The sequence below is a fragment of the Proteiniphilum sp. LBM24028 genome, from assembly GCF_056629195.1.
In genome coordinates, this window is sequence record NZ_CM152817.1 from 1,672,474 (window position 1) to 1,787,816 (window position 115,343).

Below are 115,343 nucleotides of genomic sequence, written 5' to 3' on the forward strand. Positions count from 1 at the left end.
ATTCTTGATGAGATATCAGAAAAAACAACCATTCAGAAAAATCATTTTTATCTGGTTATCAAGCAGGAAGATGTGGTAAAGATTGTAAAACAAGGAAATACAGACGGGTTAAAACCTGGAAAAAACTATGGATTACTGGCTTATAATGAAAATCCATTCTTCGAGGTGATTCAAAACGGCATTTCCAGTATAGGGATCGATTGGCATGAAATGGGAAGGATCGCGGCTAAATTTGTACTGGATAACCAATCGGTACAAACCTATCTGCCCACAGTGATCAGGAAAAGAGATTCCTTTTAATCAAATTTACTCAATTCATCCACTATGAAGAAAACAATATTATCCATACCCATACAGGAATATCAGCACAGTTCAGAATTCAAAAAAATCAGTATCATTTTCACACCAGTTATACCAGAAAATAAGTTTCCGAAAATATAGTTTTATAAAAAAAATAATTTATCAACAAAATCATGTATCAATATCCAAAAATAGGTATTCGCCCTACCATTGACGGCCGTCAGGGAGGTGTGAGAGAGAGTCTTGAAGAGAAGACAATGAATCTGGCAAAATCGGTGGCCCTTTTAATTGAATCTAATCTGAAAAACGGGGACGGCAGTCCGGTTGAATGTGTGATCGCCGACAATACCATCGGCCGTGTGGGTGAAAGCGCCGCCTGTGCTGCAAAATTTGAACGCGAGGGGGTTGGTTCAACCATTACGGTCACATCGAGTTGGTGTTACGGGTCAGAAACAATGGATATGAATCCGCATTATCCGAAAGCTGTCTGGGGATTTAACGGAACGGAGCGCCCCGGCGCCGTTTATCTGGCAGCCGTTCTGGCTGCACATTCTCAGAAGGGCCTGCCGGCTTTCGGCATTTATGGCCGAGAAATACAGGATATATCCGACAATAGCATTCCCGAAGACGTGGCGGAGAAGTTGCTTCGTTTTGCCCGTTCCGCACAGGCTGTAGCCACCATGAGGGGACAGTCCTATTTGTCTATCGGAAGTACCGCCATGGGTATTGCCGGTTCTATCGTGAATCCCGATTTTTTCCAGAAATATCTGGGCATGCGAAACGAATCGGTCGACTCCACTGAGATTCTCCGCCGGATTCAGGAAGGCATATACGATCAGGAAGAATTCGAAAAAGCAATGGAGTGGACATCTACATATTGCAAAGTAAATGAAGGGACGGACGACAATCGTCCCGAGAAACAGAAAGACCGGGCAGGCAAGGACAAAGATTGGGAGTTTGTGGTCAAGATGACCATCATCATCCGTGACCTGATGAAAGGAAATCCCAAGCTGAAAGAGATGGGATTCAAGGAGGAGGCGATTGGGCACAATGCACTCCTGGGAGGTTTCCAGGGACAGCGGCAGTGGACCGACTTTCTGCCGAACGGCGACTTTAGCGAGACAATATTGAACAGTTCGTTCGACTGGAACGGAATCCGCGAAGCATATGTCGTGGCCACAGAAAATGATGCACTCAACGGTGTCTCCATGCTATTCGGGCATCTGCTCTCCAACAGGGCACAGCTCTTCTCCGACGTACGCACGTACTGGAGCCCTGAATCGGTAAAGCGTGTCACGGGAAAGGAACTTACCGGGAAAGCAGCCAACGGCATCATTCACCTGCTTAATTCGGGAGCCACGACTCTGGATGCCACCGGCAAACAAAAATTAAATGGGATGCCGGCCATGAAGGAACCCTGGAATATCAACGAAGAGGAGGTAAAAGCTTGCCTCAGGGCAACCACATGGTCTCCGGCCAACAGGGACTATTTCCGCGGAGGCGGATACTCCTCCACTTTCCTTTCGGAAGGAGGCATGCCCGTAACCATGTGCAGGGTAAATATGGTGGACGGCTTGGGGCCCGTACTCCAAATTGCGGAAGGATGGACCGTGGAAATCGATCCGGACATACACGACATTATCAATCAACGAACCGACAAGACATGGCCTACCACCTGGTTTGCACCACGTTTAACCGGCAAGGGCGCCTTCAGGGATGTTTACTCGGTGATGAACAACTGGGGTGCCAATCATGGTGCCATCAGTTACGGACACATCGGACAGGATCTGATCACACTGGCGTCAATTCTGCGAATCCCCGTTTGTATGCACAATGTGGAGGAAGAGGAGATCTTCCGTCCATCGGCATGGAATGCCTTTGGCATGGACAGGGAGGGAGCCGACTTCAGAGCCTGCGGGAATTTTGGACCCATTTATAAGTAAATTTGAGTTCAGGCATGAGACCTGGTTATGTCAGGGACTCATGTCAGAGAACACAAAACCGCTACATTATGCTTAAAAAGATACCGAAAACAATATCGCCCCAATTACTAAAAACACTCATGGAAATGGGACACGGAAATGAAATTGTGATTGCCGACGGCAACTTTCCGTGTCACACCGTTTCGCAGAATGTAATACGAGCCGACGGGTTGACCGGAACTGAAATACTGAAAGCTATCATGGAACTCATGCCGCTTGACTCGTACAGCGAGCAGCAGGTTTTTCTGATGGAAGTAGCTCCGGGAGACAATTACAAGCCGGAAATATGGAACGATTACAAAGAGATATTACAATCTTCGGGCGAACCATTCTCGATTGGTTATATTGAACGTTTCGCTTTCTACGAAAGGGCAAAAAAATCATATGCCGTGATTGCTACCGGAGAAGAAGCATTGTACGCGAATATCATCCTGAAAAAAGGAGTCATAAAATGAGAAACGGGAACCTATGAATACACATAAATCGTTATTACTCAAATACAACGGCGTATATTATTTACTGCCGTTTGTCCTCATCACTGCCTGTTTTTCGTTGTGGGGTTTTGCCAATGACATCACCAACCCCATGGTCAAAGCTTTTTCCAAGATTTTCCGGATGAGTGTCACAGAAGGTGCATTGGTTCAGCTTGCATTCTACGGCGGATACTTTGCCATGGCGTTTCCGGCTGCAATTTTTATCCGGAAATTCTCCTACAAGAAAGGAATCATGCTCGGATTGCTGCTTTATGCTGTAGGAGCATTTCTCTTTTTTCCGGCAAAAGAATCCGGAAGCTTCTATCCCTTTCTGGCCGCCTATTTTATTCTTACCTGCGGATTGTCTTTTCTGGAGACAAGCGCCAATCCCTACATTCTTACAATGGGACCGGAGGAGTCGGCTACCCGCAGGCTCAATCTGGCACAATCATTTAACCCGATGGGATCGCTGGTGGGAATGTATGTGGCGATGAACTTTATTCAGGCGCGATTGAATCCAATGAGCACGGCAGAACGCGCAGTACTTTCCGACACGGAATTTACAACGCTGCGACAGTCCGACCTGTCCATCCTCATCGCTCCTTACCTCGCTATCGGAATTGTAGTGATGGTCATGTTTCTGATCATCTGGATTGCACGCATGCCGACAAACGGAGACAGGAACAAGCAAATCAACTTCTTCCCTACACTGAAACGAATCTTCTCCATACCAAACTACCGACAGGGAGTGATTGCGCAGTTTTTTTATGTGGGTGCACAAATCATGTGCTGGACATTCATCATTCAATACGGTACACGCGTGTTTATGGCACAGGGAATGGAAGAACAGGCTGCGGAAGTGCTTTCTCAGAAGTACAATATTGTAGCCATGATCATCTTTTGCGCGAGCCGCTTTGTATGTACGTACCTGCTGAAATTTCTCAACCCGGGAAAACTGTTGCGCATTCTTGCCATAGCAGCCGCCATATTCACACTGGGTGTGATGTTTTTACAAAATATCTGGGGATTGTATTCCCTTGTGGCAGTATCGGCTTGCATGTCGTTGATGTTCCCGACGATATACGGAATTGCACTGAAAGGTATGGGAGACGATGCCAAGTTCGGCGCAGCGGGGCTGATCATGGCTATCCTGGGAGGATCGATACTACCGCCGCTACAGGCATCGATCATAGATCTGAAGACGATCGGTAATTCTTTTCCCGCGGTAAACGCTTCCTTTATCCTGCCTTTTATCTGCTTTGTGGTGGTGGCGTGGTATGGGGCGCAAACCTATAGGAGAAGTTTGGCAGAGTACTGATAAATATCAATAAATAAAAACACTTTTCAGGACTTACACAACCAGTCATAACCCGAAATACTGAATAAAAAGTCACGGAAAATTCAAGTTGGCATAAAAGGCACAACGTGCTCGAGCACAACATCAAAACAATGTTAATAAAAGTCAATAATTAAAAAGCATTCCGGATTCGTAAATAGAATGACACTAAATGTATAAACCAAAAATGAGCATAAAAAATATTACAATCATCCTGATCTGCCTGTTTGCCATGCCGATGATTTATTCGCAGATCCAGACATCGCCAAATTGGCAATCAAGTCATGTTTATGTCAATGAAAGCGGTACGCTTACCTATATTCCTGATAAACAAGGCAACACTATCCCTGATTTCAGCCATGTCGGATATCATCATGGAACAAAAAGTATTCCATGTTACCCCGTGGCAAGGGTAGTTATTCCCGTAGAGGGAGATAACTGGAAAAATATTCAGATGGCTATCGACGAAATTTCAAAAAACAAACCCGGTATAAACGGACACAGAGGAACAATCCTGTTGAGCAGAGGGGAATACAGGGTTTCCAAAAGCATTGTTATTTCAACCAGTGGAATTGTCCTGAAAGGGGAAGGGGACAACATAAATGAAACGCGGATTATTGCAACAGGAAGGCAGAGATATCCTCTCATTCAAATAAAAGGAAACGGAACATCCCAGGAAATAATCGATACACGCGTAAAGATCACGGATCAATTTGTTCCTGTCGGATCATATTCCTTTCGCGTGACATCGGCCGATCAGTTTAAGGTTGGCGATCGCATCATCCTGTTTCGTCCCGGAACGACTCAATGGATTGAGGCCATCCGGATGAACCGGATCGTCGAAAGACCGGGTACGCGTCAATGGGAGGCAGAGGAATATAATCTGGCTTTCGAGAGAGAAATCACCGGAATTGAAGGCAATTGCATCTCTATTGATAATCCGGTAGTGATGCAAATGGAAAAACAATATGGCGGAGGTGAAATTTATAAATACAGATTCGACGGGCGCATTCATGAAGTGGGAGTTTCCGATATGTATCTCGAATCGGAGTACCAAAGCGACGACGATACCGAGCACGGATGGATTGCAGTTCAATTGGACAATGCCGAGAACTGCTGGGTCAAAAACATTACGACGGTAAATTTCGGCTATTCGGCCGTAAGTTGTGAGCGCTTTGCGAAAAACATCACTGTTTCCGATGCACGCTGTTTTGATCCAAAGTCTCCGATCACGGGAGGGATGCGTTACTCATTCAATAACAACGGCCAGCAAAATCTATTTATGAATTGCCTGAGTAGAAACGGGAGACACGATTACGTGACAGGTGCCCGTGTTTGTGGGCCAAATGTGTTTTATAACTGTGTTTCGGTCAATGCCTTTTCGGACATAGGACCACATCACAGGTGGGCTACAGGCACGCTGTATGACAACGTGGTTACAGACAATGACATCAATGTTCAGGACAGGGGAAATATGGGAAGTGGACACGGGTGGGCCGGCGTCACCCAGGTGTTGTGGAACTGCCGTGCCGGGCGTGCCTCCGTACAAAAGCCATGGGTATCAGGCAATAATTATAATATAGGAATGAAAGGCAACCATTACCCGGGACACTTCAAAGACCGGGAAGATGGTGTATGGGAAGGATTAAATAAAGAAAATCTAGTACCTCATTCATTGTATCAGGCCCAATTACAGGCGAGAATGAAAGTGAAATAAATTAAGTATGAATGTATATTGAGAGAATTTTATGAATGTTTATTTAAAAATTAGAATTGAATGAAAAAGGAGAAGTCAAGCCCAAAGCCGTTCTTATTGCGGCTTGCAGTTGTGCTGTTTATGGCATTTTCGGGGTTCAGTGTTTTTGGACAAAACCTGATTACCGGTAAAGTCCTGGATGACGCAACCAACGAACCAATGATTGGTGTAACCATACTAGTGAAGGGTACATCAACGGGTACCGTGACCGATTTGGATGGAACTTTTCAGATTTCGGCATCCAGAGGTGACAACTTGGTCATATCCTACATGGGATATATTGAGCAGGAAGTCAAGGTAACTTCCGAGAAGCTGACGATCAATATGAAAGAAGATTCCCAACAGCTTGAGGAAGTAGTTGTAATTGGTTACGGAACAATGCAGAAACGTGATATCACAGGTGCCATTACTTCCGTGGATTCGAAGATTATTGAAGAGCGAAATGCAGTCAATGTATACGACGCACTGCAGGGAGCAGCACCGGGCGTGTCCATCGTGTCCAGTTCCGGCGCACCTGGAGCATCCACCTCCATACAGGTACGTGGAGCATCCACTTTCGAAGACGGTGGTGTCACACCGCTTTTCGTGGTAGACGGTACGATCGTGGATGATATCGACAACATCAATCCGACCGATATAAAAAATGTTGAGATATTAAAAGACGCTGCTTCTTCGTCAATTTACGGAGCACGTTCGGCAAATGGTGTGGTCATTATCACCACGAAGTCGGGAGAAGCTGGCAAACCACGCGTTGATTTCCGGTATGTACAGAGCTACAGCAAAATATCGAATAAACTGCCACAGGTGAATGCTTTCGAAAGCCGCCTGAGTATGGCTGCTTCCGATCTGGCCAATCCGGCGAAAACAATGGAAAAATTTACGGACAGAACGGACTCTGTGGGTTTGGTAAACAGTACGAACTACTATTATCAGGATCTGCTTTTGCAGACCGGTGTTCGGAATGATGCCAATCTGAATATCAGCGGTGGCACCGATAAGGCTAAATATAGAGCTTCATTGGGATACATCGGCGTGGAAGGAGTCATCCTGACTTCCTACCAAAAGAAGTATACCGGCCAGTTCAATATGGATTATCAGCCCTGGAAAGGAATCACTTTTACAACCCAGGTTCGTTTGAGCAGCGATGCAACCAACAGCATCAATGAGGGGGATGTAATTCAGGGTTCTCTCCGGCGTGATCCGGACATGATTGTCTGGTATCCCGACGGGACATTGATACCCTACTATTCTTCCGGTGGCCGGCGTAATCCAATTCAGGAACTGGTTGACCGGGAAAGGCTGGATAAAAGATATCAGATGGCTCTCACACAGGGGTTACGGTGGGAGTTCAATGACTGGCTGAGCATGACGACCAACATTACCGGTGATTTCAGGGTAGATCGGAATACCCGGTTCGATTCGAAAGAGCGGGATGGCAGTGCCGATGAAAACACCCGCAAGAACAGTGGAGAAGACCGAACGGGATGGACCCAGAAATATTCGGCCGATTCTTATCTGAACTTTAACAAAACATTTTTAAACAGGCATGCCGTGGGGGCCACTTTGGGAGCATCCATGGAAACGCAAAAAAGGGAAAATGCTGATTTTTACGGCAGCTATTTTGTCACGGAAAATATTCACACCATGAACATGGCCACGATCTATGATCTGGGAAAAACAAATACAACGGCCAGTGAATATGCTCTCATCGGTTTTTTTGGACGGTTGAATTACAGTTATAAGGGGCGTTACATCCTTCAGGGTACGATGCGTAGAGACGGATCATCCCGCTTTGGTCCGGAAAGTCGCTGGGGTTGGTTTCCATCAGCATCAGCAGGATGGCGATTCTCGGATGAACCATTTATGCACTGGTCAAATGATGTCCTGACCGACGGAAAACTCCGGGCAAGTTATGGTATCACAGGAAACGACAAAGTGGGTTACTATGAGTCGATAACCCGTTATACATCGGGAAGCTATTCCTATAATGGCGTTGGAGGTGTTGTTCCCGTATCATCCTATGGAAATCCGGCTCTTCGCTGGGAAGAAACCAGGCAATCCAATATCGGGGTCGATTTAAATTTGTTCAGAGGTAAGATTTCGATTGTTGCAGACTATTATGTAAAAAACACAAAAGACCTGCTGTCTGATTTAAACTTGCCTTATACAACCGGATATAATAAAATGCGTGTTAACCTGGCAAGTCTTCAAAACAGGGGATGGGAATTGTCCGTAAGTGCATATCCCGTACGAACAAGGGATTTCTCCTGGAACACGATTGCCAACTGGTGGAAAAATGAAAACAAGATCACTGACCTGGCAAAAGATGACTATGTACAGAGCGGCTATTGGATGGTTGCAAAAGGAAAAGCCGCAGGACAATGGTATGGTTATAAAAATCTGGGAGTATTCCAATACGATGTAAGCAATGCTTACTCGGAGGACTATAAAACACTTTTAACTCCCGTATTAAGCAGAGACACAGAAGGTAACGTGATCATAGGCCTGAATGGACAACCCATTTTGGAAAAGTATCTGAATCCTGACGGTTCTGATTACACCGGTGAAGTGAAACAGATTAAACATGCCGGAGCAGTGGCATCCGGGGGAGACGTTATCTGGCAGAATCTGCCCAATGCAAACGGCGAATACGACGATAAAATAGACGACAGCGATCGTCAGATATTGGGAAAAGCCACACCCGACTGGTATGCTTCCTGGAACAACATTCTGACATACAAGGATTTTTCGCTCTCATTTAGTTTTTACTACAGCCATGGAGGTCTTATATACAACAAATTGAAACAGTACGTCACTACCTGGGGAGGAAATACCCACAAACAACATCCCGAATATGTGCGGACCGGATGGAAATATCAAGGTCAGATAACCAACTGGTATGCTCTGGATACGAGAGGACGTAAAACGATGAACAGACAAGAGCTGAACAGTCAGTACCTGGAAGATGGATCATTCTTACGTCTAAAGAACGTACGCTTGGCATACAATCTGAGTAACGAAATTTTAGAGAAACTCCCCTTTAACAGGGTACAGGCCTACATTTACGGTAACGATCTTTTAACCTGGACCAATTATACCGGATTTGACCCGGAAATTGGCGGCAGCGTGTTAACACCGGGAAGAGACAGTTCTGCCTATCCGCGTAAAAGGGAATTTGGTTTAGGAATTAATGTTGGTTTTTAATATTAATAAGAAATAAAATGAAGAAAAATATAATCGCAATAATTTGCAGCATATTCATCCTGGGTGGCTGCGACGATTTTCTGGATAGACAACCGTTGTCAGACATGTCACCCGGTACTTTCTTTCAATCGAAAGGAGATATGCGTACCTGGAATGCGGGTATTTACGATGCACTTCAATCGACACTTCACCAAAAACATCTCGATTGGGGAGATCTTCGCTCAGACAATTATCACACAACAGGATATGAGAGTGCGAAAGTCTATATGAATGCCATGGAATCGACCATGGGCGAAACAAGCTGGCAAGATCTTTATACAACGATCAATCTCTGCAATATAGCCATAAAACGCTATCCCACAATTCCGCAGATTCTGGAGTCAGAAACCAATCCCTACATGGGACAGGCCTATGGTATCAGGGCACTGATGTATTTTTACGGCATCCGTGTATGGGGCAGAGTTCCTTTGATTACGGAGCCCTGGGAAGGTGATCTAACCCAAATTGCGGTACCCCGTAGTTCTATCGAGGAGGTAAAAGCACAGATCCTGAAAGATATCAATCTAGCATTGGCTGCCCTTGGCAATGATGTATCCGACAAGTTCTATTTCAACAGGGCTGCCGCGTATGCACTGAAAACAGACCTGCACATGTGGTTTAAGGAGTACGAAGCCGCACTGGCAGCTTCCGCTTACTTTATCGGGAACTCCAATTTCGCGTTGGTCAAAAATGAAACCGAATGGAAAGAGATCTTCACGAAACCTGCTTCGTCGAAAGAGTCGATCTTCAACCTGGCATGGAGTTACGAAGCCGACGGAGCACATGGATGGGCACAACGTGTAGGTGCAAACAATACCAACAACGGTTACAAAATGTCGCAATCAATTTTTGAGGAGTTTGTGGACAGATTAAGATCGGGGAATGGCACTGATGCACGGTTCTGGAACAATGTTGATACAGTGAAATTGTTTTATAACGGTCAGCGTTTACCGCTAACCTATGCTAACTGGACAACATCGGGAATTGAGAAATGCACCAAGTATAGTAATATTGACCCTGACAGGGAATTTGACTCTAAAAATGGTGTATACAAATCATTTTGGGCCATTTTGTCGTCGTCAAATGCCGAACTTCAAATTCCAATCTACCGTCTGGCAGATGTTTTATTGTTACGCGCAGAAGCGTTGAACAAGACTGGAAAACCTACCGACGCTTTAAACATCGTGAATCAAATGCGAAACAGGGTCGGCTATACAGCTGACGCAAAACTGGAAGTTAATATCGCCGACCAAACTGCAGTGGAAATGTTGATCCTTCAGGAACGGCAGCTGGAGTTTATTGCCGAAGGGAAGCGTTGGTTCGATCTGATGCGGACAGATCACCTGCTTGAGGTGATGGACCCCGTGATCAAAGCAAGACAAGAAGCAGCAGGAGTTCAGGTAACCGGCTTTACACAGGCCGAAGAAGGCAAAAAATATATGCCCATCTACTATCGCGAATTTGAATCGAATACTGCATTAAAAGGTGATCAAAATCCCCCCTATTCCGAAGGATAATTGATTTTTTAAAACTTACAAATATGTTGAAAAAAATAAATTTCAAAATACTATTGATGGTATTGCTTGTACCATTCATCATGGAAAGTTGTGAGATCTTTGGACTGGAACTCCAGCAACCATACGAATATGATTACAAAATCGGGGTACCCGATAATCATGTAAACTTAAAGACATTAGACTTCATCAAGTCCAGACCCGACCTGTTTAGTCTTTTACTGGAGGCTATTGAGTATGCCGATGCGACCAGTCTGTACTCAGAAGCAAATGCGACCTATATTCTTCCTACGAACAAGGCTTTCAATTCTGAAACAGAATCGGATCTCAGCTACTTTCAGACACATAAACTGCTCTTTATAGATGAGGGAGATTCCCTGTTTGTGGCCCCAAGTTCCATGAACTCTTACCCCAAAGAGCAGGTAAAGGAGTTTTTGCTTTACCATATAGTCAAGGGAAAGCATACCTGGAGCAACTTACCTGCATCTCCGACCTGGTTCGACACGTTTGCATCCGCAGACACAGCGAAAGTAAATCTATATTTAATAAAAGATCGAAATCCAAATATTGCTTTTAACGACTTCAGCGGACATTACAAATCCAATATCAGGCCCCGCACCTCCAACCTTTTATCGGATGAGGGAGCGTACATTCATGTGGTGGAATCCTGGTTAGACAGGCCTACCTCGGATTTATTCAGATAAATAAAAAACAAATATCATTATGAAACGAATAGATAAATTTATAATTGGTTTACTTTTCATTTTCTGGCTGACGGGCTGTTCCGACGACAGTTTCATAGAAATCGACTCGTTGAGTTCCGACGGGAATGAATTCTTCTGTAACCAGAAAGTGAAAATCTGGATGAATGTCCATTCCAGCGACTTATGGCACACAAATTACGAGTGGAGCGCCGACGGAGGTACGCTCACCCAACCACAGGGATTGGATGAGATGACCTGGAAGGCACCGAATGTTCCGGGAACCTATACCATACGTTGCAAAGTAACCGTGGGAAACAAAACAGATATCCGGGAAAAAAAGATGTTTGTGTCCAGTTATTTTTTCGAAAAGTTCGAAAAATCACCCTATGCCTTCTCGGGTCAATCGAGCACAACACTGTCGTTAAGGACAGAAACCGTGAACGGACAAACAAACGGCTGGCTACGGGCCAATGTGAACTCTTCAAGTGAAGTAAACCGGTATTTGAATCGTTCTTTTGGAGATCCCGAGCTTACCACCCCTTTTTCCATTCGGGCAAAACTTGGATTTGAGTCGAATGCGCCTACACTTGAAACAATCAAGGTGGGCAATAAGACCGGAAATACGATGTTGGAATATCAACTGAATTGTCTGAAAGACCCTGCTTCGGAAACCGGGTTTGTTAACAGGATCTCATTCTTCTGGTATCCTACCAATGTGACCCCCGGATTTCCGGTTGTCCCCGAAGGTGCCACTTCGCCGGATGGATCAACCACCTACAATTCAAGAGTTTCAATTCAGACAAGAAACGTCATGGGTCTGACCACCACGTACGACTATTATTACACGATCAGTAAAATGTCGACCTTTACCAATAAAAATTACAAAAAGGTGGGAATGGCTATTGATGAGAATTACCACCTCCATATCTTTATGGAAGGAGAAGAGGTTCTGACAACACCTGTCATCAGTGAACTTCGTACATTAAATCAGATACAAGGAGGTATTTTCATTGACAACTGGCGGATTGTTTTCCCGAACGGAAATGGAGGGGCCAACAGGCCAATGCTTTATTTTGATGATGCATATGCATCGACCACAGAATTACTTAAATAAGATTTTATACGAAAGAGTAACGGCCGGCCTTTGAGCTGTGAAAATGCAGCATTCCCTTGATCCGGATGCAAACAACAAAATATGCGCCGGATCATGGGGAGCTTTCTCAATTCTTAATGTAACGTTCATAATTTCAAGCAAATGAAAACAGAAATATTGATATTTGGATTGCTGCTATCTTGTATAACCCTTGCGGCACAAGATACCATAAGAGGCGTTATTTTGTCGGAGAAAGGAAAGCCTGTACGCAGAATGAATGTATGGGTAAAAAATTCGTTGGACGGAGTTAAAACGGACAAACAAGGTCTGTTTATTCTACAGGATCTGAACGAAAAAGACACACTGATTATCTCTGTCACAAAAAAGCAGGATGCTGTAATACCAATCAAAGGTAGAGGGAATGAATTAATAATTACATTGAAAAAGAACGAATTCCTTTTAAAAGACAATTCGCAGGAATTCACAGTTCCCTATTCAAACAAAACACTGCTGCCCTTCAACCCGAATATTCTTACCCGAAGACAAATTGAACAGAGTGGTGCAAATTCGTTGTATGATCTGTTGAGAGGAAATCTTCCTGGAGTGACAGTTTCCGAAGCCAATGGCAATACCTACGTAACCATCCGTGGAGGGAGTTCTTTTGATCTAAACAACGAACCGCTTTTTATTATTGACGGGGTTGAATACAGGGGAAGCTACGATGCCGACCGTTCTGTGAATGTCAACGATATTGAACAACTGGAAGTACAGAGCGACGGTGCAATGTATGGGATAAAAGGATCAAACGGGGCAATTGTGATTACAACCAGAAAAAAATAATTTTTCATATGCGCATCAATTATAAGATTGTGCTTTTATTGATTTTGATTCCAACCTATCTATTTCCGCAAAGCGAATGGATAAGGATAGGAGCAAACAATAAATTGGTTTATAAAACCTCGGAGGAAGGCGACAGAATTATGGACTTTTCTCATGCCGGATATATGGGTGGAGGCGTCAATCTACCCGATGTTCCGATAAAGAAAGTGGTAAACCTGGTTCCAGGAGTTATTGACTATTCAGATCTAATACAGGAAGCTATCAACGAGGTTTCGTCCATGCCGTTGATAAATGGGTTTAGAGGTGCGGTTTTACTTGCTCCCGGAAAATTTCCGTGCGGGAAAACCCTGACAATTGCCCAAGATGGAGTTGTGCTACGTGGATCCGGTACACGCTTAAAGGAAAGCGTGATTGTTATGCAGGGCAGTAAACATACAGCCATCGCGCTAAATAGCGAAAGCAGTGAAAACAGCCGAAAGATCGGGAATCGTTTGGGTATGACTGATCTTAGCGGGATTAGTTGTAAAATTATTGATGAGTATGTCCCGGCGGGAGCTTCATCTTTTACAGTTGAGAATGCATCGAAACTCTCTGTCGGGGATAATATTGAGATTCACAAGCCGATCACCGAAAAGTGGATAGAGTTCATGCAAATGGACAATCTGGTACGGGACGGGAAGCCACAGACATGGATCAAGGCGGGTTCCAGTATCATCACAGAACGCATCATTGCATCCATCAATGAAAACCGGATTACGTTGACAGTCCCTCTTGCAGACTCCTATAATTCCCGTTTCACTGATGATAACACGACGGTAGTAGTTGTCAACCATATAAAACGCTTAAAGAATGCGGGAGTGGAAAACTTGCAAATTATTTCTCCCGACCAAGCCGTAAATCATAGCGAGGCTCTATACTATGCATTAAATATTAACGGGGAAGATTGTTGGGCAAGAGATATTGATTGCATCGAAACCATGGAAAGTGTTCGAATTGGTGGACGGAGAATTACACTGGAACGGGTAAATGTAATCCGGAATGCGTTGCATGTAGGTGCCTCAAAACCGGCAGAATTTGCCCCAAACGGAGGGCAGATACTGGTAAAAGATTGTTCGGTTGAAGGTGATAATATTTGGTTTGTCGCGGTTGGAGCAGGACAAACCGGACCTATCGTTTTTTTAAATTGCACCTTTAAAGGAAACGGACGTATTGAAGGTCACCAGCGATGGAGTACGGGCATGCTGTTCGATAATTGTATTTTACCTGACGGAGGAATTGATTTTAAAAACCGTGGCAGCATGGGATCAGGCCATGGTTGGGGGACAGCATGGTCTGTAGCCTGGAATTGTGAGGCAAGGAATTATGTCAACCAACTGCCTCCGGGCACGTACAACTGGATGATTGGGTGTATTGGAGAGAGATTGGTTTTACCACGTCCGTTTGACAAGGAAGGAGCACTACCCGAAGCTATTTTCGATGCACACGGACATCATGTCGTCCCTAAAAGTTTATATCTGGCACAGTTAGAAGAGCGAATGTCTGGTAATATTACGGAGGAGAAAAGTCATTTTCCTTAATGACTTATTTTGAAATGGAATGAAAAACTAAAAAATCAAGAAACTGTGAAATTCAATTTTTTTAAAAGTGTATGGACCATTTTCATTATGTTATCGCCGCTAATCTCCTGTAATTCACAGGAAGAGGCGAAAACAACGCCAACGTTATCAATCAGCGGTAATGAAAACATCGAAAGTGAAGGAGGGGTATGCACCATAAAGATAACGGCAACGGCCGATTGGACAGCGCACGTTGAAAGTGGAGCATCGTCATGGTTAAAATTACAAACAACCGGTAATGATTTTGTGACTCTATTTGTTGCCCCCAATCCTACGGAAGCATCCCGTACGGCTCAGATTACGGTTAAGCTGGATAAATTTGATGTATCCAAAACTTTTCGCATTTCACAGAAAGGAAAAGTTGCTGATTCCGTGTCTGATAGTCCGATAGCTCATGGATATACATTACAAAGTTCCATGCAGGGTACTCCATCTCTGGCAGACAAAGATTATGCCGAGATTCACCGTCACATGAGGCAATTTGGATGGGATTATTCGGAACATCCGAATTCGTCTGATCTGGATCATAATGACGGGATACATTGCTTGAATGTCTATGACGAAACGTTGAAGCAACATGTATTCAAGTTTATGATTCATGTAAACCCTTTTTTAGACGGCGACAGGGGCAAACTGGAGGACAGGCAGCGTAACGAGATGAAGTCGCAGACGTCGGGCAACTGGTATAAGATGAACGGTAACTGGGATGAACGGCAATGGTTGGAGTGGAAATTCAAAATACCCAAAGGGTTTCGTCCATCGACCAGTTTTTGCCATATCCATCAGTTAAAAGCACAGGAAGGAAATAACGGCGCACCCATTATTACCATTACGCTACGTGGAAATAACGACGGTACAAACAGAAGGGTACAGATAATCCATACCGGGGATATTTCTTCCACAAACAAAGGTACCATTGTGGACAATATTCCCATGGAGGAGTTCGAAGACGAATGGGTGCAGGTACAGGAGGAGGTTCACTATACCCACAACGGTTTTTTCCGGATCAAGATAATCCGGATAAGAGACATGAAAGTATTAATAGATTATTCAATTCAAAATATTGATATGTGGCGAAAAGGCGCCACGAATATTCGTAATAAATTTGGCATTTACCGTAGTTACGGAAAAACATTGAGCGATCCCAACGACAGACCAAGTAACGGCATAAAGGACGAATCGCTGCTCCTGGGGGATTTTTATATATACGAAAAAAATACAAACTCCAATCCGCAGCCCCATGACTGAGAGAGACAGAAAACAATAAACGTGATACACTGATCTGTTTTTGAAGGATGATCGCTCACGTAGGTAAATGATATTTGGGTGATCGATTTTTTCAAGCAATAGCTTTACAACAAAATCAGCACAGTTCAGAACAGTACAGTCGCAACAATGAGCAAAGCGAATGATTGTTGCACCCAAACATCAAAACAAACGTAAATGAAATAAAAAAAACAATAAATCAATAATTACTGAAAACACTAAAAACAATAGCATGGAACGAAAACAAGTATTTAAAGCAATGAAAGGAGTTTTGTCCATACTCTTATGGATGACATGCACTGTTATGTTTTCTCAGAACATAACAGTTAGAGGCAACGTTGTTGATGAACAAGGTGAACCGTTACCCGGAGTAACCATTACCGTGGAGGGTTCAACAAGGGGAGTGATTACGGACATCGACGGCGATTATTCGATTGAGGTAAACTCGACGGATGCACTGACATATACTTTCGTCGGGATGGAATCACAAACGATAAAGGTAGGTGATCAAAGGACGATTAACGTTGTGATGGCCGAAAAAATAGACATGCTCGATGAGGTAACGGTCGTCGCCTTTGGGACACAAAAAAAGGAGAGTGTCTTATCATCAATTGCAACCATCAAACCGTCTGAATTACAGGCACCGACCAGCAATCTGACTACGGCGCTCGCCGGGCGAATTGCGGGAATGATATCTTATCAGCGAAGTGGGGAGCCGGGACAAGATAACGCAGACTTCTTTATTCGCGGCGTGACAACCTTCGGCTACAAGAAAGATCCGCTCATTCTAATTGATGGTATAGAGTTAACTTCAAGAGATCTATCGAGGCTGCAGGTTGATGACATAGCCAGTTTTTCAATCATGAAAGATGCCACCGCAACTGCCTTGTATGGAGCACGCGGCGCAAACGGCGTTATTTTGGTGACGACAAAAGAGGGAACGGAGGGTAAAGCAAAAATATCGGCACGTTATGAATTGTCCGTCTCCTCTCCTACCCAAAAGACAGAATGGTCCGATCCCATCACATACATGCATCTGCAAAACGAAGCAGTCATGACACGAGATCCGTTGGGTATCGTCATGCACAGTCCCCAGAAAATTGAAAACACCAGACTGGGACTAAACCCCAATGTCTTTCCCGCGGTCGATTGGTACAATGAGCTTTTCAAACCAACGACACTGAATCAGCGAGCCAATCTTAATATCAGTGGAGGAGGAAACGTGGCGAGATATTATATTGCCGCTTCGGTCTCGAAAGACGAAGGATCATTAAAAACATCCAAGTTGAATAACTTCAACAATAACATCAATCTTATAAAATATTTATTGCGATCAAATGTGAACGTAAATGTAACCAAAACGACAAAAGCGAATGTGCGTTTACATGCAACGATGGACGACTATTCGGGCCCGATCGATTCCGGCAATACCCTATACAGAAAAATCACCCAAACAAACCCGGTTTTATATCCCCCTTATTATCAACCGGATGCCGCAAATGAAACAACGCCGTACGTATTGTTTGGAAACTATGAAAATGGAGACTATCTGAACCCCTACGCCGACATGGTGAAAGGATACAGAGATACCAAGACATCGTTAATGCTTGCACAATTCGAATTATCGCAGGATCTGGGTATGATCACCGACGGATTAAAACTCCGGGCGATGTTCAATACGAACCGGAGATCGGAATACGGAATCAGACGTTCCTATAACCCTTATTATTTTACGGCGACCAATTATGATCCCTTGAAAGACACATATATCTTAAACGCACTAAATCCCAATAGCGGTACCGATTATTTAACGACAAGCGAAGACAGAAAAAATGTAATTACAAACACCTATTTTGAAACTGCCCTCAATTATGATCAAACTTTTAATGAAAAGCATGGAGTGAGCGGCATGTTGGTATACACGATGAGGGATGAGCTGACCTCCGTCGATGCCAATAATTTGCAAAGATCGTTGCCCGCCAGAAATATCGGATTGGCAGGTAGGTTCACCTATGCGTATGATGACCGCTACTTTTTGGAAGCCAATTTCGGATATAATGGCTCCGAGCGATTTGCCAAAAAAGAGCGTTTTGGATTTTTCCCTTCCGTGGGGCTTGGATACATCATCTCCAATGAAGCTTTTTGGACACCGGAATTGGAAAAAACAATTTCCAAATTAAAATTAAAAGCCACCTACGGTTTGGTGGGTAATGACGCAATTGGAAGTTCGGACGAAAGATTCTTCTATTTATCGGAAGTCAACATGAACAACTCCGATTATTCTTACACATGGGGTTCCATGTATAATTACTCGAGAAACGGGGTATCGATAGTACGATATCCCAATGAAAACATCACCTGGGAGACTTCCAAAAAAACAAATCTGGGTCTTGAGTTGGGGTTGTTCAACAAATGGGAACTGCAGGTGGATGTTTATAGAGATGACCGATATAACATCTTAATGGATCGTTCTTCCATTCCAACAACAATGGGATTATCCACTGGTATTAAAGCAAATGTGGGGAAGGCGGTAAGCAAGGGAGTTGATCTTTCACTCGATTACAATCAGTATTTTTCCAACAATTTTTGGATGTCCGGCCGAGCAAACTTCACCTATGCTCACAGTGCATATAAAGTATATGAAGAGCCCGACTACTCCCTTACACCTTGGCGATCGAGGGTTGGATATTCCCTGAGCCAACAGTGGGGCTATGTTGCAGAAAGGCTTTTCGTTGACGAGAAAGAGATACAAAACTCGCCCGTACAAACTTTTGGCGATTATTTGGGAGGCGACATAAAGTATAAAGATATTAATGGCGACGGACAGATTACCTCCATTGATATGGTTCCGATAGGTTACCCAACAAGCCCCGAAATTGTTTACGGTTTTGGTGCCTCTTGCGGATGGAAAGGCATTGATGCCTCTTTTTTCTTCCAGGGTTTGGCGAGGGAGTCATTTTGGATTGACTATGAGAAGGTTACACCCTTTGTCGACACCGGTGACTTCAGTCAAAACTCGCAAAATCAACTATTGAAAATCATTGAAGAAAATCACTGGTCGGAAGAAAATCGAAATTTATATGCATTTTGGCCAAGATTATCCACCACGGTTATCAACAATAACAGACAGCGAAATACATGGTTCATGAGGGACGGTACATTTTTGCGGTTAAAATCGGTCGAACTCGGCTACTCATTACCAAAATCACTTATCAATAACTACCATATTAACAGCCTTAGAATATACTACAGCGGACTCAATTTGTTATGTTTCAGCAAATTTAAGCTATGGGATCCCGAAATGGCAGGAAATGGATTTAACTATCCTGTTCAACGCGTGCATAATATTGGTATAAACTTGTCATTTTAAAAAAATTGGATGATTATGAAAAATAATTATTTATTACTGTTTATTTTATTGTTTCTTGCTTCGTCATGTGAAAATTTTCTTGACGTTGTTCCGGAAAAAGTAGGTACAATCGATTATGTTTTCAGGGATCGAATAAGTGCGGAAACCTATTTGGCAACCTGTTACTCCTACATGCCACGACACGAGTACCAAGGGCAGTCACCCGGAAGATTTATGGGCGATGAAATTACCACCTACTACAGAAATCGCAGTAACGGTGTCAGAATAACCCTCGAAGGGAATAATGTGACCAATCCCTACATCAATTACTGGGATGGTGGAGGCGGAATATCTTCCAACAAAGGTTTGTTCAGAGGGTTACGAAGTTGCAACGAATTTTTGGACAACATCGATATGGTAAGGGATCTTGATTCCTACGAAAAAAGCAGGTGGATCGCCGAGGTAAAGTTTTTGAAAGCATATTATCATTGGGTCTTGGTGCAGCATTACGGTGCCATACCGTTAATAAAAACGAATCTCCCCATCTTTGCTTCTCCCGAAGAGGTGAAGGTCTTTAGAGACCCGTTGAACGAATGCATCGATTACATTGTTTCCCTATTGGACGAAGCCATTCCCGAACTACCCGAGAAAGTTGATGCCGAGGTGACGGAATATGGAAGAATCACCAAGCCGATCGCCGCTTCTCTGAAGGCCAAAATATTGGTTCATGCGGCAAGTCCTTTTTATAATGGAAACGAAAGCTATAAGAACTTTGTGGACAGTCGCGGTATTCAATTACTCTATTCACCCTACGACGCCAGTAAATGGGAAAGAGCATTAACAGCCTGTGAGGAAGCCATCGAGATGTGTGAAGCCGCCGGTTTCATGTTGTATCACTATGCGATCCCTTATGGTCTTAATATTTCCGATTCTACCCGACTGATCTTGCAGCCCAGCAGGATTGTTACCGAAAAGATGAATCCCGAAATTATCTGGTCACAGGTTACCGTTGACTCAAAACATGTTCAATTCGATTGTATTCCGGCCATTTCAGGCGATTACAGAACCGCACGGGTGAATGTTGAGGCGACACCAACCCTGTTCACGGCCGAAAACTTCTATTCATCCAACGGTGTTCCAATAGAAGAAGATGTGGAATGGGAGGCGAAAGACTGGTATGCCAACCGATATCAAGTAACGACATCCGATAAACAGCACCGGCTGATGATTGAAGAAAATTTTCAAACTGCCCGTTTGCACTTAAACAGAGAGTTAAGGTTTTACGGTAGTGTTTCCTTCGACGGCGCACGTTGGTTTGGAGGGGGAATAACCAATCCCTCGGAAGAGAATCAGTATGTTGTAAGAGCAAAAGCGGGTGACCCGACCGGTAACCCGGCGGGACGAAATGGTCAACAATACTATTCGCCAACCGGATATTTTATTAGAAAATTGGTGTCACACAATACCGTTGCGCCCAAAGGCTCTTTTACGGAAGAGAAGTATTTCTGGCCTCTGATGCGATTGGCCGATCTCTATCTGTTATACGCCGAAGCCTTAAATGAAACCAAGACAGCGCCCGATGCCGAAGTGTACAAATATTTGAATATGATCAGGGAAAGGGCCGGTTTGGAAAGCATAGAAGAGAGCTGGACGAAATATTCGAAAAATCCGGACAAATTCAAGACAAAAGATGGAATGCGTGATATCATTCATCAGGAGCGATTGATTGAGTTGGCATTCGAAGGAAATTATTATTACGATATTCGCAGATGGAGCGGAGGCATCAAAAGAGGTCGTTACGACATTATGAACCAGTTAAATATGCCCATTAAAGGCTGGAACATCGACGGTTTGGAAACGGAAGATTATTACCAGATCAAAACCGTTTACACCCTTAAGTTTGGATTACGCGATTATTTGTGGCCCATTAAGGAGAGCAATCTAACCCAAAACACAAATTTAATCCAGAATCCCGGTTGGTAGTTTTTAACTTAAAAAAATTAATCGTATGAAATACTATAGTTATCTCTTGTTGATATTATTCTTATTTCCTTCTTGTAAGGAGGAATACGTAGGTCAATACCCGGTTGATTCAACCATTCCAGGGAAAGTAACAAATGTTGAAATTATAGAGCAATTTGGAGGGGGTGTTACCATCCGTTACGACATCCCCAATGATAACGATCTTCTTTATGTGAAAGCAAACTATCAATTGGATGATGGAAGGTCGATGGAGGTAAAATCATCCTTGTATGCCAATACGATGGACATCATCGGTTTTGCTAAGGAAGAGGAAAGAACAATCGAGCTGAGGAGCGTGGATAGGAGCCAGAACGAATCGGAACCTGTCATCGTGAAAATCACACCGAAAAGATCGCCTATTTATGATGCTTTTGAGTCATTGGTTGCCAAAAGTGATTTTGGAGGAATACAATTGAAATGGAAAAATGAGGCACAGGCCGATTTAACGATTTTGGTCTCCAAACCGGTCAAAGGTTCATCGCTGACCGAAAACGTACAAAACTTTTACAGTGCGGCGCAAGATGGTCTTGGGTATGTCCGGGGCTTCCCAGTGGGTGAACAGAAGTTCATCTTTCAGATCCGAGATCGTTGGGGAAATGCCACGGATACCATTTCCGGAATTTTCTACCCGAAGTATGAGGAAGAACTCGATCGTAAAACATATTGGAAACGGTGGAACGGAGATCCAAGTATTCCCTACCAGCGATACTCCGGATCCTATGAAATTGAAAAATTGTGGGATTTGAGGACGATGGCCTATACCAGTTCCAGCAATTTCTTTCACGGTCCTGCGGGAGTTGCCTTTCCGGTAAGGTTTACGTTCGATATGCAGCAAACATATACATTGAGTCGACTCAAGCTTTACCAAAGAGGAAACACCTGGGCGTATGAACACGGAAATCCCAAAAAATTCAAAATTTACGGGCACCCGCTTCCTTCCGCAAGAGTAATTGCCACGGAGCCGGAAAACCAATGGCATCTTTTGGGATCATTTGAATCCGTGAAACCTTCGGGGCTCCCGCTGGGGCAACGAACACAGGAAGATATTGACAAGGGGGCCAATTTTGGTGAAGATTACAATTTTGATATTGACCTGGCAATTCCTGTGCGATACATCATGTTTGAAATAGAAGAAACATGGGGAGCCACAGAAATGTTTCACATATCAGAATTAGCTTTCTGGGGGGAACCCGCTGAATAATTAATTAAATATTTACATCTTTAATGATTAAAAAAATGAGAAAAACAATAATCCCCATTTTATCATCAATTGTACTAATTCTTATATCGGCATGTTCAGATATGAATGAATTACATGATAAATATTTAATGGATGGAGAGACCATCTATATAGCAAAGTTCGACTCAATGTACTTATATCCTGGACGGGAACGGGCTATGATGATGTATTGGTTATCGGACCCCAAAGCAAAAAAATGTGTAATTAAATGGGCATTGGGAAATGATTCCATCATAAAGGATATACATGTAACTCCATTAGACCAACCCGGTTATTTATTTATCGAAAATCTAAACGAAGGGAGCGTCAGTTTCGATATCATCAATAGAGACCAGAACTTCAAATTCGCCTCGGTTAAGGACAGTTACACACTCACTGTATATGGCGATAATTTCCAGGCTACATTACTCAATGTCTCCATCAAAAACCTCAAATACAATGCCTCAAAATCGGAGTTAGGTTATACCTGGTCTGGAGACTACGACAACACAATTGGGTATCAGTTGAAGTACACCGACAAAATGGGTACATCAATAGATACATTGCTGTCGGTAGCAAATAGAAATATTGTTTTAAAACAATTTCCTTCTGGTGGATCTTTTGAATATCGTACTCTTTATCTACCTGAGCCCGCAGCAATTGATACATTCTACACAGATTACAGGAGTGTAAAAGTGCCTTAGAAATTTTAAAGAATTCAGGCAAGCTCTGGTCTTGTCTGAATTCTTTATACAAACTTAAAGTCTTGTATTACACTCAGTCGTATCTAGCCTATGAGAATTTTTATGGCTCTTTTGTTCATCGTATTGCAATGTTCTTATGTTCTGGTTAATGCACAGGAAATCCAGACTGCAACTCCTGGAAATATCGTTGGAAAAGTTTACCAATACGAAGATCGTTTACCAGTAGAACAGGCAACCATTCAATTATTGAATGCGGCTGATAGCCATATCATTATGAGTACCGCATCAGGGATGGATGGAGCATTTAGATTAAATAGTGTGAAACAAAACAATTACATTCTAAAGATTTCCTTCATAAGTTTTGAAACATCTTTTCACATTATTCAAGCACAAAGTTTCATGGAAAAAAGAAATAGTTGTCCCTGATCTTGAATTGAAAGAATTGTCAATCATGTTATCTGATGCTGTAGTGGTGGGCAAAATGCCGGAAGTTATTGTGAAAGAAGACACCCTTGAATACAATCCTGCCTCATACCGGTTGCAAGGGAATGCTGTTGTTGAAGACTTATTGAAAAGGCTGCCCGGAGTGGAGGTTGATATGAATGGCCAAATCACTGTTGCAGAAAAAGCAATTCGAAGAGTAATGGTTGATGGAGAAGATTTCTTCGGAAATGATCCTACAATGACCACAAGAAATTTAGATATTGACATCAGCAAAAAAGTACTTGATGAAAAAAAAAAAAAATTTAAACCTGTAAAATGTATTAGATATGGGCAAATTTTTATTCAAACCAGCAATTTTATTATTGGTCTGTTTAATCGGAAATGCTTGTTCTTCGAAATCCGACTTTACGGTTCCCTCGCCGGACGGTCAAATTACCGCAATACTGAAATTCGATAAAGAGCAAGGATCAGTCCATTATTCAGTAATAAGTAATGGTCAGGAAGTGGTATCACAAAGCTCGATGGGGATTTCTACCAATCTGGGGGAATTCATATCGGGAATGAAGCTCGAAGGCTCTTCGAAAAAAATAGTGGATGAAACATATCACCTTCCCCAGGGAAAAGTTTCTACCTATCGGAATCATGCGAATGAGCAAACCTTGACTTTCAGTAAAAACGAACAACAATTGAACATTGTATTCCGGGTATATAACGATGGAGTCGCCTATCGCTACGAAATACCGGGTGAAGGCAATATTGAATTCAGCGGTGAAAGCAGTTCCATTAATCTGGCTGATACGAATCTCACTTACTACGGACAAAACCATCCGAACAGGTATGGATATGAAAGTGCGTTGGGTCCGATTGACGGTGAACAGATGTCCAATCCCGTGCTGGCTCACCTGAAGGATAAAAATCATTTTGTGTTGATGGGACAGGCGGCAACCTATGGCAATTATGTACAGACCCACTTTCAACGATCAGCTAACCGGTTCACTTACAGCTATCCGCTGGATCAGGAAAAAATTGGTCCCGTACATTCTACACTACCCTTTCAATCTCCTTGGAGAATGGCCATCATTTCCCCCGAAACCCCCGGGAAAATTGTGGAATCTTATCTGGCTGAAAACTTGAATCCTCCTACCAATCCAGCCTATCTGAATCAGGATGGCACCATGAAAGACTGGGTGAGACCGGGACGTGTCATGTGGGATTTTATTGCCAGGGATGGAGACAAACCCCGTATGTGGATTGATGCGGTTGACGAAATGGGTTGGGAATACTACATGGCTGATGCCGGATTCGCAAACCGCTGGGGTGGAAGCGACTCCGTATTGAACGTCGTTGAATATGCCGACGCAAAGAATGTGGGAGTGATAGGATGGGCACATACCCGTGAATTCGATACTCCTGCCAAAGCCGACTCAACCATGAAGAGATACGCAGACTGGGGACTAAAAGGAGCTAAAATTGACTTTTTCGACAACAATACACTCAGTGATAATCCGCGCGACTGGAGAGACTACGAAGATACACAGCAAAGTTTGCAAATGAGAGACTGGATCTTTCAATTAGGTATCAAATACTCGTTTCTTCTCGAGCTGCACGGAAATACCATTCCAACAGGTGAACGCAGGCAATTTCCGAACCTGATGACGCTCGAAGGAGTAGATGGCATGGAAAGAAGAACAAAACCAGCTGCAAACGATCTTACCATTCCGTACGTCAGAAATGTAATGGGTCCGGTCAGTTATACGGTCATCCACTTTGAACGGTCTCCAGGCACACATGCCTATCAGTTAGCCATGCCCATTGTGTACGAAGCCGGCCTGATGATCTATGCGGAACACGGAAAAAAACTTCTTGACTGGCCAGGAAGAGAGCTGATTAAAGATATCCCTTCAACATGGGATGAGATAAAATATATTGAAGGAATGCCAGCCAGCCATATCGTGATTGCACGCAGAAAAGGCAATGAATGGTATATCGGCGGGATGACAGACGAAGCACGTACCATTGATATCCAACTCAATTTTTTGGATAAGGGAAAAAGATACGATGCTTTCATTTTTAGTGATGAGACGCACACCACAATGAAAAAAGAATTGAAACAGGTCACCAACAACGACAACTTATCATTCAATCTTTTGGAAAGGGGTGGTTTCGCGTTGCGATTAACCCCTAATAAATAAATATACTATGAGATTGAAAAATCTATATGCTTTTGGTCTTATTTTCTATCTTGTGTCTGCAGAAGTTCAAGGTCTGAATAACGAGCAAAGTGAGGTAGATTACCCACTGATAGGTTCTTCCGCCGATTTAGTATACAAAACTCCGGTATCGACAAGTGAGGAAGGACTTCCTATTGGCAACGGAGTGATGGGGACATTGCAATGGACCACCCCAACCTCAATCCGGTATCAGCTGAACAGGACAGATGTATTTGGAAATAATGCCGAAAGCAATAATTTCTATGAGCGACACACGGATTATTGCGGTGGCATAGGGTTTATAGACATCGATTTCCCAAACTATAACGACTTGTTTTCCGGAAATGAATTTATGCAGCACTTGTCATGTTATACAGCCACCATAGCGACCAAAGGAAAGCATGTAAATACCGAGACTTTTGTGTGGAGCGATGAGGATGTGATGGTGATGAATGTGGCATATGATGAATCCTCTCCCGTTGTCGTTCATTTAAGGTCTTTACGACCCTTAATCACGAAAACGGGAGACCATTCTGCCACCTCATCGCTGAAGAATGGAGAGGAAAACACAATCCTGCTCTTGCAAACATTCAAAGAAGAAAACTTTGTTTGCAAGACGGCTGTTGCCGTGAAGATAGTAGGTGTCCCGTCTAAATCGAGATTCGCAAATGAAACGGATATCACTTTAACGACAATCCCGGAAAATGGAAACGATTTTCAGGTATACGTGGCAAGTGTAGCTTCATTCAACGAAGATGCGGATGTGGAGAAGGAGGCGATACAAAAACTTCAAAGAGCAACAGGATTGGGATATGATGCTGTTTTATCGCATCATCAGCAGTGGTGGAAATCATTCTGGGAAAAATCGTTCGTTAAGTTGCACAGCAATGATGGCGTAGCCGACAAAATAATGGAGAACTACACCTATTTCCAATATGTGATGGGATCATCCTCTCGGGGCACATACGCACCAAAATTTAACGGCATGCTCTGGACTACCGGAGGCGATTTGCGGAAATGGGGAAATCTCTTTTGGGGAGCAAACCAGAGTTGCTATTACAACGGATTATTTCCAACAAACCGGATGGAATTGATGAAGCCGTTCTTTGACATGTATTCCCAAATGATGCCATCTCTCGAGCGTGCCGCCGTACAACAATGGGACAGCAAGGGAATCTTCATCCCCGAGACTGTCGGTTTCGACGGCCTGCCTGAGCTACCGGATGAAATTGCAAAGGAGATGCGGGATCTGTATTTGCTGAGAAAGCCTTGGAATGAGCGATCAGACTCCTTCAACAAATATGCAAAAACAAAAATGCCATTCAACAGCCGATGGAACTGGAAGCAGGACGAAGGATGGAAGGATGGCGCCTGGCATTTCTCAGATAAGGGAGGCGGTCCTTTCGGGCATGTCACACATATTTTCTCCCGGGGAGCTAAAATTGCCTATCAATATTGGTTGTATTATGAATATACCCAAGACAAAGCATGGCTTAGAGAAAGAGCATATCCGATGTTAAAGGGGGTAGCAGAGTTTTACCGGAACTTTCCCCATCTGAAAAAGGAGCGTGACGGCAAATATCATATCCGGCATGTAAACGACAATGAGTCGGTATGGGACGGACACAATACGGTGGAAGAGATTTCGTCCATGATGGGAATTTTTCCGGTAGCCATTCATGCTGCCGAGATTTTGAATGTCGATATCGATCTACGTGAACAGTGGAATGAGATCCTGGTGAATCTGTCACCACTGCCTTTAAGCAATGCGCATCACGAATTAAACGGAAAACCGGTTACATTTGTCCGGTCACTCCTCCCGGTATTGAAAGGCCCAGCCTCACGCGTTCCCGATCCCAATACCATGCCTGTCTGGTTTTTCGATTTATACACGTTAGCATCTACAGACCAGGATATGATGCAAATAGCCCAAAATACATTTGATGCCTATTTTCCTACCGGGATAAATAAGGATTCTCCCGTATATGTCCTCTCAAAGCTTCCTGTCGTGGGGGCCCAACTCGGACGGGCAGACGCAGTCAGATATCTGGTTCCCAATCAGATTGAAACCCGGGAAACAGAGATTATGAGAAACCGGATGGATCTGCGCGAAGGCTTCCAAACCACGGGCGTTCAACGCTTGGGTCGTGCAGCCGACGCTCTTCATCATGCCTTGTGTCAAAGCATTCCGCCCTCACCCGGAAAGGAGACGGTGATTCATCTGTTTCCTGCCTGGCCCAAAGAATGGAATGCACATTTCAGTCTTTTAGCCCGAGGCAACTTCCTCGTATCATCCAAAATGGAAAACGGGATAATCGAGTTTGTGGAAGTTAAATCGAACTCGGGCTTACAATGCAACTTACGCAATCCTTGGGAAAAAGGAAAAGTATCTGTCTATAAAAATGGCAGAAAAGTTTTCGATACAAGCAACAGGCATATCTCCGTTCCCACAAAACCGGGAGATCTGCTGCTTTTTGTAAATAACCAATAAATTATATCGAAATGAAGAAAATAGTATTGTTGTTGATTTTAATATATCCATGCTGTATCTTTTCTCAGGATATAGCGACGAGCAAATGGACAGGGAGCAATAACCCTGAAAAAATAGGATTGCTTGTTTCAAATCGTTTTGTAGAGAGTCCCCACAATAGCTTTCGCCCTCCCACTCCACCAAAATCAATCACTTATCCCGAAGTGTGTGCCTGGTACGGTGCATTGCGATTTGCAAAAGTAACCAATAACAATGCGTTGTTAAATCAGCTCGACGACCGGTTTAAGCATTTGATAAACAACGAAAGTCACTTGATACCGAAACCGGCCCATGTGGACAATACAGTTTTTGGCGCAGTCCCTTTCGAACTTTTCATGCAAACCAAAGAAAAAAAGTACCTGGATCTTGCCCTTCAGATTGCAGATGCCCAGTGGAAAATGCCGGAGAATGTAACTCCCGACCAAGCAGCAGGTTATAAAACGCTGTTGGATAACAACCTTACATGGCAGACACGCTACTGGATAGACGATATGTTTATGATTACCATGGTGCAGACACAAGCCTACCGGGCAACGGCCGACAGGAAATATATCGACAGGACTGCTTATGAGATGTATGTGTATCTCGATACCCTGCAGCAGGCTAACGGCTTGTTTTATCATTCTCCCGATGCCCCATATTTCTGGGGACGCGGAAATGGCTGGATGGCTGCGGGAATGACTGAGCTGCTTATCTCGCTGCCCCTGGATAATAAATACAGAACACCCATTCTGGCATCTTATTTGAGAATGATGGAAAGTTTGAAAAAATATCAGAAACCATCCGGTCTTTGGGGGCAACTCATCGATGACAAGGAGGCATGGGACGAAACCTCCGGATCGGCCATGTTTACCTATGCAATGATTGTGGGCCTAAAACGGGGTTGGCTGAACAAGGAAAAATACATGCCTGTCATTGAAAAAGCCTGGCCTGCCTTAGTAAAACATATTAACTCTGATGGAGACATTGATGAAGTATGCGAAGGGACAAATCGCAAAAATGACCGTCAATACTATCTCGACAGACTACGAAAAGTGGGAGATATGCACGGGCAGGCACCCGTTTTATGGTGTGCCGCTGCTCTTTTAGAGAAGCCATAATCAAAAGGAAGATCGAAATGAAAAGAAAAAAAATCATACTCTGCATACTCTTTTTACTGTTGGTGCTACCATTTACAGTAAAGTCACAACAATACGAAAGCATCAAAGACTATCTTTCTCCAGCGGTTATGAATGGCGGCTTTTCCATGGATGATTACATACTCTGGTGCCCCACGGTGATAGAAGTGGATGGTACGTACCATATGTTTGTTTCTCGCTGGCCGGTAAAATACGGACTGGGGGGATGGACCAAATATTCGGAATGCGTCAGGGCGACTTCCCAAAATTTATACGGACCTTATGAATTTCAGGAAGTTGTTTTACAAAAGAGACCCGATGCATGGGACAATTCCCGCGTTCACAACGTGAAAATCGTAAGGACAAAAGATAAATTTGTGCTCTACTACATCAACTCGGCCAACCAGATCGGGTATGCTGAAGCCGATAAAATAACTGGTCCGTGGACGAGAGTGGATGAACCGATTCTCCGTTTCAGTAATCCTGCACCGCTTGTCCGAGAAGATGGAAGCGTTTATATTTTTGGCCGTCTGCGCGATGCGGATGACAAGAACAGGGGGTTGGCCGCTGTTGCCCCCTCTTATAAAGGTCCCTATTCGCTGGTTGAAGAAGGGAAAAATCTTCTTCCCAACGACTATGAACTGGAAGATCCTACAATTTGGTGGGCAAACAATCAGTACAACATTATCTGCAACGACTGGAAAGCAAAAGCCACAGGGGTAACCAAAGGTGGGGCACAATATTACTCAAAAGACGGCGTGACCTATCACCTGGTGTCGCAAAAGCCGATCTTCAACCGAAATGAACCGGTAGTTTATGATGACGGATCAACGGAGAAATTTGCAAGAATTGAACGTCCCTTTGTCTTTACAAACGAAAAAAATGAGGTAATTGCCCTTTTCACGGCCAATCTCTACTCCGATTCATTGGGGGGAAGAGCCAAAATTGTGGTTCATCCGGTAAATAATTACTATCCTAAAGAGATAGCTGCCAAAGCACGGCGTGGCACATCACAGGGATTACCCGATGCACGCCTGCCTTATACGCCCGGCAAACCCGTAAAGTATTGGTCATTGGCCACAGCAGCCTCGATCATGGCACGTTATCCCGATTATCGCGAAGCATACTGGAAACCCTGGTCGTATGTACAGGGTTATATATTCTATGGTTTTGAGATGCTGTACCGTTACACCGGAGATGCCCGATACATGGATTTCATAAAGAAATATGTCGACCACTTTGTGGATGAGCAGGGCAACTTCCATGGGGATAAACTCACCAACCTGGATAATATCATGACGGGTAACAGCATCGTAGGCCTGTATGAATACACAAAGGAGATTCGTTATAAAACCGCTGCAGATCAGTTCAGAAAGGCATTTGACACCTACCCGAGGAGTTACGACGGTCAGTTCTGGCATGGGGATAAGTCTCCCAATATGTGGATCGATGGCGTCTTCATGGGACAAATGTTTTTAATCAGATATGGAAAATCAATCGGCGACACCGGCTATTGTTTCGATGAAGCTGCCCGCCAGGTGCTGGTCTGCGCAAAGCATTTACGAAAAGAAAACTCCGGCCTGTACCTGCACGCCTAGACCGAAAAACCGGAGTCGGTGAAATGGGCAGACCCCAAAACCGGACTCTCACCCGAGGTATGGAGTGAAGGGATGGGCTGGTTTGCTTTGGTCGTAGCCGAATTACTGGCAGAAATGCCCCAAACTCATCCGAAATACAATGAAATTAAAAACATATACCTGGAGATGGCGGCGGATCTGAAAAAGCAGCAGGATAAAAAAACAGGCGGCTGGTATATGATTGTGGACAAAGGCAACCATCCGGACAACTGGATTGACCCGTCGGGTACCGGAATGTTTTTGTATGCTCTGCAAAAAGGGATCGAATTGAATCTCATTTCTCACAGAGAATACAATCCCGTTGTGAAAAAAGCATACAAATGTCTGATTTCGTTTGCCAAAATCAACGAAAGAGGATTGGTGGACATTGAAGGAGGGGGCGACGGGATTTCCGTGAAACCGGATTATGAGACCTATGTACACTATAACAGAATGACAAACGCAAAGGAGACCGTCGGCGCCTTCCTGTGGGGAACCACGATCATGGAGAAGCCGAAAAAAGAACCAGGAAACAAGATTTAAAACGCAAGACATCAGAAATAATCAATATAAAAATAAATAATTATCCTGATATGAGAACTTTCCCATTTATATTACCCCTGTGCATCTTTATTATCATAAATACAGAGGCAATATTGGCGAAAAATACCGGTAAGCCTTTCTTCGGTGCGCTTTTGCCAGAGAAACATGTTTATCATGAAACACCCGATTCACTTATTCTCATTACGGGCCTGACCCAAGAGTTTACAGTAGATACGCCCGAAAACGAGGGAATAACCACTACGGCCTTCCGAGTAGAGCAGCTGTTGAAAGCAGTGGATAGTGATGCGGAATTCATGTATGCAGTCTTTCACCCGTCGGGAAGGAAAAAGACAGATGGATCTTTTGAACCGGGCGATTACATTGAAAAAGTGAATAGAATAACGGGGAAAAAGCAGACACGGAAAGTCGGGTTACAGCGTGCTGCCCTCAGGGGTAAGCTCTTATTGGAAATGTCCCGGATGACAGTGGGTAGCAAAAACGATATTATACTGAATTTCCATGCCGGCCAACGTTCGCCGATGACGGAAGTGGTTATCACCATTCCCGAAGGGATACGCATAACCCCGGAAAATACGTATATCAATGTGATCGGCCGCGGTGAAGTATTACTGAAAGATCTGCCCAACCAGTCCATTGGTCGTACGGGTACGAATTATTCCTATCGCCAGGTAGGGCGCGTGGCAATCAATGAGAATGGAACCAGCGGACAACAGCTGATCATCTCAAATCTCGACTTCAGGCCGGCAAACGGAGCCGACTTAGTTATCCGCATTCAAAATCCGGGTATACAAAAAACGGGACAGTATCTTTTCTCGTCGCGCTACAAAACTTCAGCTCCTGAAAGTTGCACAAGTCCCGGTGGAGGGATGGAAAACGCGACGTTGACGGTAGTCAATGAAATCAGCGACTTTGTCAGAATCATGCCACGACCAAAAAAATATGAGAAAGCGGTACTCACAACAACCGAATTTTCATGGACGCCGGCCAAAAATGCTTCCAGGGTCAATTTATTACAATCGACTGATAAGGGAAAAAGCTGGCAAAAAGCCAACGCGATCATTGATCCATCAAGTGATAAGGCAACAATCAGCGACCTGACCCCTAACCAGCTGTATGCATTCAGGCTTGAAGTCAAAGATGGATCAAACCGGGGAAGTTCCAACATTGCCTGGCATTATTCGGGCATGCTGGATGTGAAAACGATGGGCGCAACGGGAGAGGGAAAAACCGACGACACGGAAAAAATCAACGAAGCCCTGGCCTTCATGAATGAGATTGGGGGCGGCATCGTACTATTTTCAGGAGGACAATACAACGTACGGACTCTGCACCTGCAAAGCAACGTCTGGCTCTACATCGACAGGGACGCTACCATTCAGGCCATTGAAGGTAGCGACGAACCGGAAGCTACCTGGTTCAGCGATCTTGCCTATCGTTCGGGATTATCACCCACCGATCCGAAGCCCTATCAGGATCCCGAAAATTATCTGACCAAACAGGATGTGGGACACACCTACTTCCGGAACGCGATGTTCTTTGCCGAAAGAGCAGACAACATCAAAATCATCGGCAACGGATACATTACCGGAAACGGGGTGTTGGCAACTTCCGACCGTGTGATGAACAATGCACCCGGCAGAAGGGCAGACAAGATGTTCGCTTTTAAATTGTGCACCAACATCGAGATTGGCGGACTTGACAACGGAAAGGATCTGTGGTACGACCCTGAAAAAGACCTGCCTTACTATATCAACGGCAACGGACACGACGACGGCAATATGCTGCAAATAGACAGAGGGGGACATTTTGTACTTCTGGCTACGGGAACAGATCAAATCTATGTACATGATACTTACTTTGCAAAAAAGAACAGTACCAACGCGCGTGACATTTACGACTTTATGGCTTGCAATAACGTAACGGTAACCAATATTTACTCAAAAGTCAGTTCCGATGACATTGTGAAGTTGGGATCGGATTGCGCTTTGGGATTCACACGACCCGTAAAAAACTACATGGTGCGAAATATCATCGGCGATACCAACTGCAACTTGTTTCAAATCGGCTCCGAAACTGCTGACGATATCCAGGATGTATATGTGGACAATATCTATGTGCTGGGATCCAACAAGGCAGGCTTCTCCATCTCTACAAACGATGGGGCCCACATAAAAAACATACACCTGAATAGCGGACGTACCGGAAGCATCCACTCCCGTTCGGTGATGCAACGTACAAGGGCGCCTTTCTTTATTTCCATTTCAAACAGAGCGCGCATCATCGGTGCAAATGTGGAGAAGTTCTCATTCAATGAGCATGGAACGACGCGCAGCGAACTGCTGGCGACAAACGTGAATATCGGAAGAGTGGAGAACGTCACCATCCACGGTGTGGACATTTCGGAGGTATACGGCGGAAGCTCTTTCCGTGGGGACAGATGGAAAGCGTACGACGGCTCTCAAAATAAAGCGACGGCTATTATCGCGGGGTACAAGCTACCCGACGATGCCGATGTGGAAGGAGGTCTCACCTTCAGGTTGCCAAACGGGCAACATACCGGGTACATCGAAAACATTCGCTTCAGCGACGTGAACATGACGGTAAAGGGAGGGCACACTGCAGCCGACGCCGGATTGATCCCCCCGGAATTGGGTGTGGGGCGTTACAACGTGTCCGACTTCCGGATACAACCCTCCTACGGCTTTTGGATACGCCATGCCAAAGGGCTGACGATGAAAGATTGTGTGATCAGGACGGAAGAGGCCGATGGCCGGTATGCCGTGGTTCTGGATGATGTGCACAATGCCGGAATTACCGGATTAGAAGTCAAAAACGAAGGAATTACCGGAGAAAAGATAAAAACTATTCGTTGTTCCGGTATTGGTTATTGATATACATATTGGTTCAGAGTTGAAAGAAAATAAAATACACCTATGACAAACAGGAGAGACTTTATAAAGAAAACGGGCATGGGGCTTTTGGCATCAGCCGTGCCTTCGAGGATCCTGTCGGCAACAGGTTCATTCGCCATGCAACAGGAACCAGCCAAACCGACAACAGCGTATAACTGGAAGCCGGATGCTATAAATAAACCTGTTGGCGTGGCGCAGGGTATCTACCCGGGGCGGGTAGCCTGGGCACATGCTCCTGGGGCTGCGCATTGGGATGGTAATTGGCAATCGATGGAGAGTCCCTGGTGGCTCGACAAAAATACTGATCAACAACGTGTAACAACCATGGTGGCCGAGGTCATCATGCAATTGAGCGGAAGGAAGGAGTTCGATCAGGCTTGGAGAGCTATTTTTGAACATCACAATCAGGCTATGGGACGGGCGAAACGGGGTTATCAGAAAGGCGAGATTGTAGCAGTAAAAATCAATATGAACTCTACCAACCGCCCCGAACGCACCAACAATTACACCGATGTGGCTCCACAAACCGTATATGCTGTGATAGAGCAGTTGGTAAAATACGCCGGCGTGCCGGAAAACCGGATATTGGTATACGATGGGAAACGATATGTTTATAATGCCTTGACACGGAAGGTATGGAACGATTTCAAGGATGTACGTTTCATGCAGGAGAAAGAGTTCACCGACGACCAGAAACACCCGGTGTACGTCGACCATAGCCGTTTTGAAATGCCCCATTGGGTAAAAGCGATACAATATTCTAACGGTGTTGATTACGAAAAGGCTTCCCGGATACCCAAACAAGTGCTGGAAGCAACGTACATCATTAATCTTGCCATGCTGAAATGCCACTCATATCCCTATTCGAATATGGAAAAGGGCGATGAAGGACAAACAGCAGTAACCATGATCGGCAAGAATCATTTCGGCTCGATACTTGGCCCTTCAGAGTTGCACGGGGTAATGAATACCAACCGCGAAGCCAAACCCAAGACCTATTCACCACTGGTTGACCTTGCAGCATCACCTGCCCTTGGCAGGAAAACCATACTTTATATGTTAGACGGGCTCTATTGCGCCCGAAAACACTCTTCGTACGCCATGCATTTTCCGAATGCACCGTTTTTCAATCAAATTTACCCATACGCCAATCCAGAATGGCCATCGTGTATCTTAGCCTCAATGGATGGTGTGGCGCTCGACTCCGTGGGATTGGACATCCTCTATTCGCAGACCAGGAATAACATCGATGTGGATAACCAGAACCGTCCGTGGATGCTGATCCGGGAAAATGCCGACGACTATCTTCACGAAATGGCGGAAGCGGAAAACCCGCCTTCGGGTACAAAATACATGCAGGAAGGGAAACAAGTATCCAGCCTTGGGGTACACGAACACTGGGATAGTGACGAATCCCGTCGTTATTCACGTAATCTCGACCCCAAAAACGGGAAAGGCATCGAGTTGATATATAAAAAAATAATTTAAAGAAACATTCACACAGAGACAAGATTATGAAAATACAATATTGGATTGCCATCGGCTTAATATTTGTTGGATCCTTGCAACTTGTACAGGCGAAAGTATATCCTGTGGCAACCCTGGAAGAATTTAACAAAGCAGTACCCACTCTGGCCCCGGGAGATGAGGTTGTCTTAAAAAACGGCATCTGGAGAGATGCGGAGTTTCAGTTCTTTGGCAAAGGGTCACCGGAGGCTCCCATTACGTTAAGAGCGGGGACTCCTGGAAAAGTCACCATCGAAGGGAAGTCAAATCTGAAATTGAGCGGAGAATATCTTCGTGTGGTGGGGCTAATTTTCAGAAATGGCTACACCCCTTCAGGTAGTGTGATTGAATTCAGGAACAAAAACGAAGTGGCAAATCACTGCATTATTTCAAATTGTGTAATAGAAGACTTCAGTAACCCGGATAAAAGCAAAAACGACTTTTGGATACAAATAAACGGTAAAAGCAACAGGGTTGAATATTGCTCCCTTACGGGAAAGACCAACAAAGGGATGACGCTCACGGTGAGACTGGATTCGTTGACAAGTACAGAAACCAATCATCATATCTATCGCAACTATTTTGGTAAAAGGGAACCGCTGGGCGAGAACGGCGGAGAAACTATTCAGATAGGGCTTTCCCAGACTTCCCACCTGAACGGATGGACAAAAGTGGAGGAAAATTTCTTTGAACAGTGCGACGGGGAATTGGAAATCATATCGGTCAAATCGTGTGAAAACATGATTATCAACAATGTATTTAAAGAATGCAAGGGGATGCTCACGCTAAGGCATGGACACCGGAACATCGTCTATGGGAACATTTTCCTGGGAAATGGCGTCGATGGAACGGGAGGTGTACGCGTGATCAACGAGAACCAGAAAGTGTTCAATAACTTCTTTTCCGGATTACGGGGAAAGGGGGTTGGCAGTGCCCTGGTTTTGGTAAACGGCATCCCCAACGCGCAACCAAAGGAGTACGATCAGGTAAAAAATGCGGTGATCTTCAACAACACCTTTTACGACTGTTCGATTCCCTTTCAGTTCGGACACGGAAACGGTCCCAACCGCAACATGCGTCCACTGAATACAGTTATTGCAAATAACCTTGTGTATTGCACAAACGAAGAGAGTTTAATCCAGGCTTACGACAAAACAGACGGTATCTTACTGGAAAACAATCTCATGATTAACAGAAATGGAAGAATGGAAGGTAACAATATGTCCCAAGGTGAGGTTACACTTGTAAAAAAAGAGGGTTTGACTGTCCCGGTATCTCAATCCGCGGGAACGATACCAAACGAAGCTCTCCTCGATAAAAGCAAGTATGGCCCGGCATGGTGGCACAAAAAATAAAAATCGCATGAAAGAAAAAATTTTAATTATTTCAATCTTATTTGTTTTCTGTAGTGGATTGGCTATAGGAAAAGATTTTAACGTGAAGCACTTTGGTGCCAGGGGAAATGGGAAAACAATGGATTCCCCCGCTATTCAAAAGGCAATAGACAGATGCTCCGAAAGTGGCGGAGGAAAAGTTACTGTTCCCCCGGGAACCTATCTTTGCGCAACCATCGTACTGAAAGACAACGTGACACTTTCCGTTCAAAAAGATGCGCTCTTACTGGGAACGACGGATATAAACGCCTATAAAAACCTGGACCCGTTTACCGAGGGGTTGGGTATTGAAGTCGGCTCAGCTTTCATCGTTGCCATCGACGCAAAGAACGTCGGACTCGAAGGAGAAGGGGTGATCGACGGACAAGGATCCGCCCTGAAAGCAAGACATATTGAAACCGATACAAGGCCCGAAGGACAGCGATGGGGCCTAAGACCATTTTTACTGCGCATTGTCCGTTGCGACGGAGTGAACATAAAGGACATTACCCTCAAGTATGCCGGGGCATGGACATCTCACTATTTCCAGAGCAAAAACATTGCGATTGACAACGTCAAAATAGAAAGTGTGGGCGTAGCCCATAACGATGGAATCAATATCGACGGCTGTCAGGAGGTCACCATTTCAAATTGCGATATCGTGAGCGGTGACGATGCGCTTTGTTTCAAATCCACATCGTCAAAAATGCCCTGTAAAAACATTGTTGTCGACAATATGCGCTTAAAAAGCAATCAGGCGGGGATCAAGATGGGCACCGAATCGATGTCCGGTTTTGAAAATATAAAGATTAGCAATTGTCATATCTACGACACCCGAAACGGTGGAATCAAGCTTTTCACGGTCGACGGCGCGAAGCTGAGGGACGTCACCATTGAAAACATCACCATGGAGAATGTACGCACCCCCATGATGTTCCGACTTGGAGCCCGGCTGAATGTTTTCAGAAAAAATGAGGATCTACAACAACCCATCGGCTTGTTCGAACGCGTACAGGTCAGAAATGTAAAAGCGGTTGCAGACGATAATTTACAATTAAATCCTCCTACCGGAATACTGATCACCGGTATCCCGGGCCATTACATTACCGACCTGACATTGGAAAATATTGAGATCACCTTATTGGGCACAGGTACCGAAGAGCATGCGAAACGCGTTGTGCAGGAAGCGATTTCAGAATATCCGGAGGTGAAAACATTTGGTCCCTATATTCCTGCCTACGGCGTATGGGCACGTCATGTAAAGAACCTGGTGCTTAGAAACGTCACGTTCCATTTGAAAAATCCCGATTCTCGACCGGAGTTTATCTTTGATGATGCGGAGAAAGTGGAAATATACAGATAATCTACTGACAAAGAATGATTATTTTCGTTATGCAACAGGAGAAGAAGTCAGAGTTGGCTGAATTATCTCGTTTGAGCAAACATAAAAAAACAAATTAATATATTAACAATGAGAACTTTTTTTACATTATTGGTCCTGACTGGCACGCTCCTTTTCCTGGAGTCTTGTTCCACGGGAGATCCGGTGACAAAGATTATACAGGGTCAATTAAAAGATGAGATACTGAAAAGAGCGGAAAATAATCTGAACGAACAACCCCTCACCGTGACCGCTTATCGGAGCGAGAGAAGCGCCGGGGGAGTACATGATTTCTTTTCGGAAGGCGATTACTGGTGGCCGGACTCACTCAATCCGGAGGGTCCCTACGTACAACGCGACGGACAAACAAATCCCGATAATTTCGTTGCACACCGGCATGCGATGATCCGCTTCAGTACACTGGTCGGCAACCTTACGTCGGCCTATCTGCTGACAAAAGACCGGAAATACATTGATGCCGCGCTGGTACATATCCGGGCGTGGTTTATCAACGAAGAGACAAAGATGAATCCGAACCTGCTCTATGCACAGGCAATCATGGGCATCACCACGGGACGTGGAATTGGAATCATTGACACCATTCACCTGATTGAGGTGGTGCAGTCGTTAATTCAAATGGAGAAGCACGGGTTATTGTCCGGGGAGGATATGGAAGGAACCAAACAATGGCTTTCGGAATACCTGACGTGGCTAACAACGCATCCAAATGGAATCGCCGAGATGAATGCTCAAAATAACCACGGCACATGCTGGGTGATGCAGGCTGCCATCTTTGCAAAATATACCGGCAACAACGATCTGTTGCAATTTTGTTCGGACCGGTACAAGACCGTTCTTCTGCCGGATCAGATGGCTGCAGACGGAAGTTTTCCACGCGAATTGCGCAGGACCAAACCCTATGGATATTCGCTCTTCAATCTCGATGCAATGGCTACAGTATGTCGGATACTATCGACAGAAGAGGATAACCTGTGGACATATACCACACCGGACGGAAAAAATATGCAGAAAGGAATTGATTTTATGTTGCCATTTGTCACCGACAAATCTTCGTGGAAGTATCAACCCGATGTAATGTATTGGGACGAGTGGCCTGTCGCACAGCCCTTTCTGGTCTTTGGAGCAGTCGGATTAAAGAATAAAACATATCTTGAGGTATGGAAAACACTCGACCATTTCCCGGTAAACGACGAAGTAATCCGCAACCTGCCGATACGAAATCCAATCATATGGCTTTAATACTCACATTATAATCAACATATAAACACATGAGAAAAATATTTTTAAGTACTTCGTTATTTTTTGTCGCACTGTTCCTTTCAGCGCAAATAAACTGGCAACAGGTTGAGCCGGGTGTCTGGAAAGGGATTGTCGGAACACCCGAAGCATATTCATTACTGAGTGTTGCAGATGTTTCACCTCAGTCCGGGGCGTTGAAAAAAATGCCTGTCGCAGACTTTCCCGCTCTTGGGAATGAAGTCGTGGGAGCAATATCGGATGGTAAGACATCGTTGAGAATCCCCCTGGTGAAAGGAGAACAACTGTATGGCTTTGGGTTGAATTTCCAGACAGTGCATCAACGGGGAAAAATTCTGAACCTGCATGTGGATCATTACGGAGGAAAGGATAATGGGCGAACACATGCACCGGTTCCTTTCTACGTTTCCAGCCAAGGATATGGTGTATTAATAAACTCTGCCCGTTATTTAACGGTTTACGCAGGAAGTGGCGTACGGAAAGATAGTCCCAATGCACCGGTGGCACAAGACAGGAACACCGATAAAAACTGGTCGTCACGCCCCTACTCCGATGCTGTGGAGATCCTGGTCCCTGCCGCGGGCGTGGAAATATACCTGTTTGCAGGCCCTACCACGATGGATGCAATCCGCAGGTATAATCTGTATTGCGGCGGAGGAGCATTACCTCCGCGCTGGGGATTAGGGTTTACCCAGCGTACGCAAAGACTTTATACCGATGAGCAGGTGAAGGAAGAGGTGGCACTGTTTGAAGAAAAAGGGTTCCCGTTGGATTACATCGGCCTGGAACCCGGATGGCAGAGCAAAGCCTACCCCTGCTCCTTTGAATGGGACAAAGGAAGGTACCCCGATCCGGCAGGATTTGTAAAAGAGATGGAAGAGAAGGGTGTGCGCATCAATTTATGGACCAATCCCTACATCTCTCCGGCTTCCGGTATTTACAAGGAGATGGCCCCGCTAAGTGGCTCTCACACAGTTTGGAACGGAATTGTACCCGACTTTACCTTGGAGAGGGCACAGAAAATATGGACTGAAAAACTGAAAAAAGAGCATCTCTCCATCGGTGTCAGCGGGTATAAAATTGATGAAGTAGATGGCTACGATCACTATCTGTGGCCGGATGTCGCCACCTTTCCTTCCGGGTTAAGTGCGGAGCAGATGCGTCAGACCTATGGTTTATGGGTTCAGAAAATCACTGCCGACATGTATAAAGATCAAAATGTAAGGACATTCGGCTTGGTGAGAGCCTCCAATGCCGGGGGAAATGCTTTGCCCTATGTCATTTACAACGATTATTACAGCCACGAAGACTTTATCACGGCATTGATCAACAGTGGATTTAGCGGTGTGCTGTGGACACCGGAAGTCAGGGGTTCCAAAACCGGGGAAGAGTGGTTAAGACGGTTCCAGTCTGTCGTATTTTCACCCATGGCCATGATCAATGCCTGGTCCAGCGGAACAAAGCCATGGTCTTTTCCCGAGGTAAGCGAAAGTGTGAAAGAATATGCCCTTCTGCGGATGCAGATGATGCCCTATTGGTACTCCGAATTTGCCAAGTACCGTTTTGAAGGAACACCCCCTTTCAGGGCCATGAATCTGGAACCGGGTTTCAATGTGAAGGTGACCGAGGAAATTATATCGCAGAATCTGGAAGATAATCCCTACCTGGAGGCTGTAAACAGAGAAGTAAAAGATCAGTACATGGCCGGGGAATACCTCCTGGTAGCTCCCATGTTCGTGGGTCAGGAATCACGCAAGGTAATCCTCCCAAAAGGGAACTGGTATGATTTCTATACGGGAGAATATGCCGGGAATGGAGAAGTAATCACCGTGAAACCCGGGTTGGAGAAAATACCGGTATACGTGAAAGATGGCGGGATCATACCCATGATGGCTCCCCTGCTGCATGCGCCCAAAGCGAATGATATAGTGGATCTTGAAGTCCGTCATTATGGAACAAAACCAAACAGCTATTTGCTTTACGACGACGATGGCGAAACATTTGATTATGAGAAGGGAGCATATTCCTGGCGAACGTTGACCGTGAAAACCGATAAAAAGAACGGGCTGATTGGAGAAATCTCCAAAGCAGAAAAAAACAAGCCCAACACAATCGGCAAAGTAACGTGGAGATTCATGACAAAATAGAAACAGCTAATCAGAAAAAAGAATGATTCGAAAAAATATAGGACTTTCCATCCTGCTTTTTGTCTGTCTTATCATACAGGCACAGGATTCACCGGTCGCAAAAAAGATCTTCAGCATCACATCGGGAGAATTGAAACTGACGCTGATGGTGGGAAACGATGACCGGCTTTATCAGCTCTATTTTGGCAATGCGGATATCAAGGCAGAAATACCCAAAAAGCTTCCAACACGGGAATGGGAGTTTTTACCACCCTATGGAAACGGCGTAGTCACCGAGCCGGCAATTCAAGCAACTCATGCCGATGGCAATACTTCCACCGAGCTTCATTACGTGAGTCATAAAAGGGAAGCACTGCCGGATGGGTTGGAGCTGACAACGATTTTTTTAAAAGATCCGGCCTACCCCTTTCATGTGGAAGTTTACCTGAAATCGTATCCGGAAACCAATGTAATGGAGATATGGAATTCCATCTCACACAACGAAGACGGAAAAATAACCCTGTATCGGTATGCATCGGCCTCTCCTGTTTTGAAAGCCAAAGAGTACTGGATGACGCAATTTATCGGAAACTACAAACGGGAAGCATCACTTTCGGAAGAAAAATTGACGGAAGGAATGAAAATCCTGGACTCAAAACTTGGAATACGGGCAACACAAATGCGCATTCCTTCGTTTATGCTTTCCATGAATCAAAAAGCAGAGGAAAACAGTGGCGAAGTTTTTGGGGCTTCACTGAGCTGGCCGGGAAGCTTTCAGATGGCTTTTGATATGGACTGGAATAAAAATTTACGCATCCTCACCGGGATGAATCCAGCAGGAGCACAATATCATCTGCAGAAAGGCGAGAAATTCACTACACCGCCCATTGTCTGGGCATACAGCAAAAACGGGAAAGGAGATATCAGTCGGAAATTTCACCGCTGGTCGACCGATCATGTGATCAGAGATCCTCAGAAGAACCGGCCCGTTTTACTTAACAACTGGGAGGCAACGCATTGCGATTTTGACGAGAAGAAGCTGACCTCCCTTTTTGACGGAGCGCAACAGGTGGGTGCTGAGCTGTTTCTGCTTGATGACGGCTGGTTTGGAAACGACGAATTTTCCCGGGATGACGACAAGAGAGGATTGGGAGACTGGCAGGTTTCCCGTAAAAAACTTCCAAACGGATTTCCTCATTTGGTGAAAGAAGCAAACAAAAGAGGCATAGACTTTGGAATATGGATTGAGCCCGAAATGGTCAACCCCAATAGCGAGCTTTACCAGCAACATCCGGACTGGATCATTACGCAACCAAAGCGGGAACCCATTCTGGGCCGATATCAGGAGATTCTCGACCTGACCCGTCCCGAGGTGCAGGCATTCGAGTGGAACGTCATCAATGACATCTTACATCCCAATCCGGATATAGCCTATGTAAAATGGGACTGCAACCGCTATGTGACACAACCGGGCTCAAATTATCTCTCCCCGGGTGAGCAAAGCCATCTTCTGATTGATTACAACCGGGAATTGTTAAAGCTGATGGAGCGCTTTGCCACCAACTTCCCCAATGTCATGGCAATGATCTGCTCCGGGGGTGGAGGCAGAGTCGATTTTGGTTCGTTGCGGTATTTCCACTCATTCTGGCCCAGCGACAATACGGATCCCATTCAGCGCGTGAAAATTCAATGGGGTTTTTCCCATTTTTTTCCGGCAAGCACGATCTCCTCGCATGTTACCCGCATGGGGAAAGCCAAAATGAAATTTGCCATAGACGTGGCCTTGAGCGGGGCATTTGGAGTAGATCTGGCATTAGACAATGCAACACCCGAAGAACGCGAGCAAATAGCGGAAGGGATCCGGATTTATAAAAGCACCATCCGTAACCTGGTGATGTCGGGAGAATTGTATCGTCTGCTCTCTCCGTATGGCAGTTCCACCTCTTCGTTGAGCTATGTTTCACAAAACAAAGACCAGGCAATCCTCTACATTTATCAGATTGAAGACGGCCATGTCCCCACAATCACCTTAAGCGGTTTGGCAAAAGACAAGAATTATCTCATCAGGGAAATTAATATTCCCGACGGGACAATCTCGAGATTTCCGGCAAACGGGAAAAAGTTTTCCGGTTTGGAGTTGATGGAAAAAGGAATTGAAAATCCACTGTCGATGAAATACGAGAGTGCCGTGCTGGAATTAAGTGTGGTAAATTAAAAAGCAATCGGATGAAAAAACAGAGTTTATTGGCTATTTTTCTGCTGTTGTACACATTAGTTTGTGCGCAGAACGGGGACAGATGGAACATACAGGAAGATGGTTCCATTCAATGGATCATTGAAAAAAACAACACACCACATTACGATCATCTTGAGATGAGCGGACAAATGTTATCGGTGGTATTGCGATACGGAGTGGATAAGGAGGGTGCTTTTCATCTGAACAGAAGCCTGGTCTTCCCGATGCTCAGAATGAAACCCAACAAAACACAAAGCAACCTGAAACAGCGGTTTGACATCAGCATCCCGGCACTGATTACCGTGGAAGACAAAAGCTTAACGAATGAGAAAGTAATGGACATCTCGTTCGACGGAGCAATGAGAGTGGAAAGTTCTTTCAGTTATATCAGCGGCCGAAATCTGGTGAGTGATGGAATCAGCATGACCCGACAACTTTATCCTTCTGTTTTATCACCCTTTTATTGTGAGGAATATGCTTTAGAAAACAGGATAGACAAACCCGTGTCGATTCGCATCCCGGAATGGAAAATTGCTTATTCCACACCCGACTCGGCAGGCGTTTATGGGGCGTATAGTGTAGAAGCTCTGTTGTCAAAAAAGGGAACATTCGTTCTGAAACCAGGTGAGAAGCTGGAGTTTTACGCGCTCTTTTCCGGTAGAAAAATCAATGAATCGCCTTATCTCTCCGCAAACATCGGAGCAGAAAAAGAGGCTCGGAAAAAACTGCTCAAACAATGGAGCAACAATCTGGTGTTAAGCACACCGGATCCTGTTTTAAACAGCATGTTTGCATTTGCAAAAATCAGGGGTGCGGAAAGTATATACAGAACCAAAGGAGGTCTTATGCACGGCCCGGGCGGAGAATCATATTACGCCGCCATCTGGGCCAATGATCAGGCCGAATACATAAATCCTTTTTTCCCGTACCTGGGTTATGAAATCGCAAACGAGTCGGCATTAAACTCATTCCGCCATTTTGCGCGTTTCATGAATCCGGATTATAAACCGATACCCAGTTCCATTATTTCGGAAGGAGTGGGTACCTGGCATGGAGCCAAAGACCGGGGTGATGGAGCCATGATTGCTTACGGCGCGGCACGATACGCGCTTGCCCGCGGGAACAAAGACGAAGCGATGGAGTTATGGCCATTGATCGAGTGGTGTCTCGAGTTTTGCCACCGGAAACTAACACCTTCCGGAGTGGTTGCGTCCGATTCCGACGAGCTGGAAAACCGCTTTCCGGCGGGTGATGCAAATCTAACCACCTCATCGTTGTACTATGATGCTTTACATTCAGCGGTTTTACTGGGAAAAGAGTTGGGTATACCTGCTTCCAGGCTCAAGGCTTACAATCAACAGGCCAAAGCACTCGAAAGAGCCATTGAAGCACATTTCGGCTATGAAATAGAAGGATTTCACAGCTATCGCTACTATGAGGGCAACGAAATCCTTCGTTCCTGGATATGCATGCCCCTGACAGTGGGAATTCATACACGTGCAAAAGGAACTGTCGAGGCTTTATTTTCACCCAGGCTGTGGACGGATAACGGATTGCTGACACAGGCAGGTACCGAAACTTTCTGGGACAGATCTACCTTGTATGCACTCAGAGGCAGCATTGCTGCAGGAGAAGTGACCCAGGGAATCAATTTCCTGAAAAAATATTCCCGCAAAAGACTGTTGGGAGATCATGTGCCTTATGCCATAGAAGCATGGCCTGAAGGGGAACAGCGTCATCTGTCGGCCGAGAGCGGTCTTTATTGCCGCATTTATACGGAAGGCTTGTTTGGCATACGGCCTACGGGGCTAAGAAAGTTTGACATGACCCCGCGTCTGCCGCAAGATTGGAATTACATGAATCTGGAAAACATCAGGGCACATGAAAACAATTATTCCATATTTGTAAACAGACTGAATGATGTCCTTCTGGAAGTGACCATCACAAAAAATAACGGACAACCCGTAATAAAAAAACGGATTAAAGATGGTGAAAAAATATCCGTACGCCTGTAAACAGTTCCCTGAAACCGGATTAAATCAATTAATCAAAAAATATAAGCAAATATGAACAAAAAACTTTTTTTATCTCTGGCAATTGTCATGATGTCGATCGCCTGTTTTTCTCAAAAACCGAATTCTGCCCTGGATTACAACGAAAAGATGAGTTGGTGGCGTGATGCCAAATTCGGCATGTTTATCCATTGGGGTCCCTACTCGATGTATGGCGGAGTGTATAACGGATTTAACCAGCAACGCGGTGGCGCGGAATGGATCATGAATCGCTGTAAAATTCCGGTAATGGAGTACCGGGCAAAGGCAAGTACCTTTAATCCGGTAAACTGGAATGCCGATGAAGTGGTGAAACTGGCAAAAGAGACCGGAATGAAATACATGGTCTTCACGACCAAGCATCACGATGGATTTGCCATGTTTCAAAGCAATGCCAGCAATTTTAACATGGTGGATTACACCCCTTTCAAACGGGATGTGATTGATGAATTTGTGAAAGCATGCCGGAAGTATGACATGAAATTTGGCTTTTATTATTCACAGTCACAGGACTGGTGTAATTCCGGTGGTGCAACGGCTCGCAAACTGATGCACGAAGGCTGGCCAAACCCAGACTCGGTACGAATCAACGAGTTTACGGCTGCCAACCGCGGAGCCTGGGATTGTCTGCAAACGGACAATACCTTCGACGAATATTTTCACAGCGTGGCGCTTCCACAGGTAAAGGAACTGTTGGAGCGATACAGCGATGTATCGGTCATCTGGTGGGATACTCCCATGTCGATCACGGATGAACAGGCTTCCAGATTACAAGAGGAGCTGGCCAAATACCCTCAGGTAATTACCAACGACCGGCTAAAAAGACCCAACTTCGCAGGTGATTTCAAAACACCGGAAGGCTTGATTCCAAAGGCGGAGGATATTGTGGGAGTAGACTGGGAAACTTGCATGAATATCGGTAGTTCATGGGGATTTAAATCCTGGGAAGAAAAATGGAAATCACCCTACGAGTTAATCAAAAATCTGACATCGATCGCCGCCCGTGGTGGAAACTATCTGCTGAACATTGGCCCTACCCCACTGGGAGATGTTCCCGGTGAAGCAAAATCACGGTTAAATGAGATGGGGAAATGGATGTCGGAATATGGCGAATCAATTTATGGAACACAACGAAGCCTTATTTACCCAGCCTGGGGCGAATGTACGCGAAAGGATGTCGGAAATAAAACCGTTCTGTACTTGTGCGTCTCCGAGTGGCCGAAGGACGGCAAGCTCATTTTCGATGCAAACTACAAGGTCAAAAAAGCCTCTTTGCTGAATAATAACAGCACTCTAAAGGTGGACAGGAAAAACAGACAGATCACTATCCAAGTCCCGCAGCAGGCTCCCAACAAGTATGTATCGGTAATAAAGCTGGAGTTAAACGAGAAATTACCCGTCAGCAAGCTAATCTCCAACACGGATAAATATTTTGAAATCGCAGATGAACAAAAATAATTTAAACATGAAGAAAACAGTACATCATACAGCGTTGCTTCTTCTCGGAATAATACTTTCGTTCTGTTCTTCCGACAAACAATCTTCAACAGATTTAAAGCTTTGGTACGACGCACCTGCCCGGATATGGGAGGAAGCGTTGCCGCTCGGAAACGGCAGCCTGGGAGCAATGGTTTTTGGCAATCCCCTCAATGAGGTGTACCAGATGAATGAGGAAACGCTGTGGTCCGGCCCCATGGAAGAACGAAACAACCCTCTTGGACCAGCTGCTTTGCCTAAAATTCGAGAAGCAATTGACAAAGGCGATTACAAGCTTGCCGAGAGCTTATGGAAAAACAACTCACAAGGCCCGTATACAGCCAGGTACCTGCCTCTTGCAAACTTGTTGCTGAATATGCACAGAGAGGGGAATGACGTAGAAGATTTCCACCGCGATCTAAACATCTCGGATGCCACTGCCACTGTCTCTTACAGAATAAATGACGTAGAATACAGGAGAAGCAGTTTTATCTCATTCCCCGACCGTGTAATGGTCATTCAACTTGAAGCAGATAAAAAAGAGGCAGTCTCTTTTGATCTGGGAATAAACAGTGATTTGCGCTACGAAACCCTCATCGACGGCAACAAGCTGATCCTGAAAGGGAAAGCTCCATACTATGTGGCAAACAGGAAATACGATCCCAATCAGATTCTATACTCAAATGAGAAAGATGGCCCGGGAATGAATTTCGAAGTCCACCTGCTTCTCATTCCCCAGGGTGGAAACATCGAAACGAATGATTCTGTTTTGTCGTTGTCAAATGCGAACTCGGCTACGATCATTGTTGCCGCAGCAACCAGCTATCATCAGGATTCATTTGAACAATCTTCCACCGATCTGACTTCAGCAGGCACAAAGGCGGAAGAGTACCTGACCAAAGCACAAGCTCTTGGATACAAAAAGCTGATCAGCAGGCACAGGGAAGATTACAAAAATTTATTCGACAGGGTTATCCTGAATTTGGGCGAAGGGAAAGAAGAACTCCCAGTAAACAAGCGTCTTGCAGCATTTCAAAACGATGATTCAGACAAAAGCCTCATTGCGCTGTACTATCAGTATGGACGTTACCTGACCATCGCTTCCTCAAGAGCGGGGAGCTTACCCTCCAACCTGCAAGGAATATGGAACAGGCATGTTCAACCACCCTGGGGATCCAATTATACCACCAATATCAATACAGAAATGAACTATTGGCCGGTGGAGACAACCGGACTTCAGGAGTGCTTCGAGCCTCTCCTTTCGTTTGTCGAACGTCTTTCGCAGGAAGGTGCCAAAACGGCTAAAATTAACTACGGGATAGACAGGGGATGGCTCGCGCATCATAATTCTGATGCATGGGCGCAAACCTCACCAACCGGCGGGTATGATCAGGATCCAAGTGGTACCCCCCGATGGTCGTGCTGGCCAATGGCCGGTGTGTGGTTTTGCCAGCACTTGTGGGAACATTATGCATTTGGCGGCGATAAGCAATATCTCGGAGAAAAAGCTTATCCCCTCATGAAAGGGGCAGCCGAATTTATGCTGCAGTGGCTGCAGGAGGACCCCGAAAGCGGCTACCTGGTCACCAATCCCTCTTCTTCTCCGGAGAATAACTTCAAATATATCGACCGCGACGGAAACGAGCAGGTGGGGGTAATTGCCAAAGCCACGACCATGGACATGAGTTTAATCCGTGATCTGTTTGTCAACAGCATCCGGGCTTCGGAAATATTAGAGACAGATGCATCCTTCAGGGATGAATTAAAAAAAGCCCTGGCCCGCTTGTACCCTCCACACATGGGATCCAAAGGACAACTTCAGGAGTGGCACAAAGACTTTGAAGATGTGGACCCCGAGCATCGCCATGTTTCTCATCTCCTGGGACTCCACCCGGGAAAAGAGGTTTTGCCCAGGATCAACCCAGACTATGCAAAAGCCTGCAAACGCACCCTTGAGCTTCGTGGTGATGGGGGCACAGGATGGGCTATGGCATGGAAAATAAACTTCTGGGCCCGTCTGGAAGATGGTGATCACGCATACAAGATGTTGAAAAACGGATTGAGGCATGTGGATGCAACAGAAGTGTCCATGAAGGGCGGTGGCACCTATTCCAACATGTTCGACGCACATCCGCCATTTCAAATCGATGGTAACTTCGGAGGCACGGCAGGCATCACCGAAATGTTACTGCAAAGCCATTCCGATGAGATCTTTGTTTTACCGGCACTTCCCGGCAACTGGAGCTCGGGTTCCGTAAAAGGACTTCGTGCCAGAGGAGGTTTTATATTGGATTTCGATTGGGAAAACGGAGCATTGAAAAATATAGCAGTTCTTTCAACTTTGGGAGGAAATTGTCGCCTGAGAACACATACAGCACTTCAGGCAAAAAGTGTATCTTTGCAAAGTGCACACGATGCTAACCCTAACGGTTTCTATCCTAAGCCAAGTTTTCCGCCTCTCATTTCGAACGAAAGTGAATCGGATGTGGAGCTTTCGCTGAAAGAAACGTATCTGACCGATTTCAACACCGAAAAAGGAAAGAGATATACATTAACTACCGAACCAAACACTTTTAGTAAGTAATTACAAAAGAAATTCACGTATTGAACGAGTAACGATGAAAACAAGTGAATCGAAAAGTTCACGATTAATTGCAGATATGAGAACATGTTGGCAATTTATCGGCCTGTTTTTCCTCCTTTCATTGACAGTACAATCGCAAAACAAAGGGGACGAACAAGGTATGGCCATCCTGGAGAAGCTACAGTTACCACAAGATAAAGAAGCCGTGGCAGAGGCCTACGCAACCTGGTGGACAAAATCACAGGAAAATCTCGGCCAACGCATGGAGTGGTATGCCGATGCAAAATTCGGGTGCTTTATCCATTGGGGTGTCTATTCCGTTCCTGCAGGAATGTGGGAAGGAAAAAAGGTGGGAGGTTATACGGAACATCTCATGCGCAAAGCTCAAATTCCTCTGGTGAAGTATATCAAGGAGCTGGTTCTTCCTTTTAATCCGGTAGATTTTGATGCGGATGAATGGATGCAAACGATTCGCGATGCCGGCATGAAATACGTGGTCATTACGGCCAAGCATCACGATGGATTTGCCATGTACTTTTCGGACGTCTACCCCTATGATATGTCGCTGACAAAGTATAATAAAGATCCCATGACCGCACTTCGGGAGGCTGCCCGAAAATATGGCATCAAGTTCGGATTTTATTATTCCCATGCCTTCGATTGGGAACATCCGTGTGCGCCGGGAAATGATTGGGAGTACCCCGATCATCCCGGGGGCGACCGTTTGGTAGGGGGAAGCGATTGGTGGCTGACACGGCCGGACTATCTTCCCATGGCCGATAAATACGTCAGAGAAAAATCAATTCCTCAAATACAAGAGTTGATTAAAAAATACGATCCTGATCTGATGTGGTTTGACACACCCCACAAATTACCGCTATACCAAAACATTCGCATATTGGAGGCTATCCGGGAAATAGATCCGGAAAACAAAATTGTCGTAAATGGCCGGTTGGCTCGTTTTGCCGATAAAAACTTAGGCGACTATGCAAATACAGGCGATCGTGCGGCGCACCTTTATCCCACGCCGGGCTTTTGGGAATCTATTCCCACAACCAACGAATCTTACGGATACAGCATCGTGGACAGAGAACGCAAGCCGGTAAGCCATTTCGTGCGCTTGCTCTCTTCCGCGGTAGCAAAAGGGGGAAATATTTTATTGAACGTGGGCCCGATGGGTAACGGAAGATGGGATGAAGTAGATGCCACAATCTGTCTCGAAATTGGAAAATGGTTAAAGATAAACGGTGATGCAATCTATGGCGCTCAAAAAACAGATTTACCCCTGCAATCGTGGGGCGTAACAACCCAAAAGGGCGATACCCTGTATGCTCACGTACATCAATGGCCAAAAAACGGCATTCTCACTGTCGGGGGACTGACTTCTGACATTGGCAAAGCCTGGATTGTTTCGGATCCTCAACAAAAGAGAGTCTCTTTTTCGCGGGTAAATGACAAGGATGTAGCAGTCTATCTGCCTGCAAACGCCCCGGATTCGATAAACACCATCGTTGCGTTTGCTGTAAAAAAAACAAAAAAGTCCTATCCGATCCGGCTGTTGGACGACACCGGCGACAATACACTGTTCACCTTTGATGCCGAACTAATGGGCAGTGGGTTACGGTTTGGCGATGGAAAGGTCAACAGGAATTACGTGACAAACTGGAAAAAGGACGATCAATGGATGCGATGGAAAGTAAGAATCAATAAACCTGCAAAATATGATCTCTTCCTGGATTATAACACGGTTGAAGATGCCGATACGGGGGAGGTATGCATACATGTTGCCGGCAAAAATTTCACGGTTAACTATCCCCCACACCCCGAAAGAAAAGGGACAAACAGTGTGTATGCCGGTAGCATCACATTAACGAAAGATGAGTTTGAGTGTTCTCTCCGGGGAAAGAATTATCAGGGCAATCAGTTCATGAACCCTATTTCTGTCCGATTTATAAAAACACCGTAGAACCGTTTTTTCGCATAATTCAATGAGAACAGAGTACAATAAATAATTACCAAAATCCATAATAATATGAACGTAAACAGAAGGGAATTTATCAAAAAAATCAGTGCCGGAGCAGCAGGAATCGCCGTAAGCGGTTCAATAATGGGCATGCCGGCAAAAAGTTACAAACGAATCATCGGATCCAATGACCGTATTCAAGTTGCCATAGCCGGGCTCGGCCGCAGGTTAGGCGCTTTTTACGAACCCATAGCAGCAAAGAAAGCAAATGTAGAATTGGTGTACCTGTGCGATGTGATGGAAAAACAACGGATAAGAGCCTTGCAGAACTTTTCCAAACATATTGACTATAAACCAAAACTGGAAAATGATATCCGCAAAGTACTCGATGATCCGAAAGTGGATGTATTGATTAATGCCACCCCGGATCACTGGCATACTCCGGGATCCATCATGGCAATGAAAAATGGGAAACATGTGTATCTGGAGAAACCATGCAGCCACAACATGTTTGAAAACGAACTGCTGGTGGAAGCTTCTAAAAAGCTGAATAAAGTGGTACAAATGGGCAATCAGCAGCGTTCATCCCCCCATACCATCGAAATAATTCAGGAAATTCATCGTGGTGTCATTGGAACACCCTACAAGGCTCTGGCATTTTATACCAACACAAGAGGCGAAGTGCCGTTGCAAAAAAAAGCAGCCGTACCCACCGGCCTCGACTGGGAACTTTTCCAAGGCCCGGCCCCGCGACGTGAATACACATCAGAAACATGGGATTACAACTGGCACTGGTATGGATGGGATTACGGCACCGCCGAAACGGGAAACAATGCCACCCATGAACTGGATATTGCACGCTGGGCGTTGGGGGTTCACTTTCCCCTCCGGGTAGATGTAGAAGCAGCCAAACGTCATTTTGTCCACGATGGTTGGGAAATGTACGATACCATGGATGCGACCTTTCGTTTCTCCGGAGACAAAATTATCCTGTGGGATGGCAAAAGCCGTAACGGATACGATACGTATGGGGGAGGAAGAGGAACCATCATTTATGGAAGCGAAGGAACGGTGTTTATCGACCGGAACAAGTATCGCCTGTTTGACAGAAACGGAAAACTGGTGAAAGACAACCAGTCGTCCGCAAACGAGGCCGGAACGGCTTTAGGAGGAGGTGGCGACATGACGACCGGGCATGTGATCAATTTCTTTGAAGCGATAAGGGGCAAGGAGAAGCTCACTGCACCCATCGATGATGCCAGCATCAGCATGGCCATGGTACATTATTCAAACATTGCATACCGTATAGGGAAAGGATTTGACATTGATGATAAAACCGGCAGAATGTACGACCGCGATGCGATGAAACTATGGAGCCGCGATTATGAACCCGGATGGGAACCAACAGTATAAATACAAATTTTAATAAATAGAAAAAGATGTACAAGATATTTACGCTATTCAGCATCCTCGCTATCGGCCTTTTCACCTCTTGCAAAACACAGGTATCCGGTGATTTAACCAAACAGAACTTCGATTTTGCGTCAGAACAGCTTACCTACGCGTTGCAGGAGATAGATTCTGCGAAAGCAAGAGATGGACGAGATTCTCTTACCAAAGCGGAAAAACCGCTGGTGAGCCCCCGCACCCTGGATGAAAATGGAAATCCGAAGCTGGTTGTTTCCCGGGACTGGACAAGTGGCTTTTTCCCGGGAGAACTGTGGTATATGTATGAATATACAAAAGATCCAAATTTGGAGAAACAGGCAAGAGCATTCACCGCTTCCCTCGAAGTGCAAAAGTTTACAAAAACCACCCACGATCTGGGGTTCATCCTGTATTGCAGCTTTGGGAACGGACTGAGACTTACAAACGACCAACGTTACAAACCCATCTTGATGGAAGCCGCAAATTCACTGATCTCCAGATACAAACCCAATGCAAAAATTATCCGTTCGTGGGATCACAATCGCGACAAATGGCAATGTCCGGTTATCATCGATAATATGATGAACCTGGAATTGCTTTTCTGGGCATCCAGGGAAAGTGGTGACTCCACCTATTACAATATTGCCGTGAATCATGCGAACACAACCATGAAAAATCATTTTCGCCCCGATTATGGCACCTATCACGTAATCGACTACGACACCATTACAGGCAACGTATTGAATCGTCACACCCACCAGGGTTATGCACACGAGTCCACCTGGGCCCGGGGGGAAGCATGGGCTTTGTATGGTTATACCATGTGTTATCGCGAGACAAAAGACAGCGCCTATCTGGACCAGGCCCGGCATGTGGCAAATTTTATCTTTACAAACCCCAACCTGCCGGAGGATCTGATTCCTTACTGGGATTTTAATGCGCCCGAAATTCCCAACGAACCCCGTGATGTCTCGGCAGCCACCGTCATCGCATCGGCGCTCTATGAGCTGAGTAGCTTTGGTGGGGAAAAGGCAGTTCAATACAAAGAACAGGCCGACACCATCCTGAAGAACCTGACACTTCACTATCGTGCCACCTTGCACGACGACGGCGGATTTCTGTTACTTCACAGTACCGGATCAAAGCCGTCGGACTCGGAAGTGGATGTTCCTCTGGTATATGCCGACTATTACTTCCTGGAAGCGCTCTTACGAAAGGAAAAAATTGAGAATAACTTGTCTTTAACCGAAAAATAAAATGAAGCAGTCGAAATATCTGTTTACAATTTTGTTGGTTGGCTGTAATATGCTTGCCGCACTGGGGCAAATCAATTACTCGCAGAAAACAAGATTGAATGATCACTGGGAGTTTTTAAGATCAGACCTGGGCAGTGTGTGGGAGGCGGTACGTCCCGGCTCGGAAGGTTCTCCGGAGAAGGTTCCACTGTGGGAGCAGGTAACACTACCACACTGCTACAATGCTACTGACGCCGTGGATCCGGATCTGAACTACTATCAGGGGCCGGCCTGGTACAGAACGCTTTTATCTGTAGACAACCCTTATAAAGAGGGACGGACCTTGCTCCATTTCGAGGGTGCCGGACAAAAAACCAGGGTCTATATTTACACGGAAGAAGTGGCATCTCACGTAGGGGGCTATGATGAGTGGGAGGCTGATATCACCGATGCGGTGAATCGCTTCCTCTCTTCGGACGATGCCGGTCGCTTTGGAGGAAAAATCCCCCTGTCCGTCCGTTGTGACAACTCGAGGGATACGGAGATGATTCCGTCCGATCTTTCCGATTTCAATCTCTACGGGGGAATATATCGCTACCTGAATCTGGTATATACACCGGCACTGGCTCTCCGGTCTGTACGTGTAGATGCTACTGTCGATGCAAACGGAAAAAATGGAGTGCTGGATATTTTTGCCTCTTTCAATCAAAAGAATCCTACTGGCATCCTGAATGTGAAAATATTCTCGCCGCAGAACAAGCTGTTGAAAGATCAGGATATCCGGCTGGAAAATCTCTCCGGTCAGAAATTGTACTCCTTTTCTTTGAATAAACCGGAATTGTGGGCACCGGAACACCCTTCTCTCTACCGGTGTGAAGTGACATTGAACTCAGAGGCAGGGTCCATGAAAGCGGAAGAGACATTTGGCTTCCGTCATTTCGAGTTTGTCAAAAAAGGCCCATTTAAGCTAAACGGAAAACGGCTGTTGTTGCGTGGTACCCACCGTCATGAAGATCACGCGGGAGTGGCGGCTGCCATGACCGAAGAGATGATCGTGGAGGAGATGGAGATGATGAAATCCATGGGAGTCAACTTTATCCGGCTGGGACACTATCAACAGTCGCGCATCGTGCTTGAGCAGTGCGACCGACTGGGCATCCTGGTCTGGGAGGAGATACCCTGGTGCCGCGGGGGACTGGGGGGCGACCGATATAAGGAGCAGGCACGACGCATGCTGACGAACATGATCGCGCAGCATCGGAATCACCCTTCCGTGATCTTGTGGGGATTGGGGAACGAGAACGACTGGCCCAACGATTTTCCTGAATTTGACAAAGAAAAAATCAGGGCCTTTATGAAAGAGCTTCATCTGCTTTCCCATACACTCGACAATTCGCGACTCACTTCCATCCGGCGGTGCGACTTCTGTAAGGATATCGTGGATGTGTACTCTCCCTCTATCTGGGCTGGCTGGTACAGAGGCATCTACACCGATTACAAAAACGTTTCCTACAACGAAATGCAGAAAACAGATCATTTCCTGCATGTGGAATGGGGAGGAGATAACCACGCTCGTCGCCATGCGGAGGACCCTTACAGCAATCTTGATAAAATTGACAGCGGGGGACAAAAAGCAGATGAACGTGCCGGCGACGCATCGCTCTATGGCGGCACGGCCAGAGCTTCGCGCGATGGAGACTGGAGCGAGACCTATATCTGTGATCTGATAGACTGGCACCTGAAGGAACAGGAGACGATGCCCTGGCTTACCGGCGCTGCCTACTGGCCATTCAAGGACTTCTCCACACCGGTACGTCCCGAAAATCCAGTTCCTTATATGAACCAGAAGGGCGTCGTGGAAAGAGATCTGACTCCAAAAGAGGCATTCTACGTATTTCAGTCCTACTGGACCGAAAAGCCGATGATTCGCATTTACGGACATAGCTGGCCGGTACGCTGGGGCAAGCCCGGCGAAGAGAAGACCATAAAGGTTTACTCCAACTGTGAGGAGGCGGAACTCTTCCTCAACGGACGAAGCATGGGCGTCAGAAAGCGTGATAGTCAGAATTTCCCTGCCGCAGGGCTGCGATGGACCACCTCCTTTGAGCCGGGAAGAAACAGCGTGAAGGTTGTCGGGAAAAAAGGGAAAGAAACAGTGATAGACACCATCACGTTCGATTACGAAACACGTCCTTTTGGCGAACCGGCAAAAATCGTTGCCCGGGTGATCGAAGATACCGATGCATATGCCTGGATAGAAGCGGAACTGCACGATCGGAACGATGTGCCTTGTCTCACAGCGGCCGACTACATCCGTTTTGATGCGACCGGCGACGGAGAGCTGGTAACAAATATGGGTACTTCTACTGGTTCGGGTAAGGTACAGGCATATAACGGACGAGCGAAAATCAGGCTGTTAAAGAAAGGGTCGAAGAGCATCGTATCGGTTAAATCGGGAGGATTGGAAACTGTCTTTATTGAAGTAAAATAGTATCTCCGACTCATGATCCAACTTATTGATTGATTTGAATTTGACAATATATCCAAATGAAGAATAAGACATTTAACCTCGTCCTGATCTGTTTTATATGGATCGTTGCCGCACAGGCACAGGATATGGAAAAAAGATGGGACAAGAATATTTCGAGGAGTGAACATCCCCATATTCAATGGTTTAAACATGCCAAATTTGGCATGTTTATCCATTGGGGACTCTACTCTGAACTAGGAGGAGTATGGAAGAATAGGAACTACTATGGTAGCGGCGAATGGATCATGAATGTGGCAAAAGCAAATGTGGATGCCTATGCGGCTGAAGCAGCCCGCATGGACCTGTCGGAATATGATCCGGCAGAATGGGCCATGTTGGCCAAAAAGGCAGGCATTAAATACGTGGTTGTTACGGCAAAGCATCACGAAGGATTTGCCATGTATGATTCAAAGGTGAGTGATTTTACCATCGTGAAATCCACGAAATATGGCAAAGATCCCATGCTGCCATTATCCCAAAAAATGCGCGAGCAGGGAATTCAATTCGGATTTTATTATTCTCAGTTTCTCGATTGGCACGAGCCCAATGGTGGGGGAAACAGGTGGGACTTCGATGAATCGAAGAAAAACTATCAGGAATATTATACTCGCAAGGCTATCCCCCAGTTGAAAGAATTACTTTCAAATTATGGGCCTCTCGGAATTATCTGGTTCGATATGCCGGGTGGCCTTACCTATGAAGAGACCAGGGAATTGGTCGATACGCTTCGTTTGATCCAGCCAAATTGCCTGTTCAGCAGTCGTGTAGGCCAGGGATTGGGTGATTACCGCGACTTTGGCGATTCTGAGGTTCCTGCCCGCCCTATTCGCGGAGCCTGGGAATCGATCTATACACACAACGATTCGTGGGGATATATTGCACACGATATGAATTTCAAGTCTCCCAAAGAGATCATCCGGCTTCTGGCAGAGGTGGCTTCAAAAGGGGGAAATTTGATGTTGAATGTGGGACCTGACGGGAAGGGTGCTATTCCTGCCTATTCTGCCAGGTATCTCCTGGAAGTAGGGAAATGGCTCGATAAATTCGGAGAAGGAATTTACGAAACAACCTATGGAGAGATACCCGCGCAACCATGGGGCGTTACCACAAGCAAGCCGGGAAAGCTGTATCTGCATATTTTTGATCTGCCCGTGAACCATCAGATTCTGGTGCCGGGAATGAACGTCGACATTCAAAATGTGTATCCGTTAGACTCCGGAGAAAAACTTACGTGGAGCAAAAACAACGAAGATCTTTGCGTTACTCTTCCCTACCTGAGCGATTCCCGCAATACTGTGCTTGTTGTGGAGTATGCAGGCACCCTGACCGACAAATATGATCAACTTCCGGTCACCCTGTCGGCGCAATACAAGCTTAACAAGCTTCTGCCACACGATGCAACAACGGAAGGGGCAACAGCCATCAAATCCATCACGCATAGCGATTATTTTGGCAATTGGAAGCATACTACCTGCTTGACAGAATGGAAAAAGCCGGACGACGCGGCCTGTTTTAATCTTCGGTTTACCGATCCCGGCGATTACAAAATTATTCTCTCATACAATTGCGAAGTTGAAAACAGTCGCCAGGAGGGGGTAATTGAATTTAACCAACAAAGCTATTTATTCCAGACAGTCAGAACGGGAGGGAACTATACAAACAAAGAACCCTTGATGTTTTACGACCATCATATTGCAAACATTACCGTTACCGAACCAGGTATTTATCCCCTTAAAATACATTCATACAAAGAAGGAAATGAGTTATTCAAGTTAAAATCAGTCTTGATAGAACCGGTAGAATGAATGAAACTGTGTTATTTTTGTGGACGATTCACGGTTTTAATGATGCCACATATACCTTGCACAACAACAAAGAAATACAGACAGATAAAGGAATTATCTCTATTAAAATGATCCGCGGAGACATAGCAAAACTGGACTTTTCACTCCATTAATAGACGGTAGTTTGAACAATTATTGTAACTTTAAAAAATTATTCTGCTATAAACGCAAAATATGATTTTTATATGAAACGAGCATGAATTACGAAGTAATCGACTTTGTCAAAATCATTATCATACAAGATCATGACTAATGCGAGTTCCATATGACACCATTGAAAATAAATATTTTAGTCATATGAAACAATTGTTGTTCTTTTTTGCATTCATTCTGTTATTGGGTTCATCAAATCTTACAGGACAGGAAATTATTGCACACCGGGGATACTGGAAAACCGACGGGTCAGCACAAAACTCCATTGCGGCACTAATGAAAGCCGATTCCATCCGGCTTTTTGGATCAGAGGTCGACGTATGGTTATCCTCCGACGGCGTTCCAGTAGTCAATCACGATGCCGATGTCACGCTTGACGGAAAAAAACTGAATGTGCAGGATACCCCATTTGACACACTCAGGAAGGTGAAACTCTCCAATGGAGAAACATTACCTACCATGGAGGAGTATCTCGATGCATTTGCCCAATGCAGGCATATAAAGCTGATTATCGAGTTTAAAGTGCACAAATCCAAAGATAGAGAGAGTTTACTGGCTGAGAAAGTCATGGCTATGGTTCGGGAACGCGGTCTGCAGGAAAAGGTGGAATACATTTCCTTTGGAATTCATTTTGTGCAACAGGTAAGAAGCATAGATCCGCAGGCACCGGTCTATTATCTGAATGGTGACCTCTCCCCGCAGGTGCTGGCTACAATGGATTTGAGTGGCTTTGATTATCATTACAATGTATTATACAAACACCCCGCATGGGTAAGAAAAGCACATGAACTGGGACAAAAAGTGAATGTATGGACGGTGAACAAGCAGGAGGATATTCTGAAAACTATCGACTTAAAAGTTGACTTCATTACCACAGACGAGCCTTTGCTGGTCAGGGAAATATTGCAGAAACAATGAACCTGAACGAACAACTTTACCGTGCCATCCTCCTGGCGATGGCGGCGCACGAAGGTCAACTCGATACACACAACGGTCGCCCCTACATTGAACATCCGTTCCGGGTGATGAATGCCGGACATACGCTTCAGGAGAAGATTGTGGGTATTTTGCATGACGTGGTGGAAGATACATCCTGGACACTGGAGCAACTTGCTGATGAAGGATTCTCCAATGAGATCGTGGAAGGTGTAGATGCCATGACACGACGCGACAACGAATCGTACGATGATTATATCGTCAGGCTACAGGGAAACTCCGTTGCCGTGCGGGTGAAGCTAAACGACCTGACCGACAACATGGATATCCGTCGTTGGAAAGAGGTACAGTACCACGATCTGGCCCGTCTTCAGAAATACCTGGAAGTATATAAACTGCTAACCGAACAGGAACCGACGAACAAAGGGAAACAGACCGATTACACCGGTGAGGCCGGTGAACCACAACAGGAAAAATAAGGTGGCAGGCATCTATATCCATATTCCATATTGCAAGACCCGCTGTACATACTGCGATTTTTATACCCTTACCAACGAATCACAGATAGATACATTTGTGGATGCACTCCGCAGGGAAGCAGAGATGAGGAAGAAAGAGCTTCCCGAAACGGTGAAAACTATCTACTTTGGTGGTGGAACGCCTTCACGGCTTCATCATAATCATTTCGGACAGATATTCGACACCCTTTTCAACCATTACACCATTGATGCCGATGCGGAGATTACTGTGGAAGCCAATCCCGATGACCTTTCAGATGATTATATCAGAATGCTTGCAAAGTTACCGGTCAACCGCCTCAGCATTGGGATTCAAAGCTTCGACGACGCTGAACTGAAGTTTCTGAGCCGGCGTCACTCTTCCCGACAGGCCATCGACGCAGTCAGAAAATGTCAGGAACAGGGTTTCCGTAATATCAGCATCGATTTGATGTACGGGCTGCCGGGGCAGTCATTGGAATTATGGGAGCGAAACCTGGATCAGGCCATCGCACTCGGTACTCAGCATATTTCGGCTTATCATCTTATTTACGAAGAGAAAACCAGGATGTACTCCCTCCTTAAGTCAGGTAAGATCAGACAAGTGGATGAAACAAGCAGTACCGCCATGTTCTCAAAACTGATCGACCGCCTCACAGCCGATGACTTTATTCATTATGAGATCTCTGCCTTCGGCAAGGAAGGTCATTTCTCCCAGCACAACAGCGCCTACTGGCAAAATAAAAAATATGTGGGACTGGGGCCGGCAGCACACTCTTATGATGGCGACAACCGATCCCTGAATGTCACATCGCTCAACCGATATATAAAGGGAATCGAATCGGGCACCCCCGATCGAAATATCGAGCAGCTAAGTCTGAATGAAAAATACAACGAGTTTATTCTTACCGGCCTGCGTACCATGTGGGGCATAAATCTTACAGAACTGAAAAACAGGTTCGGGGAACATTTCCTTCGGTTCTGCATTGAAAATGCACAAAAGTATCTGGATCAAAAACTATTAAACAGGGAAGAAAACACCCTGAAGCTCACCCGCGAAGGTATCTTCATCTCCGATGGCATCATGAGCGACCTGATGCAGGTGTAATCAGCTTAATCCCTCAATCTTTCCATCGATGATATCAATGCGTTTTGCCTGAGGATCGGCAGGCAGACCCGGCATACGCATCATCTCACCGGCAATGGCAACAATAAATTCCGACCCCTGGTTAATGACCAGATCGTTGATCTTGAAACGAAAATCCTTTGCTACCCCGTACCATTTGGGATCGGCAGAAAAGGAGTACTGTGTCTTTGCAATACACACAGGCATCTTTTCGAGCGGAGTACCTTCAATAAAGCGCAGCTTTTTCAACGCAGTTTCACCCAGCACCACATCACGGGCACCATAAATGGTGGTTGCAATCCTGTTGAGTTTGGTTTCTATGCTATCCTCAAGTTTATAAGTAAACTGCAGGTCTCCCGAAGGTTTGTTTTCTATCGCTTCCACTACCGTATTTGCCAGTGCTACTGCTCCATCGCCTCCATCGGTGAATGCCTCGTTCACGGCAAACGAAACACCTCTCTCTACACAGAACTTCCGTATTGTTTCGATTTCCGAAGGTGTATCGAAGGCATATTTATTGAATGCTACGACAACCGACTGGCCAAATGCAGCAAGGTTGGCGAGATGTTTTTCCAGATTGTCAAGTCCTTTTCTCAATCCGTTGATATCGGGAGCCTTGATATCTTTTTCGGGAGTGCCGCCATGCATCTTGAGTCCCTGGGCTGTGACCACGATGACCGTAAGTTTTGGACGCAGTCCGCTCTTGCGACATTTGATATTGAAAAATTTTTCCGCTCCCAAGTCTGCACCAAAGCCGGCCTCCGTGACCACATAGTCACCGTAGGTCATGGCCATTTTGGTTGCCAGCACCGAGTTACATCCGTGTGCGATATTGGCAAACGGGCCACCGTGGACAAATGCCGGTGTATTTTCGGTGGTCTGCACCAGGTTGGGATGGATGGCATCTTTCATCAGTACGGTGATGGCACCTGCCACACCCAGGTCTTTCACCGTAAACGGCTTTCCATTCCGTTTATAGCCCAGCAGAATGTTCTCGATTCGGCGGCGCAGGTCATTTTCATCTTCAGACAGGCAAAGGATGGCCATCAGCTCCGATGCTGCCGTGATATCGAATCCGGCCTCCTGTGGCATGCCATTTCCCGGTCCAAGTCCGGTGACAATGTAACGCAGGCTCCGGTCGTTCACATCCAGTACCCGCTTCCAGAGGACCTCCTTAATATCATCGGACGTACCCTGTACCCGAAAGATATAATTGTCGAGCAGTGCTGAAATGGTATTGTGTGCCGTGGTGACAGCATGAAAATCACCTGTAAAGTGAAGGTTTATGTTCTCCATGGGAAGTACCTGGGCATAACCGCCGCCGGCAGCTCCGCCCTTCATTCCAAAGACTGGCCCCAGTGAAGGTTCGCGGAGGGCGACAATGGCTTTTTTCCCAATTTTATTCAGTCCGAGCGCCAGTCCGATGGAAACTGTGGTTTTTCCAATACCAGCCTTCGTGGGAGTAATTGCAGTGACCAGAATAAGGTTACTTTGGCTTACCCTCTCAGGATTGACCAGCCCGGCAGGGACTTTTGCCATATGTCTTCCGAAGCTGATGATCTCCTCACGTGGTATACCGATGCCTTCTGCAACATCTTTAATTCTTTTCAGTGGTGTCTCTCTTGCTATTTGAATGTCTGATTTCATCTTTACTGATTTACTGATTTATTATTAACATGTTATTCTGTCTTTTCATCTTTTTAGTATTTTATGATCATATCATTTCAGTTTTTCTTCGAGCATTGCCAGTTGATCGCGTAGCTGCGCAGCTTCCAAAAATTCAAGTTTCCTGGCAGCTGCCAGCATCGCCCTGCGGGTTTGCTCTATCATTGTTTTCAGATCGTCTGTCGTGGCGTATTCCCGCAACGGTTCCGCAGCCAAAGTATAATAATCAGGTTCAACATAGGCTTTTGCTTCTGCTGTTGCGCCATATTCCCTGTTCAGGGCAGAAGCATAGCTTTTTCTGATTTGCTGCGGTATGATTCCGCGTGTCTCGTTGTATCTCATCTGTTTTTCACGCCTGCGATTGGTCTCATCGATGGTCATCTGCATGCTTTGGGTAATCTTGTCAGCATAAAAGATCACCTTCCCGTTGACATTCCGGGCAGCCCTTCCGGCTGTTTGTGTGAGTGAACGATGGGAACGTAGAAAACCTTCCTTATCGGCATCCAGCACTGCCACGAGCGACACCTCGGGCAGGTCTAGTCCCTCTCGCAGCAGGTTCACCCCGATCAGTACATCGAACAGGCCGCGTCGCAGATCATCCATGATCTTTACCCGCTCAAGTGTTTCCACATCGGAATGAATGTAATTACAGCGTATGTTGTTACCAGCCAGGTAATCGGTGAGCTCCTCTGCCATGCGTTTGGTCAGGGTGGTCACCAGCACGCGTTCATCCTTCTCTACCCGCTGCTGGATCTCTTCCATGAGATCGTCTATCTGATTGAGGCTTGGACGCACGTCGATGGGCGGATCCAACAAACCCGTCGGACGAATCAGCTGATCTACCACGATACCTTCTGACTTCTCCAGTTCATAGTCGGCCGGCGTGGCGCTCACGAAGATGATCTCCGGCGTAAGTGCCTCAAATTCTTCAAACTTCAGTGGGCGGTTGTCTATGGCTGCGGGGAGGCGGAATCCGAACTCCACCAGGTTAATCTTGCGGGAATGGTCGCCCCCATACATGGCACGGATCTGCGGGATGGTCACGTGGCTCTCGTCGATTACGGTGAGATAATCTTCCGGAAAGAAGTCGAGAAGGCAGAAGGGACGTGTCCCCGGCAGTCGCCCGTCAAAATAGCGTGAATAGTTTTCAATTCCGGAACAATATCCAATCTCCTTGATCATCTCCACGTCGTAAGTTACCCGCTCATAAAGTCGTTTTGCCTCCAGCGGTTTTCCTATTTCCTGGAAGAACTCCACCTGCTTACCCAGGTCGAGTTGAATCTCGTCAACTGCCCTGTTGATACGTTCTTGAGTGGTAACAAAGAGGTTCGCGGGAAAGATGCGATAGGCATCCATCCTTTCCATGGTAACGCCGGTAAGCGGGTCCACCGATTCTATGCTTTCAATCTCATCACCCCAGAAAATTACCCGGATAATATAGTCATGATAGGCCAGAAATACATCTACCGTATCTCCCTTAACCCTAAAATTTCCCCGGTTGAAGTCGGCCGTCTCGTTCCGGGAATAGAGGCTGTTGACCAGCAGCCGTAGCAGCTGATCCCTTTCAAGCGTCTGTCCTACCCGCACGTCGACAGTCGTTTTCTGAAAATCTTCCGGGTTTCCGATACCATAGAGACAGGAAACCGACGACACCACAATCACATCGTTCCGTCCGGAGAGCAACGACGAGGTGGCAGCAAGACGGAGCTTTTCAATCTCATCGTTGATAGAAAGATCCTTCTCAATATAGGTATCGGTGGAGGGGATATAAGCTTCGGGCTGATAGTAATCATAATAGGAAACGAAGTACTCCACCGCATTATGCGGAAAGAAGCTTTTAAATTCACTGTAGAGCTGTGCTGCCAGTGTCTTATTGTGACTTAATACCAGTGTGGGCTTGTTAAGCTGAGCTATGACATTGGCTACGGTAAAGGTCTTTCCCGAGCCGGTCACACCTAACAACGTCTGATAGGGGACCTGCTGCCGGAGTCCTTCAACCAGCGACTTAATGGCTTCGGGCTGATCACCGGTAGGTTTATATTCTGATGTGAGTTGAAAATGCATAGTTGACAAACAAATAAAAAATCATCCCTGTTCAGGGAGCCCCGGGATGAGGTTTGGTTTCATAAATACGAAAAATACGAAAGAGGGAATCCAATTCCAGGTGCACAATGTAACCGGGCACATCTTCCGTTTTTCCATCAAGCAGGAACGATTTTGTAAGTGGTACATTTACCTTGTACACATTGTTAATGGTTTTTTCATACTGCACAGCATTCACATCTGCATCAAACTGCAATATCCCGTCCTGTGTACGTGCGGCAGCCATCAGAAGCTCGCCAGCAATCCTTTCACGTGGAGCTCTGCCCGATTCAAAAAAGCGGTCGACCACTGGTGCCAGGTATCGTCTCAGTCCATCGTGATCCACCTTTGAGAGAGCAATATAGAAACCATTCACTGTCATTCGTATACTGTCGAGGTCGGTCTCATTCACGGGGTAAGACTGAAAGAGCATTTCGTAGCGATCGTTCGCCATGGTAAGATATTCACCACTAAATTCCCCGCTTTGTACCTGTAACATATAATCGGAATAGGCAGCTGCACTGTTCAATTTTAACGCTCCCGCCCAGGAGAGTGAGTCGATCCGTAGCTTCACAAGCGAAGAGTATGGACTACCGGGATACTGTTGCAGGAAATCGCGCAATGCGGAGAGGTTGTCGGTCATCTTCAATTGCTCCCAGTATGTAGCTTCATTTTGCTTTAAGCGCATCATCATTGAATTTGCTTCCTCAAAATGTGAACCGGAAGGATATAATTTCATGTAATCAAGGTAACCTCCCACAGAGTTTGTTTTCAGTGCCCTATCCCAACCACTTCGTTCGAGGTTGCCTTTTCGGATTGTTTCGTTGTATGTAAAAAAAGCACTTGCCAGCAGGAAAGCTGTCAGCATAAACCACAGAAGAGATCTTCCTGTTTTCTTCTTCGGGCGGTATAACTCCTGTGACAACTCCCCGTTATCGTGAATGTTGTCTGACCCGTTGTCTGTATCCGGTTCTCTTTTAGCTATCTGAATCGTCTCCTCTTTCCGTGATTCGGGCAAATCAACCTCATAGTCGGTTCGGATTCTCTTTGTGCAATCTTCACAAAACAGCATTTCCTCCTGTTTATGTTTTCCGCACAAGGGGCATTGTAAGGACATCCTTTACCTGGTTTTTTAGTGTGATTCTATCTTCTTACAAAGATAAAAATGTTTTGCGTATAAATTGGGGTGTCGTGATTGTGAGATTGATTTATCTTGTGGAAATCATTGAATTTTGTACTTTTGAAGAGAATTGTAAACATATGACATACCTAAAAAATAGAATACGTTCTTTCCGCCATGCCATCACCGGGTTATGCTTGTTGTTCCGGGAAACGCCGAATGCACGGATCCAGTTGATAGTGGCCATTGCAGTAGTATCGGTGGGGTTTCTACTACATATTTCATCTGCAGAATGGTTCGCCGTGATTGTAGCCATCGGCTTGGTGCTCGCTCTGGAAGCGATAAACAGTGCAGTGGAAGCACTTGCTGATTATGCCTGTCAAAAGGAGATCCACCCTTCCATTAAAAAAGTGAAAGACCTGGCAGCTGCGGGCGTCCTCATTGCAGCACTGGCTGCGCTGGCTGTGGGCCTCGTAGTGTTTCTTCCCAAAATTATTTAAACTGAGACATGACCGATTTACAGCCATTTACAAAAGATAAAAATGACGGAACAAACACCTCGTGTGCGACAGCAGATAACTGGTTTTTTGCCGAAAAGATCCGTGTATATCTGTTAAGGACAGAGCCTGAACACAACCTGCTGTACTGTGTGACCAAAGGTACTCCCCAGAGCGAAATAACCGTAAAATATGAGATTGCAACCGATAACAATGACGTTGCAGGTTCAAAGGAAATGTTCCGGGAAGGAGCACAACTAAACCTGATCGGTTGTGAAGCAGATCAAAACGGCTTTATCCTCCCCAAGTATGTCATCCTCGAACCCGATTACCTGATCGACGCCTCCGCCATTGCGGAGTGCTTTCAGGATTATGAAGTTTCTCCCCTTCACTATTTCCGTAACAGACTTGAAGAGAAGAAAAACCGATCCTATCTGTTGTTGGGAAATCTGGCCAATTTTTTTCTGGACGAACTGGTATTTGCAGATGATCCGGGTGAAGTTTTTTTCGAGGATGTCTTTTTGAGTTCTTTCAAACAATCTCCATTTGAATATGCCAGCTGTGAGGATATACGCTCCGACAGTGATTTCCGAGCGTTTATGCTCAAAGCGAAAGATCAGTTTGAACAGATACGGAGGGTCATTCTGGAAGATTTTCCCAAACAGGGAATTGATGTACACCATTGCACCCTGGAGCCTTCATTCTTTAGTGAGAAGTTCGGATTTCAGGGGCGTCTCGATTTGCTGCATATGCCTTCGGGCAGGGCGGAGGCAAAAATTATTGAATTGAAGTCGGGAAGGCTCCCATTTCCTGCGTATGACGGCAATAAGATTACCCTCAACCATGCGGTACAGGCCACAGTTTACAAAATGATGGTGGAGGGTGTATTCGGTAAAGACCTGCACCGGATAGATACAGCCATACTCTATTCGGCAGGCAATAAGCCGGATGAAAACCTGCGCTATGCAACCGAAAGCAATGAACTGAAAAAAAGGATTATTCACGTCAGAAACCAGATTGTGTCCATTGAACAAAATATTGTCCATGGTGATAACAACCAGGTGGAGAAGCTGTTTGAAGCGTTACTCCAATCCGTTGGCACGTCCCAAAAAATCCCTGGTTTTTACTTGCAAAAGATCGAGCACCTCCGCGCCATCCTGTCGCAATGTACCGATCTGGAAAAAATATGGTTTTACCGCTACATTCGCTTTATTTCGGGCGAACTCTCCTTGCAGAAGCTTGGCAACGAGAACAATGAGTCACCTAACGGCCTTGCTTCGCTCTGGAACAGTGACTTCGACGAACGGTCCGCTTCTTTGGATGTACTATTCAATCTCTCCATCCAGAAAATCGATGATTCGGGAAACGAGCGGACAATTATTTTTGCTCGTGAGAAAAACGATTACGGCGTTGTCAATTTTCGTGAGGGAGATATCTGCATTGTCTATCCCCGTATCGACGCAAACGACACGGTGCTTAACCGGCAGATTCTTAAGGGTATCCTCGTAGGAATTACCAAAGAACAAGTGGAGGTACGTTTCCGTTACAAGCAAAAAAACAGGCAATTTTATGCCGATCATCCTGTTTGGGCTATTGAACATGATACATTGGACAGCACTTTCAACAACATGTTCAGGGGCGTCTTCTCGTTTCTCACGGCATCGAAGCAAAAAAGAGAGTTGCTTCTGGGGTTGAGGGCTCCGGGGATGAAGAGGCGTCATGAAAAACGAAAGAGTGCCCCACCCGACGACATCATCGACAAAGTGATGCACTCCGAGGATTATTTTCTGATCGTCGGGCCGCCGGGAACAGGGAAAACATCGATTTATGCCCGCCGGTTGATTGAGGAGTATCACAATGAGCCCGATACAAATATCATGGTACTGGCCTATACCAATCGCGCTGTAGATGAACTTTGCGATACCATCAATGCAGCCTTCGGCTACTATGACGGATCGTGTGACGCTTATATCAGGGTGGGTTCCGAGCTTTCATGCGCCGAACCACACAGACATCGCTTGCTGCAAAGGATATCGGAAAAAGCAAACAGCAGGGAGTCTCTGCGCAGTGAGATCCGCCGCACACGGATCTATGTCTCCACGCTCGCATCCATTATCGGGAGACAGGAGCTCTTCTCGCTCAAGCATTTCCACGTGGCTATCATCGATGAGGCGTCACAAATTCTGGAACCACAGATTATCGGTCTGTTGCCCCGTTTTGATCGGTTCATCATGATTGGGGATCACAATCAGCTTGCCACCATCGTGTTGCAGAAACCGATGTTTTCTGAAACAGGAGAACCTTCACTGCGTGCGGCCGGCATGGTTGATTGCCGTGACTCGCTGTTCGAACGACTTCTGCGCCAATGTAGTGAAAAAGGATGGCAGCATGCTTATGTACAACTCGTCCTGCAGGGAAGAATGCATGAGGATATAGCCCGGTTCCCGGCCACCTGGTTCTACTCCGGGGGGCTTCTTCCCGCATGTGAATGGCAATCTTCGGGATGGGACTTAACCTCTGCCTCCGATCACGTGATGGAGCGTTGCATAGCAGGAGAGAGAACTGTTTTCTTCTCCACAGAGAAAATCAATCGCCCCTCATCATCCGGTAAGCTCAACGAAACAGAAGCAGCAGTGATTGTGAAACTTTTGCTATCCATAAGGAGAATATATGAAGAAAACGGCATTCAATTTAATCCGGACAATGTGGGGATCATTGCACCCTACCGGAACCAGATTGCGCTGATTAAGCATAAACTGTCGGAGTCCGGCCTGCAGGATAGTGAAAAAATTATGATCGACACCGTGGAAAGGTTTCAGGGGAGTCAGCGCGATGTAATCATCCTTTCCTTTTGTGTAAATAATCCCGGACAGTTGGATTATCTTACAAGTCTGAACCACGATGGTACGGTAGACAGGAAATTGAATGTAGCCTTGACCCGCGCCAGGCAACAATTATTTCTTATCGGCAATGCCCGCATCCTGCAGACGCATCCGGTTTATGCCACCTTGCTGCATCATTACAGGGATCGGATGATTGAGCTGGAAGCTGATGATTAATCGAAAAAATAAAGTTATTTGCTTCATTCTTTTTTATTATCACATTATTTTGTATTTTTGCACTCTCAAACAGACAATGTCTTATGGTGTAACGGTAGCACAACAGATTCTGGTCCTGTTTGTCCAGGTTCGAATCCTGGTAAGACAACATATCAACCTGAATACCAATAACATAAACAACACAAAAAAAGGAATGTCGGACTGATTCATCATTGGTCCGACATTTTTTGTTTATATACTCCTCCCCACGAATGATTTGATTCGCTTCACTTTCCCCCAAACAACAGTGGAAGGAGGAAGGTCACAAAAAGGGTCCATATAGCATATAGCGGGAGGTATTTGGCGATGGTATGTTCAACAATTTTCATCCTCTTTCCTTTTCTTACGACCATGAAAAGATCGACCGCGATCAGCACAAGATGTACAAATATCAGAAGATTGGAGCCGAGCACTGCAGTCCGGTTGGGTGTAAATCCAAACTCTCCCACTCGGTAGAGGATGGCAGAAAGCGCCACCAGATCAACCGCCAGTGCCAGGAGGGATAACACAAAGAGTATCCATTCATTAAAACGTTGTTTTTCACGGGTCGATGTGCCTGCAACTGAAAAAACAACAATTGCCATGACTCCCAGAAGCATCAGATTAAATACAAGTAGAAAATCTCTATCGTTGTAGGGATCTTTTCCTGTCACGATCATAAATATCAAATAGACTAACAGCGTGACCAACACCAGTGGACTGAAAATTTGGGCAATAATCGGTGCAAGTTTATCGGTGATTGCCGGGAAGTTCCTGATAATATAAGTGGCTACAATGGGTGATGCAACCAATCCAATGATTGCGATATTTTCCATATAGAAGTTTTCGATATGCACGCCGATCGCAGAAAACAAACCAATGGTCACCGCAGTGAGAACCCCTCCCCCAATCAGAATCAGGAGAGTCAGGATAATCAGGTCTCCGTTGTATTTGAGGTAATCTATTCTTTTCGACCGCTCTTTCAGATCAAAATCGATAAAGATCACGCCATAGAGGCACCATAAGAACAGAGGCAGATGTATGTAAGTCAAGATAATTGAATCGCTTCCCTCACCTGCCGGGAGCAGGTTGACGTACAAAGCCGCTAACACATATACCCACAGCGTTATAATTAAATTTCCTGGGTTGAGGCGGCTGTTTGTGAGAAAAATATAGGTAGATAATCCCAGAAAAACAATGATTCCGGTATTCTTCATGTAGAAGGCGTATTTCTCCGGATCAAAACCGGCCAGTTGAGGAATCTTGATCAAAAGGCCGGCCATCACACAGGAGATGATTAGAAAAAGGAGATCGCGCTTCAGTACCTTTCGGCCGGGGTCAGCCTGATGATCGAACTCCAGCCTGGCTTTCCAATAATCGGCCATTGGAAGGGCGGCAATATCGGGATAGAGGGCAAAGAATGATTGCTCAAAACGCTTTTTATCGGACCGGTAGAGTTTTTCCAGTTCACCGGGATGATTCAGATTTTCTCTTATTGCTGTTTCCATACCGTAAAATATAATGTTTTTAATTTGCTGACTGTTTGTTAAGACTCTGACCGTTGACAGTTTTCTATCTTTTCTCCTGAAGCAACTTCTCTATTTGTTCTCCTGAAGCAGCTTCTCTATCGCGCCGATATGCTTCCTGAATGCCTTTTTTCCTTTGGTCGTGGCAGCGTAGGATGTGTTTGGTTTACGCTCCAGGAATGATTTGCTGAAGGAGACATATTCGCTTTTTTCCAGTGACTTGAGATGACTCGCCAGATTACCGTCGGTGACTCCCAGCAGATCCTTCAGTGTATTAAAGTCCAGCTGATCATTCACCATCAGTGCCGACATGATACCCAACCGGGTTCTGTTTTCGAATGCCTTGTCCAGATCTTTTAGAAACTCCTTCACCGCTTATCCTTTCCGCTGAATCAGCACACCGTAAATCATCTGTATCACGCCAAAGCCCAACATCCACAGGTAAAGGCTCTGTCCGATAAAGAGGAACGCCGTAAGACCCAGCACAATCTCTGCAATTCCCAGATACCGGATATGACTAAACGTGTAATGGCTGCCATTTACCAGTGCCAGACCGTAAAAGATCAATGTCAATCCGGGAAGAAAACCCACATATCCTTTGAATAGAAGTATTAGACAAAGAATACCACCGGTTGTCAAAGGAATCAGCAAATTAATCAGGAGTCGCTTTGCCTGATTATCCCATACACGCTGGTTTTCCTTTCTGCTCTTTCTACCAGTAAACCAGACGGCACTGACAATCGATAACAACAACGTGCCTAATGCAATCAGCAGCAAACTGGCTGGATTTTTCAGGTCGGCCCACACCGCTCCATATATCAGGTAATCGTGATGCCTGAAAACCATTTGATGGGCCAGCAAGGCTCCAGCCAGGGCGATCAATCCTGTCGATACACCCGAAAGGCCACTGAGGGAGATGAACCGGGCACTACGATTCATGATCTTTCGAATCTCACTCAGGTCGTCTAAATATTTTTCTTTTTCCATATAAAAGTACTTTGAATTGCAAAGTAAAAGATAAAAAAAATAGCTTGCAAGTTTATATCAAAAAAAATGATTCCTTACAGAAGAAACTCATTGTCATAGAAGATCGAGAAAAAGAATGTTTTTTAATACTCGGCCGCTTGAATTATATACTTTTATTTTGCCTTTTAAAAAAAATTCCGGTATCTTTAACTAATGAAAAACCATATTTTATTGGTCTTTCTTTCCTTTCCTGATCGGGGTTTTGTACAGTAACCATAAAATAAAGGATGATGAATAAAAGAAAAGCGACTCAAATTGTGAGAGGACAACATGCGGTAGACGGTGCCGGTGTGCGTCTACGCAGGGTACTTGGGGCAGCGACCATTTCCGATTTCGATCCGTTTCTCATGTTAGACGGATTTGATTCCACTGATCCAAAGGATTACATCAAAGGTTTTCCCTGGCATCCCCACAGAGGTATTGAAACAGTCACCTATCTGATAAAAGGCAAGATCGAACATGGCGACAGTCTGGGCAACAAGGGGACCATCCGTGACCTGGAGTGTCAGTGGATGACAGCCGGCACGGGAATTATTCATCAGGAAATGCCGAAGGCGTCGGTGAGGATGCTGGGTTGCCAGCTCTGGGTAAACCTGCCTGCAAAAGACAAGATGACCGAACCCGCCTACGGTGATATTACGCAGGACAAGATTGTCGTTACACAGGAAGAAAAGGCGACCGTCAGAATACTGGCAGGTTCCTATAAAGGAACAAAAGGTGTCTTTGAAGGCAAGTATGTAAAGGTAACCTACCTTGATATTGATCTCGCACCCGACAGTACATGGACATACAGAGAAACCCCGAACGACGAAACGCTGTTCATTTATCTGCTTGACGGAACATTGGCGGTGGATGATCTCCTGCAGGATTTTGAAGAGAAATCGTGTGCCGTTTTATTTCGTTCCACCACTCCGGATGCAGAGACAAACGATGCAGTTGTTGTACGCTCAGGGAGTCAGGGCGCCCGCTTTGTGTTACTGGCAGCCAAACCGCTTCGTGAACCCGTGGCCTGGGGCGGTCCCATTGTGATGAACACCCGGGAAGAACTGGAACAGGCTTTCAACGAACTGGACCGCGGCACTTTTATTAAACACAAGGATTAGTTGACAACTCTGTTTTCATTGTCTCTACCTTTTCGAGGAATATTCCTTTCCTCACCATGTGCGGGATACTCACTGTCGGAATCTCCTTCACGATAGTCACCGTGTCTCTTTAATGAATCATTTTCATTTACCTGATCATTGGAGTCGAGGAATTCTTCTTCGTTGTATCTGCTGGCTTCGCTTTGGTCGGGATCGATCTCCAGGTCCAGGTCCATATCCAATTCAGGATCCCATTCCAGATTCTCATCCGAGTCTGTATACAGATCTTCATCAAAATCTTCATCCAGGTCCATATCCATATCTGTGTCCGGGTCAGGATATTTTTCCGTTTCCCGGTTCTTTGTTTCAAAATCTTTCATTGCGTTCATAATCTGGTAATTTTATGATGTACCTGATGCAGTCCAGATACATTTTTAGAACCATGCAAAGAAATAAATTGTTCTTGGATAGTCCCGAATTCTTTTTATTTTAACCCTCCCTGAACGGGTCAAGAGAATTCGAAGAGCCTGTATGTCGCAATACAGGCCTTTATGCTTTATATCTATATCTTTATGAAAATCCTTAACTTATACATAAAATGTAAAATAAGGAAGAGGATAAGGAAATTGGCCAATGTGATTGTTGCATCATAGTAATCGCCAGTATATTTTTCCAGTCCCCACAACAGAGATTTTGCCACGCTTCGAAAGTTGATAACCATACCGAGTGTATAGGCAAGAATGGAGTTCATGCCATATATCTTCAGCCAGTTCAATCCTTTCGACCTGCCTTTATAATCGATCACGTAGTAAAACAGGGCCATCAGCAGGAAACACCAACCGCCCGACCACAAGGTCATGCTTGCTGACCATATCTTTTTGATGATGGGCGTCTGGAAGCTCAACAGCCACCCGGCAAGAAGCAAGGCAATTCCAATCATAAGCAGCCACTGGCTGTTTTTCAGTTTATCGGTTCCATATTTCATGATTTGTCCGGCAAATACACCGAACATGGTTGTCACACCAAACACCAAACTAGTCAATATCCAGGTGTAACGGTAGCTATCCGAGAAATGCCAAATCCCGTCTTCCGTGTAAAAAACACCATCCCTCACCCTCCCCAGTATCGTACGATCGACCTTTTCTGCAAAGTTACCGTCCTGGCTGAAATCACCCAGGAAAGTAAGCAATGCCCAATAGGCGATGAGCAGCAAGGCAGTTATGGCAATCTGCCATCGTTTCGACAGATGAAGCAGCATCATCGCGGCAATGACATAACCCACGGCAATCGCCTGCAGTGTATTCGTATAAATGCGTATTTCCTTCGGGTCGAAGCTTAGCAACTTCCCCTGGACAACCGCACCCAAAATAAACAGGATGATAAAACGTCTGGCTATTTTCCTGTAAATAAACATTTTATCTGGATTAGTCAGATATTTCTCAAATGAAAACGGCATCGCTGTTCCCACCATGAAAAGGAATAGCGGCATCACCAGATCCCACGCTGTGAAGCCTGCCCAGTCGGCATGTCCAAATTGATTAAGGAGGAATGAAAAAACGGGAAGTTCAGCCCCATGTCTTGCGAAGGCAACGAATACCGGTTGAAAGAAAACAAGCATAAACAGGTCCAACCCGCGAAGGATGTCCAATGATGCCAAGCGGTCTTGTGGAATTGATCTAGATTGTAGCATATTCATTTGTATTGGTTTTTGATTGATTCTTGCGGCAGTGCATCCTTCATCTCGTCCACCTGGGTGGCCATGTACCGCACGAACTCCGGTGAGTCAATGATCCCGATCGCCGGAAGCGGCAGGCCTCCTCGTCGGGCAGCACCGCCAACTGAAACTGGTCGATCGATATTTCCGGTAATTCCTTCATAGCACAGTATTTTGCCTCATTCCACAGATGAAGATGCGAATGAAATAATAATTTTTGAAATCTTGTGCAAGATGCGAAAAAAATCAGAAGTTCAATCAAAATTTATGCACACATTCACCTGTACCAGAATCACTAGTAACCAAATTAGGGTTTAAGGGTTGTAATTGGAATGATTTTCACACCATCGGGGCAACTGTATGCCATTTTACCACCGGTCAGGATAATTAACAAATCGGGGGACGCAAAGAGGCTTGTTTTTCATTCTTATTGTATTCCTGGATAAGCTGTTTTAATTGAAGGAGATAACTACGGCAATGGATGGATCAATAAAAGCCCGCTTGTAACCACTTCGAATGGCTGTTTTACTTCGAATAGCAGATGACCATGCGTCAATATTACTGATGACAAACAGCTTTTGCAAGGCATTCACCTAATCATCGAGAGTAGGTTTGGACATGGAAATCTCGCCTGATACGATGTCTGCAAGTATAGATATATTCTTTGCAAGAGTAGAAACGTTTTAGCATAGCTCCGAAGCAGCCATTTTCAGGTCGTCTTATCCCTATTGATAGGCAGTAGGCTACGGTTATCGTCTACAAGGACCAGCTATCGGCAGTGAAGTCGTTATGGTCTGATCGATTCAAGTGTGCGCAAATCGCCCCACGACGACCGTACGGGGAATGAAGTCGTTATGGACTGATCGATTCCCGTAATCGGCAGGCTTTCTCATCAAACTCTTTCTTATCACCAAATGCAAACAGGCGCCCCACCGTACCTTTACAAATCCGGCACCTGCCCTGCACCCGAATGTCGTTCCGTTCGGTCAGATAAATCTCCTCCACCTCAATCCCCTTGCTTGCAATCCCTCTACATTGAAAGCAGTACACACTGTTATTAATCACAAAATTATAAAAGTGTTTTTCGTCCACATCGAGAAGCACAGCCAGCTGGAACAGGTTAATTCCTATATTCTGCTTTTCCTTCATGACAGACCGGTGATAAATTTGACTTTTTTTATTCAACAAAACATTCTTGTACATACAGGATAGATTCATTTAGAAAAACAGACACTTTTCAAGATGCAAAACTAACCAATACCCTGATTGGGAGTGTTCCATAATTACAAAATGAGGGTGTCATATTAACAAGAATTGAAAATAAAAAATTATTTTTGTGTCTGGAAATTGGTGGGTGTAACAATATATTTAGAAAAATCATGCAATCCGTATATTTAGCCACAATCTTTGCCGGGGCACTGGTTTGCCTGCTTTCCTCGTTGTTGTTGCTTGTCCGTCGTAAGTCAGGGGAGCGTTCACGTCTCATACTGGCCATTATCGTCTTCTTCTCCGTGTTGAATTATATTCCACGATTCATTGCCGTGAGCAAAGGGTACGATCCGGAGCTTGTTGTTTCCACGAAGATGTTGTTGATAGGGAACTTCATGGTAGTCTCATACATCATGTATCCCATCGAGGTGATCCGTCCCGGGTGGCTCAATTTCTCTCGCATCGTACAACTATATGCCTTTTGGCTGTTTTTACTCACGCTCTATCTGATCACCTACTTTGCGGGCGTGCGCTATAACTCCTATTCATCGCTTCCGGAAATGATTGCCAATGTGGGTCCATTTGAGGTCTGGTTCTGCCTGTTCCTCTGTCTGCTTCTTTTTACACCGGGGTTGCTTGTCATTTTCATTCAGCGCATCGGGCACAACAGCAACACCGATCGTGTCTGGTTGAAGAAATATGCTTCCGCATTCTATATCAACATTCTCGCATACCTTATGCTACTCACATTCAACCATCCGCTGGTTCATACCCTTTACTACTATGTCAGTGTCGGTTGTAGTCTTTACATTGTATACATGGAATTGTTTGACCGGTTGTTGGCAAAAACAGCGGATGAATCTGTCTTACAGGAAGCATTTTTAAGACCTACCACTCCTTTTGCAACAGCAATTGTAGCATCCAAGAATGCAGCGCTGGCGGAGCGGCTCGATGCCTATATGAGAAACAACAGCGCCTGGCGCGATCCCGATCTCTCTCTCACCCGATTGGCATCTGCGCTCTATACGAACCGTACCACCCTGTCTCAAACCATACAGGAGTGTGGATATGAAAATTACACCCAATTCATCAACAGGTTGCGCATCCACGATTTTGTGCAGCAGGCTGGATCCGGTTTATCGTCCAATTATCAGGAAGCCTTCTTCTTTGTCGGTTACCGTTCGCGTAACACAGCACTTCGCAATTTCAAGCAGTATACAGGCACAACCCCGTCAGACTATTTTCAAAAGAGGCAGGCCGGCGCCACATTTCAGTAGGATACCCGGTCAACATCTTCGTCGAAATGGCATGGTGCAGGTATTGCCCAAACCACCGGCAAGATGCATGGTATATATTGTTTTCAGATAATCCCTCCAATTATATGGTGAAGCAAGGAGTTTGTACTCTTTCAGGACAGGCATCAAGGCTCTCCATTCGTGAAACCGTATCCCATGATATCATTAAGGTAAACATCCAGATGTCCATTCTTACCCATCTCCAATGCCAACATCAGATCCGGATGAACCTCCCCGTCAGCCAATAGCGTATTCCTCCGACGATTGTTATCCAGCCACTCACGCATCCTTTTCAGAACCCCTCAACTGACCTATACCCCTGGCCACTTATTGGGTATATAAGGTGCATACCGTGAGATCCGGACCGTAACCGTGGATTCCTCTGCTGGAATTGCGATTCACCAGACGCGGATAGCTGAGTTTGATCCGGATAAAAGTTATATGATCCAGCGTATGATAATCCAACTAATTTCCTGCTTATTGTGGAGTGTTTATCTCTTTCACTGCAGGAAAAATATGCATATTCATCCCGGGGATTATAGTCGTTGCACCAGTGGCAACCAGGTAGTTTATAAAGCTTCTTCCATTCATACTATTTGATTTTTACTATTTGATTTTTATTGATCATAACCTCTGTACTTATTTTTGTAAAGATGCAATTATCTTATAAAAAAACAATGGCTGGAGCAGAAATTATTTCAACTTGATTACATGATGTGATTATCCATTCCGGCGATATCACTTTTACAGGGAGAAATGAAGAGGTAGTGGATTTCATTGTCTGGTTTGGCTCTCTAATCAATTTTCACTGAATTTTTTGTTGGTGCTTTGTCATAGTCACCCTGAGGTTCATAAAACCATATCCAAAGTCCACATCGTTTATTGAAAACCTTGAAATGTTTGTCATCACTCAGATTGAGACCCATTGAATAATGATCACACAATTTCTTAAAATGATACATCGCTTCAAATTTTGCAATTTCACTCTTTGATAATGGAATCAGTTCATTAAATAAAGAACTCCCATTGATCTTATCATAGTACCAACTGCAGAATTTTTCACTTTTTACGAATGATAGTCTAATTATACCAGCAAATAGATCAGCAAGTTGCAATATTGGGCATTCACAAGATTCTAACTCACTGCATTTTCTGACATTCGGGAATCGAATATTTTTCAATACACCAAATAGTGTTTCCTCATCATTATTTCTTTTCTTATCCAGATTTGTCCGTTCTATAAAGGGAACGATCTCCTCACCCCAATTTACAGACGTTAGTTCATCAGGAAAAAACTCCCAATTCTCAACGCCAATCCAGTCAGATTTGGTCTCCTTAAGAATCTTGTAATACATGAACTTCAAGTTCTCAATATCGTCACGACCTTGAATATCATGTCTACTATCATGCTTATCCCATACCAATACATAAATCTTAATTTTGCCGTGTCTGCAGTAATCTAATCCAAGCTTTAAAAAATTCTTTGTTGCATCTATTATTTCATAGTTTCCACTAATATCGGCGAACCTAACCTCTCTCTTGTGATTTATGCCAAAAAATAATTGCAATTCAGCATCAAGTGTCTTAATGTTGCTTTTTGGACCTGAAATGACGGCAATTGAACCAAATCTATCTTTCCCGCAATATCCGGATTCGTCACTAAATATTTGGAAATTTTCTTTTTCCATAGCTTCACAATTTCACTTCACCAAATTCATTAACTCCTGATAGTTTTTTACCGCGTCGAATATCACCTTATCGCTGCTGATTGCCTGGAAGTGTTTCCGGGCGCAGGATATTTTTGCTGACTCCACTTCCCTGAGCTCCATGGTGGAGATATCGCCTTTGGTCTCTGCCACGAAATAGACATGCTTCACCGCTCCTTCATTGAATGCGATGGCCCAGTCGGGATTGTATTTCCCCACCGGAGTACTGATATAAAAGCCCTTGGGAAGCTTTACATAAACGCTCACCTCACTGCTAATATCCAGTTGTTCGGCAAACGGTTTTTCCGTCTTTACTGAATCGAAGATCACGTAATCGTACAGGTGCTTGTTTGCTGCAATCGCGTTCACACCGAGCTTGCCTTTCAGGGTAGGTTCGGTGAAGATCTCTGTGCCGAAGCTGTCGTTCAGCTTGTTGTAAGCAATATGTTGAATGATCACCGTAGCTTTCTCCTCATTGATCAGGTTGGAGCATTTGAGAATAAACTCCTCGGGATTGAGCACGAACTGGTCGAACACCGGTTTCTCGATGCCGGTCAGGATTTTTACCACCGTATTGCGGGTCAGTCCGGTTTCAGCCACCACCTTGCCCACCAGGTCATACTTCACGTTGCCGTTCACTGCAGAGTGCACATCGATGTGTTTCGACGATTGCTGCTTGAAGCCCTCTCCTACTTCTAACGATTCTTTTGACTCAATCTTTTCCAAAACTCCCGAGGTAACGGTGAAAAAGATCTTCGACACGTGCAGATGGGTGTTCAGTCGTTGAATTGCTTTGCGGACCAACTCCTCCGTCTCGAAGTCCACCACGTAGGCCGTCTTGGTATTGATGTTCGCCCACAGTTTCTTAAACTCCTCGCGGTTGAACTTCTGTTCATCAAGATGCAGTTCCACGTTGTTTCCCCGTGCATCCTCGGGGGCAAGCATTTTCGGGTTGTAGACCGAATCGAGGATATGCATCACCGACTCCTTGCTGGCTTCCACCTCCTCCGGCAGTTGGAAGCTGCCGTTCTCCTTGTCCTCGTAGTACTTATCGGTCAGGGTCCCCGCTTTCACGTAACCATAGCCCGCCAGGCTCTCGTAGAGTATCAATGCTTCCTCCTCGCTCACGGGATAGGGATTACCCTGTTTGTCTGAGAGCACCTTATCCCGAAACAACGAGGGCGAGACTTTCTGTGGCCGGTCGGCAATCACCTCGGCGATCTCCGTCTGGAGCGCCTTTGCAAACCGGTCGTAGCTCTCGCTCGCGATCACCGTCAGCTGGTTGATGTGATGTACCTCACTACCTAAGAAATTGGTGTCCATCCGTTCCCCCTCCTGGTTCACACACAGGCGGAGTCCGCGCCCCACCTCCTGACGTTTGCGTGTCTCCGCATCGCTCTGTTTCAGCGTACAGATCTGGAACACGTTCGGATTGTCCCATCCCTCGCGCAATGCAGAGTGAGAAAAGATAAAGCGTACCGGTTCGCTGAAAGAGAGCAGCCGCTCCTTGTCCTTCATGATCAGGTCGTAGGCATCGGTGTCCACACTCTCCCGGGTGCTTCTTTCCACTTTTCCGTCCACGAACTGATTCTTCCTTTTGTCGATGGAGAAATATCCCGCATGTGTTTTGTCTGCCGTGATCGATTGCAGGTAACCGATATAGGCATCTTCGCCAATTTTCAGTTGCAGGCTGTTCACCACATCGTCGTACTCCTCCTCAAACATATCCGCATAGGAACCGTTAAAAGCATTGCCGGAAGCATCGTACTGCTTGTATTTGGCCACTTCGTCGATAAAGAAGAGACTCAGCACCTTGATGCCCCTGAAGTAAAGCATTCGTTCACGTTCAATGTGCGACAGAATGGTCTCCCTGATCTGGATCCGTCTAAGCTGTGACTCGTTCACCGCCCCTTTCACATCGCCGGCAAATAGCTTGATGCCATTCCGGAATGTGATGGAGTTGTCCCGTCCGTCGATATTTGTCACGGTGAATCCATCCCGGTACTGTTCAAGCGACCCCGATCGGTCGTACAGATTATGTCCTATTTCAATTTTCCGGACCACCGCTTTCACGCCACCGGCTTGCTTCACCTCGAATCCCAGGTTTGCGGTGGGACTTTTGTCCTTGAAAAGATTGATTCCCTCCAGGTAAAGATACCCCTCCGTCCCGGTGGTACCGGTCTGGGCAATCCCTTTCACCGCGATCTTCTTCACCAGCTTCTTGTTGTAGGCCTCCATCGCATCCAGCCGATAGATCAGGTTATAGAGGCTATCCTTCTTATGCGTGGCCGAATAACGCAACGTGAACAGCGGATTGAATCCCTTCAGGTTTTCTTTGGTTTGTTTTCCTTCCACCGATTGCGGCTCGTCGATGACCAGGATGGGATTGGTTTTGGCAATCACATCGATCGGCCTGCGGCTGCGGAAGCTGTCCAGTTTCATGTAGATACGCCTGGCATCCTTCCCCCGGGCATTGAACGCCTGGGCATTGATGATCATCACGTTGAGCGAGTTGTCGCTGGCAAAACGGTCGATCTCGGTCAGCTGTGAAGAGTTATAGATAAAAAACCAGATCTTTTTTCCGTAGTCCTCGGTGAAGTGTTCCTGCGTGATCTGGAACGACTTATATACCCCCTCGCGGATGGCAATGCTTGGCACCACGATAATGAACTTGCTCCAGCCATACCGCTTGTTAAGCTCGTACATCGTCTTGATGTAGGTATAGGTCTTTCCCGTACCCGTCTCCATCTCGATGGTCAGGTTGTATCGTCCTTCCAGCGCCGACGATGGCGGGATCTGGTGCATCCGTTGCATCTTCCGGATGTTATCCAGGATCATCTCGTCCGTCAGTTGCGGAACGATCTTATGGTTCTTGAAGCCGGTAAAATCGTATATCTCGCCCTGTCCCAGGGTGTCGCCCCGGTCGATCAGGTAATTGATTTCCGATAAACAGGGCTGTCCGGCAAACACATCGCATACCGCCTTCGCTGCCTCCTCCTGGAACTTCTGGTGTTTAAACTTTAACTTCACCTTCTATGTCTTTTCTATGTTAATTATAGCTCAATGACATGCAAATTGGATATATTTTCTCATTAAAATTTTGCATATCCATTTTTATATATTATATTTGCATCATTCTCTACCCTTGGTAGGGAACCTACAAAGGTTTTAAACGTTGAACCCGAATCAACGTTTTTTTATTTAGCCTCTCCCAAGTACTCCTCACTCCTTTCAAAATCAGGTCCGGACAATATGTTGCTAATGTCTTCTTTTTCAAACGCAGTAACAAACTTTGCTTTTAATAGACCTGTAAAACGGATGATCACCACATAATTGCCTTTGACAATTGCAACTCTTCTGTCTTTAAAATAGGCTTTACCCTGATTATCCCATCCTTTTTTCAGAATTGCATTTTCATCTTGTAATGCTGCCTTAATCCAGTAAATCTTTTCCAATCGGTTGTATGAAAGGATTGACTTATCTTTTCTTTTTCTATTCTCGCTTTCATAGAAGGCATGATCAAACATATCTTCATAAAATCTCACCAGAGCATGATCAAATGTATACACAGATTGCTCACAATATTCAATCCGCCACAATTCGCGTAATTGTTCTTCGGTATAGTTCTGGGGTTTGATTCTCCTGTAATCCATCTTACCAGCCTCCGCTCAAATTGATTACAAAAACATTCATTTTCTCCTCACCTTTAGGCGTATGAGCAATCTCTTTTTTTAAATGAAACCGTTCAACATGCTGAATAAGATTTGTTTTGGCCGTTCCGGTAACCTCTTTGTTGAATTTAGCAGCAACAAGACCTGTGAGTAAGTCAGCCAATTGAATACCCAATGATTGTTCAGACGGTAAACCTTGGACCTGATGAATAACGGAAGATAGGTTCGCGTTGTTTAAAATCTTACACAATTCATTCAATCTGCCTTTGTTTCGATTCTTTTTCAGATCAACGAAAATATTGTAGCTGTTAAAATCGAAAATCCAATGATGAAGCAGTTGGTAGTAAAATTTATAGAATTCCAACTCCTTATCTCCCTTATGAAACCTTATATCGTCAGTTTTATCAGCTTCAATTAATATTACCCGGAACCGTATATAGTCAGAGGCAAAAAAATAATCGATCACCTCTTTATAGAACAGCTCATAAGCAGGTGACACCTTATTCCATTTGAATTCACCATTAATTTTGTGTTTCGATTTAACAGCAGACAGATCATTTTTCAACCTGTTCCTATCAGAAGCATTGATCCATATACCCCCAATGGCCGTATAGAGGTGCGCTTTCTTGTTGGTCAGTGCCTCTAAACCACTTTCATCGCAATACACTTCAAAGTCCATAACAGATCGAATTAAATTATTGACCTAAATCACCTTAATGGTTGTTTCAGGAGAAAGTGTTTTAAAGATCTCAGTCACGTTGATCTTGTCCGGACTGTTGCGGAACGAGCTGTCGCGGAACACCACCCGCAACGGTTTCCGTCTGGCAATCTCCCGGATCACCTCTTCCGACACCTGCTCTTCGAAGCAGGCCACCAGATCGGTATCATTCACAAAATGTACATTCTTGCCTCCGATTTTCTCGGTGATGTGTGGCAATGATAATGGCACACCCCAGTCGAGCAGTACTCCATACAGCAAGTCAATATCGGTGCGGTCATCCTTGATGTTGCTTTCCAGGTCCAGAAGCATCTGCTGGTTGTATTGAGAGGGACTGTAATAAACATCCTTCATGTTGGTACTGTCCATTTTCAGAACCCGAAAACCGGTATCCAGAGTTTTGCGTTCTTCGTCCTTGAACAATTCTCCCTCTTTTGATTTCTCTTTAAGCTCCTCCTCAATCTTTTTCCCAGCCCTTCTAATACGCTCTTTCCCAATTTCGCAGATGTTCTTGTACCCCGCCTTGTTGGCTTCTGACTTGGGATCGGTCTCTTCTGGCAGCTGCACCATGATGAACTTACGATTGCCACCATCTTCCGCATTGAGTTGCATTACTGCATGGGCAGTTGTTGCGGAGCCGGAGAAGAAGTCGAGGATAATGGAATTATCAAAGTCGTTTGTAGAAATCTGTAATATTAGTTTTAACAGTTTAACAGGCTTTGGAGTATCAAAAGGTGTTTTACTTTCAAACAATACACCAACTTCTCTATTAGCTGAGTCGTTATGACCAGCATCTTCATAAGTCCACCATGTAATTGGGACTCTTCCTTGCTGCACCTCATTCAAATATCGTTTTAATTGTGGAGCACCGTTACCATCCTTACCAAAGAAAATTCGGTTTTCAAAAATCCATTTCTCCATTGTTTCTTTGTTTGCTCTCCAAGAACTTCCTTTTGGGGGATAATATTCTTTTCCTGTGTTTGGATTTACGATAGGATATACAGCTGTGGATGAATATGTTTTTACCAAAATATTATCAGCCCTCCAAAGTCCCCGTCCATCATTATCATTATTTTTATAAGGTTTATTTTGATCTTCAGTTCTTGGCAATAAATTTCTTTGAAACTGTTCACTTTTTTGATATACAATAATATAGTCGTGTGTTGTAGAAAAACCTTTAGAATCATTTGTAGCTGCATATTTTTTTTGCCAAACAATTTGTGCCACAAAATTTTCCTCCCCAAACACTTCATCACAAATCTTCCGCAAATTGTGTACTTCATTATCATCAATTGAAATAAAGATTACACCATCGTCGGTCAACAGATTACGGGCTAACTGCAGCCGGGGATACATCATACTACACCAATCGGAATGATAGCGGCCGTTGGTCTCTGTGTTTTTGAATAGCCGGTTTTCTTCTTCATCGAACAGGCCCAACTCTTCCTCGTAATCCTCTTTCGAGACCTTGAAATTGTCACGGTATATAAAATCGTTCCCGGTATTGTAGGGGGGATCGATGTAGATCATCTTCACCTTGTTCAGGTAGGAGTTTTGCAGAAGCTTTAACACATCGAGGTTGTCGCCTTCGATATAGAGGTTCTCGGTAGTGTCCCAGTTCTTGCTCTCCTCTTTACAGGGACGTAACGTTTTCCGGATAGGGCGGTTTCCCTCAATGATGGATTGCTTCTTCCCCACCCAGGTGAACTCGTAGCATTCATCTCCATCGACCACCTCACCGGAGAGCAGTTGCTTTAATTGATCGAAGTTCACGACGCGTTTCAGTTTGCCGTCAACATCTTTGGTTTCGGTAATGGCGCTCGGGAATAGAGCGGCTATCCTGTCGATATTTTTCTCCGTAAAATTCACGGTTTCCTGTGTTAATTTTTCCATTGCGCGTATGTTATTTCAATATTTTTCAATCTGCTGGTCTCTGACTCCTGCAGAAGAGGCTTTCCTTTGTATTTCGGCAGGCAGAATCATTGGTAAATGGCTGATATAAGGGTTTCGACATCAATATTTACGCGTATGCGCCAACGATCCGTATATTTCCCATTTGACGGTAATTCGGGATCCAGCAAAACATAGGCTGTGGTTCTCAATGCATGCAAATCATTAATGATGGGATGTTCTATGTTGAGCATTTCCAATAAAAAGCCCAGTCGTTTGATGACGGCCGGACTATTGAATCGTTTTGCGTAATCCAGAAGCGTATCAAACCGAAGGGTAACTTTTGACTGAAAAATAGCTCTGGCTATTTCTACAATTCCTCCGGCATAATCGGGTCTGTACAAACAGTCGATAATCGTTTTTTCGACATCTGAACAATTTACTTTGTGAAAACTGTCGATCCACACTCTTTTTATTCCAAAAAAATGCACGGTGTTATGGTAGATAAACTGAAAGGGAATGTCTTTTATCATTAGTACCGAAGGGCGTATTTGCCTGGATACCACGATTTGTTCTTTCAGCGATGGCTGGGTAATCAGGTTGTGAATGTGTAAGGCGGAATAATAGCCGATGTAATAGTCGGCGTCGTTCACAAGGTATTGTGCAATTACATGCCATTCAGGAATAAAGGTGTTTGAATCGGCTTCGTAAGGTATGATATAATATACACCCTGTTTCAAGCGCATCAACAACCCTCTTCTTGTCATATCACTCAACAATTCTCTTACCGTGCCGTGTTTCATCTCGAACATGGCCTGGTAAGCATCGGTGAAGTTAAAACATCGAATTCCCCGGTTATGAAAATAACTCAAGAGTTTACCTGATTGTGAAGATATATTCTTTTCCTGCATAAGCAAATTGTCAGCCTAAACCTGACTACAATGATACGAAATATAATTCAATTTAAGTATTTATGCTCAAAAAATCTTGTATTCGAACCGCTTTGATTACAGGATGCAAAGATTTGTTGTAATCTACAAAGTTTGTTTGCAGAAATTGTACTCAAAATATTGCAATCAGCTATTCATGTTTACGTTGTATCGGGTAATTGTTTCTTTAACGCTTTTATCTCGGCAGACAGTTGCAGTTGGAGATTAAACTGTATCTCCTTTTTCATTTTGTCTTCCAGCCGGGCAATTCGGTTTCTGATCTTCTCCGCTTCCTGATTTTGTTCTATCGCCTTAGCAAGTTCTCTGCCGGGTTCTTTTGTCAATTTATTGCCGGCAATCTGATAGACAAAGTTGTGGTAAATGCGTTCCAGATCGAGTCCGGAGATGGTCAAAGAGACCTCCTCCTCGGGTTGCCAGTCGGTAGAGTAAGCTTCCACAATCCGGAATTTCCCCTTCACGTTCTCATAGGCTTCCTTGAAGTGAATCAGCAGGCGGCATTCGTTTTTAAGCCTGAGGAGAAAGAGGATATGCCGGGGGATGGCTTTCTCAATCACTTCAAAGATCTTCTCGTTGCATTCCCTTTTTTTGAGGGTGACGGTCAGCACGTCGATCTGCCGCACCTTATCGCTCGCGTTCACGTTGAGGGTTTCGGCTGTGAGGGTATGGCTCCATACAATCTGCTCAATATCATCGACCATCGCCCTTTTTATGGCGGGAGTCAGCGTGGCATGGGTATAAAAACTCTCTTTGGGGAGCCGGATATCTTTACGGGTGGATGAAGGGAATGGGGTCATGATCAGGTTGATTTGTGTTTCACTACCAGAAAGCAGATCAGTTCAAAGTCATGCAGTCCCTTGATGGCTGCGCCCGTAGGTATGGCGTCGGCCGCTGTGAAAAAGCTTTCAATCTCCTTTTCGGTTTTTACCTGTACAATGGATCCTATGGCTGATTCAAGCAGACGGGAATATCGATCCATCTTCCGGCCATCGTGCGTCTCCAGGTTAAATTGGCGACAGAGATCCAGGATCGGCTCAGAGTGTCCCTTGCAGAGGTGGCGCATCAGGTCCAGCAACTTCTTCGGTGAGAGGTGATTGCAGATCACCTCCTCCCGTGATGAGATGTAGACCATGTAGAATGGATGCAACCGGTTCTGGTTGTCGATGTTCACGCCGTTGCTGATGTTCTTCAGGATGTAAAAGACGCCTTCGGGTGCATCGTCACGGGCTTCCACAATGGCATGCAGTCCGAAGGGAGCATGTTGGATGTCGGGGCTGGACTTCATGTATTCGAGCAGATCGAGCCGGAACTCATTCAACCCGAGATCCATGATTGAGATGCCGCTGCTCATCTCTTCAATATCGACCACCTCATCCATCAACCGCCGGAGTTGCTGCTTGCGGTATTCCAGATCGCCTTTCTCCTCCTCGCTGATGGGGTTATCGTCGCCCGTGGCGGTCATCACTGAGATCTTCATGCGTGTCTCCACCCTTGCTTTCAGGTTGATATAATCATCGAGCGAGAGGTCGGGCCAGAAGTTGACCAGCTGGATCACCTCGTTGCGGCTTCCGATACGATCGATCCGCCCGAAACGCTGGATAATGCGCACCGGGTTCCAGTGGATGTCGTAGTTGATCAGGTAGTCACAGTCCTGCATGTTCTGTCCCTCGGAAATACAGTCGGTGGCTATCAGGAGATCGATCACATGGTGATTCTCCGGCATCACCAGTTCTTTCTGTTTGGAGATGGGGGAGAAGCAGGTAAGCACGGTGTTCATGTCGTTCCGCAGACGGGGACAGGTGGAGCGGCCTTCCACCGAGCCGGAGACCAGCGCGGTGTTGAGTCCGTATTGTTGTTTTACGTGGGTACTGATATGCTCGTAGAGGTATTCCGATGTGTCGGAGAAAGCGGTAAAGATCAAAATCTTCCTGTTATCCTCGTTGATAGGATGTTCCATCTTATGGTCGATAACAGAGAGGAGTGTCTGTAACTTATGGTCGTGCTCAGGAGTTATGTCATTGACAAAGTAAAGCAGCTCGTGTAGAATTTGACTGTCGCGTGTCAACTCATCAGCCCACGAAGCGGTATCCATATCGGTCAGAGAGATCTTCACCTTTCTCCCCACGAAGAGGTCGGTATTCTGGTCATCGATCTCCAAATCGTTCTCGCTGACCAATCCTTCCACCTGAAATGTTTCGTTGTAATTCTTCGACTCGAGGGTGTCGAGGGTATCGTCAATCAGCTGCTTGATCTTGGTTACGGTGAGACGGAACGAATGGACCGAGCTCTCGAGTCGTTTCAGCAGGTTGATGTTCATCAGCCGCTGGATGCCCTTTTCACGGTCGGACTGACGGAAAAAGGTGTTACCCATATCTCTTCCGTACTCTTTTTCATACTTCTCCTGCCTGCTGGGAAAAACATATTCCGATGGGGTATAGATGCTCAGGTTGAGCTGGGTGAGCAACTCGTATATTTCATCGTAGTTTATGGCTCCGTTCTTTTGGGTGAGCGACGGGCGGATGGAGACCGGTTTCAGACGTGTAGGAAAGTTTCCAACCGCGGTTGTATCGTAGTATTTCTGAATGTGTTTCCGGGAGCGGGCGATGGTGACGCTGTCGAGCAGTTCGAAGAAGTCGAAGCTTAACATGTCGAGCAGCCTACCGGTGGTTCGCTCTTCCACGCCCAGTTTGCTCCACCGGTTATAGGCAGCCTGCGCCTGACGGAAGATATCGTCGATGCTCTGATTCGTATCCAGTAAATGTTCAATCTTTTCTGGTTCACCTTCGTAGGCAAGAGCCAGCTGGTTGCGCAGATCGAAGAATCGATTATTTACCGGTGTGGCGGAGAGCATCAGCACCTTGGTGCGGACGCCTGTACGGATCACCTTGTTGAGCAGCTTCAGGTAACGGTTCTCCTTCTTCTCTTCATCGCCGTAGATCTGTCCGCCGTTGCGGAAGTTGTGGCTCTCATCGATCACCACCAGGTCGTAATTGCCCCAGTTGATCCGGTCGAGCGGAAGACCGTTGGAGGTGCCGTTGTCGCGCGACAGGTCGGTATGATACAGCACATCGTACCGCAGGCGGTCCTTGGCAATGGGATTGTTGGTCAGGTTGCTGCGGAAGGTGATCCAGTTATCGCCCAGTTTCTTGGGACAGAGTACCAGCACCGACTTGTTCCGGTTCTCGTAATACTTGATCACCGCCAGGGCGGTAAATGTTTTGCCAAGCCCCACACTGTCGGCCAGGATACAGCCATTGAACTTCTCCAGCTTGTTGATGATGGCCAGGGCGGCATCCTGCTGGAAGTTGTAGAGCTTGTTCCATATCTCACTCGATTTGAAGCCGGTGGCCTCGTTGGGCAACACATCCTCCGAAAGATCTTCCAGAAACTCATTAAAGATATTGTAGAGGGTGATGAAATAGATATACTCAGGGGCATTTTCACGATAAACGTTTGAAATGTGTTCCACCACCTGATCAGTCACCTCCTGCATCCGTTCTTCATCCTCCCACAGCTCGTTGAATACTTCCAGGTACTGTGCACTCAATGGAGCGGCAATGCGGTTGATAAGGCTGAACATCTGGTTCCCCTTCTCTTTTCCCAGATCCACCGTGGTAAAACCGTTCACCGGGGCATAAGCCACCTCTTGCTCCTGACGGAGATGGATAAACCCTCCCATCTGATCGTGGGTGGTGTTGGTCTTAAAACGTACCCGCTGACGGATCCAATCGGCACACTCCCTCGCAATCGCCTTTTGCGACAGTTCATTTCTCAGCCGCACCTCGAACTCTGTTCCATAGAGGCTCCGCTCCCGTTTCAGCTGCGGGATGTAGAACTCCCGTTTCTCCTTGGGCGTTTTCTCCTTCAGAAAGGTTGGTGAAGTGAAGATGAAACGCAGCTCATCTATCTCTTGCAACTCTTTCTTCAGTTCCTCATAAGCGAAAATGGAGAAGCCGGCCGCCGCAATCGAAAGCTTGCTCCCCCTGCCTATCGTTTTTACCAACTCATCCCCGAGTTTATGGTTGATGTTATCGATTAGCTTCATGAAAAGTCAACCGTCTCATCAGCAAATTCTTCATCATTCACATACTCACCTTCCTCGGTTAGTGACTGTTCACGCATGATTGCTTTTCCCATGGCCTTTTCAATTTTTTGCAAGATGCGTTCCTTTCTATCATTGAAGAAACCTTTAAAGTCGTCCTTATACATAAATTCAGGATTGACGACATGCGACTTTAATATCTCTAAAAATTCATCATCAGCAACACCTACATTTTTCTTTATACGGTCCAGATATTTACTGGGGGCATCTCCGCTTACAATACGATTTGTTCTGCCCGATAAGGGTGTTTTGTTAATGATAGAATCATATTCGTCACGGGAAATGGTATTTTTATTTTTTTCACACCACGCAACTGGAAAAATATGATGAATATCTATCGACTCAGAGAAGTAAGTACTGATATCAATCTTCGTACCTGATAACCAGTCCCTGGTATTATCATCCATCAGAATAGCATAGATTCCCTTATATGCGGCACTATTTCGTGTTCTCAGTGTATGTAGTCGTGACGGAACAAAATTGGCATCATAGATTGTTTTCGGTTCAGGTCCATCCTTTAATATCCAGTCAACAACCTGTACGATGTCGAGGGCATATCTTGTTTCGTTTGCAGAGCCATACAATTCACCGAAAACACCACACCAGAACCAACGCATCAACTTGGTCTTGTTTCCCATATTATCAACATCCTTTCCCAGTTGTGAGAGAATGGCCGCCATGGGCACAAGCTGAGTGGTGTAAGGCACATCCCTTGAATGGAAAATATGGTTTTCGACAAGAATTTTTGAGGCTTTTATAAATCCCTCTAATACCTGATTTCTGTACTTTTTATAATCAGACAACTCCAGATTAAGCATCTCTTTCCTCTTGGCGCTTACTGCAGGGAAGTTATCTTTTTGACCCACTTGTTCAAGATCAACTTTTCTCCGGTAAGTTGAGAAGAGGGTGATAGCCTGAATAAAATCAATCTCACTGGTCTTGTCGAGTACTTTATAAGATTTAAATTTTAATTTAATATGATTCCAATCCTCCTTCAAATCAAATTCTTCAGAGGCAAAAGAAGCGGTGAGCAATTCAAAGACAGAAAGTGATACTCCTCCGGTGTTTACCTTTTCAAAAACCTGGCATACTGCTTCCTTAGGATTCTCTTTAGTCATTTCAATCACAGGAAGCGAGTAATTATTAAAACCCAGAATAATTCTTCTGTGGAATTCATTCCAAAACTTAATTTTTTCCTTGTCATATTCCCAAAATTCGAAAAAAGATGGGAACCATGTATCATACTCGTCTATAAGGCTAACGGGGTACATCATGTTCTCAAATTCCTTCTCTCGGGTTGTTAGATCTAAAACTACATCGCGACCAATATTCTCAGTTACAATCTTATTTTCGTTGATTGAAAATATTGCTTCTTCAAGATCAGTATCCGGATCCAGCGCTTTCTGCATATCAATATAATACCACCTGTTTATCTCATACCCCTTAGCGTTTCTTGTTTTTACAACCTTATTGGATATGATGGCCTGGTAAAGTGACGTGAGCCGTTGCTGTCCATCAAGAATCAACATTTCTGGTTTTTTGCCGTTTACCTCAGGGGCGCCCTCAATGGCTTTTGTTTTGAACCGGATGGATTCATTTCCGTTTTCAAGCAGCATCACTGCTCCTATGGGAAATGACTTCGCGACACTGGCTAATATTCCTTTTATGCGATTGTCATCCCATACCCATCCTCGTTGAAAGTCGGGCAATTGAATTTTCCCTTCATGGATACTCTTTAATATCTCATACAGACTGGTTTTTTTTGAATCAAATGTTTCCATAGCAGATCAAGCTAATTCAAATATTTAGAAAAATGATTTTGTTCTACAAGTTAAAATGATTTACAAATATATAAAATTAAAACGGCTAAAAAAAGTTTGCAAAACGACCAATAATTTTCCTCAAAAAGCAATCAAATTGCCTTTATTCGTTTCTCCCTTTTCAAGGGCAAAAAAACGCCACTAGTAAAATCGCAATCAGAAAGGGTAGCCGATTGCAAAGTGAAAAGCAAAGTCCCGGCCAAAATCGGGTTTGAAAATTGTCCATCTCGACCCTTCGGGCAGTGCGGGGTTGTGGGCTTTCATACCGCCATCGATACGGATAATCAGAAAGTTCAGGTCAAAGCGGATACCCAGCCCGTAGGAAGCAGCCAGCTCCTTGTAGAAATTATTGAGGGAAAACAGGCCGCCCGGCTGTTCACTGTATTCTTTGATCGTCCATATGTTGCCCGTATCCACAAATGCAGCCACCTCTATCAGTCGTGTGAACTTTCGCCGATACTCCACACTGAAATCCAGCTTGATGTCACCTACCCTGTGTCCGAAATCATGCCCCGTGGAGTCGCGACTGAAGGTGCCGGGCCCCAGTGTTCTTGTACTCCATCCCCTGACACTGTTGGCGCCACCGCCAAAATATCTTTTCTCGAACGGCAACACGGTTGAATTGCCGTAAGGATATGCCACGCCTACAGCAAAATGTGCAGCGATGGTGTTTCTGTCGTTAAGTGTAAAAAGCGGAGCAATATCGAAGTCGCCCTTCACATACTCGGCATAGGGTAAACCGAAAAATTCTTCAATACCCTCTTTATTTTGTTTGCCACCACCAAGACCGGTCACCACACGGGGAAGCCATCCTGCTACTTCAATTCCCGAACGGATACGGAATGGAATGCGGGGCATGCTTCCTCTGGAAATACGGTTGTAATTGGTAAAGGTAATATTATAGGTACTCCGCACAATCAACTGCTCATCGTAACTGTAACGCAGAATCGGATTGGCTTCCTCGCTCAGGTATAATTCCTTGAACCGGTCGGAGGACCAGGGCATTCTCACGTAGGTAATACCTACCGGCTCAAGTACATTCAGGAGTTTCCACTCCATGGATGACCATTGAAAACGGCTCGACAAGTTAAAAAACTGACGCAGGTATTCAGGCCTTTTTTGAAAATTTATGCCAGCCGAGAATTCAGTGGAGGCAGAGGGCTGATCTCTCAACTGCTTCATCAGCCAGGGTAATAACAGTTGCGGGACTGACAGGAACACTTCTCCCCCGTATTCATAATAACTGTTATCCAGAAAATCGAGACTGTCGGTAGCCCGGATAAACTCATAGGCAGCATTTAAACGCACGCGAAAAGTCTCCCCACCCTTCAATATGTTGCGGTGTTCGTAGGTAAGGTTACTGGCCACCCCCAGGTCTCCGGCAGAATTGGTACCGTCCACTCCGAATTGCATATAATGTAAGTTACCCGGAAAGAGTGTGATCCTTGAATCGATCAGGTTTGAATCGTTGCGTACCACGGGTGTGAGATTGATGGCTGTCTGATTCACCGGCCCCATTCCGTTTAATGAAGAGTAGGTTCTCTCCACAATCCTGTCGGAGTAGAGCCTGCCGGGACGTACAAAAGTGTTGTAGTATACAGCCTGGGGAAGCAGGAACCGGTCTTTTTCGGATATTATCTGCAGATCCCGGTAGTAAACTGTATCCAGCTGGTTACTCCGGGTAGAATCCTGCAGAAGAGCTGCATCCACGCCATTGATGACAGTCACTTTTCCTATATTGTATTGTTTATGCAGGGTGGAGTCTGTGGGGTTATTCAGAGCCAGGGTCACGTCGGTCTGGTGATCGCCCACAGTCGTATCTGCCAGAAAATAAAAATTATCTTTCAGAAAATTATAATATCCTCTATTCCTCAGCGTGGTGGTCATACGTTCTCTCCCCAGTTCCAAAACAGACAAATCAAAGATATCTCCTGCCTTGATGATATCCAGCCTTTTCGATTCGTTCAGGATATTGTGGATAGTGGTATCGGCAGAGCGGATGGTGTCCCTGAAGAAGCGAATCCGGTGGGGTTCATTTCCGGTCACATCAAAAGCAAGGCTTACTTTTTTATCTTTTTTTTCCACGGTAGTGTCTACCTCCGCGTTCAAATAACCTTTGTTGTTGAGGTGTAGCCTGATCTGTTCGGCAGATATGACTGCGAGTTGTTCGTTGTACAACACGGGAGGTTCTCCATATTTGAGTAGCTGCCTGTTCATCCAGGTTGACTTGTCATTGGGTATGTTGTACATATGTAACTTCCATTTTCCGACAATGGGTATGGATGAGTTGGGCCGCTGCCGGAGAAAAGGTTCGAGCTCCGGGGATCCTATTCCCTTTACGTCTGAATCTATTTTGACTTTATTGAGCAGATAACTTCCATCCGGAACCTTTTTGGTCACGTCACATGCTGCAAACAAAAGCAGAAAGAGTATGGCAATCAGATATTTTTTCATCCGCTATTCCTCATTTTTTGGCTTGGTAAACCTGAAGTTAAAAAGCTTCCTGAATGATTTCGCCTCCTTTGTTACCACCACCCCCACGCCCTGGGTTGTGGGATTTCGGCGATAGAACCGTTCATTTGCCCTATTGAAGGCACGCAACATCAACCAGTTATTGATGTCATATTCCATCTCAAACTCTCCCATAAAGGCTTGCTGGCCAGCCAACATGCTGTTGTCGCCATAACTCAGGTTGGTGGTTATGCGCAAACGGTCGTTAAATAAACGGGTGGAGACATCAAGTCCCATCCTCACATTTTCAAAGGTTCCATCTACCGACTCCAGGTTGGTACTTACAGACCAGTTATCCTTTAATGCACTGGCAAAGAGGGCATCCAATCCACGCGACAAGGTGTTGGAGGCAAATTTGGTGAATACCGATGAGCCGAAGTTCAAATCGGGGGAACCTTCCGACGGGATAAAACTCCCGGTAGTTGCCAGATAGGCAAACTGTAAAATCTTAGTCTCCTCATTGTTTATGAAACTGTTCACCCGTTGCTGTATGTCGTTGGAACTTTCAGGCAGTTCAATATCGTACTGCAAATCCATGGCTTCGAGATCGCCTCTGATCTGCAACAGTGCATTTACCGGCACACGTGTGTTGGCCAGCTCCGTGGTAAAAGTGGGACTGAGGGCGACCAGATCGGCTCTGACCGGAAGATAGGCCGTGATATTGAACTGTGTGTTCATGGGATCTCCTTCCATGGTGAGCCTGCTGCCTTCGCGGATATTAAAGTCGATGGTTCGCAGATTCTGCAGGTTATAATGAAATTTTCCGCTGTTGATCACATAATCTCCGTATAAACGTACGGAAGGGGTAGATTTTGAGTTAAAACTGACATTCAGTTCTCCTTCACCGCTCGCTTCAAGTGCATTGCCGGTGGTGGGGTCCAGCAGTACCCCCGCTTTGAGTAAAGGATTCAGGTTTACGGTCATATTCATCACGATGGGAATACCCGACTTAGTCCGGGTGTTGGTCTCCGTAAACTCATCCTCCTTCTTGCGGAGGAAGGCCAGGGTGTCTTCCTGCGGGGTGTTGATATAAACCACACCGCTGTACTCGGTAGCCCTGGCTGTTTGTGGAATCATTACCATCACTTCCGACTGACTCTGTGTGAACAGATTGCCATTGCCAAAGATTCCGTTGGGTGAACCCGTCACCTGCAGATTACCCGATAGACGCAGGTTTCCATATACCATCAGGTCGGTACGTTCCTTATTGTTAAGCAACATGAAATCGTTTAGTCGGATTGATGCATTATATACCATTCTTCCGAAGTTACTATGCGAAAGTCTCACATTAAGATTCGCCGTGTTATTATTCTGATCGCGTATAATAAGGTTTTCCAAACCCACGTTGTCTTTTCTTATTTCAATGGTATCTGACACATAGTAGGTAACATTGGTATAAGTCACTTTCATTACTCCTTCTTCAATTCCCAGCCATCCTTCCGTCACCGGCTCAGACAACTTTCCGGTGATATGAATGTTTGAGTTCAGACGTCCGGAGAGCTGGCTGAAGGTACTGACAGTGAAGGGTTGAATGGCATTCAGGTCGAATTCATCGACGAGGAAATTCACATCCAGGGAGCGGTGGCTGTTGTCGCCGGTAGGGATAAATCCCTGAATAGCCAGATTACGTCTCCCCTTGTGGGTAAGATAAGCATTCAGATCCAGTCCGGAATAGAGATTATCCCAGTTTCCTTCGATATTCAGTGTACCAATGCTGTCGTTATTTACCGTGATGTGATCGATACGAAGATCCTCTGTTCGTATCAACGGGTTATCGAGGGCCTGTCTTATATAAATATCCCCGTTGATGGACCCGGCAAAGTCAGCGACATTGAAGGCCGCCAGAATATTGGCCAGTTCGGTATTATTGAAATAAATACGAACGTTGTCAGCTTCACTCCGGGAAGCAACACCATCGATACCGAGCAGAAGCATATTCTTTTCCTGCAGTCCGAAGTTACTGATGGTAATGTGATCCTTACGGTAGGCAATGGCTGCGTCATTAAACTTTATTTCCTTATCATTGAATAGAATGGTCGTAGGATGAATATGGATATCTGCGGCGAGCGGCATATCGCCTTCACGCAGGAATCCTGCCGTGACAAGAATCTCTCCGTTGGATTTTGTATTGCTTTGGCGCAAATCATATGAAACTATGTTTCTTACCGAATCCCCTGAAGCGTTGCTGTTCAGGCGGGCGTTGACAAACCCGTTATTCTGGACCAGATAGGTATTTACATTTAATCCCATGCCGGCAGGAATACCACTCTGCAGCTCCGCCCTCGTCTCGCGCAAGTCATTATTGCCCACCATAAGTCGTGGAATATGTGCTTTCAACTGAAAAGCGCCATCATTCGTCATTTGCACATTGCCACTTATGGTAGCCTGTTCCACATTATAAAATGGTAGGGAGAAAGCATAAGAAATATCTTCCGTATTTTTCAGCAGAATATTAAAACGGAAGTCATTGATTCCCGGAGCGGGTTCATCCTCTTCATTCAGGGGTATTACGGAAGGCAGGTGATGATGTAATGCCTGTTTCATTTCTTTTCCGATCGTGGAGAAATAATAATCGCCTTGCATCTCCGCTTCCAGAAATGAAGACATGATCTGCAATTTTTTTCCCTCTACCGAATCTGTCAATGCCTGAAGATAGATGGCCCCAGGATTATAAATAAAGTTACTGTCCGCCAATGAGATGTTGTCGGCCACCAGGGTACCGGCCATATTGTCGATGGTGGTACCGGCCAACTCAGCATCGATCCGGAGGCTTACATATGGATTCTTCCAGTCCGACATCATCAGGAAAGGTTTCAATTCAAGCCGTTCGATATCTCCATTCACCACAAAGCGCATCTCTTCTCCAAAAGTCACATCTCCATTCAGATCAAACCTGTTTTTTTCCGTTTTACTTTGGATGTTCGCCGTCACATTGTCGCCACTGTAGATGCCATTAAAATTGAGATCCTGATAATGATACCCGTGGTAGACTATCGATTCTACGCTTCCATCGGCAGTAACCGTGACTCCTTTATCCTTCAGGATGGAAACCTTCGTATTGGCACTCAGTGTGGCATTGCCCACACCCGGACCCTCGCCAATTATACTGGCCACCTCCATGTTGTGGGCACGTACGGGTCCCTCGAATTCCATTTGCTGAAATTTGTTTCTTATTCGTCCCGTACCGTTCAGCGAAACAGTACCCTGTGCTGTATTCACCGTACCGTCATACCTGAAATTAGTGAGTTTTCCGCGTACCTTCATCTGCAAATAGAGATCACCCATGTTCAGTAATTGAATGGGTGACTGATATACGAAGGCACCCACACGGATAAAATCCTGCAGATCTTCCTGTGAAACTCTCAGTTGTCGGACATCTGCCTCCAGGTCGCTATTATCGAGGTTACTATAATCGGATATCTTTCCGGAAAGGCTGATTTTCGTATCGGAACCGTATTGAAATCCGAGGTTGTGAAGTGTGGCCTGCGGCAATTTCCCCTCCACTTCCGCGTTGAAGGAGATGGGTTTATTCAGGTGAGCAAAACGGGACGTAAAAATAGAAATATCGTTCGGGTCTATGACATCACTCCCCGCTTTCAGATAGAATTCCTTTGTCGCCCTGTCATAGCGGGCATCGGCCACTCTGATTTCTGAACGATTCAGGGTAAGGGTCAGTTTATCACTTGTAATCTGTGTTTCCTCAGCTTTAGCGCTGGCTTTCAGATCATACAGCGTAAGCCCGGCATAACGCTCCCTAAAACTCAGCAGGCTTATATCGGCCTGCATATCCTCGATACTCAGGAAGTCGAGTTTCCCTTTGAAATTCAGATTATGTATGTCGAAATGTGAGACATTAAACTGTCCCGGCGTCCGAGGCACGGTATCGATGTTGTATTGCAGTCTCCCATTCTTTAAAATCACTTCGTTTGCTGTAATGCGCCAGACCGCTTTCTTCTTCACCATTGTGGTATCTTTCTCTTTGGCAAAAGCATCAATCAGGAACTGAAAGTTGAAAGGATCCTCGGGAGAATTACGATGCACCTGGGCCAAAAAGTTTTCCAGGCTCACCTTCTCCACTGACACCTTGTTCCTGAGAAGATCCATGGCATGGATACGGACAGCCATTCTGTCAATATATGCCAGAGTATCCTGTTGCTGATCTTCGAGGTATATTCCATTTAGTTCGAGGGTATTGAATAAACGAAAACGGATACCTCCGAGGGAAGCTTCGGTCTTGATTACTGGTTTTATCTTTTCGAGTGCAAGGTCGGCAGCTCTCTTTTGCACGGCAGGAATGCTGAAACCAATGAAAAGTATAATATTTAACAATATGATACTTCCCACAATGATAGCGAGTATACGGGTAATCTTTGCAATCAAATTAATGAATCAAAAACAAGTAAATGATCATAACTTTTTCAACAATGCAATATTACAAAAAAAGGAGGAATGGCTTTGGCTCAGCTTCCATTTTAACCAAAAAATAAGGTTATTTGGGCTTTTTCCACAATAACGAACTGTCGCCATAACTCAAGAACCGGTAATCGTGATGTAGCGCATAATCGTAAATTCTTTTCCAGTCGTTACCCACGAAGGCGGCAATAAGCAACAGCAACGTGCTCTGAGGTTGATGGAAATTTGTAATGATCGCATCAGCGTAATGAAAGTGATAACCCGGCACGATGATGATCTGCGTATCAGTAATCAGCCTGTCTTGTTTTTGTCTGTCGAGATAGACAAGTATATTTTGAAGCGCCCGCGTGGGAGAAATAGAGTCACCGGCCTCATCGTAAGGCTCCCACTGCTTCACGCTCAGTTCCTGTGCAGAGGCTTCGGGATGGAGATGTAGCTTCCTCCCGATATAATACAGACTCTCCACGGTACGCAGGGAGGTGGTACCCACCACAATTAGTTTGCCCTGATTATTCAGCAGTTTCTCTACTGTCTTCCGTTCTACGGTGATGAATTCGGTGTGCATGGTATGACCGGTGATTATATTTGATTTCACCGGCCGGAATGTGCCGGCACCCACGTGCAATGTCACTTCAGCCGTAGCAATTCCTTTTTTTTGGAGTTGTTCCATTACATTGGGCGTAAAATGGAGTCCTGCAGTAGGTGCAGCTACTGAGCCCTCAATGCGGGAATAGACGGTTTGGTATGTTTCATCGTCACTCGCTTCTGAGGGGCGATTGAGATAGGGAGGAACGGGTAGTTTTCCGGCAAGCTCCAGCAGTTCGGAGAAAGTAAGTCCGTCCCGGTTCCATGAGAAGAGGACAATCCACTCCCCGTCCTTTGCTTCCTTCTTCTCTGCCTTTAACGTGCACACTTCGCCGTCGCAGGTCACCTCCATAAACAAGGCCTCCTCTTTCCATTTTTTGGCATTACCGATCATGCAGTGCCATGAACATTGCTGTCGTTGTTGAAAGTTCAGTGCATAATCTGCAGGTGCGTGAGGTGAAAGACAAAATATCTCTATCTGTGCTCCTGTTTCCTTATAAAAAAGCAGGCGGGCATGGATCACACGGGTATTGTTGAAGAGAAGCAGGCTCTCTTGGGGCAGCAAGGCCGGCAATTCATTGAATGTACAGGAAGACAGTTGTGCATTCCGATAGAGCAACAACTTTGATGTGTCCCTTTGAGAAAGAGGATATCTGGCAATTTTATCGTCGGGGAGATCGTAGTTGAAATGGGATATTTGCAATTCCCCGATCTGGTACTTTTTCATTTTTTACAATCGTAAAACGATTTTTCGTAGTTATTTAATGCATTTATTCCGCAAAAATAGTCAACTTTGCAACAGGTAACAAAAATAAAACTACTGAAAAGAGACCCAAAGAGCATGAAGAAAGTGGAGACAGGCGACAAAGTGCGTTTTCTGAATACTGTAGGTGGAGGTGTTGTGAAAGGTTTTCTCAACAAACAGCTGGTGATTGTAGAGGATGAGCACGGATTTGAGGTCCCCGTACTCATTTCAGAGTGCGTGGTTGTCGAATCTGCCGGAAATGAGAAGCTGGGACAGACTCCAGAAAACAAAGAGACGGTGGCGGAGAAAGATCATTATCCTTCCCTGCCTGAAGTGAAAGTAAAAGTACCGGAGGCAGTACAGGAAACATCCGGGGGAGAAGAGATCACTGCTTGCCTGGCCTTCCTGCCCACAGATGTGAAGAATCTCTCGATTTCAGCCTACGAATGTTATTTTGTGAACGACAGCAACTATTACTTGTTTTTCAATTATATGAGTCGCGAAAACAATACATGGAAAAGTCGTTACAGCGGTTCCATAGAGCCGAATACCAAGATTTTTCTGGAAGAATTTGATAAAACGGTGCTCAATGAAATTGAAAAAGTGTCTGTCCAGTTTATCGCTTTCAAACATCAAAAACCTTTTCACTTCAAGAATCCCTGTTCCGTGGAATTACGTATTGACACGGTAAAGTTTTACAAACTACACAGTTTCAGGGAGAACGACTACTTTGAGGATGATGCACTACTCTATTTTATCGTGCAGAATGATGTCCCCGAGAGGGAGATGCTGGTCTCCGCAGGAGACCTTGAACGTGCCATCAGGGATAAGAAGTCCGGTGAAAATCGCCCTCGTATTCAACGGATCGAAAAAAAAGAAAAAGATCGGCCGATCGAGATTGACCTGCATGCCGATGCATTACTCGACTCCACAGCAGGGATGAATAATGCCGATCTGCTGGACTACCAGCTGAATAAATTCAATGAAGTGATGACCAGCCATATCAGGAATAAAAACAAAAAAATTGTATTTATTCACGGCAAAGGCGACGGAATATTAAAAAGTGCCATCCTGAAAGAATTGAAAACCAAATATCCAAAATGTTATTACCAGGACGCATCCTTTCAGGAATACGGCTATGGAGCAACAATGGTAACAATTAAGTAAAAACTTATGATGAAGAAAAATATCACAATCCTCATTGTGGCTGTCATGCTTACAGGCTGCAACGTTATGAACCAGATTGGAGGCGCTATTCAGCTCTCTCAGAGCGAATACAGGTATCACTCCCTGAATAATATTCTACTGGCAGAGATAAACCTGGGTGACGCATCCAGCATCTCCGTCTCCAACCTGGCTTCAATAGCCACGGTGCTGGCCAGGGGAGCCTCAATGCAGTCCATTCCTTTCAGCATGACCCTGAACATGGACGTGACCAATCCAAACAGTTCGGCTGCCTTTCTCGATGCCCTTGATTACGCCATTCAAATAAATGACATGGAATTTGTGGAAGGGAAAATGGATATCCCCATCCGCATTGAACCAGGGGAAACCAAGGTCGTGGGCATTCCCGTAAGCGTGGATCTGAAAAATCTGATGAACCGTTATTCACAGGAACGGGTAACCAATGAAATGAGTGCCTTTCTGGGGATTACCCCCAACGAGACGTCGGTATCGGTAAAACTATGGCCTAAATTTACGGTCGGAGGCACCCTTGTAAAGGTACCTGCTGCAATTCCCGTGGTTTTCAAGTTCGGGGGAAAATAACGCAGTACAACGCCCGTTACACCTCTTCAAATACGATGCGGGCACGGCAAACAGTTCCTTTCCCATGTGTTTCAATCTGAAAGGCATAGTCGGCCTGTCCCTTTAACTGACGAAAGACTTCTCCCGAATCGCCGAAGGTAAGTTCTTTCAGGAAGTTGATCTCAAACCGGCGGATATGATGCCTCCGATAAAAATCGGGCGTGAAACAATCGGACAACCATTCTACATAGTGCAGGCTGTTGGCATGATTGTTTACATCAATATCGCTATATTTCACCAAAAAGCTGTTTGCCACCTCTCCCGACACATTGGGAATACGTCCCGGCTCCCCGATAGGAGTACTCTCTCCCACAATGAAATGACGCATAGCTGGAAGTGTCTCCAGCAGCACACTGCGACGTGTACGCATGTCCATTACTGCCCAGGAGGAGGCTGCGTGCCCGATAAGATGGTCTCCACCATCAAGTATTCTGAAATTGCGGGTTGTGAAAGCGGTGCCTATATGCTCAATCCAGGTCTCAATAGTCAGGGAGTCGCTTTCGGTGGGCATTCTTTTCATATCGATCACCAGGCGTGACAAAACCCATGTAAAACAATCACTTTGCAGTTCAAGCAGGCCAAAGCCATTTTCATCGGCATTTTTTCCGGCGGTGATCAGTATGAAATTTGTGAGAGAGGCCAGAGAAACCCTTCTACGAAAATCTATGTCCTGCGCCTCTATGTCGTAACTATATTTTTTCTTCGCTGCCATCATTCCGAATTATAATCCGCAAAAGTACAAAATAAAAGCTTTTTATGGGACGGTATTTATGCCTATCTTTGTTCATGTAATCCATCAGGGAACTTTTCCAAACTGGCCACGGCCAATCGGGAAGTCATATCATGGATCCAAAATGGCAGCAACCCGTAGAAGCGTACCGGACAAAGGAAAGAAATTTTCAGAAAAAACAAAAAGATATACTTTTCTCCGGTTTTTATCGTTGTAAATACGGTATTACGTAATCAACACCCTGCCGTTTTCACCGTGCAAAATGAAGAGCAACGGGATAACGGTGAATTGAATACTTCGGATATGATAGATTATATTAAGGGCGATGTGGTCGAGTTGACTCCTGCAACTGTCACCATTGAATGCGGAGGTATCGGATATCAGATGAATATCTCGCTCAACACCTATGGAGCCCTCAACAACAGGCAGGCAGAAAAACTATACGTGCACGAAGTAATCCGCGAAGATGCACATGTTTTGTTCGGCTTCGTGGATAAACATGAACGGGAGCTTTTCCTGCTCCTTATTACTGTCTCGGGAGTAGGTCCCGGCACTGCACGGGTCATTCTTTCCTCCCTCAGCGCCAAAGAGCTGGAGAACGTGATTGCCACGGAAAATGCTGCCGTGTTGCAGTCAGTGAAAGGCATCGGGGCAAAAACAGCACAACGTATCATTGTAGATCTGAAAGACAAGATCAAGTTTACCGACGAGAGCGGGACCATACAGCTGCCTTCCAAAGCCGATCTTTCCGAGACAGGCCATGCGGCCGTGTCCGCACTGGTAATGCTTGGCTTTGTGCAGACAGCCTCACAAAAGGTGGTGTCAAAAATAATCAAAGAATCGCCCTCACTACCAGTTGAAGGTGTCATTAAAGAAGCTTTGAAGAGATTATAAACAGCGGGCTGGTTACGTAATACGCATTTTTGGGTAAAAATCGTATAGCTGTTATCTCTCTGAAAAAAACCGTTCACATAGTACTTTTATTGCTCCTGTTTATGGCAAACGGGATACAAAGCCTTCGTGCGCAAATAAGTTTGTCGGGCTTCAAGACAGAAGTTCGTTATGATCATCTGCTTGATCGCTATGTCTTCGAAAAAAAAATCGGTAACACCGTAGTGGGTACCCCCTACTCAATGACGCCCAAAGAATACATGGCATACCGGCTGCGCCGGACGCAGACCGACCATTTCCGTGAACGCAACACGCTACAGGGCGACACCCTGCAGCCCTCTTCAAAATCCTTTTCACCTGTTGTCCTGAGAAAGAAAAGCAATCCACCGGGGACCATCTTCGGATCCGGGGGAGTACGCCTTACAACACAGGGTTATGCGGAAATATCAGCCGGAGTGAACAGGAATGTCACCAATAATCCCACTCTTCCCCAACAGGCACGTAGAAGAAGCATGTTTGACTTCGACCAGCAGATCCAGCTCCATGTAAACGCGAAGGTGGGTGATAGGATTGACTTTGACATCAATTATGACACCGAGTCGACCTTCGACTTTCAGAACAAACAGGTCAAAATGGCTTACCAGGGTAATGAAGATGATATCATCCAGAGTATAGAGGCAGGCAACGTGAACATGAACAGCAGCAACTCACTCATTCAGGCTGGATCGGCGCTATTCGGAATCAAATCGGAGTTACAGTTTGGAAGATTGCGGGTCAACAGTATCTTTTCACAGCAACAATCCGAATCGCAGACCATCAATACACGGGGGGGGGTACAAACAACACCTTATGAGTTCTCTGTCGACCAATACGATGAAAACAGACACTTCTTCCTGGGCTACTGGTTTCGTGAGAAGTATGACGAAGCGCTGGAAAAGCTGCCTTACATTCAGTCTCCCGTCTCCATTACCAGGATGGAAGTATGGGTGACCAACAGGCGGGGCGATTATGCCAGGGCAAGAAATATTATTGCCTTTGCCGATCTCGGGGAAAAGGATCATATTCATAATAGTGCATGGATACCTCAGGGAATCCCTGAAGTACCGCATAACCAGGCCAACACGCTGTATGAGCAGCTCACCGGCATCTGGTCGGAAGCACGTGAGAGCAGCGTTGCGGCACAGGTTTTTCCGGCCGGTATTGTAGCCGGTGTGGATTACGAAAAACTGGAAAATGCGCGTCTTCTCACTACATCCGAGTACAGCTTTCAGTCGCAGCTGGGGTATCTGTCTCTGAACATGCCACTGCAACCCGACGAAGTGCTGGCAGTTGCCTATGAGTTTACCTATCGCGGAGAGGTATACCAGGTAGGTGAATTTTCAACTGATGTGCGTGGAGTCGCCGCAGAGGGTAACAACAATGGAGCCGGCGCTCTTTTTCTGAAGCTGCTCAAGCCGGTATCGCTGTCTCCCCGTGCCTACACCTGGGATCTGATGATGAAAAACATCTACTCCCTCGGTCATGGTGCCTATAACATACAGCGAGACCACTTCCGGCTGCAGATCACCTGGCAGAGCGACGCCAGGGGATCGTACCTGAATTATATTCCCGAAAGTGGCATCGGAGATGATTTGTTGCTACAGGTGATGCACCTCGACAGGTTAAACAGCAGAAATGATCCTTCTCCCGATGGCATCTTCGACTTTCTGGAAGGGTATACGGTAGACTCACAAAATGGACGGATTATCTTTCCGGTGGTCGAGCCTTTCGGCTCTTACCTGCGTCATAAAATAGGCAATGATGTTATCGCCGAAAAATATATTTATCAGGAGTTATATGATTCCACACTGACGATGGCACGTCAGTATCCGGAAAAGAATAAATTCCGTATCAGCGGTGAATACAAAGGTTCTTCGGGTTCGGAGATCAACCTGAATGCCATGAATTTGGACAGAGGATCGGTACGGGTGGTGGCTGCCGGTGTTCCGCTCACCGAGGGAGTCGACTATACGGTAGACTATGTATCGGGTACGGTAAATATCATCAATCAGGCTATACTGGCCACGGGAACACCCGTAAGTGTCACGCTCGAGAACCGGCAGATCTCACAGTTACAGCGAAAAATGCTGACAGGACTGGACGTGAATTACGATTTCTCCAAAAACTTATCATTTGGCGCCACGCTGATGCACTATTCCGAAAAGCCGCTCACCATGAAGTCCGCTTTTGGCGATGAATCCTCAAAGAACACATTGTGGGGAACCCATCTGAACTACAGGAAGCAGTCATATGCGCTCACCAACCTCATCGACATGCTCCCTTTTGTGGAAGCTACCGCGCCTTCTCAACTGACAGCAAATCTCGAGTTTGCGCAAATGCTTCCGGGGCATTACGAAAACAAATATACAGGCAGCTATTCCTATCTCGATGATTTTGAATCCTCCACATCGGCCATCGACCTGCGCACACCCTATGCCTGGACACTAGCTGCCACCCCTTACAGCAATACATCCACTTCACTTTTTCCGGAAGCAGCGCTCTCAAATCATACCGGGTATGGAAAAAACCGGGCTCTTCTGGCATGGTTCTATATCGACGGAATCTTTACCCGTAAGAACTCCGGTCTCACGCCCGTACACATTCAGAATGACGCCGATCAGCTCTCCGATCACAGGGTACGGGAGATCTACGAACGGGAGATATTTCCAAATCGCGATGCACTGTATGGTCAGCCGGCCACGTTGCCGGTACTGAATCTCTCCTATTATCCCGATGAACGCGGTCCCTATAACCTGGACACCGATGTCGACTCCAACGGCAGGTTACATGATCCACGCCGGCGTTGGGGCGGCATCACCCGCCGCATGGATACCCGCGATTTTGAAGCTGCCAACATCGAGTATATTGAATTCTGGCTGATGGATCCCTTCGTGAACGATACTATGGGCAGTTCACAAGGCGGGGATCTCTATTTTAATCTCGGTGAAATATCGGAAGACATTCTGAAGGATGGCAAAAAGTTCTTCGAGAACGGACTACCTGTCGATGGCGATACCACAGCTGTGGGAAAATCGGTATGGGGTAAATATCCCAAACGACAATCCACGGTCTACGGTTTCGACAACTCCCTGGGAACAGAATCGCGCAGGATGCAGGATGTGGGATTAAACGGACTAAACAGCGAGGAAGAAAAAACATATCCTGCATACGCGGCCTACCTCGACGAGCTGCGACAGCGCCTCTCTGGAGAAACGATCTCAAAGATGCAGGACGATGCCCATTCACCGTTCAACGATCCGGCGGGCGATAGCTTCCGCCATTACCGCGGGGAACAGCAGGACCGACAGCGACTAGGCATTCTTGACCGCTACAAGTATTATAACGGAACGGAAGGTAACTCACTGGCACCGGAAGAGGACAACTCCTATCACAGTGCCTCACGAACCACGCCCGATGTGGAAGATATTGACAATGACCACACGATGAATGAAAATGAATCCTATTTCCAATACAAAGTATCCCTTCGTCCCGGTATGCTGGAGGTGGGTTCCAATTTCATCACGGACAAAAGGGAAGTGAGGCTGAAGCTACGTAACGGAAAAGACGGAAAGGTAACCTGGTTTCAGTTCAGAATACCTATCCGTGAATATCAGACCCGCACCGGCAATATACAGGGGTTCCACAACATCCGGTTTATGCGGATGTTTCTCACCGGCTTTGAAGAACCGGTGTTTCTTCGTTTTGCCACCCTGGAGCTGGTACGCAGCGAATGGAGAAGCTATCGTAGCGAACTTGTCTCCGGAGGGGCACAGGCCGGGACCGGTAACCTGGAAATATCTGCCGTAAACATTGAGGAGAACGGAAGCAGAACACCGGTAAATTATCTGTTGCCACCCGGCGTAACACGTATACTCGATCCGGCCCAGCCTCAATTACGACAGGAAAACGAGCAGTCGCTCTCTCTCAGGGTGACGCATCTTGATCCGGGTGATTCCCGGGCAGTATATAAAAATTGCATGTACGACCTGCGTCGCTACAAAAGAATGCAGATGTTTGTACACGCAGAACAGTTACGGGATGATACGGATGTGCTGAAGGATGGTGACTTCTCCATCTTTTTGCGCCTGGGGTCGGATTATAGAAATAATTTTTACGAGTATGAGATCCCGCTTCGCCTCACACCCGAAGGACAATACAGTGCTCATACACTTTCAGGGCAGCAGGCCGTATGGCCAATAGAAAACATGTTTGATTTTCCGCTGGAACTGTTCACCGGTTTGAAACTCGACCGCAATGCCAATAAGAAATCCGGCATGGAACCCGATTACTTCACACCCTACACCCAATCCGATCCCGGGAAACCGGACAACCTGATCACCATCGTGGGCAATCCGTCACTGGCAGAGGTGAAGGTATTGATGATCGGCATCCGCAATAACAGCCGTGAAGTAAGGTCAGGAGAGATATGGGTGAATGAAATGCGACTGAGTGAGTTCGACGAGGAAGGAGGTTGGGCTACCCGGGGCAATGTGAACCTGACACTCTCCGACCTGGGTGCGATTTACCTTGCGGGACAAAAGGAAACCGCAGGCTTCGGAGCACTTGATCAACACCTGCTGGCACGCCGTAACGATGAGTATACCACACTGCAGGTTACCATGAATATGGAACTGGGCCGCTTTCTCCCGAGAAAAGCAAAGATCTCCGCACCTCTCCATTACGTATGGTCCGAAGAAACAATGACCCCCCTCTACGATCCTTTTAACCGTGATATTCTGTTGAAGGAAACACTGGGACAGACTGGCAATCAGGCCATCCTCGACTCTCTAAAGAGTGTGGCACTCACCGGCAGAAGCATCCGGGGTCTCAGCCTCAACAATGTGAAGATCGATGTCAAAAGTAAAAATCCCATGCCTTACGATCCGGCAAACTTCAGCTTTGGCTATACGAGGAATAAGGAGAAACGCCATAGTCCGGACACAGAATATACTTCTGCAAAGGATTTCAGACTGGAAGCCCACTATTCATATACCTCTCTGGCAAAGCCATGGGAACCATTCAAGGGAATAGATGGTTCTACGGACTGGTCAAAGCTGGCACGATCCCTTCATATCAATTACCTGCCCAGTAACATCCGGATAAGTAGTATCATCACGCGGCACTATCAGGAAACGCAATTGAGAGACTCACAAGTCCACCTTTCTTTTGACAGCGACTTCTACTGGAATAGGGATTTCTCATTCACCTGGGACCCGACCAGAAACTTGCACACTTCGTTTCGCTCCGGTACCATCGCGGAGATTGAGGAGCCTTACCTGCAAGTAAATAAGGAGATCAACCGCAGCGACTATGATATATGGAGAGACTCGGTTGTACAAAGTATCCGCAAATTGGGTAAGCCGCTCAGCTACGCCCAAAAAGCCGATGTTACCTATACTCTTCCCTTTGCACAAATACCCGTAATGGATTGGATCAGTTCCAGTACAGCCTGCAATACAGGGTACCGATGGGAACGGGGAGCCGTAATTGAGGGAGAGAATATGGGCAATTTCCTACAAAACGACCTCTCTTTCACCTTTCAGAGTCGATTCAATTTGAATGCTCTCTATAACAAGATACCTTTTCTGCGACAAGCAAACAGAAGCTTTTCCGGCGAAGAAAAGGGAACACGGCCCGAAACAAGGCAAAAGAGCTATACCGATAGTGAAGCGGCCCGATCACTGTTCCGTGTCATGATGATGGTGCGTCAGATAAATTTAAATATTGTTCATAAGACGCGGACCGACCTTGGTGGTTACAATCCGTCAGTTGGCGACCTCTTCGGACAACAAAAGAGTACAGAGGGCCTTCTTCCCGGTCTGGGCTTTGCCTTTGGTCTGGAAGGAGGAGAGGAATTTGTCAGGAAAGCCATGGCACGCCATCATCTGGTAATGAGTGAGAATAACCTCAGGCCCGCCATTTTCAACCGGACACAGCAAATCAGGATGGATGCTTCCATAGAACCTTTACCAGGTCTCAGTATATATCTGCACGCGTTGTACGAAGACAACAAACGAACGGAAATGCAATACATGCTCCCGGGAATGCCCGATGTTCGTGGCGGAAGTTTTGCCATGAGTACGGTCACGCTCTCCTCCGCCTTTGAACAATCAGGGGCAGGTAACAATTACTATTCCCGTGCTTTTGAGAATTTTCAAAGATACCGGGAGGGGATGGCGGCACGGGTTCGCGAACAATATGTGACAAAAGACTACCCTTCCCTGGGATTTCTTGTCGGCAGCAGTCTCAGCGGGAAACCGTTCGATCCGGCTGTGGGCGACGTACAACACAATTCTGCAGATGTACTCATCCCCTCCTTTTTTGCTGCCTATACCGGAAAAGATCCCAAAAAGACCGGCCTGCGGGCTTTTCCGGACATCACTTCCATGTTGCCAAACTGGAATATTTCATATAATATGACAAACGTTCTTCCCGGTCTGAAAGATCATATTAAATCGCTTATTATCAACCATCAATACCTGTCACAATACAGGATAGGCTCATTCGCATCCTTTCTGAGCTGGGTACCTGCTGGCAACGGAAGTGAACTGGGATTTGTCCGCGATGCAATGTCTGGAGTACCCTTGCCTTCATCGCCCTTCGATATCTCGGCGGTGAGTATTGTGGAAAGCTTCAATCCCCTTATCGAAGTGAGCAGTGTATTCAATAACGAGATGAATATTGGTTTACGTTTCAACCGGACACGTGCGGTGAATCTGAATGTCACATCGCTCCAGGTCGTGGAAACCAACGACAAAGATATGGTTCTTGGATTGGGTTATCGAATAGTTAACGATATGAACACCCGACTGGATATTTCCCACAAGATCACACAGGCGTTGATCAGAAAAATAGAAAATGGATTCACACAGGCGACTGACGGTATTCAAACGACATCTGTTCGCTTTGCAGCCGACTATGCAATAAGCAGTACTTTGACACTACGTGCTTTTTTTGACAAGATCATCAACAAACCTCTTGTATCATCCGGGTCCTACGCAACCTCCAACACAAATGCAGGCATAAGCCTACGGTTCAATCTGAATCAATAAAACCATAATCTGGGTAAGAAAGGAAAAAACCGAGAAAATGAGTTTTTATATTAAATAAAAACTAAATAAACAAAATGATGAGGGACTTTTCCTTAATTTTTGTTGAATAAATCGTTTTTTTACGTTTTTTCTTAATTTTAAGAGGATATGTTAAACAAAAAAGTCGTTTATTTGTTAAATTAAAACGACAAAACGATCTTTGAAATAAAAAATGTCACTTAAAAGGAGTAAGTAAAGATGAAAAAATCGACAATTTGGTTGCTTGCCCTGGTGATGTTCACGGCATTTTTTGCATTGTTATTCCTGCAGGTCAGGTATATGAGAACAAGCATGGCCATCCGTTCACAACAGTTCGACGAACAGGTGAACAGGAGTCTCTACAATGTGATGAGAGACCTCGAGCAGGACCAGACCCGCGACTATCTCGAACAGGACATGATTGAATCGGAGAACAGATATTCGCAGTACAATCAATCACGAGGCACGCAACAAATCACCCGCGAGCGGACTACCGCTGCCATTACCAATCCCGATGGAAGTGAAACAAGAATTGCATTGGATATCACACAACGGTCCACGCGTCCACAAGAACAACCCGAACGGGTTTTTCTGTCACCCAATCAGGGTGCCAGTACGATCTCAAAGACGCAGTACGATATGCAGCAATCCTTGTCGAAACGATACCTGCATGAACGATCATTGCTTGATGAGGTTATTTTTAAAATACTGAACCGTGCAAGCAACGAGCCGATTGAGAAACGGATCGATTTCAATAAGGTGGAGCAATATATTCGTTATGAATTATCATACAACGGACTTAATGAACCGTTCAGTTTTCAGATTGTGAATTTCAACAACAAGATAGTCTACTCGTCTCCCGGCTTCTCAACAAAGTACCCGGATGCAGTATATACACAGATTCTGTTTCCAAATGATCCTCCGGCAAAGTTGAACAGGTTAAGAACCTACTTTCCGACAAAAAGGAATTATGTATACAGCGAGCTATCCTTTTTCATACCGTCACTTATATTCACGTTTATCCTGCTGATAACGTTTATATTTACGGTAGTATCGTTGTTTAGACAAAAGCGTTTGTCTGAAATGAAAAATGACTTTATTAACAACATGACGCATGAGCTGAAGACACCAGTCTCCACCATCTCGCTCGCATCGCAGATGCTCAAGGATGAGTCTATATTGAAGTCTCCCGAGGTATTTAAACATGTGACCGGTGTGATTCATGATGAGACAAAGCGATTGAGTTTTCAGGTGGAAAAAGTACTGCAGATGTCGCTCTTCGACAAGCAGAAGACAACACTGAAGATGAAAGAATTGGATGTAAACGACCTTGTGGTCAGTGTTGCCAACACGCATGTGCTCAAAGTCGAGAAACTGGGTGGTACACTCGATATAGACTTGCAGGCCGAGCATACCACGATAAGGGTAGATGAAATGCATTTCACCAATGTCCTTTTCAACATTCTCGACAACGCATTGAAATACAGGAAGAAGGAAGAAGCTCCGGAATTAATGATCCGTACCCGTAATGAAGGTAGCAAGATCATCATTTCCATAGAGGATAACGGCATCGGCATGAAAAAGGAAGATGCCAAGAAGGTATTTGAACGTTTTTATCGCGTACCCACCGGCAACCGGCATGATGTAAAAGGATTTGGACTGGGGCTGGCATATGTGAAAAAAATCGTAACTGATGTGAATGGCACCATTCGTGCTGAAAGTGAATTAGGTAAAGGAACAAAATTTATAATTAGTTTACCCGTAATAACACAAAAATGATATGGAAGAGAAATTAAAAATTTTTTTATGCGAAGATGATGAAAATCTTGGCATGTTACTGAGAGAATACCTCCAGGCAAAAGGTTTTGATACCGATCTGTTTCCCGATGGAGAAGCCGGTTTCAAAGGATTTGTGAAAACAAAATATGATCTGTGCATTGTCGATGTGATGATGCCCAAGAAAGACGGTGTAACACTGGTAAGGGAAATCAGAACCATCAATACGGAAATACCGGTGATTTTTTTGACAGCTAAGAATATGAAGGAAGATGTACTGGAAGGTTTCAAAGCCGGAGCCGACGACTACATCACCAAACCATTCAGCATGGAAGAACTGGTACTGCGTATTGAGGCCATTATCCGTCGCGTGAAAGGTAAAAAGAGCAAGGAACAGCAGGTATATAGTTTCGGTACAATGACATTCGATACACAAAAACAGATACTGATCATTGGCGACGTGCAGACGAAGCTTACCACAAAGGAATCTGAATTGCTGTCGTTGCTTTGCGCGCATGCCAACGACATTCTGGAACGCAATCATGCGCTGAAGCAAATATGGGAAGAAGACACCTATTTCAATGCACGCAGCATGGATGTCTACATTACAAAACTACGCAAATTATTGAAACCGGAGCCCAACATCGAGATCATCAACATTCACGGAAAGGGATACAAGCTGATTGTACCCACAGAAGAAGAGAATGCCGAGAAATGAGACAGGGCATTGTAGCTTTTACAAGAAGCCGCTCCGAAAAGGGCGGCTTCTTTATTGATTCACAAAACGGAATTTATTATTTTTTTGTAACAAATTTGTAACATGAAAATTTAATACTTACTTTTGCCATGAAAGATTATTATATTAAAAGAATCCGGTGATGAAAAACAGTAAAAGGAGCATGGCGAAGTCGCTTAGACTCATCGCCACTGATCGGCAGAGAACCAATATCCTGCGAGTGTGGGAACAGAAGGCCATAGCTTATCTGGTACAGAAGGTACCGGCATGGATAAGCTCGGACGGCCTTACGGCCATTGGCTTTTTAGGTAATCTGATGGTGGCGTCCAGTTTTGTGCTGGGAGCTTACCTGAACCATTA

The 115,343-nt window shown here is 45.4% G+C and carries 73 protein-coding genes, 1 tRNA gene and 1 pseudogene (2 of these 75 only partly in view); 52 read left to right on the forward strand and 23 right to left on the reverse strand.

Annotated features, from left to right (window positions below):
* The 40 genes and pseudogenes from AC1HCU_RS06645 to hemW form a co-directional block, all read left to right on the forward strand.
* Positions 1-300: the final stretch of a winged helix-turn-helix domain-containing protein gene (locus AC1HCU_RS06645; protein WP_480370585.1), read on the forward strand. 684 nt of this gene lie to the left of the window's left edge; only the last 300 of its 984 coding nucleotides appear in the window; the start codon falls outside the window, past its left edge; the stop codon is at positions 298-300.
* A 173-nt stretch (positions 301-473) separates the two neighbouring features.
* Positions 474-2,243: an L-fucose isomerase gene (gene fucI / locus AC1HCU_RS06650; RefSeq protein ID WP_480370587.1), complete on the forward strand. Its 1,770-nt coding sequence runs from the start codon at positions 474-476 to the stop codon at positions 2,241-2,243.
* A gap of 68 nt (positions 2,244-2,311) precedes the next feature.
* Positions 2,312-2,737 (forward strand): L-fucose mutarotase, encoded by a 426-nt coding sequence (fucU, locus tag AC1HCU_RS06655; RefSeq protein ID WP_480370589.1) that lies wholly within the window; start codon positions 2,312-2,314, stop codon positions 2,735-2,737.
* A gap of 13 nt (positions 2,738-2,750) precedes the next feature.
* Positions 2,751-4,073, forward strand: coding sequence for an L-fucose:H+ symporter permease (fucP, locus tag AC1HCU_RS06660; protein ID WP_480370592.1), 1,323 nt, complete (start codon positions 2,751-2,753; stop codon positions 4,071-4,073).
* Between the two features lie 205 nt (positions 4,074-4,278).
* Positions 4,279-5,808: a hypothetical protein gene (locus AC1HCU_RS06665; protein WP_480370595.1), complete on the forward strand. Its 1,530-nt coding sequence runs from the start codon at positions 4,279-4,281 to the stop codon at positions 5,806-5,808.
* A 60-nt stretch (positions 5,809-5,868) separates the two neighbouring features.
* The gene (locus AC1HCU_RS06670) at positions 5,869-9,051 is read left to right on the forward strand and encodes a SusC/RagA family TonB-linked outer membrane protein (protein WP_480370598.1); all 3,183 of its coding nucleotides are present in this window, start codon (positions 5,869-5,871) and stop codon (positions 9,049-9,051) included.
* Positions 9,052-9,068: 17 nt separating this feature from the next.
* On the forward strand, positions 9,069-10,607 hold the full coding sequence (locus AC1HCU_RS06675; protein ID WP_480370601.1) for a RagB/SusD family nutrient uptake outer membrane protein: 1,539 nt from the start codon (positions 9,069-9,071) through the stop codon (positions 10,605-10,607).
* A gap of 23 nt (positions 10,608-10,630) precedes the next feature.
* Positions 10,631-11,308 (forward strand): fasciclin domain-containing protein, encoded by a 678-nt coding sequence (locus AC1HCU_RS06680; RefSeq protein ID WP_480370604.1) that lies wholly within the window; start codon positions 10,631-10,633, stop codon positions 11,306-11,308.
* A gap of 19 nt (positions 11,309-11,327) precedes the next feature.
* Complete coding sequence (locus tag AC1HCU_RS06685) at positions 11,328-12,422, forward strand: hypothetical protein (protein ID WP_480370607.1); 1,095 nt, start codon at positions 11,328-11,330, stop codon at positions 12,420-12,422.
* 141 nt (positions 12,423-12,563) lie between these two features.
* A complete protein-coding gene (locus tag AC1HCU_RS06690) occupies positions 12,564-13,241 on the forward strand; it encodes a TonB-dependent receptor plug domain-containing protein (protein ID WP_480370610.1) in 678 nt (225 codons plus the stop codon).
* Positions 13,242-13,249: 8 nt separating this feature from the next.
* On the forward strand, positions 13,250-14,818 hold the full coding sequence (locus AC1HCU_RS06695; protein ID WP_480370613.1) for a hypothetical protein: 1,569 nt from the start codon (positions 13,250-13,252) through the stop codon (positions 14,816-14,818).
* Between the two features lie 45 nt (positions 14,819-14,863).
* Positions 14,864-16,105, forward strand: coding sequence for a BACON domain-containing protein (locus AC1HCU_RS06700; protein ID WP_480370616.1), 1,242 nt, complete (start codon positions 14,864-14,866; stop codon positions 16,103-16,105).
* A gap of 277 nt (positions 16,106-16,382) precedes the next feature.
* Positions 16,383-19,493, forward strand: coding sequence for a SusC/RagA family TonB-linked outer membrane protein (locus AC1HCU_RS06705; RefSeq protein WP_480371094.1), 3,111 nt, complete (start codon positions 16,383-16,385; stop codon positions 19,491-19,493).
* A 15-nt stretch (positions 19,494-19,508) separates the two neighbouring features.
* Positions 19,509-21,455: a RagB/SusD family nutrient uptake outer membrane protein gene (locus AC1HCU_RS06710; protein WP_480370619.1), complete on the forward strand. Its 1,947-nt coding sequence runs from the start codon at positions 19,509-19,511 to the stop codon at positions 21,453-21,455.
* Positions 21,456-21,480: 25 nt separating this feature from the next.
* Positions 21,481-22,695: a DUF5000 domain-containing lipoprotein gene (locus AC1HCU_RS06715; RefSeq protein WP_480370622.1), complete on the forward strand. Its 1,215-nt coding sequence runs from the start codon at positions 21,481-21,483 to the stop codon at positions 22,693-22,695.
* Positions 22,696-22,796: 101 nt separating this feature from the next.
* Positions 22,797-23,417: a DUF4998 domain-containing protein gene (locus tag AC1HCU_RS06720; RefSeq protein WP_480370625.1), complete on the forward strand. Its 621-nt coding sequence runs from the start codon at positions 22,797-22,799 to the stop codon at positions 23,415-23,417.
* 102 nt (positions 23,418-23,519) lie between these two features.
* Positions 23,520-23,843 carry a peptidase associated/transthyretin-like domain-containing protein gene (locus AC1HCU_RS06725; protein ID WP_480370628.1) on the forward strand — a complete coding sequence of 108 codons (324 nt, stop codon included), beginning with the start codon at positions 23,520-23,522 and terminating at the stop codon, positions 23,841-23,843.
* 25 nt (positions 23,844-23,868) lie between these two features.
* Positions 23,869-24,318, forward strand: coding sequence for a hypothetical protein (locus tag AC1HCU_RS06730; RefSeq protein WP_480370631.1), 450 nt, complete (start codon positions 23,869-23,871; stop codon positions 24,316-24,318).
* The gene (locus tag AC1HCU_RS06735; RefSeq protein WP_480371097.1) at positions 24,224-26,053 is read left to right on the forward strand and encodes a glycoside hydrolase family 97 protein; all 1,830 of its coding nucleotides are present in this window, start codon (positions 24,224-24,226) and stop codon (positions 26,051-26,053) included. Before AC1HCU_RS06730 ends, AC1HCU_RS06735 begins: the two co-directional genes overlap by 95 nt.
* Positions 26,054-26,060: 7 nt before the next feature.
* Positions 26,061-28,562: a glycosyl hydrolase family 95 catalytic domain-containing protein gene (locus AC1HCU_RS06740; protein ID WP_480370634.1), complete on the forward strand. Its 2,502-nt coding sequence runs from the start codon at positions 26,061-26,063 to the stop codon at positions 28,560-28,562.
* 11 nt (positions 28,563-28,573) lie between these two features.
* Entirely contained in the window at positions 28,574-29,701 is a 1,128-nt protein-coding gene (locus AC1HCU_RS06745) for a glycoside hydrolase family 88/105 protein (RefSeq protein ID WP_480370637.1), read from the forward strand.
* Between the two features lie 203 nt (positions 29,702-29,904).
* A pseudogene (locus AC1HCU_RS06750) lies at positions 29,905-31,878 on the forward strand (glycoside hydrolase family 88 protein).
* A 50-nt stretch (positions 31,879-31,928) separates the two neighbouring features.
* Positions 31,929-34,790 (forward strand): glycosyl hydrolase family 28-related protein, encoded by a 2,862-nt coding sequence (locus AC1HCU_RS06755; protein ID WP_480370640.1) that lies wholly within the window; start codon positions 31,929-31,931, stop codon positions 34,788-34,790.
* 42 nt (positions 34,791-34,832) lie between these two features.
* Complete coding sequence (locus tag AC1HCU_RS06760; RefSeq protein WP_480370643.1) at positions 34,833-36,299, forward strand: DUF362 domain-containing protein; 1,467 nt, start codon at positions 34,833-34,835, stop codon at positions 36,297-36,299.
* A 26-nt stretch (positions 36,300-36,325) separates the two neighbouring features.
* Entirely contained in the window at positions 36,326-37,672 is a 1,347-nt protein-coding gene (locus tag AC1HCU_RS06765; RefSeq protein WP_480370646.1) for a polysaccharide lyase 6 family protein, read from the forward strand.
* Between the two features lie 7 nt (positions 37,673-37,679).
* Positions 37,680-39,053: a glycoside hydrolase family 28 protein gene (locus AC1HCU_RS06770; protein ID WP_480370649.1), complete on the forward strand. Its 1,374-nt coding sequence runs from the start codon at positions 37,680-37,682 to the stop codon at positions 39,051-39,053.
* A 108-nt stretch (positions 39,054-39,161) separates the two neighbouring features.
* The gene (locus tag AC1HCU_RS06775) at positions 39,162-40,331 is read left to right on the forward strand and encodes an alginate lyase family protein (protein ID WP_480370652.1); all 1,170 of its coding nucleotides are present in this window, start codon (positions 39,162-39,164) and stop codon (positions 40,329-40,331) included.
* 29 nt (positions 40,332-40,360) lie between these two features.
* Positions 40,361-42,496 (forward strand): glycoside hydrolase family 31 protein, encoded by a 2,136-nt coding sequence (locus AC1HCU_RS06780; RefSeq protein WP_480370655.1) that lies wholly within the window; start codon positions 40,361-40,363, stop codon positions 42,494-42,496.
* A 22-nt stretch (positions 42,497-42,518) separates the two neighbouring features.
* Entirely contained in the window at positions 42,519-44,690 is a 2,172-nt protein-coding gene (locus AC1HCU_RS06785; RefSeq protein WP_480370658.1) for an alpha-galactosidase, read from the forward strand.
* Between the two features lie 11 nt (positions 44,691-44,701).
* Positions 44,702-46,726 (forward strand): glucosidase family protein, encoded by a 2,025-nt coding sequence (locus AC1HCU_RS06790; protein WP_480370660.1) that lies wholly within the window; start codon positions 44,702-44,704, stop codon positions 46,724-46,726.
* A 51-nt stretch (positions 46,727-46,777) separates the two neighbouring features.
* The gene (locus AC1HCU_RS06795) at positions 46,778-48,220 is read left to right on the forward strand and encodes an alpha-L-fucosidase (protein ID WP_294071370.1); all 1,443 of its coding nucleotides are present in this window, start codon (positions 46,778-46,780) and stop codon (positions 48,218-48,220) included.
* Between the two features lie 7 nt (positions 48,221-48,227).
* Positions 48,228-50,822 carry a glycoside hydrolase family 95 protein gene (locus tag AC1HCU_RS06800; protein ID WP_480370663.1) on the forward strand — a complete coding sequence of 865 codons (2,595 nt, stop codon included), beginning with the start codon at positions 48,228-48,230 and terminating at the stop codon, positions 50,820-50,822.
* Between the two features lie 76 nt (positions 50,823-50,898).
* Positions 50,899-52,788 carry an alpha-L-fucosidase gene (locus AC1HCU_RS06805; protein WP_480370666.1) on the forward strand — a complete coding sequence of 630 codons (1,890 nt, stop codon included), beginning with the start codon at positions 50,899-50,901 and terminating at the stop codon, positions 52,786-52,788.
* Between the two features lie 66 nt (positions 52,789-52,854).
* Entirely contained in the window at positions 52,855-54,198 is a 1,344-nt protein-coding gene (locus AC1HCU_RS06810) for a Gfo/Idh/MocA family protein (RefSeq protein ID WP_480370669.1), read from the forward strand.
* A 26-nt stretch (positions 54,199-54,224) separates the two neighbouring features.
* Complete coding sequence (locus AC1HCU_RS06815) at positions 54,225-55,469, forward strand: glycoside hydrolase family 88 protein (RefSeq protein WP_480370672.1); 1,245 nt, start codon at positions 54,225-54,227, stop codon at positions 55,467-55,469.
* A 1-nt stretch (position 55,470) separates the two neighbouring features.
* Complete coding sequence (locus AC1HCU_RS06820) at positions 55,471-57,939, forward strand: glycoside hydrolase family 2 protein (protein ID WP_480370675.1); 2,469 nt, start codon at positions 55,471-55,473, stop codon at positions 57,937-57,939.
* Positions 57,940-57,995: 56 nt separating this feature from the next.
* Complete coding sequence (locus AC1HCU_RS06825) at positions 57,996-59,783, forward strand: alpha-L-fucosidase (RefSeq protein ID WP_294072278.1); 1,788 nt, start codon at positions 57,996-57,998, stop codon at positions 59,781-59,783.
* Positions 59,784-60,119: 336 nt separating this feature from the next.
* A complete protein-coding gene (locus AC1HCU_RS06830; RefSeq protein WP_480370678.1) occupies positions 60,120-60,893 on the forward strand; it encodes a glycerophosphodiester phosphodiesterase in 774 nt (257 codons plus the stop codon).
* Positions 60,890-61,390, forward strand: coding sequence for a phosphohydrolase (locus tag AC1HCU_RS06835; RefSeq protein WP_480370680.1), 501 nt, complete (start codon positions 60,890-60,892; stop codon positions 61,388-61,390). The genes AC1HCU_RS06830 and AC1HCU_RS06835 overlap by 4 nt, the downstream gene beginning before the upstream one ends.
* Position 61,391: 1 nt before the next feature.
* Positions 61,392-62,516: a radical SAM family heme chaperone HemW gene (gene hemW / locus AC1HCU_RS06840; protein WP_480371100.1), complete on the forward strand. Its 1,125-nt coding sequence runs from the start codon at positions 61,392-61,394 to the stop codon at positions 62,514-62,516.
* Here the strand turns inward: hemW and AC1HCU_RS06845 are convergent, their stop codons facing one another.
* The 3 genes from AC1HCU_RS06845 to AC1HCU_RS06855 form a co-directional block, all read right to left on the reverse strand.
* Entirely contained in the window at positions 62,517-64,181 is a 1,665-nt protein-coding gene (locus tag AC1HCU_RS06845; RefSeq protein ID WP_480370682.1) for a formate--tetrahydrofolate ligase, read from the reverse strand. It lies immediately after the preceding gene.
* A 72-nt stretch (positions 64,182-64,253) separates the two neighbouring features.
* Positions 64,254-66,263 carry an excinuclease ABC subunit UvrB gene (gene uvrB, locus AC1HCU_RS06850; protein ID WP_480370685.1) on the reverse strand — a complete coding sequence of 670 codons (2,010 nt, stop codon included), beginning with the start codon at positions 66,261-66,263 and terminating at the stop codon, positions 64,254-64,256.
* A gap of 31 nt (positions 66,264-66,294) precedes the next feature.
* Positions 66,295-67,398: a hypothetical protein gene (locus AC1HCU_RS06855; RefSeq protein ID WP_480370687.1), complete on the reverse strand. Its 1,104-nt coding sequence runs from the start codon at positions 67,396-67,398 to the stop codon at positions 66,295-66,297.
* Positions 67,399-67,541: 143 nt separating this feature from the next.
* On the opposite strand from AC1HCU_RS06855, the gene AC1HCU_RS06860 reads away from it, so the two are divergent.
* The 3 genes from AC1HCU_RS06860 (at position 67,542) to AC1HCU_RS06870 (ending at position 71,105) form a co-directional block, all read left to right on the forward strand.
* Positions 67,542-67,901: a diacylglycerol kinase family protein gene (locus tag AC1HCU_RS06860; RefSeq protein ID WP_480370690.1), complete on the forward strand. Its 360-nt coding sequence runs from the start codon at positions 67,542-67,544 to the stop codon at positions 67,899-67,901.
* An 8-nt stretch (positions 67,902-67,909) separates the two neighbouring features.
* Positions 67,910-70,957, forward strand: coding sequence for a DEAD/DEAH box helicase (locus tag AC1HCU_RS06865; RefSeq protein WP_480370693.1), 3,048 nt, complete (start codon positions 67,910-67,912; stop codon positions 70,955-70,957).
* Between the two features lie 77 nt (positions 70,958-71,034).
* Positions 71,035-71,105 (forward strand) — tRNA-Gln (locus AC1HCU_RS06870).
* A 118-nt stretch (positions 71,106-71,223) separates the two neighbouring features.
* Here AC1HCU_RS06870 and AC1HCU_RS06875 read toward each other — a convergent pair.
* The 3 genes from AC1HCU_RS06875 to AC1HCU_RS06885 all read right to left on the reverse strand — a co-directional run bounded on the left by AC1HCU_RS06875 (position 71,224) and on the right by AC1HCU_RS06885 (position 73,488).
* Positions 71,224-72,483 (reverse strand): hypothetical protein, encoded by a 1,260-nt coding sequence (locus AC1HCU_RS06875; protein ID WP_480370696.1) that lies wholly within the window; start codon positions 72,481-72,483, stop codon positions 71,224-71,226.
* Positions 72,484-72,573: 90 nt separating this feature from the next.
* Positions 72,574-72,873, reverse strand: a complete 300-nt coding sequence (locus tag AC1HCU_RS06880; RefSeq protein WP_480370699.1) for a winged helix-turn-helix domain-containing protein — start codon at positions 72,871-72,873, stop codon at positions 72,574-72,576.
* Positions 72,874-72,876: 3 nt separating this feature from the next.
* Positions 72,877-73,488 carry a hypothetical protein gene (locus tag AC1HCU_RS06885; RefSeq protein WP_480370702.1) on the reverse strand — a complete coding sequence of 204 codons (612 nt, stop codon included), beginning with the start codon at positions 73,486-73,488 and terminating at the stop codon, positions 72,877-72,879.
* Between the two features lie 266 nt (positions 73,489-73,754).
* On the opposite strand from AC1HCU_RS06885, the gene AC1HCU_RS06890 reads away from it, so the two are divergent.
* Positions 73,755-74,630: a pirin family protein gene (locus AC1HCU_RS06890; RefSeq protein WP_480370705.1), complete on the forward strand. Its 876-nt coding sequence runs from the start codon at positions 73,755-73,757 to the stop codon at positions 74,628-74,630.
* On the opposite strand, the gene AC1HCU_RS06895 is transcribed toward AC1HCU_RS06890, so the two are convergent.
* The 3 genes from AC1HCU_RS06895 to AC1HCU_RS06905 form a co-directional block, all read right to left on the reverse strand.
* Complete coding sequence (locus tag AC1HCU_RS06895; protein WP_480370708.1) at positions 74,627-74,998, reverse strand: hypothetical protein; 372 nt, start codon at positions 74,996-74,998, stop codon at positions 74,627-74,629. The two genes, AC1HCU_RS06890 and AC1HCU_RS06895, sit on opposite strands and share 4 nt — an antisense overlap.
* A 173-nt stretch (positions 74,999-75,171) precedes the next feature.
* A complete protein-coding gene (locus AC1HCU_RS06900; RefSeq protein ID WP_480370711.1) occupies positions 75,172-76,299 on the reverse strand; it encodes an acyltransferase family protein in 1,128 nt (375 codons plus the stop codon).
* Between the two features lie 876 nt (positions 76,300-77,175).
* The gene (locus AC1HCU_RS06905; protein WP_480370714.1) at positions 77,176-77,472 is read right to left on the reverse strand and encodes a hypothetical protein; all 297 of its coding nucleotides are present in this window, start codon (positions 77,470-77,472) and stop codon (positions 77,176-77,178) included.
* Between the two features lie 230 nt (positions 77,473-77,702).
* Here AC1HCU_RS06905 and AC1HCU_RS06910 point away from each other — a divergent pair, with 230 nt between their 5' ends.
* Positions 77,703-78,809 (forward strand): helix-turn-helix domain-containing protein, encoded by a 1,107-nt coding sequence (locus tag AC1HCU_RS06910; protein ID WP_480370717.1) that lies wholly within the window; start codon positions 77,703-77,705, stop codon positions 78,807-78,809.
* A gap of 143 nt (positions 78,810-78,952) precedes the next feature.
* Here the strand turns inward: AC1HCU_RS06910 and AC1HCU_RS06915 are convergent, their stop codons facing one another.
* From AC1HCU_RS06915 to AC1HCU_RS06975, 13 genes are all read right to left on the reverse strand, one after another.
* The gene (locus tag AC1HCU_RS06915) at positions 78,953-79,114 is read right to left on the reverse strand and encodes a hypothetical protein (protein ID WP_480370719.1); all 162 of its coding nucleotides are present in this window, start codon (positions 79,112-79,114) and stop codon (positions 78,953-78,955) included.
* Positions 79,115-79,621: 507 nt separating this feature from the next.
* Positions 79,622-80,515 carry a DUF3800 domain-containing protein gene (locus tag AC1HCU_RS06920; protein WP_480370722.1) on the reverse strand — a complete coding sequence of 298 codons (894 nt, stop codon included), beginning with the start codon at positions 80,513-80,515 and terminating at the stop codon, positions 79,622-79,624.
* 12 nt (positions 80,516-80,527) lie between these two features.
* On the reverse strand, positions 80,528-83,563 hold the full coding sequence (locus tag AC1HCU_RS06925) for a type III restriction-modification system endonuclease (RefSeq protein WP_480370725.1): 3,036 nt from the start codon (positions 83,561-83,563) through the stop codon (positions 80,528-80,530).
* Between the two features lie 167 nt (positions 83,564-83,730).
* On the reverse strand, positions 83,731-84,186 hold the full coding sequence (locus AC1HCU_RS06930; protein WP_480370728.1) for a hypothetical protein: 456 nt from the start codon (positions 84,184-84,186) through the stop codon (positions 83,731-83,733).
* A 1-nt stretch (position 84,187) separates the two neighbouring features.
* Positions 84,188-84,883: a DUF3800 domain-containing protein gene (locus AC1HCU_RS06935; RefSeq protein WP_480370731.1), complete on the reverse strand. Its 696-nt coding sequence runs from the start codon at positions 84,881-84,883 to the stop codon at positions 84,188-84,190.
* A 24-nt stretch (positions 84,884-84,907) separates the two neighbouring features.
* Complete coding sequence (locus AC1HCU_RS06940; RefSeq protein ID WP_480370734.1) at positions 84,908-86,815, reverse strand: site-specific DNA-methyltransferase; 1,908 nt, start codon at positions 86,813-86,815, stop codon at positions 84,908-84,910.
* An 86-nt stretch (positions 86,816-86,901) separates the two neighbouring features.
* Complete coding sequence (locus AC1HCU_RS06945; protein ID WP_480370737.1) at positions 86,902-87,723, reverse strand: type IV toxin-antitoxin system AbiEi family antitoxin domain-containing protein; 822 nt, start codon at positions 87,721-87,723, stop codon at positions 86,902-86,904.
* Between the two features lie 179 nt (positions 87,724-87,902).
* On the reverse strand, positions 87,903-88,556 hold the full coding sequence (locus tag AC1HCU_RS06950; RefSeq protein ID WP_480370740.1) for a DUF4391 domain-containing protein: 654 nt from the start codon (positions 88,554-88,556) through the stop codon (positions 87,903-87,905).
* A gap of 2 nt (positions 88,557-88,558) precedes the next feature.
* Positions 88,559-91,804 carry a helicase-related protein gene (locus tag AC1HCU_RS06955; protein ID WP_480370743.1) on the reverse strand — a complete coding sequence of 1,082 codons (3,246 nt, stop codon included), beginning with the start codon at positions 91,802-91,804 and terminating at the stop codon, positions 88,559-88,561.
* A complete protein-coding gene (locus AC1HCU_RS06960; RefSeq protein WP_480370746.1) occupies positions 91,801-93,642 on the reverse strand; it encodes a GmrSD restriction endonuclease domain-containing protein in 1,842 nt (613 codons plus the stop codon). Before AC1HCU_RS06960 ends, AC1HCU_RS06955 begins: the two co-directional genes overlap by 4 nt.
* A gap of 195 nt (positions 93,643-93,837) precedes the next feature.
* The gene (gene tamL / locus AC1HCU_RS06965; protein WP_480370749.1) at positions 93,838-96,135 is read right to left on the reverse strand and encodes a translocation and assembly module lipoprotein TamL; all 2,298 of its coding nucleotides are present in this window, start codon (positions 96,133-96,135) and stop codon (positions 93,838-93,840) included.
* 3 nt (positions 96,136-96,138) lie between these two features.
* Positions 96,139-100,572 (reverse strand): translocation/assembly module TamB domain-containing protein, encoded by a 4,434-nt coding sequence (locus AC1HCU_RS06970; RefSeq protein ID WP_480370752.1) that lies wholly within the window; start codon positions 100,570-100,572, stop codon positions 96,139-96,141.
* Positions 100,573-100,681: 109 nt separating this feature from the next.
* Positions 100,682-101,917 (reverse strand): S-adenosylmethionine:tRNA ribosyltransferase-isomerase, encoded by a 1,236-nt coding sequence (locus tag AC1HCU_RS06975; RefSeq protein ID WP_480370755.1) that lies wholly within the window; start codon positions 101,915-101,917, stop codon positions 100,682-100,684.
* Positions 101,918-102,031: 114 nt separating this feature from the next.
* Between AC1HCU_RS06975 and AC1HCU_RS06980 the strand changes: the two genes are divergently transcribed.
* On the forward strand, positions 102,032-103,102 hold the full coding sequence (locus AC1HCU_RS06980) for a DUF2027 domain-containing protein (RefSeq protein ID WP_480371103.1): 1,071 nt from the start codon (positions 102,032-102,034) through the stop codon (positions 103,100-103,102).
* Between the two features lie 6 nt (positions 103,103-103,108).
* Complete coding sequence (locus tag AC1HCU_RS06985) at positions 103,109-103,702, forward strand: LEA type 2 family protein (protein ID WP_480370758.1); 594 nt, start codon at positions 103,109-103,111, stop codon at positions 103,700-103,702.
* Between the two features lie 16 nt (positions 103,703-103,718).
* Here the strand turns inward: AC1HCU_RS06985 and AC1HCU_RS06990 are convergent, their stop codons facing one another.
* A complete protein-coding gene (locus AC1HCU_RS06990) occupies positions 103,719-104,456 on the reverse strand; it encodes an acyl-[acyl-carrier-protein] thioesterase (RefSeq protein WP_480370760.1) in 738 nt (245 codons plus the stop codon).
* A 318-nt stretch (positions 104,457-104,774) separates the two neighbouring features.
* On the opposite strand from AC1HCU_RS06990, the gene ruvA reads away from it, so the two are divergent.
* The 5 genes from ruvA to AC1HCU_RS07015 all read left to right on the forward strand — a co-directional run.
* On the forward strand, positions 104,775-105,365 hold the full coding sequence (gene ruvA / locus AC1HCU_RS06995) for a Holliday junction branch migration protein RuvA (RefSeq protein ID WP_480370763.1): 591 nt from the start codon (positions 104,775-104,777) through the stop codon (positions 105,363-105,365).
* A gap of 101 nt (positions 105,366-105,466) precedes the next feature.
* Positions 105,467-112,453, forward strand: coding sequence for a T9SS outer membrane translocon Sov/SprA (gene sov, locus AC1HCU_RS07000; RefSeq protein WP_480370766.1), 6,987 nt, complete (start codon positions 105,467-105,469; stop codon positions 112,451-112,453).
* 237 nt (positions 112,454-112,690) lie between these two features.
* On the forward strand, positions 112,691-114,250 hold the full coding sequence (locus AC1HCU_RS07005) for a sensor histidine kinase (RefSeq protein ID WP_480370769.1): 1,560 nt from the start codon (positions 112,691-112,693) through the stop codon (positions 114,248-114,250).
* Between the two features lies 1 nt (position 114,251).
* On the forward strand, positions 114,252-114,965 hold the full coding sequence (gene rprY, locus AC1HCU_RS07010) for a response regulator transcription factor RprY (protein WP_480370772.1): 714 nt from the start codon (positions 114,252-114,254) through the stop codon (positions 114,963-114,965).
* Positions 114,966-115,125: 160 nt separating this feature from the next.
* A protein-coding gene (locus tag AC1HCU_RS07015; RefSeq protein WP_480370776.1) for a CDP-alcohol phosphatidyltransferase family protein crosses the window boundary here: on the forward strand, positions 115,126-115,343 show its start. The gene runs 508 nt beyond the window's last position; only the first 218 of its 726 coding nucleotides appear in the window; the start codon lies at positions 115,126-115,128; its stop codon lies beyond the right edge, outside the window.

Bases quoted from the DNA above. Each gene is read 5' to 3' on its own strand.
- AC1HCU_RS06920 (WP_480370722.1), bottom strand. From the start codon at position 80,515: ATGGAAAAAGAAAATTTCCAAATATTTAGTGACGAATCCGGATATTGC.
- AC1HCU_RS06890 (WP_480370705.1), top strand. From the start codon at position 73,755: ATGATGAATAAAAGAAAAGCGACTCAAATTGTGAGAGGACAACATGCG.
- AC1HCU_RS06695 (WP_480370613.1), top strand. From the start codon at position 13,250: ATGCGCATCAATTATAAGATTGTGCTTTTATTGATTTTGATTCCAACC.
- AC1HCU_RS06935 (WP_480370731.1), bottom strand. From the start codon at position 84,883: ATGGACTTTGAAGTGTATTGCGATGAAAGTGGTTTAGAGGCACTGACC.
- AC1HCU_RS06940 (WP_480370734.1), bottom strand. From the start codon at position 86,815: ATGGAAAAATTAACACAGGAAACCGTGAATTTTACGGAGAAAAATATC.
- AC1HCU_RS06680 (WP_480370604.1), top strand. From the start codon at position 10,631: ATGTTGAAAAAAATAAATTTCAAAATACTATTGATGGTATTGCTTGTA.
- AC1HCU_RS06855 (WP_480370687.1), bottom strand. From the start codon at position 67,398: ATGTCCTTACAATGCCCCTTGTGCGGAAAACATAAACAGGAGGAAATG.
- AC1HCU_RS06805 (WP_480370666.1), top strand. From the start codon at position 50,899: ATGAGAACATGTTGGCAATTTATCGGCCTGTTTTTCCTCCTTTCATTG.
- AC1HCU_RS06945 (WP_480370737.1), bottom strand. From the start codon at position 87,723: ATGCAGGAAAAGAATATATCTTCACAATCAGGTAAACTCTTGAGTTAT.
- AC1HCU_RS06740 (WP_480370634.1), top strand. From the start codon at position 26,061: ATGAGATTGAAAAATCTATATGCTTTTGGTCTTATTTTCTATCTTGTG.
- AC1HCU_RS06830 (WP_480370678.1), top strand. From the start codon at position 60,120: ATGAAACAATTGTTGTTCTTTTTTGCATTCATTCTGTTATTGGGTTCA.
- AC1HCU_RS06670 (WP_480370598.1), top strand. From the start codon at position 5,869: ATGAAAAAGGAGAAGTCAAGCCCAAAGCCGTTCTTATTGCGGCTTGCA.
- AC1HCU_RS06720 (WP_480370625.1), top strand. From the start codon at position 22,797: ATGAATGAATTACATGATAAATATTTAATGGATGGAGAGACCATCTAT.
- tamL (WP_480370749.1), bottom strand. From the start codon at position 96,135: ATGAAAAAATATCTGATTGCCATACTCTTTCTGCTTTTGTTTGCAGCA.
- AC1HCU_RS06685 (WP_480370607.1), top strand. From the start codon at position 11,328: ATGAAACGAATAGATAAATTTATAATTGGTTTACTTTTCATTTTCTGG.
- AC1HCU_RS06730 (WP_480370631.1), top strand. From the start codon at position 23,869: ATGTTATCTGATGCTGTAGTGGTGGGCAAAATGCCGGAAGTTATTGTG.
- sov (WP_480370766.1), top strand. From the start codon at position 105,467: ATGGCAAACGGGATACAAAGCCTTCGTGCGCAAATAAGTTTGTCGGGC.
- AC1HCU_RS06985 (WP_480370758.1), top strand. From the start codon at position 103,109: ATGATGAAGAAAAATATCACAATCCTCATTGTGGCTGTCATGCTTACA.
- AC1HCU_RS06665 (WP_480370595.1), top strand. From the start codon at position 4,279: ATGAGCATAAAAAATATTACAATCATCCTGATCTGCCTGTTTGCCATG.
- AC1HCU_RS06915 (WP_480370719.1), bottom strand. From the start codon at position 79,114: ATGCGTGAGTGGCTGGATAACAATCGTCGGAGGAATACGCTATTGGCT.
- AC1HCU_RS06960 (WP_480370746.1), bottom strand. From the start codon at position 93,642: ATGGAAACATTTGATTCAAAAAAAACCAGTCTGTATGAGATATTAAAG.
- AC1HCU_RS06825 (WP_294072278.1), top strand. From the start codon at position 57,996: ATGAAGAATAAGACATTTAACCTCGTCCTGATCTGTTTTATATGGATC.
- AC1HCU_RS06860 (WP_480370690.1), top strand. From the start codon at position 67,542: ATGACATACCTAAAAAATAGAATACGTTCTTTCCGCCATGCCATCACC.
- AC1HCU_RS06775 (WP_480370652.1), top strand. From the start codon at position 39,162: ATGAGAACTTTTTTTACATTATTGGTCCTGACTGGCACGCTCCTTTTC.
- AC1HCU_RS06815 (WP_480370672.1), top strand. From the start codon at position 54,225: ATGTACAAGATATTTACGCTATTCAGCATCCTCGCTATCGGCCTTTTC.
- AC1HCU_RS06780 (WP_480370655.1), top strand. From the start codon at position 40,361: ATGAGAAAAATATTTTTAAGTACTTCGTTATTTTTTGTCGCACTGTTC.
- fucI (WP_480370587.1), top strand. From the start codon at position 474: ATGTATCAATATCCAAAAATAGGTATTCGCCCTACCATTGACGGCCGT.
- AC1HCU_RS06990 (WP_480370760.1), bottom strand. From the start codon at position 104,456: ATGATGGCAGCGAAGAAAAAATATAGTTACGACATAGAGGCGCAGGAC.
- AC1HCU_RS06790 (WP_480370660.1), top strand. From the start codon at position 44,702: ATGAAAAAACAGAGTTTATTGGCTATTTTTCTGCTGTTGTACACATTA.
- AC1HCU_RS06800 (WP_480370663.1), top strand. From the start codon at position 48,228: ATGAAGAAAACAGTACATCATACAGCGTTGCTTCTTCTCGGAATAATA.
- fucP (WP_480370592.1), top strand. From the start codon at position 2,751: ATGAATACACATAAATCGTTATTACTCAAATACAACGGCGTATATTAT.
- rprY (WP_480370772.1), top strand. From the start codon at position 114,252: ATGGAAGAGAAATTAAAAATTTTTTTATGCGAAGATGATGAAAATCTT.
- AC1HCU_RS07005 (WP_480370769.1), top strand. From the start codon at position 112,691: ATGAAAAAATCGACAATTTGGTTGCTTGCCCTGGTGATGTTCACGGCA.
- AC1HCU_RS06980 (WP_480371103.1), top strand. From the start codon at position 102,032: ATGAAGAAAGTGGAGACAGGCGACAAAGTGCGTTTTCTGAATACTGTA.
- AC1HCU_RS06910 (WP_480370717.1), top strand. From the start codon at position 77,703: ATGCAATCCGTATATTTAGCCACAATCTTTGCCGGGGCACTGGTTTGC.
- AC1HCU_RS06715 (WP_480370622.1), top strand. From the start codon at position 21,481: ATGAAATACTATAGTTATCTCTTGTTGATATTATTCTTATTTCCTTCT.
- AC1HCU_RS06865 (WP_480370693.1), top strand. From the start codon at position 67,910: ATGACCGATTTACAGCCATTTACAAAAGATAAAAATGACGGAACAAAC.
- AC1HCU_RS06950 (WP_480370740.1), bottom strand. From the start codon at position 88,556: ATGACCCCATTCCCTTCATCCACCCGTAAAGATATCCGGCTCCCCAAA.
- AC1HCU_RS06810 (WP_480370669.1), top strand. From the start codon at position 52,855: ATGAACGTAAACAGAAGGGAATTTATCAAAAAAATCAGTGCCGGAGCA.
- AC1HCU_RS06710 (WP_480370619.1), top strand. From the start codon at position 19,509: ATGAAAAATAATTATTTATTACTGTTTATTTTATTGTTTCTTGCTTCG.
- ruvA (WP_480370763.1), top strand. From the start codon at position 104,775: ATGATAGATTATATTAAGGGCGATGTGGTCGAGTTGACTCCTGCAACT.
- AC1HCU_RS06885 (WP_480370702.1), bottom strand. From the start codon at position 73,488: ATGGAAAAAGAAAAATATTTAGACGACCTGAGTGAGATTCGAAAGATC.
- AC1HCU_RS06705 (WP_480371094.1), top strand. From the start codon at position 16,383: ATGAAAGGAGTTTTGTCCATACTCTTATGGATGACATGCACTGTTATG.
- AC1HCU_RS06875 (WP_480370696.1), bottom strand. From the start codon at position 72,483: ATGGAAACAGCAATAAGAGAAAATCTGAATCATCCCGGTGAACTGGAA.
- AC1HCU_RS06930 (WP_480370728.1), bottom strand. From the start codon at position 84,186: ATGGATTACAGGAGAATCAAACCCCAGAACTATACCGAAGAACAATTA.
- AC1HCU_RS06820 (WP_480370675.1), top strand. From the start codon at position 55,471: ATGAAGCAGTCGAAATATCTGTTTACAATTTTGTTGGTTGGCTGTAAT.
- AC1HCU_RS06675 (WP_480370601.1), top strand. From the start codon at position 9,069: ATGAAGAAAAATATAATCGCAATAATTTGCAGCATATTCATCCTGGGT.
- AC1HCU_RS06900 (WP_480370711.1), bottom strand. From the start codon at position 76,299: ATGCTACAATCTAGATCAATTCCACAAGACCGCTTGGCATCATTGGAC.
- AC1HCU_RS06745 (WP_480370637.1), top strand. From the start codon at position 28,574: ATGAAGAAAATAGTATTGTTGTTGATTTTAATATATCCATGCTGTATC.
- fucU (WP_480370589.1), top strand. From the start codon at position 2,312: ATGCTTAAAAAGATACCGAAAACAATATCGCCCCAATTACTAAAAACA.
- AC1HCU_RS06690 (WP_480370610.1), top strand. From the start codon at position 12,564: ATGAAAACAGAAATATTGATATTTGGATTGCTGCTATCTTGTATAACC.
- AC1HCU_RS06765 (WP_480370646.1), top strand. From the start codon at position 36,326: ATGAAAATACAATATTGGATTGCCATCGGCTTAATATTTGTTGGATCC.
- AC1HCU_RS06785 (WP_480370658.1), top strand. From the start codon at position 42,519: ATGATTCGAAAAAATATAGGACTTTCCATCCTGCTTTTTGTCTGTCTT.
- AC1HCU_RS06895 (WP_480370708.1), bottom strand. From the start codon at position 74,998: ATGAACGCAATGAAAGATTTTGAAACAAAGAACCGGGAAACGGAAAAA.
- AC1HCU_RS06755 (WP_480370640.1), top strand. From the start codon at position 31,929: ATGAGAACTTTCCCATTTATATTACCCCTGTGCATCTTTATTATCATA.
- AC1HCU_RS06770 (WP_480370649.1), top strand. From the start codon at position 37,680: ATGAAAGAAAAAATTTTAATTATTTCAATCTTATTTGTTTTCTGTAGT.
- AC1HCU_RS06955 (WP_480370743.1), bottom strand. From the start codon at position 91,804: ATGAAGCTAATCGATAACATCAACCATAAACTCGGGGATGAGTTGGTA.
- AC1HCU_RS06975 (WP_480370755.1), bottom strand. From the start codon at position 101,917: ATGAAAAAGTACCAGATCGGGGAATTGCAAATATCCCATTTCAACTAC.
- uvrB (WP_480370685.1), bottom strand. From the start codon at position 66,263: ATGCATTTTCAACTCACATCAGAATATAAACCTACCGGTGATCAGCCC.
- AC1HCU_RS06760 (WP_480370643.1), top strand. From the start codon at position 34,833: ATGACAAACAGGAGAGACTTTATAAAGAAAACGGGCATGGGGCTTTTG.
- AC1HCU_RS06845 (WP_480370682.1), bottom strand. From the start codon at position 64,181: ATGAAATCAGACATTCAAATAGCAAGAGAGACACCACTGAAAAGAATT.
- AC1HCU_RS06905 (WP_480370714.1), bottom strand. From the start codon at position 77,472: ATGAAGGAAAAGCAGAATATAGGAATTAACCTGTTCCAGCTGGCTGTG.
- AC1HCU_RS06725 (WP_480370628.1), top strand. From the start codon at position 23,520: ATGGCTCTTTTGTTCATCGTATTGCAATGTTCTTATGTTCTGGTTAAT.
- AC1HCU_RS06795 (WP_294071370.1), top strand. From the start codon at position 46,778: ATGAACAAAAAACTTTTTTTATCTCTGGCAATTGTCATGATGTCGATC.
- AC1HCU_RS06835 (WP_480370680.1), top strand. From the start codon at position 60,890: ATGAACCTGAACGAACAACTTTACCGTGCCATCCTCCTGGCGATGGCG.